This window comes from Ciceribacter azotifigens (assembly GCF_048159625.1).
GTDB classification, from domain to species: domain Bacteria; phylum Pseudomonadota; class Alphaproteobacteria; order Rhizobiales; family Rhizobiaceae; genus Allorhizobium; species Allorhizobium azotifigens.
This window is the reverse complement of record NZ_JBLQTA010000008.1, coordinates 56,685-169,843: the sequence shown is the minus strand read 5'-3', so window position 1 is coordinate 169,843 and position 113,159 is coordinate 56,685. Positions and strand designations below refer to the sequence as shown.

At 63.9% G+C, this 113,159-nt stretch carries 108 protein-coding genes (2 of these 108 cut by a window edge); 68 read left to right on the top strand and 40 right to left on the bottom strand.

The features are described from left to right. The 7 genes from rseP to lpxB all read left to right on the top strand — a co-directional run. Positions 1-486, top strand: the 3' end of a protein-coding gene (gene rseP, locus ACM6UT_RS13675; RefSeq protein ID WP_416797895.1) for an RIP metalloprotease RseP. It extends 645 nt beyond the left edge of the window; only the last 486 of its 1,131 coding nucleotides appear in the window; its start codon lies off the left edge, out of view; the stop codon is at positions 484-486. 194 nt (positions 487-680) lie between these two features. Further along, a complete protein-coding gene (bamA, locus tag ACM6UT_RS13670; RefSeq protein WP_416797894.1) occupies positions 681-3,011 on the top strand; it encodes an outer membrane protein assembly factor BamA in 2,331 nt (776 codons plus the stop codon). A 50-nt stretch (positions 3,012-3,061) separates the two neighbouring features. Next, a complete protein-coding gene (gene lpxD / locus ACM6UT_RS13665) occupies positions 3,062-4,126 on the top strand; it encodes a UDP-3-O-(3-hydroxymyristoyl)glucosamine N-acyltransferase (protein WP_416797893.1) in 1,065 nt (354 codons plus the stop codon). After that, complete coding sequence (gene fabZ, locus ACM6UT_RS13660) at positions 4,119-4,586, top strand: 3-hydroxyacyl-ACP dehydratase FabZ (RefSeq protein ID WP_416797892.1); 468 nt, start codon at positions 4,119-4,121, stop codon at positions 4,584-4,586. Before lpxD ends, fabZ begins: the two co-directional genes overlap by 8 nt. After that, positions 4,583-5,398 carry an acyl-ACP--UDP-N-acetylglucosamine O-acyltransferase gene (gene lpxA, locus ACM6UT_RS13655; RefSeq protein WP_416797891.1) on the top strand — a complete coding sequence of 272 codons (816 nt, stop codon included), beginning with the start codon at positions 4,583-4,585 and terminating at the stop codon, positions 5,396-5,398. The genes fabZ and lpxA overlap by 4 nt, the downstream gene beginning before the upstream one ends. A 5-nt stretch (positions 5,399-5,403) precedes the next feature. Next, the gene (locus ACM6UT_RS13650) at positions 5,404-6,282 is read left to right on the top strand and encodes an LpxI family protein (protein WP_416797890.1); all 879 of its coding nucleotides are present in this window, start codon (positions 5,404-5,406) and stop codon (positions 6,280-6,282) included. Beyond that, positions 6,279-7,463, top strand: coding sequence for a lipid-A-disaccharide synthase (lpxB, locus tag ACM6UT_RS13645; RefSeq protein WP_416797889.1), 1,185 nt, complete (start codon positions 6,279-6,281; stop codon positions 7,461-7,463). The genes ACM6UT_RS13650 and lpxB overlap by 4 nt, the downstream gene beginning before the upstream one ends. Positions 7,464-7,583: 120 nt before the next feature. Here lpxB and znuA read toward each other — a convergent pair whose 3' ends face one another. Next, on the bottom strand, positions 7,584-8,549 hold the full coding sequence (gene znuA, locus ACM6UT_RS13640; RefSeq protein ID WP_416797888.1) for a zinc ABC transporter substrate-binding protein ZnuA: 966 nt from the start codon (positions 8,547-8,549) through the stop codon (positions 7,584-7,586). A gap of 103 nt (positions 8,550-8,652) precedes the next feature. Here znuA and ACM6UT_RS13635 point away from each other — a divergent pair, with 103 nt between their 5' ends. From ACM6UT_RS13635 to ACM6UT_RS13625, 3 genes are read left to right on the top strand one after another with little or no spacing between them, the layout of a single operon-like run. Next, entirely contained in the window at positions 8,653-9,579 is a 927-nt protein-coding gene (locus ACM6UT_RS13635) for an ATP-binding cassette domain-containing protein (protein WP_416797887.1), read from the top strand. Continuing rightward, positions 9,572-10,381 (top strand): zinc ABC transporter permease subunit ZnuB, encoded by an 810-nt coding sequence (znuB, locus tag ACM6UT_RS13630; protein WP_416797936.1) that lies wholly within the window; start codon positions 9,572-9,574, stop codon positions 10,379-10,381. Before ACM6UT_RS13635 ends, znuB begins: the two co-directional genes overlap by 8 nt. Positions 10,382-10,393: 12 nt before the next feature. Then, a complete protein-coding gene (locus tag ACM6UT_RS13625; RefSeq protein WP_416797886.1) occupies positions 10,394-10,789 on the top strand; it encodes a Fur family transcriptional regulator in 396 nt (131 codons plus the stop codon). A gap of 19 nt (positions 10,790-10,808) precedes the next feature. Here ACM6UT_RS13625 and ACM6UT_RS13620 read toward each other — a convergent pair whose 3' ends face one another. From ACM6UT_RS13620 to ACM6UT_RS13595, 6 genes are all read right to left on the bottom strand, one after another. Next, positions 10,809-11,336, bottom strand: a complete 528-nt coding sequence (locus ACM6UT_RS13620; protein ID WP_416797885.1) for a gamma carbonic anhydrase family protein — start codon at positions 11,334-11,336, stop codon at positions 10,809-10,811. 40 nt (positions 11,337-11,376) lie between these two features. Then, a complete protein-coding gene (locus ACM6UT_RS13615) occupies positions 11,377-11,646 on the bottom strand; it encodes a hypothetical protein (protein ID WP_416797884.1) in 270 nt (89 codons plus the stop codon). A 51-nt stretch (positions 11,647-11,697) separates the two neighbouring features. Further along, positions 11,698-13,146 (bottom strand): SPOR domain-containing protein, encoded by a 1,449-nt coding sequence (locus tag ACM6UT_RS13610; protein WP_416797935.1) that lies wholly within the window; start codon positions 13,144-13,146, stop codon positions 11,698-11,700. Between the two features lie 154 nt (positions 13,147-13,300). Next, on the bottom strand, positions 13,301-14,098 hold the full coding sequence (locus ACM6UT_RS13605; RefSeq protein WP_416797883.1) for a hypothetical protein: 798 nt from the start codon (positions 14,096-14,098) through the stop codon (positions 13,301-13,303). Positions 14,099-14,370: 272 nt separating this feature from the next. After that, complete coding sequence (locus ACM6UT_RS13600; protein ID WP_416797882.1) at positions 14,371-14,982, bottom strand: transglutaminase-like cysteine peptidase; 612 nt, start codon at positions 14,980-14,982, stop codon at positions 14,371-14,373. Between the two features lie 457 nt (positions 14,983-15,439). Continuing rightward, positions 15,440-16,051 (bottom strand): PilZ domain-containing protein, encoded by a 612-nt coding sequence (locus ACM6UT_RS13595; protein WP_416797881.1) that lies wholly within the window; start codon positions 16,049-16,051, stop codon positions 15,440-15,442. A gap of 322 nt (positions 16,052-16,373) precedes the next feature. Here ACM6UT_RS13595 and ACM6UT_RS13590 point away from each other — a divergent pair, with 322 nt between their 5' ends. Both ACM6UT_RS13590 and ACM6UT_RS13585 read left to right on the top strand, forming a co-directional pair. Beyond that, complete coding sequence (locus tag ACM6UT_RS13590; RefSeq protein WP_416797880.1) at positions 16,374-17,126, top strand: rhomboid family intramembrane serine protease; 753 nt, start codon at positions 16,374-16,376, stop codon at positions 17,124-17,126. A gap of 170 nt (positions 17,127-17,296) precedes the next feature. Then, on the top strand, positions 17,297-17,731 hold the full coding sequence (locus ACM6UT_RS13585) for a CBS domain-containing protein (RefSeq protein WP_416797879.1): 435 nt from the start codon (positions 17,297-17,299) through the stop codon (positions 17,729-17,731). A 16-nt stretch (positions 17,732-17,747) separates the two neighbouring features. Here the strand turns inward: ACM6UT_RS13585 and ACM6UT_RS13580 are convergent, their stop codons facing one another. From ACM6UT_RS13580 to folE, 3 genes are all read right to left on the bottom strand, one after another. Beyond that, positions 17,748-18,707 (bottom strand): patatin-like phospholipase family protein, encoded by a 960-nt coding sequence (locus ACM6UT_RS13580; RefSeq protein WP_416797878.1) that lies wholly within the window; start codon positions 18,705-18,707, stop codon positions 17,748-17,750. A 104-nt stretch (positions 18,708-18,811) separates the two neighbouring features. Further along, complete coding sequence (gene hisI, locus ACM6UT_RS13575; protein WP_416797877.1) at positions 18,812-19,273, bottom strand: phosphoribosyl-AMP cyclohydrolase; 462 nt, start codon at positions 19,271-19,273, stop codon at positions 18,812-18,814. A gap of 28 nt (positions 19,274-19,301) precedes the next feature. Continuing rightward, entirely contained in the window at positions 19,302-19,907 is a 606-nt protein-coding gene (gene folE, locus ACM6UT_RS13570; RefSeq protein WP_416797876.1) for a GTP cyclohydrolase I FolE, read from the bottom strand. A 278-nt stretch (positions 19,908-20,185) separates the two neighbouring features. Here folE and ACM6UT_RS13565 point away from each other — a divergent pair, with 278 nt between their 5' ends. From ACM6UT_RS13565 to thrS, 4 genes are all read left to right on the top strand, one after another. Continuing rightward, positions 20,186-20,632 (top strand): iron-sulfur cluster assembly scaffold protein, encoded by a 447-nt coding sequence (locus ACM6UT_RS13565; protein WP_416797875.1) that lies wholly within the window; start codon positions 20,186-20,188, stop codon positions 20,630-20,632. 2 nt (positions 20,633-20,634) lie between these two features. Further along, entirely contained in the window at positions 20,635-21,018 is a 384-nt protein-coding gene (gene yidD / locus ACM6UT_RS13560; RefSeq protein WP_416797873.1) for a membrane protein insertion efficiency factor YidD, read from the top strand. Positions 21,019-21,080: 62 nt separating this feature from the next. Further along, entirely contained in the window at positions 21,081-21,500 is a 420-nt protein-coding gene (locus tag ACM6UT_RS13555) for a DUF2267 domain-containing protein (protein ID WP_416797872.1), read from the top strand. Positions 21,501-21,616: 116 nt separating this feature from the next. Continuing rightward, complete coding sequence (thrS, locus tag ACM6UT_RS13550; RefSeq protein WP_416797871.1) at positions 21,617-23,605, top strand: threonine--tRNA ligase; 1,989 nt, start codon at positions 21,617-21,619, stop codon at positions 23,603-23,605. A gap of 96 nt (positions 23,606-23,701) precedes the next feature. On the opposite strand, the gene ACM6UT_RS13545 is transcribed toward thrS, so the two are convergent. After that, positions 23,702-24,646 carry a hypothetical protein gene (locus ACM6UT_RS13545; protein WP_416797934.1) on the bottom strand — a complete coding sequence of 315 codons (945 nt, stop codon included), beginning with the start codon at positions 24,644-24,646 and terminating at the stop codon, positions 23,702-23,704. Positions 24,647-24,755: 109 nt separating this feature from the next. Between ACM6UT_RS13545 and ACM6UT_RS13540 the strand changes: the two genes are divergently transcribed. Together ACM6UT_RS13540 and ACM6UT_RS13535 are read left to right on the top strand one after the other, a co-directional pair. Then, positions 24,756-25,340, top strand: coding sequence for a nitroreductase family protein (locus tag ACM6UT_RS13540; RefSeq protein WP_416797870.1), 585 nt, complete (start codon positions 24,756-24,758; stop codon positions 25,338-25,340). Then, positions 25,340-25,954, top strand: coding sequence for a flavin reductase family protein (locus ACM6UT_RS13535; protein WP_416797869.1), 615 nt, complete (start codon positions 25,340-25,342; stop codon positions 25,952-25,954). The genes ACM6UT_RS13540 and ACM6UT_RS13535 overlap by 1 nt, the downstream gene beginning before the upstream one ends. An 8-nt stretch (positions 25,955-25,962) precedes the next feature. On the opposite strand, the gene ACM6UT_RS13530 is transcribed toward ACM6UT_RS13535, so the two are convergent. Then, on the bottom strand, positions 25,963-26,622 hold the full coding sequence (locus tag ACM6UT_RS13530; RefSeq protein ID WP_416797868.1) for an aldolase/citrate lyase family protein: 660 nt from the start codon (positions 26,620-26,622) through the stop codon (positions 25,963-25,965). 160 nt (positions 26,623-26,782) lie between these two features. Here ACM6UT_RS13530 and ACM6UT_RS13525 point away from each other — a divergent pair, with 160 nt between their 5' ends. After that, complete coding sequence (locus ACM6UT_RS13525) at positions 26,783-27,955, top strand: DUF2336 domain-containing protein (RefSeq protein WP_416797867.1); 1,173 nt, start codon at positions 26,783-26,785, stop codon at positions 27,953-27,955. A 6-nt stretch (positions 27,956-27,961) separates the two neighbouring features. Here ACM6UT_RS13525 and ACM6UT_RS13520 read toward each other — a convergent pair whose 3' ends face one another. The 3 genes from ACM6UT_RS13520 to parE form a co-directional block, all read right to left on the bottom strand. Further along, complete coding sequence (locus ACM6UT_RS13520) at positions 27,962-28,372, bottom strand: hypothetical protein (RefSeq protein ID WP_416797866.1); 411 nt, start codon at positions 28,370-28,372, stop codon at positions 27,962-27,964. A 206-nt stretch (positions 28,373-28,578) separates the two neighbouring features. Further along, positions 28,579-29,778, bottom strand: coding sequence for an AI-2E family transporter (locus tag ACM6UT_RS13515; RefSeq protein WP_416797933.1), 1,200 nt, complete (start codon positions 29,776-29,778; stop codon positions 28,579-28,581). Positions 29,779-30,011: 233 nt separating this feature from the next. Further along, positions 30,012-32,072, bottom strand: a complete 2,061-nt coding sequence (gene parE, locus ACM6UT_RS13510; RefSeq protein WP_416797865.1) for a DNA topoisomerase IV subunit B — start codon at positions 32,070-32,072, stop codon at positions 30,012-30,014. 203 nt (positions 32,073-32,275) lie between these two features. On the opposite strand from parE, the gene ACM6UT_RS13505 reads away from it, so the two are divergent. The 4 genes from ACM6UT_RS13505 (at position 32,276) to ACM6UT_RS13490 (ending at position 36,406) form a co-directional block, all read left to right on the top strand. Beyond that, a complete protein-coding gene (locus tag ACM6UT_RS13505; protein ID WP_416797864.1) occupies positions 32,276-33,154 on the top strand; it encodes an alpha/beta fold hydrolase in 879 nt (292 codons plus the stop codon). A 143-nt stretch (positions 33,155-33,297) separates the two neighbouring features. Further along, entirely contained in the window at positions 33,298-34,068 is a 771-nt protein-coding gene (tpiA, locus tag ACM6UT_RS13500) for a triose-phosphate isomerase (protein WP_416797863.1), read from the top strand. Between the two features lie 91 nt (positions 34,069-34,159). Further along, entirely contained in the window at positions 34,160-34,633 is a 474-nt protein-coding gene (secG, locus tag ACM6UT_RS13495) for a preprotein translocase subunit SecG (RefSeq protein WP_416797862.1), read from the top strand. Positions 34,634-34,768: 135 nt separating this feature from the next. After that, positions 34,769-36,406, top strand: coding sequence for a CTP synthase (locus ACM6UT_RS13490; RefSeq protein WP_416797861.1), 1,638 nt, complete (start codon positions 34,769-34,771; stop codon positions 36,404-36,406). Positions 36,407-36,665: 259 nt separating this feature from the next. On the opposite strand, the gene ACM6UT_RS13485 is transcribed toward ACM6UT_RS13490, so the two are convergent. From ACM6UT_RS13485 to ACM6UT_RS13465, 5 genes are read right to left on the bottom strand one after another with little or no spacing between them, the layout of a single operon-like run. Continuing rightward, on the bottom strand, positions 36,666-37,889 hold the full coding sequence (locus tag ACM6UT_RS13485; RefSeq protein WP_416797860.1) for a molybdopterin molybdotransferase MoeA: 1,224 nt from the start codon (positions 37,887-37,889) through the stop codon (positions 36,666-36,668). Then, positions 37,890-38,378 carry a cyclic pyranopterin monophosphate synthase MoaC gene (gene moaC / locus ACM6UT_RS13480; protein WP_416797859.1) on the bottom strand — a complete coding sequence of 163 codons (489 nt, stop codon included), beginning with the start codon at positions 38,376-38,378 and terminating at the stop codon, positions 37,890-37,892. It lies immediately after the preceding gene. Next, a complete protein-coding gene (trpC, locus tag ACM6UT_RS13475; protein ID WP_416797858.1) occupies positions 38,375-39,190 on the bottom strand; it encodes an indole-3-glycerol phosphate synthase TrpC in 816 nt (271 codons plus the stop codon). Before trpC ends, moaC begins: the two co-directional genes overlap by 4 nt. Positions 39,191-39,199: 9 nt before the next feature. Next, entirely contained in the window at positions 39,200-40,222 is a 1,023-nt protein-coding gene (gene trpD / locus ACM6UT_RS13470) for an anthranilate phosphoribosyltransferase (RefSeq protein WP_416797857.1), read from the bottom strand. Positions 40,223-40,243: 21 nt separating this feature from the next. Next, on the bottom strand, positions 40,244-42,130 hold the full coding sequence (locus ACM6UT_RS13465) for a peptidylprolyl isomerase (RefSeq protein WP_416797856.1): 1,887 nt from the start codon (positions 42,128-42,130) through the stop codon (positions 40,244-40,246). Positions 42,131-42,379: 249 nt separating this feature from the next. Here ACM6UT_RS13465 and ACM6UT_RS13460 point away from each other — a divergent pair, with 249 nt between their 5' ends. Continuing rightward, the gene (locus ACM6UT_RS13460) at positions 42,380-45,034 is read left to right on the top strand and encodes a cation-translocating P-type ATPase (protein ID WP_416797855.1); all 2,655 of its coding nucleotides are present in this window, start codon (positions 42,380-42,382) and stop codon (positions 45,032-45,034) included. Positions 45,035-45,095: 61 nt separating this feature from the next. Here the strand turns inward: ACM6UT_RS13460 and gltA are convergent, their stop codons facing one another. Continuing rightward, positions 45,096-46,385 (bottom strand): citrate synthase, encoded by a 1,290-nt coding sequence (gene gltA, locus ACM6UT_RS13455; RefSeq protein ID WP_416797854.1) that lies wholly within the window; start codon positions 46,383-46,385, stop codon positions 45,096-45,098. Positions 46,386-46,663: 278 nt separating this feature from the next. Between gltA and ACM6UT_RS13450 the strand changes: the two genes are divergently transcribed. After that, the gene (locus ACM6UT_RS13450) at positions 46,664-49,156 is read left to right on the top strand and encodes a ComEC/Rec2 family competence protein (protein WP_416797853.1); all 2,493 of its coding nucleotides are present in this window, start codon (positions 46,664-46,666) and stop codon (positions 49,154-49,156) included. On the opposite strand, the gene lexA is transcribed toward ACM6UT_RS13450, so the two are convergent. Next, a complete protein-coding gene (lexA, locus tag ACM6UT_RS13445) occupies positions 49,137-49,850 on the bottom strand; it encodes a transcriptional repressor LexA (protein ID WP_416797932.1) in 714 nt (237 codons plus the stop codon). The two genes, ACM6UT_RS13450 and lexA, sit on opposite strands and share 20 nt — an antisense overlap. A gap of 215 nt (positions 49,851-50,065) precedes the next feature. Between lexA and ACM6UT_RS13440 the strand changes: the two genes are divergently transcribed. From ACM6UT_RS13440 to ACM6UT_RS13380, 13 genes are all read left to right on the top strand, one after another. Continuing rightward, a complete protein-coding gene (locus ACM6UT_RS13440) occupies positions 50,066-50,962 on the top strand; it encodes a VOC family protein (protein WP_416797852.1) in 897 nt (298 codons plus the stop codon). Then, complete coding sequence (gene kdsA, locus ACM6UT_RS13435) at positions 50,962-51,810, top strand: 3-deoxy-8-phosphooctulonate synthase (protein ID WP_416797851.1); 849 nt, start codon at positions 50,962-50,964, stop codon at positions 51,808-51,810. Before ACM6UT_RS13440 ends, kdsA begins: the two co-directional genes overlap by 1 nt. Before the next feature lie 172 nt (positions 51,811-51,982). Further along, complete coding sequence (eno, locus tag ACM6UT_RS13430; RefSeq protein WP_416797850.1) at positions 51,983-53,257, top strand: phosphopyruvate hydratase; 1,275 nt, start codon at positions 51,983-51,985, stop codon at positions 53,255-53,257. A 146-nt stretch (positions 53,258-53,403) separates the two neighbouring features. Continuing rightward, entirely contained in the window at positions 53,404-53,724 is a 321-nt protein-coding gene (locus ACM6UT_RS13425; protein ID WP_416797849.1) for an FtsB family cell division protein, read from the top strand. A gap of 144 nt (positions 53,725-53,868) precedes the next feature. Beyond that, positions 53,869-54,918 (top strand): pyruvate dehydrogenase (acetyl-transferring) E1 component subunit alpha, encoded by a 1,050-nt coding sequence (gene pdhA / locus ACM6UT_RS13420; RefSeq protein WP_416797848.1) that lies wholly within the window; start codon positions 53,869-53,871, stop codon positions 54,916-54,918. Between the two features lie 17 nt (positions 54,919-54,935). Then, on the top strand, positions 54,936-56,327 hold the full coding sequence (locus ACM6UT_RS13415) for a pyruvate dehydrogenase complex E1 component subunit beta (RefSeq protein WP_416797847.1): 1,392 nt from the start codon (positions 54,936-54,938) through the stop codon (positions 56,325-56,327). Between the two features lie 15 nt (positions 56,328-56,342). Next, positions 56,343-57,665, top strand: a complete 1,323-nt coding sequence (locus tag ACM6UT_RS13410) for a pyruvate dehydrogenase complex dihydrolipoamide acetyltransferase (protein WP_416797846.1) — start codon at positions 56,343-56,345, stop codon at positions 57,663-57,665. 18 nt (positions 57,666-57,683) lie between these two features. Then, positions 57,684-58,322, top strand: coding sequence for an SGNH/GDSL hydrolase family protein (locus ACM6UT_RS13405; protein ID WP_416797845.1), 639 nt, complete (start codon positions 57,684-57,686; stop codon positions 58,320-58,322). A 91-nt stretch (positions 58,323-58,413) separates the two neighbouring features. Continuing rightward, positions 58,414-58,653: a YdcH family protein gene (locus tag ACM6UT_RS13400; protein ID WP_416797844.1), complete on the top strand. Its 240-nt coding sequence runs from the start codon at positions 58,414-58,416 to the stop codon at positions 58,651-58,653. Positions 58,654-58,730: 77 nt separating this feature from the next. Continuing rightward, positions 58,731-60,176 (top strand): dihydrolipoyl dehydrogenase, encoded by a 1,446-nt coding sequence (lpdA, locus tag ACM6UT_RS13395; protein WP_416797843.1) that lies wholly within the window; start codon positions 58,731-58,733, stop codon positions 60,174-60,176. Positions 60,177-60,242: 66 nt separating this feature from the next. Continuing rightward, positions 60,243-60,491 carry a GlsB/YeaQ/YmgE family stress response membrane protein gene (locus ACM6UT_RS13390; RefSeq protein WP_416797842.1) on the top strand — a complete coding sequence of 83 codons (249 nt, stop codon included), beginning with the start codon at positions 60,243-60,245 and terminating at the stop codon, positions 60,489-60,491. 92 nt (positions 60,492-60,583) lie between these two features. Beyond that, positions 60,584-61,549, top strand: a complete 966-nt coding sequence (gene lipA / locus ACM6UT_RS13385) for a lipoyl synthase (protein WP_416797841.1) — start codon at positions 60,584-60,586, stop codon at positions 61,547-61,549. 125 nt (positions 61,550-61,674) lie between these two features. After that, positions 61,675-62,124: a type II toxin-antitoxin system RatA family toxin gene (locus ACM6UT_RS13380; protein WP_416797840.1), complete on the top strand. Its 450-nt coding sequence runs from the start codon at positions 61,675-61,677 to the stop codon at positions 62,122-62,124. Positions 62,125-62,141: 17 nt separating this feature from the next. Here ACM6UT_RS13380 and ACM6UT_RS13375 read toward each other — a convergent pair whose 3' ends face one another. Continuing rightward, complete coding sequence (locus tag ACM6UT_RS13375; RefSeq protein WP_416797839.1) at positions 62,142-62,645, bottom strand: CinA family protein; 504 nt, start codon at positions 62,643-62,645, stop codon at positions 62,142-62,144. Continuing rightward, positions 62,642-63,853 (bottom strand): bifunctional 2-C-methyl-D-erythritol 4-phosphate cytidylyltransferase/2-C-methyl-D-erythritol 2,4-cyclodiphosphate synthase, encoded by a 1,212-nt coding sequence (locus tag ACM6UT_RS13370; RefSeq protein WP_416797837.1) that lies wholly within the window; start codon positions 63,851-63,853, stop codon positions 62,642-62,644. Before ACM6UT_RS13370 ends, ACM6UT_RS13375 begins: the two co-directional genes overlap by 4 nt. 192 nt (positions 63,854-64,045) lie before the next feature. On the opposite strand from ACM6UT_RS13370, the gene dusB reads away from it, so the two are divergent. From dusB to ACM6UT_RS13320, 10 genes are all read left to right on the top strand, one after another. Further along, a complete protein-coding gene (gene dusB, locus ACM6UT_RS13365) occupies positions 64,046-65,029 on the top strand; it encodes a tRNA dihydrouridine synthase DusB (RefSeq protein WP_416797836.1) in 984 nt (327 codons plus the stop codon). Continuing rightward, positions 65,029-66,168, top strand: coding sequence for a two-component system sensor histidine kinase NtrB (locus ACM6UT_RS13360; RefSeq protein ID WP_416797835.1), 1,140 nt, complete (start codon positions 65,029-65,031; stop codon positions 66,166-66,168). The genes dusB and ACM6UT_RS13360 overlap by 1 nt, the downstream gene beginning before the upstream one ends. Further along, the gene (gene ntrC, locus ACM6UT_RS13355) at positions 66,168-67,619 is read left to right on the top strand and encodes a nitrogen regulation protein NR(I) (protein ID WP_416797834.1); all 1,452 of its coding nucleotides are present in this window, start codon (positions 66,168-66,170) and stop codon (positions 67,617-67,619) included. The genes ACM6UT_RS13360 and ntrC overlap by 1 nt, the downstream gene beginning before the upstream one ends. Positions 67,620-67,782: 163 nt before the next feature. Beyond that, entirely contained in the window at positions 67,783-70,050 is a 2,268-nt protein-coding gene (locus ACM6UT_RS13350) for a sensor histidine kinase NtrY-like (RefSeq protein ID WP_416797833.1), read from the top strand. Further along, positions 70,040-71,404 (top strand): nitrogen assimilation response regulator NtrX, encoded by a 1,365-nt coding sequence (gene ntrX, locus ACM6UT_RS13345; RefSeq protein ID WP_416797832.1) that lies wholly within the window; start codon positions 70,040-70,042, stop codon positions 71,402-71,404. The genes ACM6UT_RS13350 and ntrX overlap by 11 nt, the downstream gene beginning before the upstream one ends. A 51-nt stretch (positions 71,405-71,455) precedes the next feature. Next, positions 71,456-72,832, top strand: a complete 1,377-nt coding sequence (gene trkA, locus ACM6UT_RS13340) for a Trk system potassium transporter TrkA (RefSeq protein WP_416797831.1) — start codon at positions 71,456-71,458, stop codon at positions 72,830-72,832. Between the two features lie 21 nt (positions 72,833-72,853). Beyond that, positions 72,854-73,717, top strand: a complete 864-nt coding sequence (locus tag ACM6UT_RS13335) for a D-amino-acid transaminase (RefSeq protein ID WP_416797830.1) — start codon at positions 72,854-72,856, stop codon at positions 73,715-73,717. A 107-nt stretch (positions 73,718-73,824) separates the two neighbouring features. Next, positions 73,825-74,070, top strand: coding sequence for an RNA chaperone Hfq (gene hfq / locus ACM6UT_RS13330; protein ID WP_112689690.1), 246 nt, complete (start codon positions 73,825-73,827; stop codon positions 74,068-74,070). A 74-nt stretch (positions 74,071-74,144) separates the two neighbouring features. Then, positions 74,145-75,491, top strand: a complete 1,347-nt coding sequence (gene hflX / locus ACM6UT_RS13325; protein WP_416797829.1) for a GTPase HflX — start codon at positions 74,145-74,147, stop codon at positions 75,489-75,491. A 38-nt stretch (positions 75,492-75,529) separates the two neighbouring features. Continuing rightward, a complete protein-coding gene (locus ACM6UT_RS13320; RefSeq protein ID WP_416797828.1) occupies positions 75,530-76,117 on the top strand; it encodes a YdeI/OmpD-associated family protein in 588 nt (195 codons plus the stop codon). 125 nt (positions 76,118-76,242) lie between these two features. Here the strand turns inward: ACM6UT_RS13320 and ACM6UT_RS13315 are convergent, their stop codons facing one another. Next, complete coding sequence (locus tag ACM6UT_RS13315) at positions 76,243-78,048, bottom strand: methyl-accepting chemotaxis protein (RefSeq protein WP_416797827.1); 1,806 nt, start codon at positions 78,046-78,048, stop codon at positions 76,243-76,245. 276 nt (positions 78,049-78,324) lie between these two features. Next, positions 78,325-79,194 (bottom strand): aldo/keto reductase family oxidoreductase, encoded by an 870-nt coding sequence (locus ACM6UT_RS13310; RefSeq protein WP_416797826.1) that lies wholly within the window; start codon positions 79,192-79,194, stop codon positions 78,325-78,327. Positions 79,195-79,297: 103 nt separating this feature from the next. Between ACM6UT_RS13310 and ACM6UT_RS13305 the strand changes: the two genes are divergently transcribed. Further along, positions 79,298-80,209: a LysR family transcriptional regulator gene (locus tag ACM6UT_RS13305; RefSeq protein ID WP_416797825.1), complete on the top strand. Its 912-nt coding sequence runs from the start codon at positions 79,298-79,300 to the stop codon at positions 80,207-80,209. Between the two features lie 9 nt (positions 80,210-80,218). Here the strand turns inward: ACM6UT_RS13305 and mazG are convergent, their stop codons facing one another. Genes mazG through ACM6UT_RS13290 form a run of 3 tightly spaced genes read right to left on the bottom strand, consistent with a single transcriptional unit; the run spans position 80,219 to position 82,062 of the window. Next, positions 80,219-81,037 (bottom strand): nucleoside triphosphate pyrophosphohydrolase, encoded by an 819-nt coding sequence (gene mazG, locus ACM6UT_RS13300; protein WP_416797824.1) that lies wholly within the window; start codon positions 81,035-81,037, stop codon positions 80,219-80,221. A 14-nt stretch (positions 81,038-81,051) separates the two neighbouring features. After that, on the bottom strand, positions 81,052-81,432 hold the full coding sequence (locus ACM6UT_RS13295) for a VOC family protein (RefSeq protein WP_416797931.1): 381 nt from the start codon (positions 81,430-81,432) through the stop codon (positions 81,052-81,054). Positions 81,433-81,468: 36 nt separating this feature from the next. Further along, on the bottom strand, positions 81,469-82,062 hold the full coding sequence (locus ACM6UT_RS13290) for a deaminase (RefSeq protein WP_416797823.1): 594 nt from the start codon (positions 82,060-82,062) through the stop codon (positions 81,469-81,471). Positions 82,063-82,284: 222 nt separating this feature from the next. Between ACM6UT_RS13290 and cysG the strand changes: the two genes are divergently transcribed. The 5 genes from cysG to ACM6UT_RS13265 all read left to right on the top strand — a co-directional run bounded on the left by cysG (position 82,285) and on the right by ACM6UT_RS13265 (position 87,240). Next, the gene (cysG, locus tag ACM6UT_RS13285; RefSeq protein WP_416797822.1) at positions 82,285-83,724 is read left to right on the top strand and encodes a siroheme synthase CysG; all 1,440 of its coding nucleotides are present in this window, start codon (positions 82,285-82,287) and stop codon (positions 83,722-83,724) included. A 1-nt stretch (position 83,725) separates the two neighbouring features. Further along, complete coding sequence (locus ACM6UT_RS13280; protein ID WP_416797821.1) at positions 83,726-84,040, top strand: DUF2849 domain-containing protein; 315 nt, start codon at positions 83,726-83,728, stop codon at positions 84,038-84,040. 8 nt (positions 84,041-84,048) lie between these two features. Then, the gene (locus ACM6UT_RS13275) at positions 84,049-85,719 is read left to right on the top strand and encodes a nitrite/sulfite reductase (RefSeq protein WP_416797820.1); all 1,671 of its coding nucleotides are present in this window, start codon (positions 84,049-84,051) and stop codon (positions 85,717-85,719) included. A 10-nt stretch (positions 85,720-85,729) separates the two neighbouring features. After that, entirely contained in the window at positions 85,730-86,242 is a 513-nt protein-coding gene (locus ACM6UT_RS13270; protein WP_416797819.1) for a DUF934 domain-containing protein, read from the top strand. 185 nt (positions 86,243-86,427) lie between these two features. After that, positions 86,428-87,240, top strand: a complete 813-nt coding sequence (locus ACM6UT_RS13265) for a ferredoxin--NADP reductase (protein WP_416797818.1) — start codon at positions 86,428-86,430, stop codon at positions 87,238-87,240. Positions 87,241-87,322: 82 nt separating this feature from the next. Here the strand turns inward: ACM6UT_RS13265 and ACM6UT_RS13260 are convergent, their stop codons facing one another. Further along, positions 87,323-87,946, bottom strand: coding sequence for a GntR family transcriptional regulator (locus ACM6UT_RS13260; RefSeq protein ID WP_416797817.1), 624 nt, complete (start codon positions 87,944-87,946; stop codon positions 87,323-87,325). Positions 87,947-88,031: 85 nt separating this feature from the next. On the opposite strand from ACM6UT_RS13260, the gene ACM6UT_RS13255 reads away from it, so the two are divergent. Then, the gene (locus ACM6UT_RS13255) at positions 88,032-88,925 is read left to right on the top strand and encodes a dihydrodipicolinate synthase family protein (protein WP_416797816.1); all 894 of its coding nucleotides are present in this window, start codon (positions 88,032-88,034) and stop codon (positions 88,923-88,925) included. Between the two features lie 179 nt (positions 88,926-89,104). Next, positions 89,105-90,244 carry a polysaccharide pyruvyl transferase family protein gene (locus tag ACM6UT_RS13250; protein WP_416797815.1) on the top strand — a complete coding sequence of 380 codons (1,140 nt, stop codon included), beginning with the start codon at positions 89,105-89,107 and terminating at the stop codon, positions 90,242-90,244. A gap of 21 nt (positions 90,245-90,265) precedes the next feature. Here the strand turns inward: ACM6UT_RS13250 and ACM6UT_RS13245 are convergent, their stop codons facing one another. From ACM6UT_RS13245 to ACM6UT_RS13215, 7 genes are all read right to left on the bottom strand, one after another. Then, positions 90,266-91,471, bottom strand: a complete 1,206-nt coding sequence (locus ACM6UT_RS13245) for an ABC transporter permease (protein ID WP_416797814.1) — start codon at positions 91,469-91,471, stop codon at positions 90,266-90,268. Continuing rightward, positions 91,461-92,177 (bottom strand): ABC transporter ATP-binding protein, encoded by a 717-nt coding sequence (locus tag ACM6UT_RS13240; protein WP_416797813.1) that lies wholly within the window; start codon positions 92,175-92,177, stop codon positions 91,461-91,463. Before ACM6UT_RS13240 ends, ACM6UT_RS13245 begins: the two co-directional genes overlap by 11 nt. A gap of 12 nt (positions 92,178-92,189) precedes the next feature. Next, positions 92,190-93,473 carry an efflux RND transporter periplasmic adaptor subunit gene (locus ACM6UT_RS13235; protein WP_416797812.1) on the bottom strand — a complete coding sequence of 428 codons (1,284 nt, stop codon included), beginning with the start codon at positions 93,471-93,473 and terminating at the stop codon, positions 92,190-92,192. Positions 93,474-93,666: 193 nt separating this feature from the next. Further along, positions 93,667-94,584, bottom strand: coding sequence for an ROK family protein (locus tag ACM6UT_RS13230; protein WP_416797811.1), 918 nt, complete (start codon positions 94,582-94,584; stop codon positions 93,667-93,669). Next, positions 94,581-95,759: an N-acetylglucosamine-6-phosphate deacetylase gene (gene nagA / locus ACM6UT_RS13225; RefSeq protein ID WP_416797810.1), complete on the bottom strand. Its 1,179-nt coding sequence runs from the start codon at positions 95,757-95,759 to the stop codon at positions 94,581-94,583. Before nagA ends, ACM6UT_RS13230 begins: the two co-directional genes overlap by 4 nt. Beyond that, on the bottom strand, positions 95,756-96,778 hold the full coding sequence (locus ACM6UT_RS13220) for an SIS domain-containing protein (protein ID WP_416797809.1): 1,023 nt from the start codon (positions 96,776-96,778) through the stop codon (positions 95,756-95,758). The genes nagA and ACM6UT_RS13220 overlap by 4 nt, the downstream gene beginning before the upstream one ends. A 22-nt stretch (positions 96,779-96,800) precedes the next feature. Beyond that, positions 96,801-97,553, bottom strand: coding sequence for a GntR family transcriptional regulator (locus ACM6UT_RS13215; protein ID WP_416797808.1), 753 nt, complete (start codon positions 97,551-97,553; stop codon positions 96,801-96,803). Between the two features lie 443 nt (positions 97,554-97,996). Here ACM6UT_RS13215 and ACM6UT_RS13210 point away from each other — a divergent pair, with 443 nt between their 5' ends. From ACM6UT_RS13210 to ACM6UT_RS13190, 5 genes are all read left to right on the top strand, one after another. Further along, the gene (locus tag ACM6UT_RS13210; RefSeq protein WP_416797807.1) at positions 97,997-99,178 is read left to right on the top strand and encodes a Gfo/Idh/MocA family protein; all 1,182 of its coding nucleotides are present in this window, start codon (positions 97,997-97,999) and stop codon (positions 99,176-99,178) included. Between the two features lie 8 nt (positions 99,179-99,186). Continuing rightward, a complete protein-coding gene (locus tag ACM6UT_RS13205; protein WP_416797806.1) occupies positions 99,187-100,071 on the top strand; it encodes a carbohydrate ABC transporter permease in 885 nt (294 codons plus the stop codon). Further along, positions 100,068-100,925: a carbohydrate ABC transporter permease gene (locus ACM6UT_RS13200; RefSeq protein ID WP_416797805.1), complete on the top strand. Its 858-nt coding sequence runs from the start codon at positions 100,068-100,070 to the stop codon at positions 100,923-100,925. The genes ACM6UT_RS13205 and ACM6UT_RS13200 overlap by 4 nt, the downstream gene beginning before the upstream one ends. Before the next feature lie 61 nt (positions 100,926-100,986). Beyond that, complete coding sequence (locus ACM6UT_RS13195) at positions 100,987-102,207, top strand: ABC transporter substrate-binding protein (RefSeq protein WP_416797804.1); 1,221 nt, start codon at positions 100,987-100,989, stop codon at positions 102,205-102,207. A gap of 94 nt (positions 102,208-102,301) precedes the next feature. Continuing rightward, positions 102,302-103,432: an ABC transporter ATP-binding protein gene (locus ACM6UT_RS13190; RefSeq protein WP_416797803.1), complete on the top strand. Its 1,131-nt coding sequence runs from the start codon at positions 102,302-102,304 to the stop codon at positions 103,430-103,432. Between the two features lie 15 nt (positions 103,433-103,447). On the opposite strand, the gene ACM6UT_RS13185 is transcribed toward ACM6UT_RS13190, so the two are convergent. The 3 genes from ACM6UT_RS13185 to ACM6UT_RS13175 all read right to left on the bottom strand — a co-directional run bounded on the left by ACM6UT_RS13185 (position 103,448) and on the right by ACM6UT_RS13175 (position 105,994). Then, positions 103,448-103,885 carry a GFA family protein gene (locus ACM6UT_RS13185; RefSeq protein ID WP_416797802.1) on the bottom strand — a complete coding sequence of 146 codons (438 nt, stop codon included), beginning with the start codon at positions 103,883-103,885 and terminating at the stop codon, positions 103,448-103,450. A gap of 111 nt (positions 103,886-103,996) precedes the next feature. Continuing rightward, positions 103,997-105,466 (bottom strand): M81 family metallopeptidase, encoded by a 1,470-nt coding sequence (locus ACM6UT_RS13180; RefSeq protein ID WP_416797801.1) that lies wholly within the window; start codon positions 105,464-105,466, stop codon positions 103,997-103,999. A gap of 33 nt (positions 105,467-105,499) precedes the next feature. After that, complete coding sequence (locus tag ACM6UT_RS13175) at positions 105,500-105,994, bottom strand: hypothetical protein (RefSeq protein WP_416797800.1); 495 nt, start codon at positions 105,992-105,994, stop codon at positions 105,500-105,502. A 99-nt stretch (positions 105,995-106,093) separates the two neighbouring features. Between ACM6UT_RS13175 and ACM6UT_RS13170 the strand changes: the two genes are divergently transcribed. The 7 genes from ACM6UT_RS13170 to ACM6UT_RS13140 all read left to right on the top strand — a co-directional run. Further along, a complete protein-coding gene (locus ACM6UT_RS13170; protein ID WP_416797930.1) occupies positions 106,094-106,480 on the top strand; it encodes a RidA family protein in 387 nt (128 codons plus the stop codon). A gap of 26 nt (positions 106,481-106,506) precedes the next feature. Further along, the gene (locus ACM6UT_RS13165; protein ID WP_416797799.1) at positions 106,507-107,370 is read left to right on the top strand and encodes a MurR/RpiR family transcriptional regulator; all 864 of its coding nucleotides are present in this window, start codon (positions 106,507-106,509) and stop codon (positions 107,368-107,370) included. 46 nt (positions 107,371-107,416) lie between these two features. Next, positions 107,417-108,193: an SDR family oxidoreductase gene (locus ACM6UT_RS13160; protein WP_416797798.1), complete on the top strand. Its 777-nt coding sequence runs from the start codon at positions 107,417-107,419 to the stop codon at positions 108,191-108,193. 24 nt (positions 108,194-108,217) lie between these two features. After that, positions 108,218-110,140 (top strand): beta-N-acetylhexosaminidase, encoded by a 1,923-nt coding sequence (locus ACM6UT_RS13155; RefSeq protein ID WP_416797797.1) that lies wholly within the window; start codon positions 108,218-108,220, stop codon positions 110,138-110,140. Between the two features lie 18 nt (positions 110,141-110,158). Beyond that, entirely contained in the window at positions 110,159-111,595 is a 1,437-nt protein-coding gene (locus tag ACM6UT_RS13150) for a M81 family metallopeptidase (protein ID WP_416797929.1), read from the top strand. Between the two features lie 68 nt (positions 111,596-111,663). Further along, positions 111,664-112,893 (top strand): MFS transporter, encoded by a 1,230-nt coding sequence (locus ACM6UT_RS13145; protein ID WP_416797796.1) that lies wholly within the window; start codon positions 111,664-111,666, stop codon positions 112,891-112,893. Then, a protein-coding gene (locus tag ACM6UT_RS13140) for a copper homeostasis protein CutC (RefSeq protein WP_416797795.1) crosses the window boundary here: on the top strand, positions 112,880-113,159 show its beginning. Its footprint extends 482 nt past the window's final position; 280 of the gene's 762 nt are visible here — the first part of the coding sequence; the start codon lies at positions 112,880-112,882; its stop codon lies off the right edge, out of view. Before ACM6UT_RS13145 ends, ACM6UT_RS13140 begins: the two co-directional genes overlap by 14 nt.

Sequence of the window (113,159 nt, the reverse complement as noted above, 5' to 3'; positions counted from 1 at the left end):
ACGACCGATCGCTTCGGCAACACGATGGAAGTCGGCCAGATCGGCATCGTCACCAACAAGGACAGCGGCAATTTCCGCGTCGAGCCGCTGTCGCCGCTGCAGGCGATGGGCGAGGGCTTCCGCCAGACCTGGCACATCGTTACCGGAACAGTCGACTATATCGGGAACATGTTTGCCGGGCGGATGAATGCCGACCAGCTCGGCGGACCGGTTCGGGTGGTGCAGGCGTCCGGCCAGATGGCCACTCTCGGCGTTCTGGCGCTCCTCAATCTCGCGGCCGTATTGTCCGTTTCTCTTGGACTATTGAATTTGATGCCAGTTCCGGTCCTTGACGGAGGCCATCTGGTGCTCTACGCGCTTGAGGCCTTGCGCGGGAAACCGGTCGGGGCGGCGGCCCAGGAAATTGCCTTCCGGATCGGTTTGGCGATGATCCTGTCACTGATGGTTTTCGCGACGTGGAACGACATCAGCCGGCTGATCGGATGAGGGCCGTCTTGAAAGGCGCGATACGATTTGTTTACGATGATTCAAACTCGTAGTGGCGATTGGGTCACGGATTCAAACGAAGTAAATAGAAATTAACGTCCACACTTGCTTGTAGGGTAAAACCCGTTAAAACCACTCACGGGCCGGAGTCGGCATACGGCTGCGGGACATTGGGAAGAAGGTTGGAAATACACATGAAGGCTGGTTCAAAGTTTTTGAACGCAGTATCGGCGGTCGCTTTGTCTGCTGGTGTTGTTTCATCTGGCGCAGGTGTCGCCTTTCTCGCATCGGCGGTTGTTGCCGAAGCGGCGGTCATTCAGCGTATCGATGTCCGGGGTGCCCAGCGTGTCGGTGTCGAAGCCGTGCGTTCCAACATCACCATCAGGCCGGGCAAGAGCTTCTCGAATGCGGATATCGATGAGTCCGTGAAGCGTCTTTATGAGACCGGATTCTTCTCCGACGTGCGGATTTCCGTCTCGGGCGGAACGCTTGTGGTTTCCGTCGTGGAAAACAAGCTGGTCAATCAGGTGGTCTTCAACGGCAACCGCAAGATCAAGGACGACAAGCTGCAGGCGGCCGTGCAGACGCAGCCGCTCGGCCCCTACAGCGAAAGCCTGATCGCCGCCGATATCGAGCGCATCAAGGAAGCCTATGCCGCGATCGGCCGCAGCGATGTCGAAGTGACGACCCAGGTCGCCGAAGTGGGCGAGGGTCGCGTCAATCTTGCTTTCGTGATCAATGAAGGCGAGCGCACCAAGATTTCGCAGATCAATTTCGTCGGCAACCAGGCCTACAGCGACGGCCGCCTTGCTGCGGTGATCCAGACGAAGCGCTCGAACATGCTTTCGTTCCTGACGCGTCGCGACGTCTACAACGAGGACAAGCTGCGCGCCGACGAAGAGGCGCTGCGCCAGTTCTACTACAATCACGGCTATGCCGACTTCCGCGTCGTTTCCTCGGATGTGTCTCTGAACGAGGCCGGCAACGAGTACACGATCACGCTGACGGTCGATGAAGGCGAGCGCTACAAGTTCGGCGACATCAATGTTGAATCGACCGTCGAGGGTGTCGATGGCGAAGAGCTGAAGCGTTACGTCGAGTCGCGTACCGGCGACACCTATAGCGCCCGGGATGTCCAGAAGTCGATGGAAGCGATTTCCCGTCGCGTCTCGTCCGAGGGCTATCCGTTTGCGCGCGTCGTTCCGCGTGGCGACCGCAATTTCGAAAACAATACGATCGGCGTGACCTATCTCGTCGACCAGGGCGAGCGCGCCTACGTCGAGCGGATCGAGATCCGTGGCAACACACGCACGCGTGACTATGTCATCCGTCGCGAGTTCGACATCAGTGAAGGTGACGCCTTCAACCAGGAAACCATCTCGGCGGCCAAGCGTCGTCTCGAGGCGCTCGGATACTTCACGACGGTCAACATCTCGACCGCGCCGGGCAGCGCTCCCGACCGCGTCGTCGTCGTCGTGGAAGTTGAAGACCAGCCGACCGGCTCGTTCGGTATCGGCGCAGGTTACTCCGTTGGTGGTGACGGCTTCGTTCTCGAAGCGTCGATCGAAGAAAAGAACTTCCTCGGTCGCGGCCAGTTCATCCGTCTGGCGGCCGGCGGCGGCTTCGAGGATGCCCGTAGCTACAACTTCTCCTTCACGGAACCGTATTTCCTCGGCTACCGTCTCGCGGCCGGCTTCGATCTCTTCAAGAGCTCGACCAGCAGCAATGACAACTATGATTACGACGAGCAGGGCGGTACCGTCCGCGTGACCGCGCCGATCACCGAAGATCTGGCGACGACGCTGAAGTACACCTACAAGGAGATCGACTACAGCTCGAGCGGCTCGGATTACGCAGCTCTGTCTGCTCCCTATCAGGATCTGGTGGACGGTAGCCCGTGGAAGCAGTCGATCATCGGCAATACCTGGGTCTACAACACGCTGGATGACCGCATCATCGCGCGTGAGGGCATGTACCTGAACGTCACGCAGGAATATGCGGGCCTTGGCGGCGATTCCGACTTCTACAAGATCTACGGTCGCTTCCGTTACTTCCACAGCCTGTCCGACGAGATGGACATCATCGGTTCGGTCTCGCTCGCTGGTGGTCATGTTGTCTCGACCGACGGTTCGCTCAAGGTCTTCGACCAGTTCATGATCGGCGGCAAGGATCTGCGCGGCTTCGAAAGCAGCGGTATCGGTCCGCGTATGGCCAATGGCGATGCGCTTGGCGGCACGACCTACTTCACGGCTTCGGCTGAGGCGAGCTTCCCGATGCCTGGCATTCCGCAGGACTTCAACCTGCGCGGGGCGGTCTTCGCCGACGCCGGTACGCTCTATGGCAACGACGTTGCTAACAGCGCCGGTGCTGTCGGAACCGACATGTCGTGGCGTGCCTCCGTCGGTGCCGGTATCGTCTGGGTGTCGCCCTTCGGTCCGCTGCGGTTTGACTATGCCGTTCCGGTCGTCAAGGAAGACTTCGACAAGGTTCAGAACTTCCGCTTCAGCATGGCGAACCAGTTCTGAGTTGAGTGCTCCCGGACTGCAGGCAGTAATACGTTCTGGGGCTATGGCTTATGGAGCATGAGTATTTTTTTCCGCCCCATGACGGCATAAGCCTCGCTTCGTTGGCTGCGCAGATCGGGGCGGAACTCGAAGACGAGAATCACGCGGATCGGCTGATTCACTCCGTTTCGCCCGTATACCGGGCGAAGCGGGGGCAGATCTGTTACATCCTTTCTCGCAAGAACCGCGAGGAACTGCAGACCTGCGAGGCCTCCGCGATCCTGTGCGACAAGGCGTTGCGCTCTCTCGTACCCGATCACATCCCCGTCCTTCTGACCAAGACGCCGCACACCGCTTTTGCCATGGCGGGCGCGATCCTGCACCCGAAGGCGATGCGACCGCTGACGACGGCCGAAAAGGCGGAAGGCGTTTCGCCGGCAGCATTCGTCGATCCGACGGCAAGGCTTGAGCCGGGCGTCGTGGTCGAGCCGATGGCGGTGATCGGCGCCCATGTCGAGATCGGCAGTGGAACGCGGATCGGTGCCGGCACAGTGATCGGCGAGCACGTGCGTATCGGGCGCGAGTGTTCGATCGCCTCCGGAGCGTCTATTCTCGCGGCGCTGATCGGCAACAACGTCATCATCCATAATGGCGCCCGGATCGGGCAGGATGGCTTCGGCTATGCACCGGGTCCGCGCGGCATGCTGAAGATCGTCCAGGTCGGACGGGTCATCATCCAGGATCACGTCGAGATCGGCGCGAACACGACGATCGACCGTGGCACGATGGACGACACGGTCATCGGCGAGGGCACGAAGATCGACAATCTGGTACAGATCGGTCACAACGTGCGGATCGGTCGTCATTGCGGCATCGTGAGCCAGGTCGGCATTGCCGGCAGCGCGAAGATCGGCGACGGGGTGATGCTCGGCGGCGCCTGCGGGGTCAATGGACATATTACGATCGGTGACGGGGCGCAGATCGCCGCGATGAGCGGTGTTCTGGCAGACGTCCCGCCCGGCGAGCGCTACGGCGGCGTGCCGGCACGGCCGCTCAAGGATTATTTGCGTGAAGTGGCCGCGATGCTTGGCCAGGCGGACAGCCGCGCGAAGGAGAAAGGGGGCAAGAATGGTTGACGACGTGAAGTCGACATTGGGTTCGGCGGATATCCTCGAGATCATGAAGCTGTTGCCCCATCGCTATCCGTTCCTGCTCGTGGACCGGATCATCGAGATCGACGGCGACAATTCCGCGATCGGCATCAAGAATGTGACCGCGAACGAGCCGCATTTCACCGGCCATTTCCCCGATGCCCCGATCATGCCGGGCGTGCTGCTGGTCGAGGGCATGGCTCAGACGGCGGGTGCGATCTGCGCGCGCAAGCAGGGTGAGGGCGGCAATCTCGTCTACTTCATGACGATCGACAACGCCCGTTTCCGCAAGCCCGTCGTCCCGGGTGACCGCGTCGAATTCCACGTCGTGAAACAGAAGCAGCGCGGCAACATCTGGAAGTTCCATTGCGAGGCGAAGGTCGACGGCGCGCTCGCGGCGGAGGCCGATATCGGCGCCATGATCATGCGCAAGGACGATAAATGAGCGGTATCGCATCGAGCGCCGTCATCCATTCGCTCGCCGTTGTGGAAGACGGTGCGGTCATCGGCGAGAATGTGAAGATCGGCCCGTTCTGCCATGTCGGCCCGAAGGTCACGCTTGGCGACGGGTGCGAGCTGCTTTCGCATGTCTCTGTGACGGGGCTTACGACGATCGGCCGCAATGCGCGCATCTTTCCGTGCGCGGTCATCGGCGGCGAGCCGCAGAGCGTGCACCACGAGGGCGAGGAAACCACGCTCTCGATCGGCGACAACTGCACGATGCGCGAAGGCGTGACGATGAATGCCGGCACCGTCGGTGGCGGCGGCAAGACGATCGTCGGCAACAACAACCTCTTCCTCGCGAACTCTCACGTCGCCCATGACTGCAAGCTTGGCGACCACATCATCCTGTCGAACAACGTCATGCTGGCTGGCCATGTGACGGTTGAGGACCGGGCGATCCTGGGCGGCGGTTCGGCCGTCCATCAGTTCACCCGCATCGGACGTCACGCATTCATCGGCGGACTGTCGGCGGTCAGCTACGACGTTATCCCCTACGGCATGCTGAACGGCAACCCGGGCGTGCTCGGCGGCCTGAACGTCGTGGGCATGACGCGCGCCGGCATCGAACGCTCGGTGATCCACCGGGTTCGCCGCGCCTTCAAGCAGATCTTCGAAGGTGAAGCTTCCGCGCGCGCTAACGCCTCGGCCATTCGCGAGGAATACCTCGATTGCCCGCAGGTGATCGAGATTCTGGATTTCATCGCTGCCGAGAGTGACCGGGCGCTTTCCTCGCCCTTCCGCGGAAAGAACTGACGGCGATGCCCGCCCCAGCCGGAGAGCATGACGGTCGGCTGGCGATCGTCGCCGGCAGCGGTATGCTTCCGCACTTCGTCGCCGAAGCGGCGCGCGAGGCGGGCGAAGACCCCTTCATCTTCCGGCTCAGCAATGAATCTGACCAGACCTGGGACGGTTTCGACAGTGCGGTGATCGGCGTCGGCGACATGGCCGGGCTTTCCCGCCTCGTGAAGGCGAAGGGCATCGACCGCGTGGTGCTTTCCGGCGGCGTCAAGCGCCGCCCGGCCTTTCGTGACATCCACGTCAACCTGCGTTCGCTTCTGAAACTGCCGATGGCCGTCAAGACCCTGCTTGCGGGTGGCGACGACGCGGTCTTGAAGATGGTGATCGCGCTGATCGAGGCGCAGGGCTGCAACGTGCTCGGCGCCCACGAAATCGCCCCCGATCTTCTGGCCGAAACCGGACCGCTCGGCAGCGTAAGACCGTCCGGCGACGACATGCGCGACATCGCCCGGGCCGCCGAAGCTGCCGAGGCGCTCGGACGGCTTGATGTGGGGCAGGGCGCCGTGAGCGTCGGCGGCCGCATCGTGGCGCTTGAGGGGGTCGAGGGGACGGATGCCATGCTTGCGCGTGTGGCGCGCCTTCGCGCGGAGGGCCGCATATCGAGCTACCGCAAGGGCGTGCTTGTGAAGCTCTGCAAACCGCAGCAGGATATCCGGGCCGACCTGCCGACAATCGGTCGATCGACGGTCGAGAACGCCGTAAAGGCGGGGCTTGCCGGCATTGCCGTCGAGGCGGGGCGCGCGCTGGTCATAGAGCGGGCGGCGGTGCTGGAGGCGGCAGACGCGGCCGGGATATTCGTCTGCGGCATCGATCTTGGTCTGCCGGGAGAGATGATGTGAGCGCAAAGGCCCTCAAGATCGCCGTCATCGCGGGCGAGGTGTCCGGCGATCTTCTGGGGGGCGATCTCGTGGCGGCGCTCAAAGCCCGATGCCCGGGCCCGGTCGAACTGGTGGGGGTTGGCGGCGAGGCCCTGCAGGCGCAGGGGCTGAAATCGCTCTTCGATTTCTCGGAGCTCTCTGTCATGGGGCTGACGCAGGTGCTCGCGCGGCTGCCACGCTTCATCAAGCTCATATCGTGGACGGCCGAGGCGATCATCGCGGAAAAGCCCGACCTGCTCTTGATCGTCGACAGCCCGGATTTTACCCATCGCGTGGCGAAGAAAGTCCGCAAGGCTCTGCCCGATTTGCCGGTCGTGGATTATGTCTGCCCGAGCGTCTGGGCCTGGAAGGAATACCGCGCCCGCGACATGCTCGCCTACGTCGACCGCGTGCTTGCCATCCTGCCCTTCGAACCCGAGGTCATGGGGCGGCTCGGCGGCCCGGAAACCCATTTCGTCGGCCATCGGCTGACGGCCTATCCGAAGCTCCTCAAGACGCGCGCCGCCCGCATCGCCAGAGGCACTCCTGCCGAAGGGGCGGAACGGACGGTTCTTCTGCTCCCGGGATCGCGCAAGGCGGAGGTCGCGACGCTCCTGCCGATTTTCGGCGAAGTCGTCGGGGAGTTCGTTGAGCGCAATGGCCCGGGCCGTTTCCTGCTGCCGGCTGTCCCGAAACAGGCAGAACGGATCCGCGCGATCACCAATACCTGGGCGGTGAAGCCGGAGATCCTCCTCGGCGAGGAGGAGAAATGGCGGGCCTTCGAAGCGGCCGACGTCGCGCTTGCGGCGTCAGGCACGGTGATCCTGGAACTCGCGCTTGCCAGCGTACCGGTCGTTTCCGCCTACAAGGCGGACTGGTTGATCACGCTCCTGCGAAACCGGATCAAGGTCTGGTCCGCGGCCCTGCCGAACATCATCGCCGATTACCCGGTCGTCCCGGAATATCTGAACGATGCGGTCCGGCCCGGTCCGTTGGTCCGTTGGCTGGAGCGGCTTTCCTCCGACACCCTCGAGCGCAAGGCCATGCTTGCGGGCTTCGACGAAGTGTGGGCCAGGATGAAGACCGAGACCGCCCCGGGCGAGGAGGCTGCAGGCATTGTTCTCGAACTCCTTCGCCGGAGGGGCGTCGTCTCGTCTCTCTGAGCAGGTTTGCGCGGCGACGCGGGCCTCTATGCACGCGTCGTCGACGTGGCGAACGATCGGGCAGGTAGCACCAGGCCTTGGGTGGGGATGCCGCCATTCGCCGTCGTTTGTTTCTCAGGACTACTTGGAAAGGCACTCGACGAGTGACGTCGCCATTGCGCGCAGGAGGTCTGCATAGAGGGCAGGACCTTCGGTGAGCGCGCCGCCTTCCGGATCGAGAACGCCGGATCTTGCGGTCGTGCCTTCGGTGACGACGTTCAGCAGCTTCGGTTCGAACTGCGGTTCCGCGAAGACGCAGGCCGCGCCGAGTTCGCCGATCTTGGCATGTATCGCCGAAAGACGCTCGGCGCCCGGCATCGTCTCGGGGCTGACGGTGACGGAGCCGGCGACGCGGACATGATAGCGGTTCTCGAAATACTGGTAGGCGTCGTGGAAGACGACGAAGGGTTTGTCCTTGACCGGGTCGACAGCTGCGGCAATCTCCTTGTCCAGCGCGTCCAACTGGTTGTCGAGCGTCTCGGTATTCTTCCGGTAGATCTCGGCATTGGCTGGGTCTGCCGCGACGAGCGTATCCCTGATCTGGCTGGCCATCGCCTTGGCGTTCATCGGATCGAGCCACAGATGCATGTCCGTGCCCCCATGCCCGTGTTCGTCGTGGTGTGCGGTCTCGCTGCCCGCTTCGCCCGCGTGGTCCTCATGGTCGCCGTCGTCATGGGCTTCGAAAGGGCCGCCCTCGCGGAATGGGAGCTCGACGAGCCCGGGCGCGTCGCTCAGGGCGACGACCTTGGCGTCCCCGGGCAGTGCTTCGAGCGGCTTGTCCAGAAAGGCCTCGAATTCGTGCCCGATCCAGAAGACCACGTCGGCATCCTCGAGCTTCTGCGCGTCCGATGGCTTCAACGAGTAGGTATGCGGGGAAGCGGCGCCGCCGACGATGAGTGCGGGCTCTCCCGCACCTTGCATGATCGAGGCGACCAGCGAATGGATCGGCTTGACCGACGCGACAACCCGGACCTCGGCTGAGGCGAGCGAGGGTATGATGAGCAGCGCGGCGGCGGACGTTGCCGCGCGGATGAGGTTTTGATTCATTTCGCTACTCCAGCTTGCGAATGTCATGTAATGTTATTACATCAATTGCGTAATGCTATAACGTGTGTCATAGCCGTTCGCAACAGCAAAACGTCAGGTCACCATGCTTCATTCTGCCAAACAGGGCGGCAAGCCGCTCGTCAGCCTTTCCGGTGCCGGCGTCCGCCGCAACGGTCGCTGGCTTGTCCGAGGCGTCGACTTCTCCGTACACCGCGGCGAGATCGTCACTCTGATCGGGCCGAATGGATCGGGAAAGTCGACCAGCGCCAAGATGGCGATTGGCGTCCTGCGACCGGACGAGGGGCAGGCGGCGAGAGAGTCCGGCCTGACGGTCGGATACGTTCCGCAGAAGCTCGCCGTCGACTGGACGATGCCGCTCACGGTGCGTCGGCTGATGACGCTGACGAGCCGGCTCTCCGACCGGGATATCCTCGAAGCGCTGGATGCCGTCGGCATCGCCCACCTTGCAGGTGCCGAGGTCCAGCATCTCTCGGGCGGCGAGTTCCAGCGCGCCCTGCTCGCGCGGGCAATCGCCCGCAAGCCTGACCTTCTGGTGCTCGACGAACCGCTCCAGGGGGTGGATTTCGCCGGAGAGATCGCGCTCTACGACCTCATAACCTCGATCCGCAACCGCACCGGATGCGGCATCCTGCTGGTCTCGCACGATCTGCATGTCGTGATGGCGGAGACCGACACCGTCATCTGCCTCAACGGGCACGTCTGCTGCCGCGGCACGCCGGCCCATGTCAGCCAGAGTCCGGAATACATGCGTCTCTTCGGGGCGCGGGCCGCCGGTACGCTCGCCGTCTATCGTCACGAACATGACCACACCCACCTGCCGGATGGCCGCGTGCTCCATGCCGACGGTTCGGTGACGGAACACTGCTATCCCGGCGACGGCCACCACGATCACGCCGGTCACGATCACCACCACGATGACCACGACCACGATCATGGCGGCGCCCATCAGCATGAGGCGGCCAGCGGCCCGGCACGCGGCGAAGAGAGAAGGGGTGAGCGCCATGCTTGACGATTTCTTCACCCGCGCGCTGATCGCCGGCATTGGTCTCGCGCTGACCACCGGGCCACTCGGCTGTTTCGTCGTCTGGCGCAGAATGGCCTATTTCGGCGACACCATGGCGCATTCCGCCCTGCTGGGCGTGGCGCTCTCGCTGCTCTTTTCCGTCAGCCTGATGGCGAGCGTGTTCGCGGTCGCCGTAACGGTCTCGCTCGTCCTTCTCCTGTTGCAGCGGCGTCAGGCGCTTTCCGCCGACGCACTCCTCGGCATCCTGAGCCACGCGACGCTTGCCGTCGGCCTTGTCATGGTCGCCTTCATGTCCTGGGTGCGCTTCGATCTCATCGCCTTCCTGTTCGGGGATATCCTCGCGGTCACGCCCACCGATATCGCCATCATCTGGGGCGGCGGCGCGGCGGTGCTGGCTCTCGTCGCCTGGCTCTGGCGACCGCTGCTTGCGGCGACCGTCAATCCCGAGGTCGCGGAGGCGGAGGGCATGCATCCCGAGCGGTCGCGGCTCGCCTTCATGCTGCTGATGGCGCTGGTGATCGCCATCGCGATGAAGATCGTCGGCATCATGCTGATCACGTCGCTCCTGATCATTCCGGCCGCCGCCGCACGCCGCTTCTCCTCAACGCCGGAGATCATGGCCGTGCTCGCCTCGCTGATCGGCGCCGTCGCCGTCGCCGGCGGCCTGTTCGGCTCATTGACCTATGACACGCCGTCCGGACCGTCGATCGTCGTTGCCGCGACCATCCTGTTCCTGGTGAGCCTGCTACCGTTCAGGCTGCGGGCCGGCGAAACCGTGGCCCGTTGAGCGGAGGAGATCATGACGACACCGCAACTGACGCGCAATCAGTCCCTCGTCTTCGACACGCTCATGAAGTCGGAAGGGCCGATGTCGGCCTATACGATCCTCGACCGGCTGCGCGACCACGGCTTTCGTGCTCCGCTGCAGGTCTATCGCGCGCTCGAGAAGCTGGTGGAAATCGGGCTGGTTCACCGCCTGGAGAGCATCAACGCCTTCGTCGCCTGCTCCCACCCGGCGCAGGACTGCTGCCGGCATGGCACCGTGGCCTTCGCGATCTGCAACAGCTGTGGCGGCGTGACCGAATTTCACGATCACGCAATCGACCATCGGCTATCCGACTGGGCAAAGGGGCAGCAATTCAAGGCCGAGAAGACGACGATAGAGATCCGCGGCCTCTGCCGCCACTGCAGTTGATGAGCTGCGCACCGGCCTTCTAGAGCGGCCGCAAGTCGCGTTCGAACCGCTGCCAGTTGCGGACGTAGTTCTCCGCCGAGAGCCTGAGACCCGCAGCAGCCCGCTCGTCCAGCGTCCGGACGATCCGCGCCGGCGAGCCGACGATCAGCGAATTGTCGGGGAATTCCTTGCCTTCCGTCACCAGCGCGTTGGCGCCGATCAGGCAATTATTGCCGATCTTCGCGCCGTTGAGCACCGTCGCTCCCATGCCGATCAGCGAATTGTCGCCGATCGTGCAGCCGTGGATGATGGCGTGATGGCCGATCGTGCAGCCCTTGCCGATCCGCACGGGAAAACCCGGATCGACATGTACCATCACGCCTTCCTGGATATTCGTGCCGTCGCCGATCGTAATCGGCTCGTTGTCGCCGCGCAGCACCGAACCGAACCAGATGCCGACATCCAGACCGAGCTCGACCTGGCCGATCACATGGGCGTCCGGCGCGATCCAGAAGCGATCCGCGGCCGGCGTCTTCGGGACGAGATTTCCGAGCGCATAAAGGGGCATCGCGGCTCTCCGTGCTGGCGGCCGGGGTTGACTGGTCGATTCAGCGGAGCCTCAGCACCACCGGCGCCCGGCCTCCGGGCGCTGAGACATGCAGATGGATGTTGGTTTCCGGCTGCGAATAGCGCCAGGCGCGCGCGCCGTGGCAGAGCAGCAGACCAATCAAGTCCTTGGTCATCGACCTTTTCCGGCCGAGCCCGAGGTCGGCGATCCGCATTGCCGCCTCATGAAGCGGATGCAGCGCTGGACGATACGGCTTTTTCGTCTCCCCTCCATGGGGAGAGAGACCGAAGCGATTCTCGTTCGATGCCATGTCTGCTACCTCGTACTCACTACATTTCGAGGTGGCCGACGGGCCTCCTGCTTACTGCAGGGAAGCCCAGCAGCCAAATCCTTTGCTCTTCAGCGCCTTGCAGGCATTGACAGCTGCCTTCTGGTCGGCGAAGCCGCCGAAACGTGCGCGGTGGACCTGTTCGGAACCGCTGCCATAGGCGACGGTAAAGGGGGAGGCGGAACGCAATACCTTGCCGCCTTTGTCCTGCGCCTTGCGCAGAAGCTCCATTGCGAGTTTCTTGTCGGCCGCGGCGCCGATCTGGATCACCCAGCCCTCCGGTACTTTCGGCGTGGACGCGGTAACCGTGTTGTCAATTTCTTCCGCCACCGGGGCAGGCGCAGCTACCGGCTCGAGAGAGGCCTGCTGATTGCTGACGCGCCCCGTCTTGAGGCTGGATTCCGGCATATAGGCCGGTGCTGGCTCCGGGACCGGAAGGGCTGCCGCCGCGGGCGCGGCGACAGGGGCCGTGACCGCTTCGAGAGCAGGACTTGCACCGCCCGTGCTCGCGTAGGCAGTCTGCATGCCGGCCGGCTGATAGCGAATTTCCGGAAGAGGACCGCGCGAAGGAAGGTCGACAGCGGCCGCAGAAGCGGAGGCCGCGGCCGCCGAAGGCGCTGCAGAAACCGGCGCTTCCGGAGCGATCGTCGATTCGCTGCGGGCGAGAACAAAATCGCCACTGCCGGACCGCGATGCCTTCGGAAGATAGCGAAGCACGAGCTGCTTCATCGTCTCGTTACGCTTGGCGCCGGAGGAAGACCCCATGACGACCCCGACGATCGAGCGGCCGTCGGCCTGCGCCGACGTCACCAGATTGAAACCCGCGGCGCGGGTATAGCCGGTCTTGATGCCGTCGACGCCGCGAACGGCACCGAGCAGGCGGTTGTGATTGCCGATGACCTGCTTGCCGAACTTGAAGCTGCGGGTCGAAAAATATCCGTAGTACTGCGGGAAATGCTGGCGCAGCGCGATGCCGAGGCGTGCCTGGTCGCGCGCCGTGGTCATCTGCGCGGTGTTCGGCAGACCATTGGCATTGCGATAGGTCGTCTTGCTCATGCCGAGGCTGCGCGCCTTCGCGGTCATCATCTTGGCAAAGCGGGTTTCCGATCCGCCGAGATACTCACCGAGAGCCGTTGCGATATCGTTGGCGGAGCGCGTGACCAGAGCAAGGATCGCCTGCTCGACAGTCACGGAACGTCCGGCGCCGACCCCGAGCTTGGACGGCGGCTCCGCGGCGGCATTGGCGGAGACCGGAACGCGGCTGTTGAGGCTGATCTTGCCCGATTCGAGCGCCTCGAACGTCAGGTAGAGCGTCATCATCTTTGTGAGCGACGCCGGATAGCGCAGGCTGTCGGCGTTCTCGCTGTAGAGTACCTCGCCAGTCTTCGCGTCGATGACGATGCCGGCATAGGTGGGCGCTGCACTTGCCGGCTCCGAAGCCGCAAACGACAGCGCAGAGAAAGCCATGACCACGATCAACATCTTGCGTGCCGACGCCCAGAGAATGGACATCAAGCCATGGTAATTCTTGATATTTTTCACCGCGAAACTCTTCGTATGCTGACAAGGACGAACTCGGCGCTTCCCCAACGCGACCATTTCGCCGGAGCTTACGGCGGTAGCCTTACCAAGAGGTTTATAATGAATCATTTCTTGCCGACTTCTCTGGAATTTTAGAAAAACCCGATGGAAGGTGCGCCTCTGAATCGATCCGTGCGGTGATGTAGCTGCGCACGGCATCGTCGATCGCTTCCCAGTCGGAAAGAAGCCCGCTTGAGAAGCGGTAGAGGACGCTAAGGTCCCGCCCGACATGGATGTCGCGCTGGCAGTCGCCGCTGCTCGCGGGGGTGCCGTCCGCGGGCAGCACACAGCGCACGGCGAAGTCGGGTCCGCCCGGCCGCGGCGCCGTAAGAAGGACTTCATTTCCGTAGCCGGCGTCGGATTTCAGACGGTGGAGGATAAGGCCGTACCGTCCCGTCTCGGCCGGTCCTTCGAACAGATGGCTGTAAATCGGCTCCACACGCCCGGACATGTCGCGCGACATCGTGCTTTGCGACAGCTGTACGAAGATGAGCCCGCCGGATTGGGTGACGTCGTCGAAACGCGCCCGCAACTCACTGCGATATCCCGACATCTCTGGCCACAACAGGTAGAGGTCGGCCCGTTCCGCAGGGCCGTCACGGCGCTGAGCCTCGAACCGGAGAGTGTTGGCGGCGAGGCGGAGACGATCCTGCCCGATGGTCACGAGGAAGTCCTGCGTGCTGTCGCTGTGTCCGGCCAGTGCCAGCTCTGCGCCGAGCCTGCGGCCGCCGACATTGATCGCAACGGAAAGCAGGGCCAGGAATGCGACGAGCGCCGTCGCTGTATAGACGAACCGGTTGGAAATCAGCGGCAGGTGCTCGGAAACCTGTTCAGGCGCGGCCGGCTTCTTCATCTCTCGTCCCTTCCGCCGGCAGTCGTTGATGCTGGTCAGTCACGCGGAACCGGAGGAGACGCTCGCCGCCATTGGTGGCGGGTGCATCGAACACTGCGAATGCTACAGTGCCCAAGAAATAGTCGGCTGATGGTTAATGTCGGGTAAATGCTGCGACTCTTGGTATCGCTTGCGCCCAAAAGGAAAAGCCGGCCCCGCGGGGCGGGGCCGGCCTTCGGTTCGGTCAAGGGACGGGATGACGGACGACCGAACCGGATGCTGCAATCGGTGCTTCAGTTCGACCCGACGCTGCCGACCGCGGTCGCGCGGCCATCCTGCAACTTGACCCATCGGCCGGGATCGTCGGCCGACTGGCGCTTCAGATAGGTATATTCGGTGTCCGACCAGAGCAGGACCTTGTTGCGCATGTTGTCGAGAATGAAGTCGCCGCGGTCCGTGCGAACCGTGAGAACGGCGTGACCTTCGCCGTTTGGCTGCAGCACCACCGTCATCAGCAGGTCCGCGGGCGAGAAGCCGCGGTCGATGAGAAGCTTGCGCTTCAGAAGCGCGTAGTCCTCACAGTCTCCGACCGAACGCGGATAGGCCCAGCGTTCCTCGACGCCGTAGATCTCCTGGTCTGTCAGCGGTTCGATGGAGGTGTTGACGGTGTAGTTGACGTCGAGCATGGCGCGCCAGGTGTCCTCCGACAGCGCGGCCGGGCCGGTGTCGCCAGTCCTGCTGCGGCATTCGTCCGGGTAGCTGCGGCAGAATTCGTAATGCCCGATCGGCGGGTTTGCCTTGCCGACGACATGCATGTTCGACGGCATGGCCGCAGCCGGCAGCGCGATGACGGCGCTCAGCAGGGCTATCAGAACTCCAACGCTCAGACTTCTTTTCTTGGTCATTTGTCGTCTCCCCGTGTTGGGAAGACAATGACAGGTGCGGTTTTACTCTGCGCAAAAACGCGAAGTAAAATACGCGGATTACTTGAGTATAATTACGCGAAAAATGGAATTGAATAAGAATAAAACTGTAGACGTATTTGATGATAAGTTTCGTAAAATTGTATCTATTTACGGCTCTGTGTCGCGCCGGAGTTACCGTCGCCATGTGGCAGGGTACTGAAAAGAAAAGAGAAATTGCGTCTGGATGCCGGACTTCGGATCGCTTCGCTCCGGCGATCGCGGTGACCGGGCGAACCTGCGGCGTCCGCCGTGTGACATCGGAAGCCGTTCCACGCGTAAGATCGTGCAGCATGCGCACGCTGCGACGTTCAGAATTTCTTTAGCGTAATCGAAAGTGGCGGGAATGCGAGACGCGGTCGGCGCCTATGTCTCCGGAGCGTGAGGCTCTGGAAGTCCATCAGAGAAACTCGGTCAGGGCTTCGCGGGACTGCAGGGTCAGGAATTCGATCGCCACGCCCTCGACGAAGTGGCGGACAACGCGGCCGCGCATATTGCCGACGCGGACTGCCGTCCCGATCGGCGGGCGAATATCGATGTCGATCGCGGCACCCGACAGCGACAGGTCCATGAGGCGGCAGGGGTAGCGCCGTCCATCTTCCAGGACGAGTTCGGTCCGGGTCTGTCGTGGCGTCAGGCGATCGTGGCGGCGATCTTCGGGTAGGCCCAGTTCGTGCTTGTTGGCGATCCAGGTCAGTTGTGCTGCGAGCTTCTCGCGCTTGCGGCCCGTGGCGACGATCGACATGACGAAGCCGTCTTCGGTGAGCTTGATCGTGTTGCCTTCCAGACGCCCGAGGTGATCGATGTAGGCGATGACCTTTTCACCCGGAGCCGGCCGGCCAGCGCAGGCGAATCGCACGTCGCCGGGCGACATGTCGACGACCTGGCAGACATACTCGTCGTAATTGGCGAGCATCAGTCGCCCCTGAAGGCTGACGGTGACACGCTGGAAGGCCCGGCGCCCGGCGGGAGAAACTGCACTACCGGTCTGGGATGCCTGCGACGTGAACATGGTGTCGATTCTTGACCCTTCAGCTGTGGTTAAATCCTTACCTCCGGGCGGTTAACAGAACGTTTTGCGAGTATTGTGCCAATCCGTAGCGGGAGCGGTGGCGCCACCGCGGTTAATCTTGTTTGCGAAACTCGATTGCACGCTAATAGTGGCTGTGGCACATCGTGCCTATTGATTCGAAGGGCCTCCTTCGGCACCAACTGTCGGGCGCGGTTTTCCCGTGCATTCGATTGGCCGTCCGGATATCAGCCGGACGGCTTTTTTTTGCCCTTTGCCTGCGATAAGGCTCCGGGTAGTGAGCGGTCACAGGGAAACGCCGGACATGGATGAAATGCCGACACGGCCTTCGGGCGACGATCGCCCGGGTGGTGATTCAGCCGAAGGTGGCGCCGGGCGCCAGCCGGTCTTCAACATGCCGGCCGGCATCCTGTTTTGTCTCGCGGGGCTTGCCGTCATCTATCTCGTCCAGTCGACACTGTTGTCGCCGAATCTGGCCGAGTGGCTCGTCATAGAATTCGGTTTTTCGCCGCTGCGTTACGTCTACGGTTTCTCCGAGCAGGGCTACGAGTGGCTCTGGACGCCGCTGACCTATTCCTTCCTTCACGGCAGTCTCGAACACCTTGCCTTCAACGGCCTGTGGCTGGCAGCGTTCGGAACGCCGGTGCTCAGACGCATCGGTGGGTGGCGCTTCGCCGCGCTGTGGGTCGTATCGGCTGCTGGCGGAGCGTTGGTGCACGCGCTCGTGAACTGGGGACAGCCGACACTGATGATCGGCGCATCGGGCGTCATCTCCGCACTCATGGGGGCTGCGTGCCGATTCGCCTTCGGACCGGGCAGCTCGGTTCGCGTTCAGCCTGATCGGCCGCTTCCGAGACTTTCGGTACTCGCGGCGCTCCGGCAGCGGACGGTGGTCGTCTTCATCGCAGTCTGGCTCTTCGGCAACCTTGTGATCGCAATCGGGATGCCGTTGGTGGGCGCTCTCTCCGGTGCCGTCGCCTGGGACGCACATATCGGCGGCTTCCTGGTCGGTTTCCTGGGATTCGCCGCCTTCGATCGGCCGCTACGGAGAAATTGAGCCGGTGCCCGGGGGGCGAGAGTGCAAACCCCTCGTTTCACAGGGTTGGTCGAACCGCCGAACTTGTTGCAAACTTCCTTGAATAGGGGCACGATTTTCAGTGTTCCGTCGCGGCCGGGAGGGGCCGGCGGCGGTCCATCGAATGCCAGCGATCTGGAAAAGGAGGAGCCATGTCTGCAACGGTCAGGAGCATACTCGAAGAAAAGGGCCGCAACGTCGTCACGATTAAGCCCGATACAACCCTTGCCGACGCCGCCCGTATCCTGGAGGAAAACCATATCGGCGCTGCTGTCGTCTGCGATGCCAAGGGGCAGATCGTAGGAATCTTCACCGAGCGCGACCTTGTCCGGGCGATCGGCCGCAGCGGATCGATCAGCCTGAGCCAATCGGTGGCCGCCGTGATGACCAAGAATGTGCATCGCTGCAGCGAGGAGACGACCGTCAACGAACTAATGGAAGTGATGACCGGACGGCGGTTCCGGCATGTCCCTGTGGAGAAAGATGGCAAGCTCGCCGGGATCATATCGATCGGGGATGTCGTGAAATCCCGTATCCGCGACATTGAAACCGAAGCGGAACAGATCAAGGCCTATATCGCCGGATGACGGCGGTCGGCGGCGTTTAGCGGGCGAAGGAGTCCTGCATCCGCTTCAACTCGCCGAGGCGGAGCTTTGCTTCCTCGTAGCCGCGGTCGATTGCCTCGCCGGCGCGGTGAAATTCCGAAAGGCCAATGTCGTTGACGCGCGGTTGCAGTGCCAGGTCCGGCGGGTCTCCTGCAAGCCGCGCGCGCGAGATGCGGTCCTGAATGATGTTGAAGGCCTGCACCATGACGCCCGTCATGCCGAGGCGACCGTGATGCTTTTGCGTCTCGCCTTCGGGCGTCACCACTTCGCCGGCCTTGTGCTTGACGACGGCCGAGCGACCGAAAAGGTCGTAGTGGAGGTTCACCGCCATGACGAGCGGCTGCTCGTAGGCACGGCAGACGGACACCGGGACAGGATTGACGAGCGCTCCGTCGATAAGGGTGCGGTTGTTGCACAGGACCGGCTCGAAGATGCCGGGCAGCGCGTAGGACGCGCGCAAGGCCGTGATCAGCGGACCGCCGTCGATCCATACCTCGTGACCGGTGATGAGCTCCGTAGCGACTGCAACGAAGGGCTTGGGCAGATCCTCGATCGCCAGTCCCTGCAGATGTTCCTGCATCCGTTTGGTGAGGCGCATGCCACCGAGGAGGCCGCCGCCGCCGATCGTGAGGTCGAGCAGCGACGCAATGCGCCGCATCGTCAGCGAGCGTGCGAAAAGTTCGAGTTCGTCGAGCTTGCCGGCCAGATAACAGCCGCCGACCAGCGCGCCGATCGAGGTGCCGGCGATCATGCTGACCTCGACGCCTGCTTCATCGAGTGCGCGAAGCACGCCGATATGCGCCCAGCCACGGGCGGCGCCGCCGCCGAGGGCAAGTGCGATCGGAGCTTTCTTCGGCAGAACGGGGGCAGGGCCGGGATCGACGACGATCGGCTCCTGGCCGCTTCCCCGGACGGTGCCCGCGGCAGAGGGATTGTTCCTCATATTCCAGTTCAGCATCTACGCACACCTCAAGCTGAACGCTCCCGATGCCTCGATTAACGCACCGGAGACTTACCAAATCGTTTAGCGAAAGGGCGCCGTGGTGCCGATCCTGGCCGAACTCAGCCCTTTGTCGCGTCGTCGTAGACCGTGTCCGGATCGAAATGCCGGTGGTGATCGGTTATCTCGAGGCGAGCCTCGTTGCCGACCGTGGTCACACGCCTGTAGAAGCACGAGCGGCGGCCGGTGTGACAGGTTGCGTCGTGTCCGGCGACCTCGACCTTCAGCCAGACGGCATCCTGATCGCAATCGACGCGCACTTCCCTTACGTGCTGGAGATTACCGGAGGTTTCGCCCTTCTTCCATATCTTGTTGCGGGAGCGGCTGAAATAGTGCGCGATCCCGGTTTCCAGCGTCAGGCCGAGCGCCTCGGCGTCCATGTGGGCGACCATCAACAGCTCGCCGTCCTTCGCGTCGGTCACGACCGCGGTCACGAGCCCGTTGGTGTCGAATTTCGGGGTGAATGCCCCGTCAGCCTCCAGCGCGCCCTTGTCCGCAGGCGGGCGGTCGAATGTGATCGTCATGGATGGTCTTCCGGATGCGTTGCGGCAGTTAACGGCCACGCACCATGGACATGAAGCGCGCCTGTTCGGCGGCGCTGTCCTTGAAGCTGCCGGTGAAGGTGGTGGTGAGTGTCGTGGAGCCGGACTTCTGGACTCCGCGCATGGCCATGCACATGTGCTCGGCTTCAATGAAGACGGCGACGCCGCGCGGGCTGAGGCCCTGATTGATCGCATCGGCAATCTGTGCCGTCATCGCTTCCTGTGTCTGCAGGCGGCGGGCGAAGACCTCGACGATGCGGGCGATTTTGGAGAGGCCGAGCACGCGGCCGGACGGCAGATAGGCGATGTGCGCCTTGCCGATCACCGGCAGCATGTGATGCTCGCAATGGGAAAAGAACGGAATGTCACGGACAAGCACGATGTCGTCATAGCCGGCGACCTCCTCGAAAGTCGTGCCCAGCACGTCCTCGATGTCGGCATCGTAGCCTGCGAAAAGCTCGCTATAGGCCTTCACCACGCGTTTCGGAGTATCGAGCAATCCTTCGCGGGTGGGATCATCGCCGGCCCAGCGCAGCAGCACGCGAACGGCTTCCTCCGCTTCCTCGCGGGTCGGCCGAGCGCTCTCCTGCGACAGTTTCTTGGCGAATGCGTCCATGCCTTCGGTCTCCCGGTCCGTCGACGGCACGACGGAGTTTTGTGTTCGTCCAGCCTGTAAATGCGTAACTCGGCTCATGATGGCAAGCCCATATCTCTCGATTGTCCGTGGCCGTCGGCGACAAGGCTCTTGTTTTCTTTGGACCGCGTTTGCACTTCTTATATAGTGAGCTCGACGCGGCATGTGAAGGAATGACGGTGCGACACACTGTTGCCGGGGCGTCGACAATTGCCCGGAATGGGCCGCTTCTAGCATCGCATTCTAAGGTTCGATAGCGCATGGACGACATTTACAACAGCAAGATCCTCGAATTTGCCGGCAATATCGCGCGGATCGGAACCTTGCCGGATGCCGATGCGGTTTCCGAAAAGCACTCCAAGCTCTGCGGCTCCAAGGTCAGGGTCTACCTGAAGATGGACGGTGGCGTTGTCACCGATTTCGCCCACGAGGTGAAGGCTTGTGCCCTCGGGCAGGCGTCGTCCTCGATCATGGCGCGTCACGTCGTCGGTGCGACGGCGGACGAGCTTCGCCAGGCGAGGGAAGACATGCTCGCCATGCTGAAGGCCGACGGTGACGGGCCGACGGGCCGGTTCGAGGACATGCGGTTCCTGAAACCCGTGAAAGACTATAAGGCGCGGCACGCCTCCACCATGCTCACCTTCGACGCCGTGGTCGACGCAATCGATCAGATCGAGGCGAAGCGGCTGGCGGCCGTGGCAGGCTGACGATGTGCAATGCTCCCGAGTGTGGCGGCGGTCACGACCACGGTCCGCCGGCGCGTCGCGGTCGCAACTGGTCCGGTCCGTTCGCCAGGACGCCAGGCCGGCTCCTCGGCATGGGGCTCATCCGCCTCTATCAACTGACGCTCTCCAGCTTTGTCGGCAATTCCTGCCGACATATGCCGACATGCTCGGAATACGGCTACGAGGCAATCGCCCGGCACGGCCTGTGGGCGGGCGGGTTCCTCACGCTCTTCCGCGTCGGACGCTGCGGTCCGGGGGGAACGTGGGGTTTCGACCCGGTGCCGGAGAGGCTGGACGAGCGCTTTCACTGGTGGACGCCCTGGCGTTATCGGCAGCCCGGTTTGCACCGCCCGGACATCGGTCGCTGAGCGCGACGGGGCGGCGGCATCTTGTCGGAGTCCGCTGCTGCAACAGAGGGAGGCGCGGCGTCATGACAGTTCCGATGGAGTACCGGCAGGCCTCATGGGATTTCGAGAATTTCCTGATCGCCGTTCGTGATCGCGCCGGCCTCGTCACCACCAATCAGGCCTTCACCATGGTGGACGGCGTCCTACGCACTTTCCGCCGTCGTCTGGAGCCTGCCGAAGTGGTCGCCTTCGCACAGGTCCTGCCGGTCTGCCTGCGCGCGCTCTTCATCCGCGACTGGGACCTCGACGAGCCGCGGAAAGCCTTCGGCACAAGGGAAGAGATGACGCGGGAAGCAAAGGCGCTGCGGGCCGATCACAATTTCTCGACCGACAGCGCGATCGCCGATGTAGCGTGGGTCCTTCGCGAAACGCTCGGCATAGCGGTGCTGGATCGAGCACTCTCCAGCCTGCCGGAGGCGGCGAAGCGGTTCTGGCTCACCTAACCGGCAATCGCCTTTACTCCCGCCGGATTTCCCGATATCACGCCGACGTTACGGCCGGTCGAATCCGGCGCTTTCACCACCCGCATTCGTTGGCGGGACTGGATAAGGAGAACCTCATGTCTGCTTCCGTTTCCCTCACATTTCCCGATGGTTCCGAGCGCAGCTTTCCTGCCGGCACGACTGGTCGGGACGTCGCGGAATCGATCTCGAAGTCGCTGGCCAAGAAGGCCGTCGCCGTCACGCTGAACGGCGTGATGACCGATCTCGCCGATCCGGTTGCCGATGGCGCGAAGATCGAGATCGTCACCCGCAGCGATCCGCGCGCGCTGGAGCTGATCCGTCACGATGCCGCCCACGTCATGGCCGAGGCCGTGCAGGAGCTCTGGCCGGGAACCCAGGTGACGATCGGTCCGGTGATCGAGAACGGATTCTATTACGACTTTGCCAAGGAAGAACCCTTCACGCCCGACGATCTGCCGAAGATCGAGAAGAAGATGAAGGAGATCATCCAGCGCAACAAGCCGTTCACCAAGGAAGTCTGGCCGCGCAACAAGGCCAAGGAAGTCTTCGCCGCCAAGGGTGAGGCCTACAAGGTCGAACTCGTGGATGCGATCCCGGAAGATCAGGATCTCAAGATCTACTATCAGGGTGACTGGTTCGACCTCTGCCGCGGCCCGCATATGGCCTCCACCGGACAGATCGGGACGGCCTTCAAGCTGATGAAGGTTGCCGGTGCCTACTGGCGTGGCGACTCGAACAATCCGATGCTGACGCGCATCTACGGCACCGCCTGGGCCGAGCAGGAAGAGCTGGACAACTATCTGCACATCCTGGCCGAAGCCGAAAAGCGCGACCACCGAAAGCTCGGCCGCGAAATGGATCTCTTCCATTTCCAGGAAGAGGGCCCCGGCGTCGTGTTCTGGCACGGCAAGGGCTGGCGCATGTTCCAGACGCTGGTCTCCTACATGCGCCGCCGTCTCTCCGGCACCTACCAGGAGGTCAATGCGCCGCAGGTGCTCGACAAGTCGCTGTGGGAAATCTCCGGTCACTGGGGCTGGTACCGCGACAACATGTTCAAGGTGACGGTCGCCGGCGACGACACCGACGACGATCGCGTCTTCGCACTGAAACCGATGAACTGCCCCGGTCACGTGCAAATCTTCAAGCACGGCCTTAAATCGTACCGGGAACTTCCCGTCAGGCTTGCGGAATTCGGTATCGTTCATCGATATGAGCCATCGGGTGCTCTGCACGGCCTGATGCGGGTGCGCGGCTTCACGCAGGACGATGCGCACGTCTTCTGCACCGACGAACAGATGGCGGCGGAATGCCTGCGCATCAACGACCTGATCCTTTCGGTCTACAAGGACTTCGGCTTCGACGAGGTCGTTGTTAAGCTCTCGACCCGTCCGGAGAAGCGCGTCGGTTCCGACGAGCTCTGGGACCGCGCCGAGGGCGTCATGATGGAAGTCCTGCAGAAAATCGAGGCGCAGTCGGGTGGCCGCATCAAGACCGGCATCCTGCCGGGCGAGGGCGCCTTCTACGGGCCGAAGTTCGAATACACGCTGAAGGACGCGATCGGCCGTGAATGGCAGTGCGGTACGACCCAGGTCGACTTCAACCTGCCGGAGCGCTTCGGCGCCTTCTACATCGACCAGAACTCGGAGAAGACCCAGCCGGTGATGATCCACCGGGCGATCTGCGGATCGATGGAACGCTTCCTCGGCATCCTGATCGAGAACTTCGCCGGCCATATGCCGCTCTGGATCGCACCGGTCCAGGTGGTCGTCGCGACGATCACCTCGGATGCCGACGCCTACGGCAACGAAGTGGCCGAAGCCCTGCGCGAAGCCGGAATGACGGTGGAGACCGACTTCCGCAACGAGAAGATCAACTACAAGGTCCGCGAGCACTCCGTGACCAAGGTTCCGGTGATCATCGTCTGCGGCAAGCGGGAGGCTGAAGAGCGCACGGTCAATATCCGTCGCCTCGGTTCGCAGGAGCAGGTGTCGATGTCGCTCGACGAGGCCGTTGCCGCGCTCTCGTGGGAAGCGACGGCGCCCGACGTCAAGCGCAAGGTTGAGGCGAAGAACGCCCGCGCCTGACCGGTGCGCGATCGCGAATGTGCGCCGGCGGGTTCTTCGGAGCCCGCCGGTTTTCTTTTGTGCTTTTAGAGAGGAACGGGAGGGCCGACGAGCGCGTCAGTTCAGGATCAGTTCCACGTCGACGTTGTGGCCGGCTTCGACGGTGAAGTCCTTCTGGTAAATCTTGTCCTTGTTGCGGGCGATCGCCGTGTAGCCGCCTTCGGCGAGGACCATGACCGGGAAGGCGCTGACGCTTTCGGCGACCACGTCGCCGGAGGCGGTCAGGATCGACCAGGCGGTGTCTGCGATGGCTTCTCCGCCGGCCTCGGACACCAGCTTGAAGCTGATCTGCGAGGCGCGGTGCTGAATGGTTGCTTCGGTGAGTTTGCCGGCTTCGACCTTCAGGTCGGCGCGCACCACGGCATTGACCGAACCATATTCCGAAACGACGTGGTAGGTCCCTGCGTTCAGCCGCACGATGGTGTTCGGCTTGACGTCGGCCATCACCAGCCCGCGCTCGCCATCTTCCTGCGTTTCGGAGGAATAGACACTGAATTTTAGTTCGGCTGTCGGTATCCGTGTGTCGTCGCCCGAAACGGCGTTGAGCAGCATGCCGCCGGCGTCCAGCACCAGCACCTGCGTCTCGATGTCGCCGCTCTCCGGAACCGTGAGTTTCTTGGTGGCACCGGCACGGCCAAACGAGACGTTGACGAAATACTCGCCCGGCGAAAGCTGGAAGTCGGCCGATCCGCCCTCGGAGCTTGCGACGAGCGGCAACTTGCCGTCGTCGGCGGGAATCGGGCTGAAGACCCGCCAGGAGAGGCCTTGCTGGACGGGCGCGCCATCGCCGGTGAGCTTGGCCTCGAAGAGGATGTTCTTGGCGACCGGCGGCTTCAGCGTTTCACCGAAATCGGGCGAGAAGGCCTTGAGTTTCGGCATCTTGGTGGTGCTGTCGAGTTGCTTGAACGACTTGAACGCGTCATCGGCGCCCGTCGACGGCATTGCCGGCAGGCTGACCGCCAGCATGAGCGCCAGGCGGGCGACAAAACGATGAACTCTCATAGAACGCACAATCAGTTGACTTCCTCACCAATGGAAGCAACTTCAATCCGAATGCGATGGCAATTTCAAGACTTGTCCGTCGTGCCAGCCAAAGGGAAAGCAAATCAACATGAAAAAAGACATCCACCTTGCCGAGTATCTGGCGACTCGCCGCTCCGTGCCCGCCTTCCAGATGTGTGAACCCGGGCCGTCGAGGGAGGAGATCGAAGCGATTCTGACGCTGGCCGTCAGGGTTCCGGATCACGGCAAGCTGGCGCCCTGGCGCTTCATTGTCTATCGGGGTGCCGAACGGGCACGGATCGGCGACGCGCTGCTCGCAATGGCGCTGGAGAGGAACCCGGACCTGAGCGGCGAGATGCAGGCCGTAGAGAAGACCCGGTTTACCCGGGCGCCGGTCGTGATCGCCGTCGTCAGCCGCGCTGCTCCGCATCAAAAGATCCCTGACTGGGAACAACTGATGTCGGCCGGTGCCGTCTGCCTCAACCTGCTGATGGCGGCCAACGCGTACGGCTACGCCTCCAACTGGCTGACGGAATGGTTCGCCTATGACGAGGGCGCCTATCCCTTGCTCGGCATCGCTCCGGGAGAAAAGGTCGCAGGCTTCATCCACATTGGCTCGACGACCTTCCCCGTCACCGAGCGCCCGCGCCCGCCGCTCGCCGAGGTGGTGACCTGGGTCGGCGGGGAGGAATGATGTTTTATACCACCGACACGAACCTCCACGGCCTGCCGCACGATCCCTTCAAGGCGATCGTGACGCCGCGGCCGATCGGCTGGATCGGCTCGAAGGGGAGGGGCGGGTTGATCAATCTCTCTCCGTACTCCTTCTTCAACGCTGTCAGCGACCGGCCGAAGATCGTGATGTTCTCGTCGAGTGGACGAAAGGATACGCTGCGCAACGTCGAAGAGACCGGTGTCTTCACCACCAACTTCGTCGGCGCCGAGATACTGACGCCGATGAACGAATCGTCCGTCGTCGTGCCCTATGGCGTCGACGAGTTTTCGATCGCCGGCCTCACGCCACGGCCGGGAGAACTGGTCGATGCGCCGTATGTCGGCGAGGCGCTTGCGGCCTTCGAGTGCAAGGTCACGGAAATCCACCGGCTGAAGACGGCTGCCGGCGGATTCTCCGACAACTACGCAGTCTTTGGCGAGGTGCTCGGCATCCACATTGACGAGCGGGTGCTGCGTGACGGTCGTTTCGACGCCGCGCTGGCACGGCCGATCGCGCGAATGGGCTACATGGATTATGCCGAGGCCTCGGAAACCTTCGAACTCCTGCGTCCGGCTCCGCCCGCGCGAACCTGAAGTCTCTCTCAGGAGAGGAGACGGTTGACGGTCGCGACCTGTTCCGGCCGCTCGCAGATCATGGCCGAAAAACCATCCTGCAGCGCCGTCCGGCACGCCTCGGACACGCCGTCCTCTTTGGACTTCGCACCAAGCCAGTCGATCGCCGCGACGCCGGCTGACGCTGCGCCGAGCAAGATCAGCCCGCGCGCGGTTGCCAGGCCAGAGGGAAGGTGCGAGGAGGAGACGGCGACGGAGGTTCCGAGACTTTCGCCAAGCGCCGCCGGGCTCCAGGCGAGCCCCGCCAGACGTTTCGATTTTCCGGCAAAGCTCGCTGCCGACAAGGCTCCCGCCGGATTGTCGCCGGCAAGCGCAAGGATCGCGGTGCGGCCGACCGTGAGGCCCGCCTTCGCTTCTTCCACCGAGAGCATCACATCGGCTTTCTCGACGTCCGCGCCGCAGGTCGCACCGCTGAGCAGGATAGCATCCGGCTGATGAGGGACGATGAGCGATAGCACAAGGGCGAGGGCGTCCGTGTCGAGAGGCGGCGGGACAAGCGCAAAAAAGGACGGCGGTGTCTCGCTCGCGCCGATTTTTCGGACGAAAGCGCTCACCGTTTCTCCTGCTATGCCCACGTCCTGCCCGCGATCCGCACGCAGGTCGAGAGCGACGGCGTCGGCGTCCGCCATGTCCTGCCGATCGGAAAGCTCAACGAGAAGCACGGATCGGACGCGTCGTCCGCCGAGCTCAAACCGCCCACATGTTTTCAAGGGAAACCTCGTGGTTAACGAATATGGTGAACCAATCTTAAACACTTTGGCGGTAGTGTGAAACCGTGGCTGAAAGGCCATGGGGACTCGCTTGCATCCGCTGGGGCTGGAATTGATCGTAGAGACATTTCTTCGTTGGGTTGAGACCGCAAGGGCGGGCGACCGGGCGCGGGCGGCCAATGCCCTTGCACGGGCATTCCTGCGCTCGACCATGGCCGTTGAAGAGCGGCGTGCCGCCAAGGTGGCGATGACATATCTGCTGGACGATCCGTCGCCGCGGGTCCGCCTCGCACTCGCCGAGGCGCTTTCCGATTCGCCGGAAGCTCCACGCGCCCTGATGATATCGCTCGCGGAGGACCAGCCGGAGATCGCCTCGCAGGTGATCCTCCGCTCACCCGTTCTCAGTGAGTCGGATCTCGTCGACCTCGCCGGCCGGGGATCGACTGCCGCTCGCATGCTGATTGCTGCCCGCCCGTCGGTGGGTCGTGGACTTGCCGCCGCGCTCGCCGAGATCGGCGATGCCGAGGAGATCGTGGTACTGCTCGAAAACCCGTCTGCCGCGATCGCGCGCTTCACGCTGAAGCGGATCGCTGAGAGGCATGGCGGCGACGAGAATGTCCGCGCGCTGCTGCTCGATCGGAACGACCTGCCGGCAGACGCCCGCCAGTTGCTCGTCCAGCATGTGACGGAGGCGCTTGCCAGTTTCGGCCTAGTCAGGGGAACAGTCGACAGCCGCCGCATCGAACACCTGATCCGCGAGGCCGGTGCCAGTGCCACTATCACTATCGCCGCCAATGTCCTGCCCGACGAACTGCCCGCGCTCGTCGAACATTTGCGGGACACCGGGCGGCTGACGCCCGCCTTCCTCATGCACGCACTGTGTTCGGGGCGTACCGACTTCTTTGCTGCCGGCATCGTCAGCCTGTCGGGGATCGAGGAACGGCGCGTGCGCTCGATCCTCGCCACCGGCCGCTTCCATGCCGTCAGGGCGCTCCTCGAGACCACGGGGTTGCAGCGCGAGCTGAGCTCGGTCTTCGTGGAGGCGATCATGCTCTGGCGTACCGCCATCCGGGCCGCGTGCGGCAGCGAGATGGAGAGCATCTCGGCCCGTCTCATCGAGCATTATCGCAAGGCTCCGCCGGAACGCGAGGCCGCGAGGGCGCTTCTGGACATGGTCGAGAAACTCGCGATCATCGACCAGCGCCGTCTCGCCCGCGATTACGCGACCGGGCTTGCGCTGACGGCAGCCTGAGAACCCTCAGCGCGTGAGTTTCTTGGCGACCCAGGAATAGCCGTCTGCCACCACGTGCAGGGGTGTTTCGAACACCATTTTGATCCGTTCGGTTCCGGGCAGCACGCCACGGATCTTCGCAACGGCTCTTGCCGCAAGGCCTTCCTGTTCCTCGACGGGCGGTTTTGCCGCCTCGGCCGGCGACGCCTCCGCTGTCTGCGGGACGGTCACGGTGTCGTTTCCGGCATTCTCCGGTGGTTGGCAAACGGCGATCACCATCGGATAGCTGGCGCCCGAATAGCCTTCGAGCACCTGTTCCGAGGCGGCGTGGCAAAGCTCGATCGAAACCCATTTCTGGTCGGCCGTATCGATGTAGTGGCACTGGCTGACGCTGTCGTCGCAGCCGAGAATGGTCATCATGATGGCGGCGGTCTTCATGCGGCGTAATCCCCCGAATCTGCATCTCGCGAAGACCTGTTAACGCCGCCATTCCAGCGACACCATGGCGAATTCCGATCCTGAACGGAATTCAATGCACGACGTCTTGCTTGGATGTCGCTTGATCGACGAGGCGCGAGGCCTGTCGATCGGGCGCCTGCGGCTCTGCCGGCTGCTGATGCGGGAGAGGTTTCCCGCGGCATTCCTCAGGGATCGGACGCCTTGCGGATCAGGGGTGTCTCGGGCGGCAGTTCATCGATCACCGGTTCGACGCCGTCCGCATCGCGCGTCTCGGAAAGCTCGACCTCGCGCATCCATTCCCTCCAGATCGACACGATGAGTGCCATCAGCACCGGGCCGATGAAGAGGCCGAGGAATCCCATGGTCTTCACGCCGCCGACGAGACCGAAGAAGGTCGGCAGGAACGGCAGTTTGATTGGTCCGCCGACGAGACGCGGACGAACGGTCTTGTCGACGATGAAGAGTTCGACCGTGCCCCAGGCGAGGAGCCCGATGCCAGCGACGTAAGAACCGCGCGCGAGCAGATAGAAGGAGACGAGCGTGAACGAGAGCGGCGCGCCGCCTGGGACCAGCGCCATCACGCCTGTGAGAACCCCGAGCGTCACCGGCGAGGGAACACTGGCCAGCCAATAGGCGGTGCCGAGTACGATGCCTTCGCCGATCGCGATCAGGGTCATGCCGGTGACCGTCGAACTGATTGTCGCCGGAACGACGCGGGAGATGCGTTCCCAGCGCGTCGGGAGGATGCGTTCGCCGAGCAGATCGAGCTGGCGCGTGAAGTTCGAGCCGTCACGGTAGGCGAAGAACAGCGCGATCAGCATGAAGAGCAGCGTCAGCAGCAGATGGAAGGCACCATCGCCCGCAGCGATCAGTGCCCGGTATATGTTGCCGATGTTGGCGCCGCTGACGATCTGGATGAGTTCGCCGATGGCGCCCGGAGAACCGATGTGCTCCTGCCACTTTTCGCCAAGCCATGGCCCGACGCCCGGCAGCGCGGTGATCCAGTCCGGCGGCGGCGCACCGGAGCGGTTGACCTCGAGTGCCCAGCCGATCCACTGGCGCACCTCGCCGATCGTGTAGCTGACGGCGATGCCGATCGGCACGACCAGGAAGGCGATGATGAAAAGGATGGCGAGCGTTGCGCCGATCGTGGTGTTGCCGCCGATCCTGCGCAGGAGTTCCTTGTAGAGCGGCCAACTCGCGAAAGCGATCACCAGCGCGGCTAGCACCGGCACCACGAAACCGTGGAAGAAATAGATGCCGGCGATTACAATCAGGACGAGGAGCCAGCGGGCTGCGGAAATCGGCGGAATGAGCGCCGTCCGGCTCGGAGCCACCGGCCCGAGCCAGCGTGGTGCGTTCGGTTTCTTGTTGTTTTCGGTCATGCTCACGACGGTAGGCTACTCGATCTGTCCGGCCGGCGACAGGCGCCACGTCCCTCGGTCGACCGGTTTGCGGGCGGATGTGCCATATATTCAAAGGGTCGCCCGGCCGCACTTTGCGAGCGGCGCCGGACAACGACTGTCGCTCTTATATCAGGGATGTTTGCGTCTGCCTAATGACATCTCCAGCCGGGCCTGCGAACACTGAGGTCGCCACGGGCCTCGCGGCGCTGCCGTCAGATGTCGAGGTTTTCGGCGAAGATCGCGCGCTCCTGGATGAAGCGGAAACGGGCCTCCGGCTTCGAGCCCATCAGCGCATCCACCGCATCGCGGGTGCCTTCGAAGTCGACGTCGTCGATCTCCACCCGCAGCAGCGTCCGCTTGCCGGGGTCCATGGTCGTCTCCTTGAGCTGGGCCGGCATCATCTCTCCGAGACCTTTGAAGCGACCCACTTCGACCTTCTTGCCCTTGAACACGGTCTCCATCAGTTCCGCCCGGTGCGCGTCGTCGCGGGCGTACACGGTCTTGGCACCCTGACGGATGACATAAAGCGGCGGCACGGCGAGGTAGAGGTGATTGCCGCGGATGAGTTCCGGCATCTCCTGATAGAAGAAGGTGATGAGCAGAGAGGCGATGTGCGCGCCGTCGACGTCCGCATCGGTCATGACGATGATGCGTTCGTAGCGCAGGTCCTCGTCGCGGTATTTCGCGCGGGTGCCGCAACCGAGGGCCTGAACGAGATCGGCGATCTGCTGGTTTGCCATCAGCTTTTCGCGGCTGGCATTGCCGACGTTGAGGATCTTGCCGCGCAGCGGCAGGATCGCTTGATTGGAACGGTTGCGCGCCTGCTTGGCCGAGCCGCCGGCCGAATCGCCTTCGACGATGAAGAGCTCGGCACCCTCCGCGGTATTCTGGGCGCAATCGGCGAGCTTGCCGGGTAGGCGCAACTTGCGCACGGCCGTCTTGCGGTTGACTTCCTTTTCCTTGCGCCGCCGGAGGCGTTCCTCGGCGCGCTCGATCACCCAGTCGAGCAGCTTTGCCGCTTCGGCCGGATTGTCGGCGAGGTAATGGTCGAAGGGATCGCGCAGTACATTCTCGACGATGCGCTGGGCTTCGACGGTCGCGAGCTTGTCCTTGGTCTGGCCGACGAATTCCGGCTCGCGGATGAAGACGGAGAGCATGCCGACGGCCGAGATCATCACGTCGTCGGTGGTGATCTGCTGCGCGCGCTTGTTCTGCGTCAGTTCGGCGTAGTTCTTCAGCCCCTTGGTGAGCGCGATGCGCAGGCCCGCTTCGTGCGTTCCGCCTTCCGGCGTGGGGATCGTGTTGCAGTAGGAGTGCAGTGCCGGGTCGCCGCCATACCAGGTGACGGCCCATTCCATGGCGCCGTGGCCCCCGGTCTTTTCCGTTTTGCCGGCGAAGATTTCGCGGGTAACGGTAAAATCCTTGCCGAGCGTCGCCGCCAGATAATCCTTCAAGCCGCCGGGGAAGTGGAAGACCGCCTTTTCCGGGACCTCGCCTCCCTCCGGCACCAGGCCCGGATCGCAGGACCAGCGAATTTCGACGCCGCCGAAAAGGTAGGCCTTGGAGCGGGCCATTCGGAAGATGCGTGCCGCCTCGAACCGCGCCTTGTCGCCGAAGATCTGCGGGTCGGGATGGAAGCGCACCCGTGTGCCGCGGCGATTATGGACCTCGCCGAGTTCCTCGAGGCCGCCGAGCGGCACGCCACGGGAGAAGCGCTGGCGATAGAGCTTCCGGTTGCGCGCGACCTCGACTTCGAGGATGTCGGAGAGCGCGTTGACGACGGAAACGCCGACCCCGTGGAGACCGCCGGACGTCTCGTACGCCTTGCCGTCGAACTTGCCGCCGGCATGCAGCTTGGTCATGATGACTTCGAGCGTCGACTTGCCCGGCACCTGCGGATGGTTCTCCACGGGAATGCCGCGGCCGTTGTCGGTGACGGTCAGGAAGCCTTCAGCGTCGAGATGAACGTCGATGAAGTCGGCATGGCCGGCCACCGCCTCGTCCATCGAGTTGTCGATGACTTCGGCGAAGAGGTGATGAAGCGCCTTTTCGTCGGTGCCGCCGATATACATGCCGGGACGCATGCGCACCGGCTCCAGTCCCTCGAGCACGCGGATCGAGGAAGCGCCGTATTCGCTATCGGTCGACGAAGCGGGCGCGGCACGCGGCTTCACGGCCTCGTTCGAAGGCTCGGATGGCGTGGTCGGGGCAGGGGTCTGCTCGGGCCTCGGGCCGAGCGGCATGCCGGCAAAGAGATCGCTGTTGTCGTCCATGGCGTCGTTCAATAATCTATTTCGTCGGGCGGAGCCAGCGTGGCGTACACGCCTGATCGCCCTTGCGAATCACCTGAATTGTGCCAGAAAGGCGGCGCAGGCGCGACGTGGTCGGACCGGCGCCGCGTTCGTTCAGGCAAGCTTTGCGGTCGCCGGCCGGCAATGGCAAGGCGCGTTCCGGCAAGGAGGCGACGGTCGTCGAGATGTCCACAGTTCATTTCCGCCTTGCTCTCGTTTTCGGCGCATTGCTGTTCCTTGCGGGCGCGACGAATGCCGGTTCCGAAGCGCTCCAGCCCTTCAAGGACGAACTCTTTTCCAGCCAGACCGTGATTGAAACCGGCGACGGCGGCGACTTCAAGGTTGTCGACTATCAGGAGATGCGTGACATCAACGGTCGTGACCAGATCCCGGAACGGCGGGTGAAATCGGCCTATGTGTCGCTCGGGGTGCGGCGCCAGCAGGTCGACGAGACCCTCGATCTCGGCACGCGGAAGCTTGCCGTCACGCGGACCGGTGCCGCCGAGGGGAGCCGGTTCACCGTGATCTTCATCCACGGACGCGGCGGTGACCGCAGACTCGGCGCGAACGACTTCACCTTCGGCGGCAACTTCAACCGGCTGAAGAACCTCGCCGTCGAGAATGGCGGCACCTACTATGCACCGAGTGTTCCTTCCTTCGACAGCGACGGTGTTGCGGCGATCGCTGACCTCATCCGCTTCAGTGCGGCGCAGTCGTCCGAGAAGCCGGTCATTCTCGCCTGCGCCTCCATGGGCAGCTTCATCTGCTGGGGTATCGCTCGCGACGCGGCAAGCGTCGAGAAGCTCGCAGGCGTGGCGATCCTCGGCGGGGCGACCGATCCGGCCTTTATCGGTAGTGCCGCCTACAAGCACAGGCTTCCGTTGTTCTTTACCCACGGCAGTCGCGACAGCGTCTATGCGGCTGACGACCAGCTCGCGCTCTACCGGCGCCTGCACGGCGAGAAATATCCGACCCGCTTCACGCTCTTTCAGACCGGCTCCCACGGCACCCCCGTGCGGATGAGCGACTGGCGGGAAATCCTCAACTGGATTCTCGCGCACTGAGAGCACCGGCGCGCGCCGCCGTCTGTGGGTCATGCGTCGAAAGGTCGGCCTGCTTTGTCCCTGCAAAACGGGCGTTCCCGCTTTTCTTTCGCGGCGGCATTTGCTAGTCGGGCAGGGACGTTAGAGAGGGGTAGGAGTTTGCCATGACACCGAATGTTCGTCCGCTTGTCGCCGGAAACTGGAAAATGAACGGCACGCGTGCCTCGCTCGACCAGATCAAGGCGATCGCGGAAGGCGTGAAATCGCCCCTGTCGGAAAAGGTCGAAAGCCTGATCTGCCCGCCGGCGACCCTGCTCTATGTCGCGACCGCGCTCTGCGATGACAGCCCCCTTGCGATCGGCGCACAGGATTGCCACCAGAACGTCTCCGGCGCCCATACCGGCGACATCTCGGCTGAGATGATCGCGGATTGTTTCGGGACCTACGTCATCGTCGGCCACTCGGAGCGCCGCACCGACCACGCCGAAACCAACGATCTCGTCCGGGCGAAGGCGGAAGCCGCCCATGCTGCCGAACTCGTCGCGATCGTCTGCATTGGCGAGACCGAGGCGGAACGCAAGGCCGGCCGCACGCTCGACGTGCTGAAGGGCCAGCTCGCCGGATCGCTCCCGGATGCGGCGACGGCGGCGAACACCGTCATTGCCTACGAGCCGGTCTGGGCGATCGGCACCGGTCTCACGCCGACGGTCGAGGACGTCCGGGAAGCCCACGCTTTCATGCGTTCCGAACTCGTGAAGCGCTTCGGCGGCGAGGGCGAGAAGATGCGCATCCTTTACGGCGGCTCGGTCAAGCCTTCGAACGCCAGAGAGCTGATGGCGGTCGCCAATGTCGACGGTGCGCTGATCGGCGGCGCCAGCTTGAAGGCTGCCGACTTCCTCGCCATATATGAGGCCTATGACGAACTCGTCGCCTGATTTGGCGGCGAGGGGCTTTCTTTGATGCGACCTCTCATGTAAAGAGCCGCCAATCCTTTCAGATTTTGCCCATGGGCAGGATGGAACATCCATGCAGACCGTTTTGATTGTCATTCATCTCATGATCGTGCTGGCGCTGGTCGGCGTCGTGCTCATCCAGCGGTCCGAAGGCGGCGGCCTCGGCATCGGCGGCGGCTCCGGCTTCATGTCGGCGCGCGGTACGGCCAACGCCCTGACCCGCACGACGGCAATCCTGGCGACGCTGTTCTTCATCACCTCGCTCGGCCTCGGCATCCTGGCCCGCTACGAGGCGCGTCCGACCGACATCCTTGACCGTATCCCGGCAGGCACGTCCAACGGTTCCAATGTCCTCGACCAGCTCGGCGGCGCGCCGGCGCAGGCTCCTGCTTCGGGTACGACGGCCCCGGCCGAAGTTCCCGCTTCGGGCGCAACCGCTCCCGCGGAAGCTCCGGCTGCCGGTACCCCGGCACCTGCCGCCGGCACGCAGGGTGCGGCCCCGGCCCAGAAGCCGGCCGATTCGAACGCCGTTCCGACCGGCAACTGATCGGGTTCACAATTTCCACTCCGGCGGGCTCTCGGGTCCGCCGGTTTTCTTTTGTCAAGTATTCCGCCTCGCCTCAGAAAAAAGACGGGACACGATCGTTTTTGGCTGGCGGAATCAGTCTCGAAAAGGTATCCGGTGACTCCCATGGCGCGATATGTATTCATCACAGGCGGCGTGGTCTCCTCTCTTGGCAAGGGCATCGCAGCCGCGGCACTCGGAGCATTGTTGCAGGCGCGGGGCTACCGCGTGCGCCTGCGCAAACTGGACCCTTATCTCAACGTCGATCCGGGCACGATGAGCCCGACTCAGCACGGTGAGGTGTTCGTCACCGACGACGGGGCGGAAACCGACCTGGACCTCGGCCACTATGAACGCTTCACGGGGCGGTCGGCCACCAAGACCGACAACATCACCACCGGTCGGATCTACAAGAACATCATCGACAAGGAACGTCGGGGCGACTATCTCGGCGCGACCGTCCAGGTCATTCCGCACGTCACCAACGAAATCAAGGACTTCGTCGTCGAGGGCAACGAGGACTACGATTTCGTGATCTGCGAGATTGGCGGCACTGTCGGCGACATCGAGGCGATGCCGTTCATCGAGGCGATCCGCCAGCTCGGCAATGAACTGCCGCGCGGCACCGCCGTCTATGTCCACCTGACGCTGATGCCCTATATCCCGGCCGCCGGCGAGCTGAAGACCAAGCCGACCCAGCATTCGGTCAAGGAGCTGCAGGCGCTCGGCATCCATCCCGACATCCTGCTTGTGCGTGCCGACCGCGAAATCCCGGAAGCCGAGCGCCGCAAGCTGTCGCTGTTCTGCAACGTCCGTCCGTCCGCCGTCATCCAGGCCCTCGACGTCGCGAATATCTACGATGTGCCGATGGCCTATCACAAGGAAGGCCTCGACAACGAGGTGCTGGCCGCCTTCGGGATCGAGCCGGCGCCGAAACCGCGCCTGGAGGCCTGGGAAGAGGTCTGCAACCGCATCCGTACGCCGGAAGGCGAGGTGACCATCGCGATCGTCGGCAAGTACACGGGCCTGAAGGACGCCTACAAGTCGCTGATCGAGGCGCTCTATCACGGTGGCATCGCCAACCGCGTCAAGGTGAAGCTCGAATGGATCGAGTCGGAAGTCTTCGAGAAGGAAGACCCGGCGCCCTATCTCGAGAAGGTCAACGGCATCCTGGTGCCGGGCGGCTTCGGCGAGCGCGGCTCGGAAGGCAAGATCCACGCCGCCCAGTTCGCCCGCGAGCATAAGGTGCCGTATTTCGGCATCTGCTTCGGCATGCAGATGGCCGTCGTCGAAGCGGCCCGACATCTCGCCGGCATCGAGAAGGCCTCCTCGACCGAGTTCGGTGCGACGGCGGAACCGGTCGTCGGCCTGATGACCGAGTGGATGAAGGGCAACCAGCTGGAAAAGCGCGCAGCCTCCGGCGATCTCGGCGGCACGATGCGCCTCGGCGCCTACAAGGCGTCCCTCAAAAAGGGCACGAAGATTGCCGAAATCTACGGCACTACCGAGATTTCCGAGCGTCACCGGCACCGATACGAGGTGAATGTCGACTACAAGGACCGCCTCGAAGCCTGCGGCCTGGTCTTCTCCGGCATGTCGCCGGACGGACTGCTGCCGGAGACGATCGAATACGCGGATCATCCGTGGTTTATCGGAGTCCAGTACCATCCGGAACTAAAGAGCCGTCCGCTCGATCCGCATCCGCTGTTTGCGAGCTTCATCGAAGCGGCGGTGGAACAAAGCCGCCTGGTCTGACGAACGGCCATATTGCTGAGATTGTCACAAAACCCGGCTGCGACAGCCGGGTTTTCTGTTGCTCGCTCGCCGGAGCCAAGGTCCATGCAAGCCTCCTGCACCGCTCTGCGCGCAATTATTGGAGGTCGTCATGCATATCGCTGCAATGCCCATGGTCTCGTTGCAGGTGACGTCACGGTTCGGCAGATAGATGATGCCTTCCAGCGTCTCGCCGAGCGATCCGTTGAAGATATACTGCTGCGAGGAGAGAGCTCGCTCGTCACTCTTCGAGGGGCCTCAGGAGTAGAACGGAGCAGGGGGAGCCAGGCGCCAGCTCCGGCGCGTGCGGCGGCCGGATGATCAGGCAGTCGGAGTTCGCGAAGATCTTCATCATGGAAGAGTCCTGCTTTTCGTAGGGCTCCGCGACGAGACGACCTTCGTCGTCCCGGGTGAGCCGTGCCCGCAGATGGTCCTGCCGCCGGTCGTTGGCCCGCAGGGCGTTCGCCGTCTTCGCGACCGCGTCGCGGTTGCGCGGCGCTCGACGCGCAAGCTTGCAGACCAGCGGCTCGAGAAAGAGCAGGCCGCAGACCATGCTGGAAACCGGATTTCCAGGAAGGCCTAGCACGTGCATTTGCCCGAGCCTGCCGACCATCAGCGGCTTGCCCGGCCGCATCGCGATCTTCCAGAAGTCGAGCTGCATCCCGGCGTCGACCAGCGTCTTTTGAACCAGATCGTGGTCGCCGACCGATGCCCCGCCGAGCGTCACGAGCACATCGGCTCCCGCCTCCTGCGCCTTGCCGACGGCTGCGGTGATCTGTGCCGTGTCGTCGGGCACGATGCCGAGATCGAGAACGTCCGCGCCGTTCTCACGCGCGAGCGCGGCGACGCCGAAACTGTTGGAGCCGACGATCTGGTCCGGGCCGGGATTTTCTCCGGGCCGCACGAGCTCATCACCCGTCGCCAGGATGGCGACGAGCGGCTTGCGATAGACGACGACCTCGCGATGGTTGAGAGCTGCGGCAAGGGTGAGGCGTGGGAAGTCCAGAGACTGCCCGGCCGTCAGGACCGTCTCGCCTTCGGCGAAGTCCTGTCCCCGGGGGCGAACGTGCCGTCCGGCAGTGACGGCAAAGGTCGTGCGAACCCGGCCGTCTTCAAGCTTCTCGGTGTCTTCCTGGATCAGGACGGCATCGGCCCCTGCCGGGACGGGCGCACCGGTGAAGATCCGCACGGCTTCTCCTTCGCCGATCGTCCCGTAGAAACCATGTCCGGCGGAGGCCGTGCCGATCACGCGAAGGATGGCGCCGGGTGCCGCTGCGTCTCGACTCCGCAGCGCATAGCCGTCCATGGCGGATGCATCGAACGGAGGCTGCGTCAGTCTCGCGACAAGGTCTTCGGCGAGCACGCGACCGGCGGCGTGATGGAGGTCGAGAACCTCGGTCCGGCTGATAGGGACCGCCGGATCGAGCAGCCTGGAACGCGCTTCGCTGACCGAAAGGAGGGCCATCTACAGGGCCTCGGGATTGCGATAGTGACCGGATTTCCCGCCGGTCTTTTCCATCAGCCGGATGCCGCCGATCTCCATGCCCTTGTCGGCGGCCTTCGCCATGTCGTAGATCGTGAGGCATGTGACCGACACTGCCGTCAGCGCTTCCATCTCGACACCTGTCTGCCCGGTGAGCTTGACGGTCGCCGTGACCCTGAGGCCCGGCAGTTCCGGTTCCTCGTCGATATCGACGGTGACCTTGGACAGCATCAGCGGATGACAGAGCGGGATCAGATCGGATGTCCGCTTCGCCGCCATGATGCCGGCAATGCGCGCGGCGCCGATCACGTCACCCTTCTTGGCATTGCCTTCGCGAATCAGCGCGAGCGTTTCCGGCTTCATCCGGATCCGGCCCTCGGCGACGGCGATCCGGACGGTCTCGGCCTTCTCGCCCACATCGACCATGTGGGCTTCGCCCGAGGCTGCGATGTGGGTGAGGCCGCCGCTCATTCCGCCGCCATGACGCCGGCGTCACCGGTGAGAAGCGCCTTCGTCGCAGCGGTGACGTCGTCCTTGCGCATCAGGCTCTCTCCGACCAGGAAGGTGGTGATGCCGCTCTTCTTCAGCCGCAGGCAGTCCGCGTGGGTGAAGATGCCGCTCTCTCCGACCAGCAGCCGCTCGTCCGGCACCATCGACGCCAGGCGCTCGCTGACGGCGAGGTCGACCTCGAAGGTTCTCAGATTGCGATTGTTGATGCCGATCATCGGCGAGGTGAGCTCCAATGCTCGCTCGAGCTCCGCCTCGTCATGGACCTCGATGAGCACGTCCATGCCGAGCGCCATCGCCTCGGCCTCGAGCATGGCCGCATCGGCGTCGGAGAGCGATGCCATGATGAGGAGAATGCAGTCCGCGCCCCAGGCTCGGGCCTCGTGCACCTGATAGGCATCGAACATGAAGTCCTTGCGCAGCGCCGGCAGCGCGCAGGCGTCACGGGCAGCCTGGAGGAATTCGAGCCTGCCCTGGAAGCTCGGCGTATCGGTGAGCACCGAGAGACAGGCGGCTCCGCCGGCCTCGTATGCGGACGCGAGTGCCGGAGGATCGAAATCGGCACGAATCAGGCCCTTGGAGGGGCTTGCCTTCTTGATCTCGGCGATCAGCCCGAAGAGGCCGGACGCCCGCTTTTCAGCGAGTGCGCGAAAGAAGCCGCGCGGCGGCTCGCGGTCGGCGGCGATCGCCTTGATCTCGGCGAGCGGAACCGCAGCCTTCGCCGCGGCAATCTCCTCACGCTTGTAGACCTCGATGCGCTTCAGGATATCGGTCATGGCGCGAGTTTAGCCCTGTGCGACGGAATTGGAAACCTCGATCAATTTGTCGAGCGCCGCGGCCGCTGCGCCCGTGTCCAGCGACCGGCTGGCGAGCGCCATGCCCTCGCGGACGTTCTGTGCCTTGCCGGCGACGACGAGCGAGGCGGCTGCGTTGCAGAGCGCAACGTCCCGATAGGCGGTCCTGGCGCCGGCAAGCACCTCGCGCAGCGCGGCCGCGTTGACGACGCCGTCACCGCCGCGGATCGCTTCCAGCGGAACGACCGGAACGCCGAAATCCTCCGGCGTCAGCTCGAAGGTCGTGATCTCGCCGTCCTTCAGTGCGGCGACCATGGTGGGGCCGGTGGTCGTAACCTCGTCGAGGCCGCTTCCATGCACGACCCAGGCGCTCGTCAGGCCGAGATCACGGAGTGCCTCGGCACCGGGCAGGAGCCATTCAGGAGAATAGACGCCGAAGAGTTGCCGCTTGACACTGGCGGGGCTCGAAAGCGGGCCGACGATGTTGAAGATCGTGCGGGTGCCGAGTTCGACGCGCGCCGGGCCGACATGGCGCATGGCGGGATGATGGAGCTGGGCGAACATGAAGCCGATGCCCGCCTCGCGAATGCAGCGCGAGATGGTTTCCGGATCGATGTCGAGTTTGACGCCGAGCTGCGAGAGCGCGTCGGCAGTTCCCGATTTCGAGCTCAGCGCCCTGTTGCCGTGCTTGGCGACCGGAACACCGGCGCCGGCGACGATCAGAGAGGCGAGGGTCGAAATGTTATAGGTATTGGTGCCGTCGCCGCCCGTTCCGACGATGTCGATGGCGTCCTCTGGTGCCTCGACCGGAACCATCTTGGATCGCATGATCGAAACGGCGCCGGCGATCTCGTCAACCGTTTCGCCGCGCACGCGCAGCGCCATCAGGAAGCCGCCGATCTGGGCCATGCTGGCCTCGCCGGACATCATGACTTCGAAGGCGTCGCTCGCCTCGACGCGGCTCAGCACCTGGCGCGTCGCGACCTTGGCGATAAATGGTTTCAGTCCTGACATGCTGTCGTTTTCCCCCAAGGCCTAGCGAACCATCGCCTGCTCGGCGAGCGTGCGATTGATGGTCACGCCGTATTCGGTCTGCAGCCGGTTGACCATCTGGTCGAGGATATCGTCGCCGGCGGCCTTGGCAAGCGCAAGAACCTGGGCGTCGTCGTCACCGAGAATGTTGGTCGTCGGCTGTTCGCTGACGGCCGTAACCTTGAGCAGGATCTGTGTTTCCGGGTCGGCGCCGGGTGCTGCCGCGACTGTGCCGTTCGGACCGGAGAAGGCGGCGGCAACGGCCGCGCGGCCGAGGATCGGGTCGTCGGTCGCGCGACGAATGCCGGTCTTGGATTCGACGGCGAGGCCGAGTTCCTTGCCGAGCGTTGCAAGGGTCTCGCCCTTTGCGAGGCGGCCCTTGAGGCTCTCCGCCTTGGCGCCGAGGGCGATCTTCTGTTGTTCGACGGTCCAGTCGGTGACGGCTTTTTCGCGGACCTCGTCGAGCGTGCGATCGCGTTCGGGCACGACTTCGGTCACCTCGAACCAGAGATAGCCGTCAGTGCCGATGTTGAGCGGCAGGGCCTCCGTACCGACGTCGGTCTTGAAGACCTCGGCCAGCAGTTCGTCGCGCGACGGAAGCGTGACTTCGCCTTCGGCCATGTCGCGGCTGCGACGGTCCACGGGCTTCACGCTGACCGGTTTCAGCTTCAGCTGGGTCGCGGCCTCGGCGAGCGTCGAGCCGGAGGCGCGCAGATCCTCGAACTGGTCGTGGATCGTCATGATGTCTTCCTGGGCGGCGGCCTCTGCAAGCGCCTTGCGGATTTCGTCCTTCACCTCGTCCAGGGTGCGCGTGCGGCCTTCCTTGATGTTGGTGACGCGCAGGATGACGGGTCCGAAGGTTCCCTCGACGACGGGCGTCGTTCCGCCTTCCTTTGTGACGGCGAAGGCTGCTTCGGCAAGGGTCTGGTCGGGCATCTGCTCGCGCGTGAAGTCGCCGAGCAGGACGTCGCTCGCAGTCTTGCCCTGGTCGGTGACGAGCTGGTCGAACGGCGTTCCGGAGACGAGTTCGGCCTGGGCCGCGTCGGCCATCTCGCGAGTCTCGAAGGTCAGCTGTTCGACTGTGCGTGTTCCGGGGACTTCGTAGTTCTTCTTGTGGGCCTCGTAGTCCTGCTTGATCGCCTCGTCCGAGATGGAGGCCAGATCGGCTATGTCGGAGGGCTCGAGCTTCACGTAGGAGAAGCTCCGGTATTCGGGCGCGCGGTAGCGGCTCTTGACCGTTTCGAACCAGGCGCCGAGCGTCTTGTCGTCCGGTGCTGCGATCGGGTCGATATTGGCCTTGGTGAGCAGAAGATAGTCGAACGAGCGGTTCTCGTCACGATAGCTCTTCAGCGCGTCGACGAGCACCTTCGGCGGCTCGAATCCGTCGGCCGTCGCCTCGACGATCTGACTGCGGACGGCGACCTTCGAACGTTCGCTGATGTAGTCGTCCTCGCGCAGGCCGGCATTGCGTAGCCGCGACGTGAAGAGCTGACGGTCGAACTGGCCCGACGGGGTATGGAAGGCCGGGTCGTCGGCGATCAGTTTGGCGAGACGGTCTTCGGAGAGCCCGAGATTCATCTCCTCCGAAAGCTGGTCGAGTGCGGCGCCGGCGGCGAGCTGGGCGAAGACCTGGTTCTCGATGCCGAGCGCACGTGCCTGTTCGGAGGTAATCTGCGTGCCGAAGCGGCGGCCGAGATCGGCGAGCTGTCGCTGGTAGGCAAGGCGGAATTCATTGACCGAAACGCTCTGGTCGCCGACGGCCACGACCGTTTCGGAAACACCGCTCGTCAAGGATCGTGACGCGCCCCAGATGCCGAAGGAGACGGCAAGAATGAGAAGAAGGAATTTTGCCACCCAAGTGTGGGCGGCCTTTCGCATGACGACGAGCATCGGGACGCAAACCTCATTTCTGTTGCTCGCCAGTCGGCGAAGCAGATGACGTTCCATAAATCAAACCCGCAAGGAAATGAAGGCGTGATCTCGCGAATCTGAGGCGCGCGGCGCGGGGGCTATGTCGCGGGTCTTCGCGCGACATCGCTGCGCGCGGATATTTGCGTATGACAAATATCAATGTTCGCCGCTCGCCGCTCTCCCTATAGTGGTGTGCAGACGCGGATCGGTCGAACGAGGAAGCTCTAAGTGACAGCCCAGGCAGAGATACCGACGAACGTCCGTCGAGAAGGACTGACCTCCCAGGAAGTTGCGGCAGCGCTTGAGGTCCATGGCGCCAATGTCCTGCCGATCGGCAAGCCGCCGTCCTTCGTCAAGGTGCTGCTCATGCAGTTCCTCAGTCCGTTGATTTACATCCTGATGGCGGCCGCGGTGGTTTCCGCCTTCGTCAGCGAGATCACCGACGCGCTGTTCATCGCGGCCGTGCTGGTGATCAATGGCATCATCGGGGCAGTGCAGGAGTACTCGGCCGGACAATCGGCGAACGCGCTGCGTGCGCTGGAGGAGCCGCAAGCGACGGTCGTCCGCGACGGTACACGCCAAGTGATCGACGCGACCGGACTGGTGCCGGGTGATCGCGTATTGCTCGAATCCGGGCAGCGTGTTCCCGCCGACATCCTGCTCGACGCATCCGAGCATCTGCAATGCGACGAGGCCACCCACACCGGAGAATCGCGTCCCATCTACAAGTCCGCGGGTGACCACGTCTTCGCCGGCACGATCGTCACCCGCGGTCGGGGCGAAGGCGTGGCCACGGCGACGGGCAACAGGACCGAACTCGGCAGGATCGCGGACGCTATCCACGAGCGCGCGACGGCCAAGCCGCCACTGATGATCCGCATGGAGGAATTTACGCGCCGTATTGCCGTCGCCGTCGGCGTCGCAATCCTCTTCCTTTTCGCGGTCGGCTGGTGGCGCGCCATGCGGGTCGGCGATCTCTTCACCATGTCGATCGGCCTCGCCGTCAGTGCCATCCCCGAGGCCCTGCCGATCGCCATATCGGTCGCGCTCGCGATCGGCATGCGGCGTATGGCTCGTGTCAATGTCATCGTCCGAAATCTTCCGGCGGTGGAGTCGCTCGGCTCGTGCACGATGATCGCGACCGACAAGACCGGCACGCTCACCCTGAATGAGCTGACGGTGACGGACATTCGACTGCCTGATGACAGCCACTGGATGCTGGAGGCCGGACCGCATCCACTGTCGGGAGGCATCAAGAGCCATGACGGCCGCAAGGATGGGCCGAGTGCCGCGGTGCGGCGGCTCCTCGGCGTCGGGAGCTTGCCGAACGAGGGAGAGATCAGTGTCGATGATGCCGAGAGCTGGCGCCCCGTCGGCGATACGGTGGACGTGGCATTGCTGGCGGCAGCCCATAAGGCCGGTATCAGCCGTTCGAGCCTTCTCGAGAGATTTCCGCTCGAACGGCGCATTCCTTACGAGCCTGAGCAGAAATACGCCGCCTCCTTCCACCAGGTCGAGGACCGCATGCACGCCTTCGTCAAAGGCGCGCCGGAACTGTTGCTCTCGATGTGCAAGACGATGGAGACGGCCGAGGGGGCCGTTCCGATCGATCGCGCCCACGTGCGCGGCCAGATCGAGGAGATGGCGCGTGAAGGCCTGAGGGTACTTGCCTTCGCCTCTGGCGAGATCGGCGGTTCCGAAGACGGCGACTACGGCGGACATCTGCTGATCGATCTCAATTTTCTCGGCCTCGTCGGGATGCAGGATCCGATCCGCCCGGAAGTGCCGGCCGCGCTCGACGCCTGCCGGCAGGCCGGCATCGGGGTTGCCGTCGTGACCGGCGACGATCCGACCACGGCGAGCGTGATCGCCCGCAAGGCAGGAATGCGGTTTGACGAGGCGGACGTGGTGACTGGCGACCAGATCGCCGATGCCGTCGCCGCCGGCGGGGACGCGCTCGACGAAATCACTCGGCACGGACGCGTCTTCGCGCGCGTGAAGCCGGACCAGAAGCTCGCGATCATCCGGTCGCTCGCCCGCAACGGCCACTATGTCGCCGTGACCGGCGATGGCGTCAACGATGCGCCGGCGCTCAGGCACGCTCACGTAGGAGTGGCAATGGGTCACGGCGGAACCGAGGTCGCGAAGGAGAGCGCCGACATCATCCTGACCGACGACAATTTTGCCTCGATCGTCGCCGGGATACGGGAGGGACGTGTCGCCTACAACAACATCCGCAAGGTGATCTTCATGCAGATCTCGACGGGTGCCGCCGAGGTCCTGCTCTTCCTGCTTGCGATGGTGCTCGGCGCACCGATGCCGATGACGGCCGTGCAACTGCTCTGGCTCAATCTCGTCACCAACGGCGTGCAGGACGTGGCGCTCGTGACCGAACCTGCGGAAGGCGACGAATTGCGCTCGCCGGTGCGCCGTCCCGGGGAGCCGATCTTCGACCGGCTGATGCTACGGCGCATTGCCCTCGCCACCCTGGCCATGGGCGGAGGCGGCTTTGCCTTCTTCTATTGGGCGACGACATCCGGTCTGTCGCAATTCGCCGCCAGCAACCTGCTGCTGCTGCTTTTCGTGCTCTTCGAAAACTTCCAGTGCATCAACAGCCGCTCGGAGCGCCGCTCGGTCTTCCAGCAGTCGCACGTCTCGAACCCGTTCCTGCTGCTCGGAGTCCTGGGCTCCCAGGCCCTGCACATCGGCGCGATGTACCTGCCGGGGGTGAACGATCTCCTGCAAATCGCGCCGATTTCGCTGGAGCAGTGGCTGTTGCTGCTGCTCGCCGCCGCATCGGTTCTCGTGGTCAGCGAAATCGACAAATGGCTGTTGCGCCGCCGGGAGGCGAGGACCCGTATCGACGACGGCCGGACGACGTGACGAGAAAAGGCCCGGCAGATCATCATCTGCCGAGCCCTGATTTTCTGCCGCGCGAGCGCTGTCAGCGTTGCGATACGGGCACGTAGTCGCGCTTCGGCGCGCCGGTGTAGAGCTGGCGCGGACGGCCGATGCGCTGCTGCGGATCCTCGATCATCTCGTTCCACTGGGCGATCCAGCCGACGGTGCGGGCGAGCGCGAAGAGAACGGTGAACATCGTGGTGGGGAAGCCGAGCGCACGCAGCGTGATGCCGGAGTAGAAGTCCACGTTCGGATAGAGCTTCTTCTCGATGAAGTAGGGATCGTTGAGGGCGATCTTCTCGAGTTCGAGCGCCACCTTCATCAGCGGATCGTCGGCATGACCGGTCGCTTCGAGGACCTCGTACATGGTCTTCTGCATGATCTTCGCGCGCGGGTCGTAGTTCTTGTAGACGCGATGACCGAAGCCCATCAGACGGAACGGATCGTTCTTGTCCTTGGCGCGGGCGATGAATTCCGGAATGCGGTCAACAGAGCCGATTTCCTGCAGCATGTTGAGCGCCGCTTCGTTGGCGCCGCCGTGGGCCGGACCCCAGAGGCAGGCGATGCCGGCTGCGATGCAGGCGAACGGGTTGGCGCCCGACGAGCCGGCGAGGCGAACGGTCGACGTCGAGGCGTTCTGCTCGTGATCGGCATGCAGGATGAAGATGCGGTCCATGGCGCGGGCAAGCACCGGGTCGACCTTGTACTCGTCGCAAGGAACGGCAAAGCACATGTGCAGGAAGTTCGCTGCGTAGTCGAGATTGTTCTTCGGGTAAACGAAGGGCTGCCCGACATGGTATTTGTAGGCCATGGCGGCGATCGTCGGCATCTTGGCGATCATGCGCAGCGAAGCGACCATGCGCTGGTGCGGATCGGTGATGTCCGTCGAGTCGTGGTAGAAGGCCGACAGCGCGCCGACAGTGCCGACCATGACGGCCATCGGGTGGGCGTCGCGGCGATAGCCGGAGAAGAACTTGCTCATCTGTTCATGCACCATGGTGTGGTGCGTGACGCGGTAGTCGAAGTCTTTCTTCTGTGCGGCGGTCGGCAGGTCGCCGTAGAGAAGCAGGTAGCAGACTTCCAGGAAGTCGCCCTTCTCGGCGAGTTGCTCGATCGGATAGCCGCGGTGCAGCAATACGCCCTCGTCGCCATCGATATAGGTGATCTTGGATTCGCAGGACGCAGTCGAGGTGAAGCCCGGATCGTAGGTGAAGGAGCCGGTATGCTTGTAGAGGGCCCCGATGTCGATGACATTTGGCCCGATGGTTCCTTCCTTCACCGGAAGGTCGACCTTCTTGTCGCCAAGTGCCAGTGCTGCGCTTTTTTCCGTCATGCTAATCCTCCGAAATTGGCGGTCCGGCGCCTTCAAGAAGGCGTCGCAGGTTGAGCGTCCCGAGTTAGCTATATGATCCCGACGTTAATGCCAAGCTAGCCAAAGGGCAAATTGTGCGACGCGAAATGCCAGCAACATATCGTTATTTCCGATGCTTATCTCGGCGCTATCATGAGGTGTTTCAGGCTTCCTTCCGCGCGCACTGATTGCTACAGTCTGCCGGTGAGGCGGATGCCGTAGCGCCGGCGTCCGGTCCTCCGATCGGGGCTGGGGTCGTCTTGGGAGAGATCGCGGAAGACCGCGCCAGGACCGGGGTAGGGGAAGGGCCGGCATTCGCCGTTGCCATCCCCTTTGACGCGATGGCTATCGCGGAGCCGCGTCCGGCTGGAGCACTCGTCGTCCGCGAGGCGACGGGCCGGGAAAGCCTTGTTTCGCGCGTTTCCCGTTTGACCGCGATGGTAGCGCGGTCGGCAGACGCGGCGATTGGCCGCGAGGCGGCGTTCGGGCATGTCTTCCTTTTCGTGCCCGTCGCGCTGGGTGCAGGAGCCGCTATCTGGTTTGCCCTGCCGCAGACCCTGCCGATCTCAGCGCCGGCGCTCCTGTTGTTGGTCTCCGCCCTCTTCGCGGTGCTCTCGCGCTTCGGCAGACCCGTGGCGTATCGGACGTGGTCGGCGCTGGCGCTCTGTGCCGCCGGGATGCTGCTCGCCGAATTTGAGACTCGCAGAATGCAGACGGTCATTCTCGACACGCCCGTCACGACGCAGGTGACGGGAAGGGTGCTCCGGCGGGAAGCGGGGGCGGCCGGCGAGTGGCGCTATCTCGTCCGCGTAGAGGCGACGGCAGAACCGCAGATCAGACGCGCACCGGAAGAGGTCGTGCTCACGACCCGCGCCCGACACGAGCCTTTCGCACTCGGCGAGGTGCTGCGTGGGAAAGCACGGCTCTCGCCTCCTTCCGGGCCGGCCTTGCCGGGTCTCGACGACTTTTCGTTCCCCGGCTACTTCGGCGGGATCGGCGCCGTCGGCTACTTTCTCGCGGCTCCGGTGCGCATTGACAGCCTCCCGGAGAGCGGAACCGGCGCATGGTGGGAGGCCGCCGAACAGACGCTCCTTGTTGTCCGTGACGGCATCACGCAGCGAATCAGGAGAACGGTTCCGGGCGATGCCGGCGGTTTTGCCGCCTCCATCGTCACCGGCGACCGGCGATCGATGTCGGAGGCGACGACGGAGGCGCTGCGGCTTTCGGGGCTGGCGCACATCACCGCGATCTCCGGCCTCAACATGGCGCTCGCCGCTGGCATTTTCTTTGTCGGCCTTCGCAAGCTGCTTAGCCTCTCGCCGGCGATCGCCCAGTCTCGGCCGGTAAAGAAGATCGCTGCCGCTGCCGCACTCGTCGCTGCCTTCCTTTACCTGATGATTTCCGGCTATCAGGTCTCCGCCGTCCGCGCCTTCCTGATGACGGCGATCATGCTGGTCGCCGTCCTGTTCGACCGTCCGGCGATCAGCCTGCGCAACCTCGCACTGGCGGCGATCGTCATTCTTGCGATCTCCCCGTCGCAGGTGCTCGGCGCGAGTTTTCAGATGTCGTTTGCTGCGACCGCCGGGCTGATTGCCGGCTACGACGGTTGGCGGCGGAGTGCAGGGCGGTCGTCGCGCTACGCGCCGGACTTTCCGGGCCGCAAGGCCCTTTCGTTCCTGTGGAACTTCGCCGCCGGCACGTTCGTGACCTCGCTGATCGGGGGACTGGCGACGGCAATCTTCGCGGTCGCCCATTTCCATAGAATGGCACCTTACGGCCTCGTCGCGAACCTCGCGGCGATGCCGATCATTTCGGTCGTGGTGATGCCGGCGGCGCTGGCGGCAATGCTGCTCATGCCATTCGGCCTCGACGCTCCGTTCCTCATTCTTGCGGGCGAGGGACTCGAGATTGTCATCGTGATCGCAACCACGGTGGCGAGCTGGAGCGAGGGGACGTCGTTCGGCCGGTTCGGGGCATGGTTCCTGCCGCTGGCGAGCGCGGGACTGCTGTTGCTCACTCTGCTGCACACGCAGCTGCGCTGGATCGGCGCGGCAGTTCTTGCGGCCGCGATCGGCCTTGCGGTCCTCCTGCCACCGGAAGAGACGGCCAACCTCATCGTCTCGGAGGACGGACGCCTGGCGGGTCTGCCCGGCGCCGACGGCAGGACGATCGCGACGAACCGCAGCAAACCGTCGGACTTCCTCTTCTCACAATGGCAGCACGCGCTTGCGCGCCCCGATCATCTCGGACCGCTCCGCAGCGAGGACGACGCCGTCGCCGGCACCCGGGCGGACGAAACGGACCGGCTGTCGGCCGAGCAGATAAGGACTGTCCGCGACACGATGCGCCGGCAGTTCGGCGCAGCGGCCCCCGGCCGATTTCTCTGTACGGGCAAAGTCTGGTGCATCGCCCGGCTGCCGGACGGGTGGCGGATCGCCACCGTCGAGGACCCGGCACTTCTCGGCGTCGCCTGCGATGTCGCCGATCTCGTGATTACGCCGCGCCGTTCACCTTTCGGCATCTGCCGCTCCGGAGCGAAGATGATCGATGCGGAAATGCTGCGGCGCACGGGCGCGACCGAATTCTATCTCGGAAATCATGAGGATCGGGACATTCGCCGGCGGACCGCATTCACCACCCTCGACAGGCCCTGGCAGCGGCATCGCCTTTACGACTGGCGGACCGACAGCTTCGCCGACCGAGAGCCCGCGGAGTTCGCCCCCGCGGAACAGGTCAGTGATAGCGGCGGATAAGTCCGACCAGCTTGCCCTGGATCTTCACACGATCAGGGCCGAAGATGCGCGTCTCATAAGCCGGGTTCGCAGCCTCGAGCGCGATCGAATCGCCCCGGCGGCGGAAGCGTTTCAGCGTTGCCTCCTCGTCGTCCACGAGTGCCACCACGATGTCGCCGGGCGTCGCGTTGCTGGCATTGCGGATGATGACCGTATCGCCGTCGAGAATACCGGCCTCGATCATCGAATCACCCTTGACCTCGAGCGCATAGTGTTCGCCCGATCCGAGCATCTCGGCCGGGATCGTGATTTCATGAGTGTTGTGCTGGATCGCCGAGATCGGTACCCCGGCCGCGATGCGGCCCATGACAGGAACCGCAACGGAATTCGATCGCTCCTCTGTGGACGGTTTGGCGGCCGGCGCCGCCTGTCCCTTGCCGAGGCTTCCCTCGATGACGCTCGGCGAGAAACCCCGCCGCGGCTGCAGGCTGGAGGAATAGGCCTCCGGCAGCTTGATGACCTCCAGGGCTCGCGCCCGGTTCGGCAGCCGGCGGATGAAGCCACGCTCCTCGAGCGCCGTGATGAGGCGGTGGATACCGGATTTCGAGGCGAGGTCGAGCGCGTCCTTCATCTCGTCGAAAGACGGCGGCACGCCCGATTCCTTCATCCGCTCGTGAATGAAGAGAAGCAGTTCCTGTTGCTTGCGCGTCAGCATGGTCCAGAGCCCCGTCGTGTGAAACAAATCCAGAACATACACTATCTGTTCCATATGTGTTCCGCAAGTGCTTAAATATTGGTAAGCAATTGGCCGTTCGGGGGAATTTCGCGTGCATTCGCGTCCGGCGGACAGCGACGGGATGGGGCCGCAGCCGCCTTGCAAAGCGCCCGCAAATCGCGCAAACCAGACGCGGTCGACAAGGAGGGTGCGGGATGTCCACTGCCAAGGAGACGCCGCGCGGCGTCGATCACATCGTTCTGCCGGTGCACGGGCTGAAGCCCGCACGCGAGCGGCTCGGAGCGCTGGGTTTCACAGTTGCCGCCGATGCGCTGCATCCCTTCGGCACCGAGAACGCCTGCGTCTTCTTCGCCGACAAGACCTACCTCGAGCCGCTTGCGGTGGCGAGCCGTGAAACCTGCGAGGAAGCCGCGCGCAAAGGCAATGTCTTCGTCGCCCGCGACCGCGCCTTCCGTTTCCGCGCGCCGGACGGCGAGGGTCTTTCGGGAATAGCGGTTGCCGCGACAAGTGCGACGGCGGACCACGAGGTCTATTTCGAGCACGGTCTGTCGGCTGGTGAAATCCTCCATTTCTCGCGGCCGCTCAGATTGCCGGACGGCACCGAGGCGACAGCCTCGTTCAGGCTTGCATTCGCCGCCGACCTGCGTGCGCCCGATTTTCTCCTCTTTTCCTGCGAGCGGGCCAATCCGCTGCCGGCGGATCGTGCCGCGCTCGAACGCCACGAGAACGGCGTGACGGGCATATCCGCCGTTGTGCTCACCGAAGAAAACCCCTCCGACTTCCAGGAGATGCTGGAGACCGTCTTCCATCAGCGCGAGATCGAGGCGCATTCCTTCGGCATCGTCGTCCCTTCGGCGAACGCGAAGATCGAGGTGCTGACGCCCGCCGGCCTTGCTGGCTATTTCGGGCTCGACGCCCGAAATGCCGGACGCGGCCTCGCCGGTGCGGCGATCGTCTTCCGGACCGGGGATCTCGGCGTGACAGAACGCTTGCTGGCTGCTAATGGCGTTCGCCATGCACGCAAAGATGGCCGCCTGATCGTACCGCGTGACGCGGGACAGGGCGCGCATTTCGTTTTCCAGGAGGAATAATGAGCACTTCGACCAATTCCGAAGTCGTCGTCGGCGAAGGCGCCACCAAGGTCGTCTTTTCCAACTCCAGGCGCTTCTCGCTGATTGCCGGCCCCTGCCAGATGGAAAGCCGCGATCACGCCTTCATGATGGCCGGCGCGACAAAGGAAATCTGCGACAAGCTCGGCATCGGGCTCGTCTACAAGTCGTCCTTCGACAAGGCCAACCGCACGTCGCTCTCCGGCAAGCGCGGCATCGGCCTCGACAAGGCGATGGAAGTCTTCGCCGATCTGAAGAAGGAATTCGGCTTTCCGGTGCTGACAGACATCCACACCGAGGAGCAGTGCGCGACCGTCGCCCCCGTTGTCGACGTGCTGCAGATCCCGGCCTTCCTTTGCCGCCAGACCGACCTTCTGGTCGCTGCCGCCAAGACCGGTCGGGTCATCAACGTCAAGAAGGGCCAGTTCCTCGCCCCCTGGGACATGAAGAACGTGCTCGCCAAGATCACCGAAAGCGGCAATCCGAACGTGCTCCTGTGTGAGCGTGGCGCTTCCTTCGGATACAACACCCTGGTCTCGGATTTCCGGTCGCTGCCGATCATGGCGGCGATGGGCGCTCCCGTGGTGTTCGACGCCACCCACTCGGTGCAGCAGCCCGGCGGGCAGGGCGGCTCGACCGGCGGGCAGCGGGAATTCGTGGAGACGCTGGCGCGCGCCGCGGTTGCCGTCGGCGTTGCCGGTCTCTTCATCGAGACCCATGAGGATCCGGACAATGCCCCGTCCGACGGCCCGAACATGGTGCCGCTGAAAGACATGCCGCGGCTTCTCGAAAAGCTGCTCGCCTTCGACGCCGTCGCCAAGGGCGCTTGAGGCGATCCGTATCGATTACGGCCTTTTCTTTTGGAAACGCCGGCCCGATGGGCCGGCATTTTGCGTTCATCTTCACCTTTCGGCGTCTGTCACACTGCGTGCATTGTATTTTTCCCGTCTTCGATTAAGACAGGCGCCATCCTCAATCCCACCCAGTACCAGGGAGGCGCTCATGACTGCAATCACCGACATCATCGGCCGCGAAATTTTGGACAGCCGCGGCAATCCGACCGTCGAGGTCGACGTCTATCTCGAAGACGGCAGCATGGGCCGCGCGGCCGTTCCGTCGGGCGCCTCGACCGGCGCACATGAGGCAGTCGAACTGCGTGATGGCGGCAGCCGCTACCTCGGCAAGGGCGTCGAGCGCGCCGTCGAGGCCGTCAACACCGAGATCTTTGACGCGGTCGGCGGACTGGACGCGGAAAACCAGATCCAGATCGACAAGGTGATGATCGAGCTCGACGGCACGCCGAACAAGTCGCGCCTCGGCGCAAACGCCATCCTCGGCGTCTCGCTCGCCGTCGCCAAGGCCGCCGCCGAGGCTTCCGGCCTGCCGCTCTATCGCTATGTCGGCGGTCTGAACGCCCATGTACTGCCGGTCCCGATGATGAACATCATCAACGGCGGCGCCCATGCCGACAACCCGATCGACTTCCAGGAATTCATGATCATGCCGGTCGGCGCCGAAACGATGCGCGACGCCGTGCGCATGGGTTCGGAAGTCTTCCATACGCTCAAGAAGGAACTGGCCGCCCAGGGGCACAACACCAACGTCGGCGACGAGGGCGGCTTCGCGCCGGGTCTCGAAAGCGCACCGGCCGCCCTCGACTTCATCGTGAAGTCGATCGAGAAGGCAGGCTACCGCCCCGGCGAGGACATGTACCTGGCGCTCGACTGCGCCTCGACCGAGTTCTTCAAGGACGGCAAGTATGTGCTCGAAGGCGAGGGCCGCACGCTTGAGCCGGAAGCCATGGCGGAATATCTCGCCGAGCTGGCCGCGAAATACCCGATCATCTCGATCGAGGACGGCATGGCCGAGGACGACTGGGACGGCTGGAAGGTTCTGACCGACAAGATCGGCTCGAAGTGCCAGCTCGTCGGCGACGATCTCTTCGTCACCAATTCCTCGCGTCTGCGCGACGGCATCCGGATGGGCGTCGCGAACTCGATCCTCGTGAAGGTGAACCAGATCGGCTCGCTCTCGGAGACCCTCGACGCTGTCGAGACTGCGCACAAGGCCCGCTATACGGCCGTCATGTCGCACCGTTCGGGCGAAACCGAGGACTCGACGATCGCCGACCTCGCGGTTGCCACCAACTGCGGACAGATCAAGACCGGCTCGCTAGCTCGCTCCGACCGGCTCGCCAAGTACAACCAGCTGATCCGCATCGAGGAAATGCTGGGCCCGCAGGCCCGTTACGCCGGCTCGTCGATCCTGCGCGGCTGACGTTCCAGCCTTCTGACGCTGATCGGCCCGCGTCCCGGAAGGGGCGCGGGCCAACTTTTTTCCGCGTAGCCGCTATGGTCAACGATCGATTAAGCAATCGCGGCTAGTTTGATCCAAGATCGTTTTGCGTATCAGGGCGTCGCTCGATGTGGACCAGGCAGCACAAGAACCGGAAACTCGGACGTTTTGTCCTTCCGCTCGTGACCGTCGCATTCCTCTCCTACTTCGGTTATCATTCGATCCATGGTGATCGCGGCCTGATCGCTGCGCAGGAATTCGAGAAGCTGAGATTTAAGCGCGGCGCCGAGCTGGCCGAGCTCGTGTCGCGTCGCAAGTCGCTGGAGCGGCAGGTTGAATTCCTGAGTGACGGCTCGCTCGAGCGCGACATGATCGATGAGAAGGCGCGCTACCAGCTCAACGTGTCGCGCCCCGACGAAATTGTGATTTTCAACAACCAAATGAATTAACCGAAATTCGGTTAATCGCCAATAGTAATTATAATTCAATATCATATCGTGAATGCGAGCTATGCATTTATGGCATTGCGGCCGCCCGTTTTCTTGCCTATCCTTCGCGCCGATCTAAATTTGACAAAACCTAGGGAGGGACGAATGGCGCCGCGAAAACCTGCGACTGCGAGCGGTCGCAAGCCGACGACCAAGTCTGCCGCAAAGAAAGAATTGACTCAGGGGCTGGTTGCGGAATTCGACCGCCAGAGCGAGCTCGACGCCTACCGCGAAATGCTCCTCATCCGCCGCTTCGAGGAAAAGGCCGGCCAGCTCTACGGCATGGGCTTCATCGGCGGCTTCTGTCACCTCTATATCGGCCAGGAGGCCGTCGTCGTCGGCGTCCAGATGGCGCTGAAGGATGGCGACCAGGTCATCACAGGCTATCGTGACCATGGCCACATGCTGGCTTGCGGCATGAGCGCACGCGGCGTCATGGCCGAACTCACCGGCCGTCGCGGCGGGCTGTCCAAGGGCAAGGGCGGCTCGATGCACATGTTCTCCAAGGAGAAGAACTTCTACGGCGGTCACGGCATCGTCGGCGCGCAGGTGTCGCTCGGCACCGGTCTCGCCTTTGCCAACAGGTACCGCGAGAACGGCAATATCTCGGTCGCCTATTTCGGTGACGGCGCTGCCAACCAGGGCCAGGTCTACGAAAGCTTCAATATGGCGCAGCTCTGGAAGCTGCCGGTGATCTATGTGATCGAGAACAACCGTTACGCCATGGGCACTGCGGTTTCGCGCGCTTCCGCGCAGACCGATTTCTCCCAGCGCGGCGTCTCCTTCGGTATCCCCGGTATCCAGGTCGACGGCATGGATGTCCGTGCCGTCAAGGCGGCGGCCGAGCAGGCTGCGGCTTATACCCGCTCCGGCAAGGGGCCGGTCATCCTTGAAATGCTGACCTACCGCTATCGCGGTCACTCCATGTCCGACCCGGCGAAGTACCGCTCGAAGGACGAGGTGCAGAAGATGCGTTCCGAACACGACCCGATCGAGCAGGTGAAGAACCGGCTCATGGAAAAGGGTTGGGCGAGCGAGGAGGAGCTGAAGGCGATCGACAAGGACGTCCGCGACATCGTCGCAGACAGCGCCGATTTCGCCCAGTCCGATCCGGAGCCGGACGTATCCGAGCTCTACACCGATATCCTGTTGTGAGTGGGGAGGGTTAGCCCATGTCAGTCAATATCCTCATGCCCGCCCTGTCTCCGACGATGGAAGAGGGCACGCTTTCCAAATGGCTCAAGAAGGAGGGCGACAAGGTCACCTCCGGTGACGTGATCGCCGAAATCGAGACCGACAAGGCGACGATGGAAGTGGAAGCGGTCGACGAAGGCGTGATCGGCAAGCTGCTGATCGCCGCCGGCACCGAGAACGTCAAGGTCAACACGCCGATCGCCATCCTCCTGCAGGAAGGCGAGAGCGCTGCCGATCTCGCCGCCGCTCCGAAGGCCGAGGCCGCACCTCAAGCGGCCGCGCCGCAGGTCGAGCAGGCTGAAAAGCCGACCGAAACCGGTTCCGCGTCTGCACCCGTTCCGGCACAGCCCGTCATCGCCGCCGATCCGGATATTCCAGCCGGCACCGAAATGGTCACGATGACCGTGCGTGAGGCGTTGCGCGAGGCCATGGCCGAGGAAATGCGCCTCAATCCGGACGTCTTCGTCATGGGTGAAGAAGTTGCCGAATACCAGGGCGCCTACAAGATCACGCAAGGCCTGTTGCAGGAATTCGGGCCGAAGCGTGTCGTCGATACGCCGATCACCGAGCACGGCTTTGCCGGCGTCGGCGTCGGTGCCGCCATGGCGGGCCTGCGGCCGATCGTCGAGTTCATGACCTTCAACTTCGCCATGCAGGCGATCGACCAGATCATCAACTCGGCTGCCAAGACGCTCTATATGTCCGGCGGCCAGATGGGTGCGCCGATCGTCTTCCGCGGCCCGAACGGCGCTGCCGCCCGCGTCGCCGCCCAGCACAGCCAGGACTATGCCGCCTGGTACAGCCACATCCCCGGTCTCAAGGTCATCCAGCCCTATTCGGCGGCCGACGCGAAGGGCCTCCTCAAGGCCGCGATCCGCGACCCGAACCCGGTGATCTTCCTTGAGAACGAAATCCTCTACGGCCACTCGTTCGAGGTGCCGAAGCTCGATGATTTCGTCCTGCCGATCGGCAAGGCGCGCGTCCACAAGACCGGCAAGGATGCGACCATCGTCTCCTTCGGCATCGGCATGACCTATGCGGTCAAGGCCGCCGAGGATCTGGCGAAGGAAGGCATCGACGTCGAGCTCATCGACCTGCGCACCATCCGGCCGATGGACATTCCGACTGTCGTCGAGTCGGTGAAGAAGACCGGTCGTCTGGTCACCGTCGAGGAAGGCTATCCGCAGTCCTCCGTCGGCACCGAGATCGCGACGCGCGTCATGCAGCAGGCCTTCGACTATCTCGACGCGCCGATCCTGACCATCGCCGGCAAGGACGTGCCGATGCCCTACGCCGCCAACCTCGAGAAGCTCGCGCTTCCGAACGTCGGCGAGGTCGTCCAGGCGGTCAAGACCGTCTGCTACAAGTAACGGGAGGGCTTGGAAATGCCGATCAATATCACCATGCCGGCCCTTTCCCCGACGATGGAAGAGGGCAATCTTTCCAAATGGCTGGTCAAGGAAGGCGACAAGGTCAAGTCCGGTGACGTGATCGCCGAGATCGAGACCGACAAGGCGACGATGGAAGTCGAAGCCGTCGATGAAGGGACCGTGGCGAAGATCGTCGTCCCGGCCGGCACCGAGGGCGTCAAGGTGAACGCGCTGATCGCGATCCTGGCCGGCGAAGGCGAAGATGTGAGCGCGGCTGCAGCAGGCGTTGCTGCCGCGGCACCTGCGCCGAAGGCCGAGGCTGCTCCGGCAGCGACGCCGGCGGCCGTTCCGGTTACCGACAAGGCGCCGGCAGCCTCGACGCCGGCTCCCGTCACAGCAACCGGCGACCGCGTCTTCTCCTCGCCGCTTGCCCGTCGTCTCGCCAAGGAAGCGGGCATCGACCTTTCGGCCGTTTCCGGCACCGGCCCGCATGGCCGTGTCGTGAAGAGCGACATCGAAAAGGCGGTTGCCGGTGGGGTCGCCAAACCGGCGCCCGCAGCTGCCGCGCAGGCCGCACCTGCTCCGGCGCTTGCGAAGGCACCGTCGGACGATGCCGTGCTCAAGCTCTTCGAACCGGGTTCCTACGAGCTCGTGCCGCATGACGGCATGCGCAAGACGATCGCCAAGCGTCTCGTCGAATCCAAGCAGACGATCCCGCACTTCTACGTGACGGTCGACTGCGAGCTCGGCGCCCTGCTGGCCCTGCGCGCTCAGCTCAACGACGCCGCGCCGCGCAAGGATGGCGCTCCGGCCTACAAGCTGTCGGTCAACGACATGATCATCAAGGCCCTGGCGCTCTCGCTGCGCGACGTTCCGGATGCCAACGTCTCGTGGACGGAAAGCAACATGGTCAAGCACAAGCACGCCGATGTCGGTGTCGCTGTCGCGATTCCCGGCGGATTGATCACGCCGATCATCCGCAGTGCCGAGCTGAAGTCGCTGTCCGCCATATCCAACGAGATGAAGGACCTCGGCAAGCGCGCCAAGGAACGCAAGCTGAAGCCCGAAGAATACCAGGGCGGCACGACCGCGGTCTCCAACATGGGCATGATGGGCGTCAAGCACTTCGCAGCCGTCGTCAACCCGCCGCACGCGACCATCCTCGCGGTCGGCGCAGGAGAGGAGCGGGTGGTCGTCAAGAACGGCGAGATGAAGATCGCCAATGTCATGACGGTCACGCTTTCCACCGACCATCGCTGCGTCGACGGCGCACTCGGGGCCGAACTCCTCGGCGCCTTCAAGCGCTACATCGAAAACCCGATGGGCATGCTCGTCTGACGCGGAGGCAGGTTCGCGATGAAATCGGTTCTCGCCTACGGTGACAGTCTGACCTGGGGCTATGATCCCGTGGCCCTCGGTCGTCATGCTCATGAGGACCGCTGGACGAGCGTCTTGCAGAAGGCGCTCGGTCACGGGGTCCGGGTCGTCGCCGAAGGCCTGAACGGGCGCACGACCGCCTACGACGACCATCTGGCGGATGCGGAGCGCAACGGCGTGAAACTGCTGCCGAGCGTTCTCGAAAGCCACAAGCCGCTCGACCTCGTCATCGTCATGCTCGGCACCAACGACATGAAGCGGGGCGTGGCCGGCACCGCGATCGCCGCGGTCAAGGGCATGGAACGGCTGGTGAAGCTCATCCGTCTCCACGACTGGGGCTTCGATTTCGAGGCCCCGGAGATCCTGGTCGTCTCGCCGCCGCCGATCTGCGAGACGGCGAACGCGCCGTTCGCGGCGATGTTCAAGGGCGCGATCGAGGAATCGGCGATGCTCGCGAGCCTTTATCGCGACATGGCGGATGATCTCGGCTGCGGCTTCTTCGACGCGGGCTCTGCGGCGAAGACGACGCCGCTCGACGGCATCCATCTCGACGCGGAGAACACCAGGGCCGTCGGGCGTGCGATCGAACCCGTCGTGCGGATGATGCTCGGACTGTGAACATCGTCGGAGAAATTTGACCAAGATCAAGGAGAACGGCTGACGAGCGTATATGGCTCACTTCGTAAACCCCTCACGAGGAGAAGAAGTAATGTCGAATACGCCGCACGAAATCCAGGACGAGTTTCCGGAACTTGCCGGGAAGATGCACGAGCTCAAGGTGAGCGACGAGCATTTCGCCCAACTGCTCGAGGACTATCGCGAGATCAATCGCGCCATCCACCGGGCAGAGACGGAAGTGGAGCCGGTCGGCGATGCGCAGATGGAAACGATGCGCAAACAGCGGATGGTTCTGAAGGATGAGATTTACGGGATGCTGACGAAGGCGTGACCGCCGGACGCTTCGTCCCTTGGAAGGGCTTCCCGCGACCGGGGAGCCCGTTCCCGACAAAGAGGAGATGAAGGCCCGTGTCCAACGCTTATGACGTCATCATTATCGGTTCCGGCCCCGGCGGCTACATTGCGGCAATCCGCGCGGCCCAGCTCGGGCTGAAGACGGCCATCGTTGAACGCGAGCACCTCGCCGGCATCTGCTCCAACTGGGGCTGCATTCCGACCAAGGCGCTGCTCCGCTCCGCCGAAATCTACCACTATGCCAAGCACCCCGGTGACTACGGCGTGAAGATCGAAGGGACCGTCACGCCCGACCTGAAGGCGATCGTCGCCCGCTCGCGCGGCATTGCCGCCCGCATGAACGGCGGCGTCGGGTTCCTGATGAAGAAGAACAAGGTCGACGTGATCTGGGGTGAAGCGAAGCTTTCGAAGCCCGGCGAGATCGTCGTCTCCAAGACGACAAAGGCGATCCAGCAGCCGCAGGCACCGCTACCGAAGAACACCCTCGGCGAAGGCACCTATACGGCGAAGCACATCATCGTCGCGACCGGCGCCCGTCCGCGTGCGCTTCCCGGCATCGAGCCGGACGGCAAGTTGATCTGGACCTATTTCGAGGCGATGAAGCCGGAAGAAATGCCGAAGTCGCTGCTCGTCATGGGCTCCGGTGCGATCGGTATTGAATTCGCCTCCTTCTACCGCACGCTCGGCGTTGACGTCACCGTCGTCGAGGTGATGAGCCAGGTCATGCCGGTCGAGGATGCGGAAATTTCCGCGCTCGCCAAGAAGCAGTTCGAGAAGCAGGGCATGAAGATCCTGCTGGAAGCCAAGGTCGCCAAGGTCGAGAAGGGTGCGAATTCCGTGACCGCCCATGTCGAGAAAAAGGACGGCTCGATCGAGAAGATCACCGCCGACCGGATGATTTCGGCCGTCGGCGTGCAGGCCAATATCGAGAACATCGGCCTCGAGGCGCTCGGCGTGAAGACCGAGCGCGGCTTCATCCAGATCGACGGCTATGGCCGCACCAACGTGCCGGGCATCTACGCGATCGGCGACGTCGCAGGTCCGCCGATGCTCGCTCACAAGGCCGAGCACGAGGCGGTGATCTGCATCGAGAAGATCGCCGGACTGCCGAACGTCCACCCGATGGACAAGGGCAAGATCCCCGGCTGCACCTATTGCCATCCGCAGGTCGCCTCCGTCGGGCTGACTGAGGCGAAGGCGAAGGCCGAGGGCCGCGACATCCGCGTCGGCCGCTTCCCCTTCGTCGCCAACGGCAAGGCGATCGCGCTCGGCGAGGATCAGGGTCTCGTCAAGACTATCTTCGACAAGAAGACCGGCGAGCTGCTGGGTGCGCACCTGGTCGGGGCCGAAGTGACCGAGCTGATCCAGGGTTTCGTCGTGGCGATGAACCTCGAGACGACCGAAGAAGAGCTGATGCACACGATCTTCCCGCATCCGACGATTTCGGAAACGCTGAAGGAGAGCGTACTCGATGCCTATGGTCGGGCGCTAAACGCCTGAGTGTTGTGATGCCGGCAACGGCATCGTATATGAAAGTCGGTATTGACCGACAAAGGAATTGGGGCAATGCAGGGTTTGGGTTGGATTTTGACGATCGTGATCGGCGGTCTCGCCGGCTGGCTCGCCGGCAAGCTCATGGATGTGCGCTTCGGCATCCTGATGAACATCGTGCTCGGCATCGTCGGCTCGGTGGTCGCCAATGCGGTGCTCGCGCAGTTCCACATCTCGGTGGCCGGCGGTGCGCTCGGCTACCTGATCACCGGCTTTCTCGGCGCAAGTCTCCTCTTGTTCGTCGTCAAGCTCGTCAGGCGCTGACACGGTGACGCCGGCACTGCCTCCATCATGGTGGCGTGCCGGGTTGCAGTAAGGGTTTCGGAGCCGCTCGGAGCGGCAAAAGGCAGGTAGACATGGTTACGATCCTCGACCGGATGACCCCTGAGGAAAAGCGCGTCCGGCATCCGGAGAAGGCCCACAGGCCGGACACGGAAGTGCTGCGCAAACCCGAATGGATCCGCGTCAAGGCGCCGACCTCGAAGGGCTATGCCGAGACCCGCTCGATCGTGAAGGACAACAAGCTCGTCACGGTGTGCGAGGAGGCAGGCTGCCCCAATATCGGCGAATGCTGGGACAAGAAGCACGCCACGTTCATGATCATGGGCGAGATCTGCACCCGCGCCTGTGCATTCTGCAACGTCGCGACCGGCAAGCCGAACGCGCTCGATCCGGACGAGCCCGAAAACGTCGCCAAGGCGGTGAAGCAGATGGGCCTCACCCATGTCGTGATCACCTCCGTCGACCGTGACGACCTGGAGGACGGTGGCGCCGAGCATTTCGAAAAGGTGATCTGGGCGATCCGCGCCGCTTCGCCGGAAACGACGATCGAAATCCTCACACCGGACTTCCTGAAGAAGCCGGGCGCTCTGGAGCGTGTCGTCGCCGCCAAGCCGGACGTCTTCAACCACAACCTGGAAACGGTGCCCGGCAACTACCTGACTGTCCGTCCCGGCGCGCGCTATTTCCATTCGGTTCGGCTGCTGCAGCGGGTCAAGGAACTCGACCCGACCATGTTCACCAAGTCCGGCATCATGGTCGGCCTCGGTGAAGAGCGCAACGAAGTCCTCCAGCTCATGGACGACCTCAGAACCGCCGACGTCGACTTCCTGACGATCGGCCAGTACCTGCAGCCGACCCGCAAGCACCATCAGGTTATGAGCTTCGTCACGCCCGACGAATTCAAGTCCTACGAGACGGTCGCCTATTCCAAGGGCTTCCTGATGGTATCGGCAAGCCCGCTGACGCGCTCGTCGCACCATGCCGGCGACGACTTCGCGCGGCTGCGGGCGGCCCGGGAGAAGCTTCAGGCCGCGCGCTGAGCGGTCACCTTCGCAAGCCGGTTGGCACGATGCAGCGAGCCGGATGTTGGGCTCGCGTTAGGAAACGGCGGCGCTCGGGAACGCTCCTTCTTGCCAATCCGGAGAAAGCCGAATAGCTCTCGGTCATGCCACAGTTCGAAACCTGCCGCCCCGTCAAGCATTCTCCCGAACGGATGTACGCTCTCGTCGCCGATGTGGAGCGCTATCCGGAATTTCTACCCCTATGCGAGGCGCTGACCATCCGTTCGCGGCGGGAGCGGGACGACAAGACGCTGCTCGTTGCAGACATGACGGTCGGCTACAAGGCGATCCGCGAGACGTTCACGACCCAGGTGCTTCTCGTGCCGGCTGAGCGAGTCATCGACGTGAAGTATATCGAGGGACCGTTCAGGTATCTGGACAACCGCTGGCGTTTCGAGCCGGCGGGCGAGGGCGGTTGCTCGGTGCATTTCTTCATCGACTACGAGTTCAAGAGCCGCATCCTCGGTGCAGTCATGGGTTCGATGTTCGACCGCGCCTTCCGGATGTTTTCCGAGGCCTTCGAAAAGCGTGCTGACGAGATCTACACGGCCTGACCGCGGGAATCGCACACTTAGTCTTTGGCAGCCAGCTCCAGGAGCATTTCGAGAGCGCTCGTCACCGTTGCCATGCGAATGCCGCCGCGGCCGAGGTCGCCGTACCGCATTTCACGGTGGATGAGCCGACCGTCGCGGCGTTTGGCGGCGATATGGACGAGGCCGACCGGCTTTTCCGCCGTACCGCCGGTCGGGCCGGCGACGCCGGTCACCGCGACCGCCATATTCGCACCCGAGCGGCGGAGAGCGCCGGCCGCCATCTGCAACGCCGTCTCGCGGGAGACGGCGCCGAAGGAGCCGAGCACCTTCTCATCGACGCCGAGCATCTCCACCTTCGCCCGGTTCGAATAGGTGACGAAGCCGCGGTCGACGACCACCGACGAGCCGGAAATCTCGGTGAGCGCTCCCGCGATCAGCCCTCCGGTGCAGGATTCGGCGGTGGCGACCGTCAAATTACGTTGCGTAAATTCGCTTACGATACGTGATGCCAGCGCTTCGATCTCCGGCGGAAAGAGGCTCATGCCTTCACTCCCCCGTAGACGACGGTCGCGGTGGCGATCGCGGCGATCCCTTCGCGCCGCCCGACGAAGCCGATCTTCTCGTTGGTGGTCGCCTTGACCGAACAGCGGTCGAGCGAAATGCCGAGAATTTCCGAGAGCTTCTCCCGCATCGCCTGGCGGTGCGGCCCGACCTTCGGGGCCTCGGCGATCAGGGAGATATCGGCATTCATGATCGTGCCGCCATTGTCGCGGACGATCTTCGCCGCGTGCTCGAGGAAGATGCGGGACGGCGCGCCCTTCCATTGCGGGTCGGAGGGCGGAAAATGGTCGCCGATGTCGCCGGCGCCGCAGGTGGCGAGCAGCGCGTCGGTCAGCGCGTGCAGCGCGACGTCCGCGTCGGAGTGTCCCTTGAGCCGCTGGTCGTGCGGAATGAAGACACCGCAGAGCGTGACGCCGTCGCCGGCTTCGAGCTGGTGCACGTCGTAACCGTTGCCGGTGCGCACATCGGGAAGGGCGGAGGAGGAGAGCCTTGCGTCGGCCATGGCGATATCCCGCTGGACGGTGAGTTTGACGTTGTCCGGCGAGCCTTCGACCAGACGGACGGGGATGCCGGCCCATTCGGCGATGGCGGCGTCGTCGGTGAAATCGTCGCGGCCCTCGGAGGCGGCGCGCGCGTGTGCGGCCATGATCGCCGGATAGCTGAAGCTCTGCGGCGTCTGCGCGGCGTAGAGCCCGGCGCGCGGAACAGTTTCGATCACGAGCCCTTCGGCCGAGCCGCGTTTCAGCGTGTCGGTGACCGGAATAGCCGGCAGAACTGCCTCGGCGCCGTCTTCGAAGGCGGCGCGAATGCGCTCCAGCATCGCCGTTTGGAGGAAGGGTCTCACGGCATCCTGGATCATCACATGGGTGACGTGGCGATCGGCAAGCGCCTTCAGTCCGGCCGCGACCGATTGCTGGCGCGTGCGCCCGCCAAAGGTGACGATGATGTCCCGCCCGCCGTAGAGATGCCGGCACGCCTCCTGAAACAGTGTCTCGTCGTCGGGGTGGATGACCGCGACGATCGGACCCGTTGCCGGCCAGTCGGCAAAGCGCTGAAGTGTATGGGCGATGACCGGCTTTCCGCCAATGCGGCGATACTGCTTCGGCCCTTCCGCGGAAGCGCCGGCCCGTTCGCCCCGCCCGGCGGCGACCACGATGACAGCGATTGAAGAGGCCCCGAGGTTTGCCATTCGCGGAGATTGTTCCTGACACAATTAACACGTAAGGGAGCACTAGAGGTTCGGGGCGAATATTTCCAGAGCGCGCCGAATTTTTGTTCCGTCCGGCGGTTTTCGCTTGGCAAGCCGATCAAGGCTGGCTAAAAATAGTGCAAATACTTTCCGTGCCCGAAAGATAATCATTTGCAGTCCAGAGCGCTTCACATGCCGTTTCAGATCGGGCCGGTGACCGTCCGCAATCGCGTCGCGCTGGCACCGATGTCCGGGGTGAGCGATCTGCCGTTCCGCCAGCTGGCCTGGCGCTTCGGAGCGGGGTTGGTCGTCACGGAGATGGTTGCGAGCCGGGAACTGGTGCTGAATGCGGCCGAATCCTGGATGCGGCTGCGGGACGGCGATGCGCGCCCGCATGTCGTCCAGCTTGCCGGGCGTGAGGCTCACTGGATGGCCGAAGCCGCGCGGATCGCCGAGGCCAACGGCGCCGACGTGATCGACATCAACATGGGTTGCCCGGCCAAGAAGGTGATCGGCGGCTATGCCGGGTCGGCGCTGATGCGTGATCCCGACCATGCGCTCTCCTTGATCGAGGCGACGGTCAAGGCGGTGAGTATCCCGGTGACGCTGAAGATGCGGCTCGGCTGGGACGAGAACTCGATGAACGCGCCGGAGATCGCCGCACGCGCAGAACGAGCAGGCATCCAGCTCGTCACTATCCACGGCCGCACCCGTATGCAGTTCTACGAGGGCCGCGCAGACTGGGATGCGATCGCCGCGGTGCGCGACGCGGTCAAGATCCCGCTGATCGCCAACGGCGATGTTTCGAGCCGCAAGGACGCCGAGGAAATCCTGAAGCGTTCCGGTGCCGATGCGGTCATGGTCGGGCGTGCCTGTCAGGGGCGGCCGTGGCTCGCCGGCGTTCTCGCCGGCGCTCGCGCACCTGAATCGGCCGAGATAGCGGCGATTGCCGTGGAGCACTACGAGATGATGTTGGTGCATTACGGGACCGATGTCGGCCTGCGCCATTCCCGCAAGCATCTGGGCTGGTATCTCGAACGCTTCGCGTCGGGGCTTGCGCCCGCCCGCAAGGCGGAGATCATGACGGCCCGCGATCCCCGTTTCGTCATCGCGGCCCTGTCTTGCGCACTCGAAGAGGCGGCGAGCGAGAGAAACGACCGGCAGGAGGCCGCCTGATGTCGCAACCGCAGGAAACACAGGACAACGGTCTGGCCCTGACCGTCCTCAACGCCATCCAGAACCCGGTGATCCTCGTTGACGCTGAAGGTTTCGTCACCTTCGCCAACTGGGAGGCGGAGTCCTTCTTCGGCGCGAGCGCGAGCCATCTCGCCCGCCACCAGGTGGCGAGCCTGATCCCCTTCGGCAGTCCGTTGCTCGCCCTGATCGACCAGGTGCGGGAGCGGCGGGCGCCGGTCAACGAATACCGCGTCGACCTGAGCTCACCGCGCCTCGGCGAGGACAAGCTGGTCGACCTCTACGTCGCCCCGGTGGTGAGCGATCCGGGCTCCGTGGTCGTGGTGTTCCAGGAACGCTCGATGGCCGACAAGATCGATCGCCAGCTGACCCACCGTGCCGCCGCCCGCTCGGTGACGGGGCTCGCCTCCATGCTGGCGCATGAGATCAAGAACCCGCTTTCTGGCATCCGCGGCGCGGCACAGCTTCTGGAAAGTTCGGTGACCGACGAGGACCGGGCGCTGACGCGCCTCATCTGCGACGAGACTGACCGCATCGTCTCGTTGGTCGACCGCATGGAGGTCTTTTCCGACGAGCGGCCGGTGGACCGGCAGCCGATCAACATCCACTCGGTGCTCGACCACGTGAAGGCGATCGCCAAGGCGGGCTTTGCCCGCAACATCAAAATCACCGAGAACTACGACCCGTCGCTGCCGCCCGTCTATGCGAACCGGGATCAGCTGGTGCAGGTGTTCCTCAACCTCGTCAAGAACGCGGCCGAGGCGATCGGTGACCGTGCCGACGGAGAAATCCAGCTGACGACCGCCTACCGCCCGGGCATCCGCCTCTCGGTCGCCGGCTCGCGCGAGAAGATTTCACTGCCGCTCGAATTCTGCGTGCATGACAACGGTCCGGGGGTTCCCGCCGATCTGTTGCCGCATCTTTTCGATCCCTTCATCACCACCAAGACCAACGGTTCGGGGCTCGGTCTCGCGCTGGTCGCGAAGATCATCGGCGGTCACGGCGGCATCGTCGAATGCGACAGCCAGTCCAACCGCACGACTTTCCGCGTGCTGATGCCCGTCTCCCGGGGCGTCGCACTCGAAGACGCAACTCCGGCGAACTCCACAGGAAGCCTCTGATGACTGCCACCATCCTTGTTGCTGACGATGATGCCGCCATCCGCACGGTGCTCAATCAGGCACTGACGCGGGCGGGATACGATGTCCGGATCACCTCCAATGCGGCGACGCTCTGGCGCTGGGTTTCAGCCGGCGAGGGCGATCTCGTCGTCACGGACGTGGTCATGCCGGACGAGAACGCCTTCGATCTGTTGCCGCGGATCAAGAAGGCGAGGCCCGATCTGCCGGTTCTGGTGATGAGCGCGCAGAACACCTTCATGACGGCGATCAAGGCGTCCGAGCGCGGCGCCTACGATTACCTGCCAAAGCCGTTCGACCTGACCGAACTGATCGCTATCATCGGCCGCGCGCTCGCCGAGCCCAAGAAAAAGCCGACCCGGGTCGACGACGACATGCAGGACGGCATGCCGCTCGTCGGGCGTTCGGCCGCCATGCAGGAGATCTACCGCGTTCTCGCAAGGCTCATGCAAACCGACCTCACGCTGATGATTACCGGCGAGTCCGGTACCGGCAAGGAACTCGTCGCCCGCGCGCTGCACGATTACGGCAAGCGCCGCAACGGTCCCTTCGTCGCGATCAACATGGCGGCGATCCCGCGCGACCTCATCGAGTCGGAACTGTTCGGTCACGAGAAGGGTGCCTTCACCGGCGCGCAGACCCGTTCGACGGGCCGCTTCGAACAGGCTGAGGGCGGTACGCTGTTCCTCGACGAGATTGGCGACATGCCGATGGATGCACAGACGCGTCTGCTTCGCGTCCTGCAGCAGGGCGAATACACGACGGTCGGCGGCCGCACGCCGATCCGGACCGACGTCCGGATCGTGGCGGCAACCAACAAGGATCTGAAGCAGTCGATCAATCAGGGCCTCTTCCGCGAGGATCTCTACTATCGCCTCAACGTCGTGCCGCTGCGCCTGCCGCCGCTCCGGGATCGCGCCGAAGACATTCCGGATCTCGTCCGCCACTTCATCCAGGAGGGCGAGCGGCAGGGACTTGATTCGAAGCGCTTTGACCATGAAGCGTTCGAAGTCATGAAATCCTACGCCTGGCCCGGCAATGTCCGCGAGCTGGAGAACCTTGTCCGCCGCCTGATGGCGCTTTATCCACAGGATGTCATCACCCGGGAAATCATCGAATCCGAACTGCGGTCGGACATCGCCGACAGCCCGATTACCAAGGCGAGCGTTGTCGCGGGACCGATGACCATCGCACAGGCGGTGGAAGAGAACATGCGCAGCTATTTCGCCAGCTTTGGCGATGGTTTGCCGCCGTCCGGGCTCTATGATCGCGTGCTGACGGAGATGGAGTATCCGCTCATCCTGGCGGCGCTGACGGCGACCCGCGGCAACCAGATCAAGGCCGCGGACCTGCTCGGCCTCAACCGTAATACGCTGAGAAAGAAGATTCGCGAGCTCGGCGTGTCGGTCTACAGGAGCTCCCGGTCGGCTTGACACCCGCCGACTGCCGTTGCAATTTCGCCACAATACGTTGCTCAAAAGCCACGACACGGCGCGAGTCCACTCGAACCGTTTCGTCGTCCGCTCGGACGAGACTGTTTCCTATGTGGTGCGCACAGCGCTGATATTGGCCCCGGCGGGCGGGAAGTGATTTGAGATGGACAGCCGAAGGATCGATCCCGTGGCGGAGAGTGACGCCGCACTGGCGAACGACCGTCGCGCGTCGTTCGCACTGCCCGGGCTCGTCCTCGCCGGCGGCGCGCTCGCCTGCGCGGTCTTCACGCTTCCGGTTCTGCTCGGGCTGACGCCGATTGCGCCGACGTCCAATGTCCTCATCGCGTCGGCAGTGCTGAACTCGCTCTTCGTCGTCGGCCTGATGTTCCTCATCGGGCGCGAGGTCAGCCGCCTTGTAAGAGCACGCACGCGCGGCCGTGCGGCGGCCCGGCTGCATGTCCGCATCGTCGCGCTCTTCTCGGTGGTGGCGATCACGCCCGCCATCCTTGTGGCCATCTTTGCGAGCATCACGCTGAACGTTGGTCTGGACCGGTGGTTCTCGATCCGGACGCAATCCATCGTCAGCTCGTCGATGGATGTCGCGCAGGCCTATATGCTCGAGAATGCGAGCTACCTACAGGGCCAGACCATCTCGATGGCGAACGACCTCGACCGCAACCGCGCGCTCTTCTTCCTCGACCGCACCGGTTTCGTGCAGCTCATGACCCGCCAGGCAAAGGGGCGCGGCATGCTGGGCGCGTTCCTCGTGCGTCAGGACGGTTCGGCGATTACCCAGGCGGAGATCAAGACCGACAAGCCCCTGCCGGCTATCCCGAAGGACGCGCTCGAAAGCGCGGCGGCCGGCCAGCCGACACTGATCCCGCCGGGCGTTACCAATCTCGTCGGCGCGATCATCAAGCTCGATTCCATCTCCGGCACCTTCCTCTACACGATCCGCGCCGTCGACCCGAAGGTAATGGCGGCCATGCGGCTGATGGAGGACAACACCGCCGAGTACAAGGCGATGGAGGCCGGCCGAACGTCGCTGCAGATCGCATTCGCCGTTCTCTATCTCGGCTTTGCGCTGATCGTCCTGCTGGCGGCGATCTGGACGGCGATCGCGATTGCTGACCGCATCGTCCGGCCGATCCGTCTGCTGATCAGTGCGGCCGACAACGTCGCTTCCGGCAATTTCAACGTCGTCGTCCCCGTCCGGTCCGCCGATGGCGATGTCGGCAGCCTTTCGCTCACCTTCAACAAGATGATCTCGCAGATCCGCACCCAGCGCGACGAGATCCTGGAGGCCAAGGACGAAGTCGACGACCGCCGCCGCTTCATCGAGGCGGTGCTGTCTGGCGTCACAGCGGCCGTAATCGGTGTGGAAGATGACGGCGTCATCACGATCGTCAATCCGTCGGCCGAGTATTTCCTCGCCCAGTCGTCCGACGAAATCGTCGGCAAGAAGCTCTCGGTGATCGCTCCCGAAATAGACCGGGTCATGGCGGAGGCTGCAGTGCGCCATCGCGGAGAATACCGCCAGCAGATCAATCTGATTCGTGGCGGCAAGGAGCGGACGCTGAGCGTCCAGGTGACCCGCGAGGAGACCCGCGGCGCCGCGGACGCCTATGTCATCACCCTCGACGACATCACGGACCTCGTCATCGCGCAGCGTTCGACAGCCTGGGCCGACGTTGCGCGCCGCATCGCCCACGAGATCAAGAACCCGCTGACGCCGATCCAGCTGTCCGCAGAGCGGATCAAAAGGCGCTACGGCCGCCAGATCGACGAGAACGACCGGGCGGTTTTTGACCAGTGCACGGATACGATCGTCCGTCAGGTGGAGGATATCGGCCGCATGGTCGACGAGTTCTCGGCGTTTGCGCGGATGCCTAAGCCGGCGAAGCAGCGATCCGATCTCAGGCATATTCTGCGTGATGCCGTCTTCCTGCGCGAGATGGGTAATAATGACGTGACCTTTTTGCGCGAGTTCGGTGACAAGCCGCTCGAAGGCAGCTTCGACGCGCGCATGCTGGGCCAGGCGGTCGGCAATATCATCAAGAATGCGGTGGAGGCCATCGAGGCCGTGCCGGCCGAGGAACGGCGGGGCGGCAAGGTGCTGGTGCGCTCGACCTATGACGAGGGCCAGGACAGTTTCGTCGTCGACGTCATCGACAACGGGCGCGGTCTGCCGGTCGAGAACCGCCATCGCATCCTGGAGCCATACATGACAATGCGCGAGAAGGGCACAGGGCTCGGGCTCGCCATCGTGAAGAAGATTATCGAAGAACACGGCGGTCAGCTCGAATTGCATGACGCGCCGGCGGAGTTCGACCACGGGCGAGGGGCCATGATCAGGATCGTCCTGCCTCGCCTCGATGCAGTCGTTCCCGCCGCAGGTGAGGGTGACAAGGAAAAAGTCCATGGCCTCTGATATTCTTGTAGTCGACGACGAAGAAGACATCCGCGAAATCGTTTCGGGCATCCTGAGCGACGAGGGCCACGAAACCCGCACGGCCCACGATGCCGACAGCGCGCTTGCCGCGATTTCCGATCGCGTGCCGCGGCTAGTTTTCCTCGATATCTGGATGCAGGGCAGCCGGCTCGACGGTCTGTCGCTGCTCGACGAGATCAGGACCCGCCATCCCGACCTTCCGGTTGTGATGATTTCCGGTCACGGCAACATCGAGACGGCGGTTTCGGCGATCAAGCGCGGCGCCTTCGACTTCATCGAGAAGCCGTTCAAGGCCGACCGGCTGATCCTGATCGCCGAGCGGGCGCTCGAAAATTCCAAGCTGAAGCGCGAGGTTTCCGAGCTGAAGAAGCGCGCCGGCGACACCGCGGAACTGATCGGCACGTCGGTTGCCGTCTCGCAGCTGCGCCAGACGATCGACAAGGTCGCTCCGACGAACAGTCGCATCATGATCTTCGGTCCCTCCGGTTCCGGCAAGGAACTGGTGGCGCGGATGATCCACAAGCGTTCGACCCGCTCCGGCGGTCCCTTCGTCACGCTGAGCGCGGCGGCGATCACGCCGGACCGGATGGAAATCGCCCTTTTCGGCACCGAGGGTTCGCCCGGCCAGCCGCGCCGCATCGGCGCCCTGGAGGAGGCCCATCGCGGCATCCTCTACCTCGACGAGATCGGCGAAATGCCGCGCGAGACGCAGAACAAGATCCTGCGTGTGCTGGTCGAACAGCAATTCGAGCGCATCGGCGGCTCGAAGCGCGTGAAGGTCGATGTTCGCATCATCTCGTCGACGGCCTATAACCTCGAAAACCAGATTGCCGAGGGGCGTTTCCGCGAGGATCTCTTCCATCGCCTGGCGGTGGTGCCGATCAAGGTGCCGGCACTTGCCGAACGGCGGGAGGACATCCCGTTCCTGGTCGACATGTACATGCGCCAGATCTGCGAGCAGGCCGGCGTCCGTCCGCGCAGGATCGGCGAGGATGCGATGGCGGTGCTGCAGGCGAACGACTGGCCGGGCAACATCCGCCAGCTTCGCAACAATATCGAGCGGCTGATGATTCTTGCCCATGGCGACGGCCCCGATTCGCCGATCACCGCCGAGATGCTGCCGCAGGACCTCTCCGACATGCTGCCGAAGGTCTCGGCGCGCAACGACACCCACATCATGACGTTGCCGCTGCGCGAAGCGCGCGAGATGTTCGAGCGCGACTATCTGATCGCGCAGATCAACCGCTTCGGCGGCAACATATCGCGCACCGCGGAATTCGTCGGCATGGAGCGCTCCGCCCTCCATCGCAAACTGAAGTCTCTTGGCGTATAAGCGAGTCCGGCGGCTCGCGCCGCCGACATCACATCCGTCGAAAGAGGCATCATGAAAGTCATCATTTGCGGCGCCGGGCAGGTGGGCTACGGGATCGCGGAACGTCTGTCCCAGGAAGACAATGATGTTTCCGTGATCGATACGTCGGCGTCGCTGATCAGTCACATCACCGAGACACTCGACGTGCGCGGCTATGTGGGCCACGGCGCCCACCCGGACGTGCTCGCCAAGGCCGGTGCCGACCAGGCCGACATGATCATTGCCGTGACCCTCTACGACGAGATCAACATGGTCGCCTGCCAGGTGGCCCATTCGCTCTTCAACGTGCCGACGAAGATCGCCCGCATCCGTTCGCAGAGCTATCTCCGCCCGGAATACTCCGACCTGTTCAGCCGCGACAACATGCCGATCGACGTCACGATCTCGCCCGAGGTCGAGGTCGGCAAGATGGTGCTGCGACGCATCTCCTTCCCCGGTGCGAACGATGTCGCGCGTTTTGCCGACGACAACATCGCGATGGTGGCGATCGAGTGCATGGAAGACTGCCCGGTCGTCAACACGCCGCTGCAGCAGCTGAGCCAGCTCTTCCCGGACCTGATGGCGACCGTCACTGCGATCTATCGCAACGGCAGGCTCCATGTCGTCCGTTCGACCGACCAGCTCCTGGTCGGCGATCTCGCCTATGTCATCTGCCAGCGGGATCACATCCGCCGCACTCTCGGCCTCTTCGGCCACGAGGAGCAGGAGGCCGGCCGTATCGTCATCGCCGGCGGCGGCAATATCGGCTACTACGTCGCGCGGACCATCGATGAGATGCAGCCGAAGATCAAGGTCAAGATCATCGAGGGCGACCGCGAGCGTGCGATCTCGGTGTCCGACCAGCTGCGGCACGCGATCGTGCTCCAGGGTTCGGCGCTCGACCAGAACATCCTCATGCAGGCGGACATTCAGGATGCCGACCTCATGGTGGCGCTGACCAACAGCGACCAGACCAACGTGCTGAGTGCTGCGATGGCAAAGCGCCTCGGCTGCAAGTCCGGGATGATCCTGGTCAACGATCCGTCCTATCAGGACCTGACCACCTCGATCGGCATCGACGCCTATATCAATCCGCGCGCCGTCACCATTTCACGCGTGCTCCAGCACGTCCGCAAGGGTCGCATCCGCTCGGTCTACGCCGTGCAGAAGGGCGCGGCGGAAGTGATCGAGGCCGAGGCGCTCGAGACCTCGCCGCTCGTCGGACGGCCGTTCCGCGATCTCGACCTGCCCGAAGGCATGCGCATAGGCGCGATCTATCGCGACGGCGTGGTTCTGCGGCCGGACGGCAGCACGAGGATCAAGACCAAGGACCGCGTGGTGCTCTTCGTCACGGCCGCCGCAATCCGCGACGTCGAGCAGATGTTCCGTGTCTCCATCCAGTATTTTTGATCGCCCGGGGTTCCGCCGCTCATGCCGAGAATTGCCTATGTCAACGGCCGCTACGTCAACCACGGCGAGGCGGGCGTCCATATCGAGGACCGCGGCTACCAGTTCGCCGACGGTGTCTACGAGGTCTGCGAGGTGCGTCACGGCGTGATCGTCGATCTCACCCGCCACCTCGACCGTCTCGACCGCTCGCTCTCGGAGATCCGGATCAAGCCGCCGATGGCGCGGGCGGCGCTCGTCCAAGTCATCCGCGAAGTGCTGCGACGCAACCGCGTGCGCAACGGCCTCTTTTATCTGCAGGTCACCCGCGGCGCGGCCCGGCGCGACCATGTCTTTCCCGCTGCGGATACGCCCGCGACCCTGGTGGTCACGGCCAAGAGCACCAATCCGGAGATCATCGTCGCCAAGAATACCAACGGCATCAAGGCGATCACGCTCCCCGACAATCGCTGGGAGCGCGTCGACGTCAAGACGGTCGGGCTTCTGCCGAACGTCCTCGCCCGCCAGCAGGCGAAGGAGGCCGGCGCACAGGAGGCGATCTACATCGACCGCGACGGCATGGTGACAGAAGGGGCGGCGACCAATGTGTGGATCGTCGACAAGGAAGGCCTCCTCGTCACGCGCCCCGCGGACCCCGGCATCCTCAGGGGAATCACGCGCACGACGCTGATGGATGTCGCCGACAAGATCGGCGTGCCGATCGTCGAGCGCCGATTCTCCCGCGAGGAAATGCTGGACGCGCGTGAAGTCTTTGTGACGGCAGCGACCAGCATCTGCTTTCCTGTGGTCGAGATTGACGGACACACCGTCGCCAACGGCCATCCCGGCGAAGTATCCCGAAGCATTCGTCAGGCTTTTTTCGACATTGCGGAAAAGACTGCGATTTGATACCAACTTCACCGCGAAGGGGTCGTAAGGGCGCTTCCTGGTCGGCTGACACGCGCAAACAATAATTCACCGGTCAAAGCACCGGCAAAAAAGAAAGAAGCGGCGCCATGGCGGAACGTTCTCAGAATTTACAGGATCTTTTCCTCAACACTGTTCGCAAGCAGAAAATTTCGTTGACGATTTTCCTGATCAACGGCGTCAAGCTGACCGGCGTCGTCACGTCCTTCGACAATTTTTGCGTCCTTCTGCGCCGTGACGGGCATTCGCAGCTCGTTTACAAACACGCGATTTCGACCATCATGCCCGGACAGCCGATGCAGATGTTCGAGAGCGAAGAAAACGCCGCTTCATAGGGTCAAAAGCAATCAACACGCGCGATACCAAGAGCGATTCCATAGTCCCGGAGGATGAAAAGCACCGGGACGACATGTGCGCCGTCGTCGTCGTGCCGCTGGTCAAACCCTCGCGCGCTGCGGCGGGGCAGGCCGACGGTGCGGGGGCGCAGCCGCTCGCTCCGACCCGATCCAACGAAGCCCGCCTCGAAGAGGCGATCGGCCTTGCGCGCGCCATCGACCTGACGATCGCGGAGGGTCTGCTCGTTCCGGTCAACCAGCCGCGTCCGGCGACGCTGCTCGGCACCGGCAAGATCGCCGAGATCGGAGCGCTGCTCGACGCGCACAATGCCGGGCTCGTCATCGTCGACCATCCGCTGACCCCGGTGCAGCAGCGCAATCTCGAAAAGGAATGGAACGCCAAGGTCATCGACCGGACGGGCCTCATCCTGGAAATCTTCGGTAGGCGCGCCTCCACCAAGGAAGGCTCCCTGCAGGTCGAACTTGCTCATCTCAACTACCAGAAGGGCCGGCTGGTTCGCAGCTGGACCCACCTCGAGCGCCAGCGCGGCGGTGCGGGCTTCATGGGCGGCCCGGGTGAAACGCAGATCGAGGCCGACCGGCGTCTCTTGCAGGAGCGGATCGTCAGGCTCGAACGGGAGCTGGAGCAGGTGGTCCGTACCCGCCAGCTCCACCGCGCCAAGCGTCGCAAGGTGCCGCATCCGATCGTCGCGCTCGTCGGCTACACCAATGCCGGCAAGTCGACACTCTTCAACCGCATCACCGGCGCCGGCGTGCTCGCCGAGGACATGCTGTTTGCGACGCTCGATCCGACGCTCCGGCGCATGAAGCTGCCGCACGGCCGCACGGTGATCCTGTCGGACACTGTGGGCTTCATCTCGAACCTGCCGACCCACCTCGTCGCCGCCTTCCGCGCGACGCTCGAAGAGGTGCTGGAAGCCGACCTCATTCTCCATGTCCGCGACATGTCGGATCCGGACAACGGGGCGCAGGCGTCGGACGTGCTGCGCATCCTTTCCGATCTCGGCATCGACGAGAAGGAGGGGGCCGAGCGCATCATTGAGGTCTGGAACAAGATCGACCGGCTGGAGCCGGAAAGCCACGACGCGATCCTGCAAAAGGCCGCCTCGCGCGCCAACGTCATTCCCGTGTCCGCAATCAGCGGCGAGGGCGTGGACCGGCTGATGGCGGAGATTTCCGAGCGGCTCTCGGGCGTGCTCACGGAAACGACGGTGATCATCCCGGCCGACAAGCAGGCGCTGATCTCCTGGGCCTACGAGAACGCCGTAGTCGACGGCCGTGAGGACCGCGAGGACGGCTCCGTCAGCCTCGACCTGCGGCTGACCGAACGCCAGGCGATCGAGCTCGAACGGCGGCTCGGCAACGACCGCAAGCGTGACAAGGAAGACTGGGAACGGTGAGGGGCATTTTGCTTCCGTAACGACGAGAGGAGTTGCAGATGCATGACAATGCCGCGAAGATCGAGGCCTTCTTCTCCGAAGCCAAGGTGTGGCCGGAGGAACTGCGGGCGCTGAGGGCGATCCTGCTCGACTGTGGGCTCGCGGAAGAATTCAAGTGGCGCGGGCCCTGCTACACCTTTGATGGCGGCAACCTCGCCATCATCTGGGGCTTCAAGGAGAATGCCGCGCTCGGCTTCTTCAAGGGCGTGCTGCTCAAGGATCCGGAAGGCCTGCTCGTCGCGCCCGGCGACAATTCCCGCTCCGTGCGCATGTTCAGGTTCACCGGTCTCGACCAGATCGAGGCGATCGAGTCCACCATCCGGAGCTATGTCCGCGAGGCGATCGAACTCGAGAAGGCGGGGGCGAAGGTCGACCTGCCGAAGGATGACATCGTCTACCCCGAGGAGCTTCTCTCCGCTCTGGAGGAAGATCCGGAGCTGCAAGAGGCTTTCGAGGCACTGACACCCGGCCGCAGGCGCGGCTATGCGCTGCATTTTGCCCAGCCGAAGCAATCCGCTACCCGCCGATCACGGATCGAAAAAAGCCGCGACAGAATACTGGCCGGCAAGGGTCTGCAGGAGAGGTGACGACATCGGCTCTCACGGGTCTCCTGTCGAAGCACCATTCCTCGAACGCTAAGACCACCCGCGGCAGGCGGGTGGTCTTGTATGTCAAGCTTGTAGGCCGAAGTGTCAGGTAGCAGGCACGCCGCTCAGAATTCCTCCCAGCTATCGTCCCTGAGGGCCGCGTTGCCGTTGAAGGCACCGGCGACCTTCGCCGCCATCTGACGTGCTGGCGAGGGGACAGGCTTCGACGTGGTAGCGGCGGAGACCGTCGCGGCGACCGGCGCCTGGCGTCGGGCGTTGGCTGTCCCGCCGATGTTGAACTGCGAGAGCATCTGGAAGAGTTGCTCGGCCTCGCGGGCGAGGCTGTGGGCGGCAGCCGTCGTCTCTTCCACCATGGCGGCGTTCTGCTGTGTGCCCTGGTCCATTGTGTTGACGGCGGCGTTGATCTCCTTGAGGCCGGTCGCCTGCTCCTTGGATGCCTCGACGATCGCACCGACATTGTCGTCCACGCGGAGCACCTGTCCAACGATCTCCTGCAGCGCGTGGCCGGTGTCGCCGACGAGCGTGACGCCGCTCTTCACGTGTTCGCTGGAAGTGCTGATCAGATCCTTGATCTCCTTTGCCGCCTTGGCCGAGCGCTGGGCGAGCTCTCTGACCTCCTGGGCGACGACGGCAAAGCCTTTGCCCGCTTCGCCGGCGCGGGCGGCTTCGACACCGGCGTTCAGCGCCAGGAGGTTGGTCTGGAAGGCGATCTCGTCGATCACGCCGATGATGCTGGCGATCTCGCCGGCGGACTGCTCGATCTTGCCCATGGCCGCCACGGCCTGGCTGACGACGCCGCCCGAGCGTTCGGCATTGTCCTTGGTCCGGCGGACGAGGTCACCGGCCTCCTGCGCCCTGCGGCTCGAATCGGCGACGGTCGTGGTGATCTGTTCCAGCGCGGCAGCCGTTTCCTCCACCGACGCGGCCTGCTGTTCGGTTCGCTTCGAAAGGTCGTTCGAGGCCGACTGGATCTGCTGAGAAGCAGCGGCAATCGCTCCCGCATTCTCGGAGATCGTGTGCATGCTGCTGCGCAGCTTCGTCGAGGCGCCGTTGAAGTCTACGCGCAGCTTCTCGAGCGTCGGAAGGAAAGGATCGGTAATCGATTGGGTGAGGTCGCCCTCGGCGAGCGCGTTCAGGGCGCGCGCGAGTTGGTCGACGTTTTCCACCCGCCGGGTGACGTCGGTCGCGAACTTGACGATCTTGAAAACCTTGCCGTTCATATCGAAGATCGGATTATAGGAGGCCTGGATGTAGACCTTCCGGCCGCCCTTTCCGACTCGCAGGAATTCATCCGCGACGAGTTCACCGGAAGCGAGCTTGCTCCAGAAGGTTCTGTAGGCCTCGCTGGCGGTATAGGCGCCGTCGCAGAACATCGCGTGATGCTTGCCGCGGATCTCGTCCATCGTATAACCGAGCGTCCGCAGGAAGTTTTCATCTGCGGACAGGATTTCGCCCTTCGGCGTGAATTCGATAATCGCCTGGGCTCGCGAGATCGCGTCGAGCTTGCCGGCGTCTTCCACCGCCTTCAGTTTCTGCCCGGTAATGTCGGTCGCAAACTTTACGACCTTATAGGGTTTTCCGTTGCGGAATACTGGGTTGTAGGAGGCCTCGATCCAGACCTCGCGGCCACCCTTGCCGATGCGCTTGTACTGGCGCCGGTCGAACTCGCCGGCTCCGAGCCTCGCCCAGAATTCACGGTAGGCGGGGCTGTTCGCCTCTGCCGGATCGACGAACATCCTGTGGTGTTGCCCGGCGATCTCCGAGAGTGCATAGCCGAGCGCCTTACAGAAATTCTCGTTGGCCGTAATGATGGTTCCATCCAGCTTGAACTCGATGATCGCCTGGGAGCGGCTCATCGCCTCCAGAACGGCTTTTGCTTCCGATCCACTACCAAAACCCAGCATCTGCATCTCCGAAATGCGCGCCCAATGGTTGACTTCGAGGGTGGGTGCGCCGGCTTCCCGTTGATTTCTATGGGGCTAAGTTTCACCTGGTGCAGTTTACGAACTGTGAAGATTTTGCGCGGAGCAAAGATCAAATCTGAACATTTTTGGGTATTTCTTGGCATCCTCGGGATCTACTGTGCCATCGCAAGTGGAGCCGACGGGCGGAGGCTGATGAACCACACCCGCCGGGCACATGCAGTATGCCGCTTCACCACGTCCTTGTGAGTACTCCTGCTTGCCTCAGGTTTTGGCGATAGTGTCGAGCGCCGAAATCGCCGCGGACGGCAGTTCGAGTTCCGCAGCCGCGATGTTCTCCCTGAGATGGGTCACGGAAGACGTGCCAGGGATGAGCAGGACGTTGGGCGAGCGTCGCAGCAGCCAGGCAAGGGCGACCTGCATCGGCGTGGCGCCAAGCTCGGCCGCAACGCCCGACAGGGTAGCCGACTGCAGCGGCGAGAATCCGCCAAGCGGGAAGAAGGGCACATAGGCAATACCGTCGGCGGCAAGTTCGTCGATCATCGCGTCGTCGGCGCGATGGGCGAGATTGTAGAGGTTCTGTATGCAGGCAATGTCACAGATCTTCCGTCCCTCTTCGACCTGGCCGAGCGTGACATTGCTCAGTCCGACATGTTTGATGAGCCCTCGCCTGCGGAGATCCGCAAGTGTCGTCAGTTGCGCTTCCAGCGATCCGTCGACGGGATGGTGGGGGTCGAGCATGGCGCGAAAATTGACGACATCGAGCACGTCGAGACGCAGGTTGCGCAGATTGTCGTGAACGGCCCGGACCAGTTCCTCGGGCGATGCCGCCGGCAGCCAGGAACCGTCCGCACCCCGCCGCGCACCGACCTTGGTCACGATCGCGAGGCTGTCCGGATAGGGATGCAGGGCCTCGCGAATGATTTCGTTCGTCACGTGAGGGCCGTAGAAATCACTGGTGTCGATGTGATTGACGCCCGCGGCAACAGCCGCGCGAAGGACGTCGAGAGCGGCTTTGCGATCCTTGGGCGGGCCGAAGACGCCAGGTCCCGCCAGTTGCATCGCTCCATAGCCGAGCCGGTTGATCGTGCGGTCGCCGAGTTTGAACGTGCCGGCCTTGTCAATAATGGACATGAACTGCCTCCTTTTCCGGATCAATGGGTGACTGGAAGATAGTCGTCGTTCATTATCGTGATAACGGCCCCAAGTTCGTACGGGCTGTACGAAGGAGCGGACAATGAAGGTCGATCTGGATGATCTGCGCGCAATTTTGATCGTCGCAAGGGCAGGCGGCTTCCGCGAGGGAGCGAGGGTCATGGGTGTCAGCGCGTCGGGCCTCAGCGATGCCGTGCGTCGCGTCGAGGAGGGTCTGGGCGTCAGACTGTTCAATCGGACGACGCGTAGCGTTGTGCCGACCGAGGCGGGACGGGGGCTGATCGCGCGCCTCGAAACGGCCCTCGACGAAGTGGAGGCCGCGCTTGACGTGGTCAACGGTTTTCGGAGCCGGCCGGCAGGATCGCTCAAGCTCAACGTACCGGTGAGCGCGGCACGACTCGTTCTGCCGCGGCTCATCCCGTCCTTTCTCGCCGCCTATCCGGAGATCAGGATCGAGGTGATCACCGAGGAGAGTTTCGTGGACGTGATCGAAGCCGGATGTGATGCAGGGATCCGCTATGATGACCGCCTGGAACAGGACATGATCGCCGTGCCGATCGGACCCCGGGTGCAGCGGTTTGCCACGGCTGCGTCCAAAGCGTATCTCGATCGGCATGGCCGACCGGAGCATCCGCGCGACTTGCTCGGCCATGCCTGCTTGCTCGGTCGCTTCTGCAGCGGCGCTCTGGCGAGTCCCTGGGAGTTCGAGCGGGACGGCGAGGTCGTGCGTATCGAGCCGTCCGGTCCCCTGATCGTCCGTGCCGGCGGCGGCACTGACCTCGCGGTCGATGCAGCGGTGGCGGGGGCGGGGGTCATCCACCTTTTCGAGGACTGGCTACGCCCGCTATTCGACAGCGGAGACCTCGAACCGGTGCTGGAAACCTGGTGGCAACCGTTCTCCGGACCGTTCCTCTATTATTCCGGCCGCCGACTCGTGCCGGCTCCTCTGAGGGCGTTCATCGATTTCGTGCGCTCTGCGGCGTGGACGGAGTAGAAACGGGGTTCATTTGCCCTTCGCCGCCTGCCAGAGCTCCTCCATCCGCTCCAGCGACGCACCTTCGAGCGTTTCTCCGGACGCTTGAAGATTCTTCTCTATATATTTGAAACGCTGTCTAAATTTCGTATTCGTTCCGCGTAACGCCTGCTCCGGATCGGCGCCGACGTGGCGGCCGATATTGACGAGGGCGAAGATCAGGTCGCCGAGTTCGTCGGTGATCTTCTCAGGGCGGCCCTCGGCCAGTGCCTCGCGCAACTCGCCGATCTCTTCCTCGATCTTGTCGAGGATGGGGGCGGCCTCGGACCAGTCGAATCCGACCTTCGCTGCCCGTTCCTGCAGCTTGATCGCCTCGGTCAGCGCCGGAAACGAGCGCTGCACCGTGCCGAGGTGTCCGTCATGGTGCTCTTCGGCCGCACCGCGGCGGCGGCGCTTTTCGCTCCGCTCGGCCTTCTCCTCGGCCTTGATCGCGTCCCACTGCACCTTGACCGCTTCGGGCGTTGCCGCGTCGGAGACGGCGAAGACATGCGGATGGCGGCGGATCATCTTTCTGGTAATCGCCTCGACGACATCGCCGAAGGAAAAGAGGCCGGCTTCCTCCGCCATCCGCGCATGAAACACCACCTGCAGCAGCAGGTCACCGAGCTCCTCGCAGAGATCGTCGGGATCGTTGCGCTCGATCGCGTCGGCGACCTCGTAGGCCTCCTCGATGGTGTAGGGCTTGATCGTCTCGAACGTCTGGACGATGTCCCAGGGGCAGCCGGTCTCGGGGTTTCTCAGCGCCGCCATGATCTCGATGAGGCGGCCGATGTCCTTGGAAGCTTGCATATTTCGTCTTTCGATTAATCCGGCGCGCGGTGGCAGACCGCCTCAATGCGACGTCCGTCCGGATCGATGACGAAGGCCGCGTAGTAGTTGGGATGATACTGCGGGCGTAGGCCCGGCGCACCGTCATCGGTCCCGCCGTTTGCGAGCGCAGCCGCGTGAAAGGCGTCGACGGCGGCGCGCGACGGCGCCGAAAGCGCATAATGCGTCCTCGGGTGGTTCACGAGTTCCGGGACGTCCACCAGGCCGACATAGAAGTCGTCCGAACCGTCGACGGCCCAGCCGGCAGACGTCTCCGTGACGGCACATTCAACAGCCCCGAGCGGGGCGAATGCGGCCGTGTAGAAGCGCCGGGCGCGGTCGAGGTCGGTCGTGGGAAGCGAGATGTGGTCGAGCATGCCCATGGCGGCGGTCCTCCTTGCGCTGTTTTGCGGTCAGTTGAGCGGAATGGAATTCTCGTCCTTCGTGGACTGGTAGCGCTCGGAGAGCCCGGCATACACCGCCTTGATGCGAGAAGACTGCTCGAAGAGCGCGGAGCGATCGGCATCCGGTGCCATCGCGATCAGTTCGGCGATCCAGTGCGAGTGCCAGAACGCATTCGCCCTGCGGTAGCCGCCGGGTTCGAGCCCAAACACCTCCTTCAGGATCTTGAGGTCGTGCGGAATGGCGAAGGCGTCGCGGCTGTCCTCGTGGCTGAAGAAATAGTAGAAATTGTCGAAGCCCGCCCAGGTGATCGCCGACATGCACATGGTGCAGGGTTCGTGGGTCGACAGGAAGACGAGGTTGCGCGTGTCCGGCCGCTCGGCGAGCTCGTAGAACCTTTTCAGCGTGTGGACCTCGCCGTGCCAGAGAGGGTTCTCCGTCTCGTTGTTGGTCTCGGCGAGAACCAGCGAGAGATCGGATTTCCGGAGCACGGCGGCGCCGAATACCTTGTTGCCGGCCGCGACCCCGCGGGTGGTGAGCGGCAGGATGTCGTGCTCGATCACGTCGAGAAGGCGCGCGGCGGGGATAGTCGTTGCTGTGGTCAAGGCGTTGTTCCTATTGTTGTCCGGCTATCCTTGGCCGGGCGGCCGGCAAAAGTCAAAACGACAATCGCGGAAGTGTACCAATGACGGCGGCCGGTGAGATTTGCTCGGATTTGGCGGATGCCTAGCAAAGAAATGTGCGCCCCGCGAGGGCGACGGATTCCTGTTTCTTCAAACCATTGCCGCAAACGGCGATAGTGGCGCAATCTGCAATTGGGTCGAGTCATGGCTGCACACGAGCACCAGCTTTCCGTCTTTCCCGCCTTCGTCAAGGTCGCGGGTAACGTTGTCGCCGTCTTCGGCAACGGGGCGGAGGCGTTTGCCAAGGCGAGGCTGCTGAAGAACACCTCGGCCCGCGTGGTCGCCTATGCCGACCGGCCGCGCGCCGATTACGCGGAATTCCTCGCGACCTCGGACATCGAGATCCGTGGCGAACCCTTTGCCGCGTCCCAGGTCGAGGGCGCGGTTCTGGTCTTCGCCGCGACAGGGGATGCCGCGACTGATCGCGCCATCGTTGCCGCTGCCCGCAGCTGCAACATTCCGGCGAACGCTGTTGACCAGCCCGAGCATTGCGATTTCTTCACGCCGGCACTCGTCAACCGTGCGCCGATCGCCGTTGCGATCGGCACGGAAGGGGCCGGCCCGGTGCTTTCCCAGATGATCCGCGCCGAGATCGACCGGCGGCTGCCGAAGACGCTCGGACGCCTTGCGCGCCTTGCCGAGGACTGCCGCGCCGCCGTCGACCGGACGGTGCCGCGCGGATCGGCCCGCCGGGCCTTCTGGCGTCGGTTCTTCCGCGGCGATGTCGCTTCGGCCGTGGAAAAGGGCGATCTCGCCGGAGCCCGCCGTAACGCCGTCCGGCTGATGCAGGGCAGTTCTTCCGCCGAGCTGGGCCGGATCTTCCTGGTCGGCGCCGGGCCGGGCGCCGAAGACCTGCTGACGTTGCGCGCCCATCGGCTGTTGATGGAGGCCGACACGATCGTCTATGACGCGCTGGTGCCACAAGCCGTCGTCGACATGGGCCGCCGCGATGCCGAGCGCATGTCCGTCGGCAAGCGCAAGGGGTGCCATACGAAGTCTCAGGACGAGATCAACGCGCTCCTCATCGATCTCGGGCGTGCCGGCAAGCGTGTCGTGCGGCTGAAATCCGGGGACCCGCTCGTCTTCGGTCGCGCCGGAGAAGAAATGGCGGCGCTGCGCGATGCCGGCATCCCCTATGAAGTCGTGCCGGGCATCACTGCTGCCTTCGCCGCCGCCGCAGATTTCGAGCTGCCGCTGACGCTGCGCGGTGTCGCCTCGTCGCTCGTCTTCACGACCGGCCACGACCTGAACGGCGAGGCGCTGCCCGACTGGGCACGGCTTGCGCTTTCCGGCGCCACCGTTGCCGTCTACATGGGCCGCACCGTTGCCGCTTCCGTTGCCGCGCGCCTGATGGCAGCCGGTCTCGCCGACGATACCACCGTCGCCGTCGTCGAAAATGCAGGCCGCGACGAGCGCCGCTTGCTGCATGGCACGCTGCGGGAACTCCCGGACCTGGAGAAGCGCAGCGAACTCGAAGGGCCGGTGATGGTCATCATCGGCGACGCCGTCGCCGGCGCGAATTTCGACCGTTCCGAACCGTTGCGGGGCAAGGTTGCCCGTAGCGCCACACTCGTGAGGATCTGACATGGCAGACAAAGTACTGACCGCAAATCGCCTCGGCGACGGGATCGCCGTCTGGCTCGATGCGAATGGCCAGTGGACCGAGAACCTGCAGGAGGCGTTCGTCGCCCGCCATGCGGAAGCCGTCGAGGCATTGGAGGCGGCCGGCCGTCGCGCCTTTGCAAGCAACCTCGTTCTCGACGTCAACGTCGTCGATGTCGAGGAGCAGGGCGGCGTTCTGCGGCCGAGGCGCCTGCGTGAGCGTATCCGTGCGCTCGGTCCCACCATTGCCTATGCGGACGGCCACGGTTTCGCCGATCCGGACTTCATTGCCGCCTGAGGAACCTCATGTATCGCTACGATGAATTCGATCACGCCTTCGTCTCGGCCCGCGTCGAGCAGTTTCGCGACCAGATCGCACGGCGGTTGAAGGGCGAGATCGCCGAGGATGCCTTCCGGCCGCTGCGCCTGATGAACGGCGTGTACCTTCAGCTGCATGCCTACATGCTGCGGGTCGCCATCCCCTACGGCACCCTGAATTCCCGTCAGCTGCGGATGCTCGCCCATGTCGCGCGCCGCTATGACCGTGGTTACGGCCATTTCACGACCCGGCAGAACATCCAGTATAACTGGCCTCGGCTCGTCGATACGCCGGACATCCTGACCGAACTCGCAAGCGTCGAGATGCACTCGATCCAGACGTCCGGAAACTGTATCCGCAACGTGACGGCCGACCATTTCGCCGGCGCCGCCGCCGACGAGGTCGCCGATCCGCGGCCCTATGCCGAAATCCTGCGCCAGTGGTCGCAGGTTCATCCGGAGTTCTCCTTCCTGCCGCGCAAGTTCAAGATTGCCGTCACCGGTGCGCCAAGCGACCGGGCGGCGATCCAGGTGCACGATATCGGCCTGCACCTGAAGAAGGACGAGAGGGGCGCGCTAGGCTTCGCCGTCTATGTCGGTGGCGGGCAGGGGCGCACGCCGCTTCTCGCCAAGAAGATTCGTGACTTCCTGCCGGAAGAGGACATGCTTTCCTACGTGACGGCGATCGTGCGCGTCTACAATCTCCACGGCCGGCGTGACAACAAGTTCAAGGCGCGCATCAAAATCCTCGTCCACGAAACCGGCGTCGAGGAACTGACGCGGCAGGTGGAGGCGGAATTCGAGACGATCCGTGACGGCGAACTGAAGCTGCCGGACACCGACATCCGCGCGATCGAGCAGTATTTTGCGTTGCCGGCACTCGCCGAGCGTCCGGAAGGCTGGACCGATCTCGCCCGCGCCAAGAAGGCCGATCCGGCCTTCGCCGCCTGGGTCGCCCGCAATGTGGCGCCGCACAAGCACCCCGACTACGGCATGGTGACGATCTCGCTGAAGCCGATCGGCGGTACGCCGGGAGACGCGAGCGCCGAGCAGATGGACGTCGTGGCCGATATCGCCGAACGCTATGCCTTCGACGAAATTCGCGTCAGCCACGAGCAGAACCTCGTGCTGCCGCATGTGGCACTCGCCGACCTGCGGGCCGTCTACGAGGCTCTGGCAGAGACGGGCCTCGCGACCGCCAATGCCGGGCTGATCACCGACATCATCGCCTGCCCGGGGCTTGACTACTGCGCGCTGGCGAATGCCCGCTCGATCCCGGTCGCCCAGGAAATCTCCAGGCGCTTTGCCTCCGCCGAACGGCAGGAGGAGATCGGCGCGCTGAAGATCAAGATTTCCGGCTGCATCAATGCCTGCGGCCACCACCATGTCGGCCATATCGGCCTGCTCGGCGTCGAGAAGAAGGGCGCCGAACTCTACCAGATCACGCTCGGCGGTTCCGGCGACGAGAACGCTTCGATCGGCGAGATCATCGGCCGCGGCTTCGAGCCGGAGAAGGTGACCGACGCGGTGGAAACCATCGTCGATACCTATCTGGGTTTGCGGCTTTCGCGCGAGGAGACCTTCCTCGACGCCTATCGTCGGGTGGGACCGCAGCCGTTCAAGGATGCCCTTTACGGGGAGGCGGCGGAAGCCGCGTGAGGAAGGACCGATGACCAGCATTTGGAAAGAAACCGGATTCGTCGAGGACGACCCCTGGGTGATCGAGTCGGATGAGCGCAAGGCAGGCGAGGGGGAAAGGCCGGTTCTCGACCTCGCGAGCTTTCTTGCAAAGGTCGAGGAAAGCAACGAGAATGGCTTTGGCGTCCTGATCGCGCCCGCCGACGACGTAACGAAACTCGCCCCCTATCTCGACAGGATCGCGCTGGTGGCCCTTGCCTTCCCGGCCTTCAACGATGGCCGTGCGTTCAGCCATGCATCCATCCTGCGCGGCCGCCTCGGCTACACCGGCGAGATGCGTGCCGTCGGCGACATCCTGATCGATCCGATCCCGCTGATGCTCCGGTCGGGTTTCGACAGTTTCGCCGTCACTAACGAGACTGCCCGGCGGCGGCTTGCCGAAGGACGGCTGCCGGGAATTGCGGATCACTACCAGCCCGCGGCCCGGGCGGCGACGGCGCCCGGCGGCTACAGCTGGCGGCGCACAAGCCGTGCGGCTGGATAAGATATCACGAAATTACTATATTAGCTCCGACGATTTGACCGTGATCAAGGTTGCGGTCTCCCAGGCGGGGCATACGGTCGCAAAAGTTCGGGCGACCGTGACGGAATGCCCGGTATCGCAGTCGCGACGCATAGGGTATATGGCCCCGGTGGCTGACAGAGAGACGAAACAGGAAGCGACACAGCATGAATGCTCCAGTGATGACCAAGTCCGCGGAACTGATCGTGCCGGAAGGCGTCTATGCCGAGACCGTGCTCAGCGTGACCCATTATACGGACCGGCTGTTCCGTTTCCGGATGACGCGTCCGGCGGGCTTCCGCTTCCGTTCAGGCGAGTTTGCGATGATCGGACTCATCGTCGACGGCAAGCCGATCTATCGCGCCTACTCGATCGCGAGCCCTTCCTGGGACGAAGAACTCGAATTCTTCTCGATCAAGGTTCCCGATGGTCCGCTCACCCAGCATTTGCAGCGCATCCAGCCGGGTGACAAGGTGCTGATGCGCAAGAAGCCGACGGGGACGCTGGTACTCGACGCGCTCACCCTCGGCAAGCGGCTCTATATGTTCTCGACCGGCACCGGCATCGCGCCTTTCGCCAGCCTGATCCGCGATCCGGAAACCTACGAGAAGTTCGAGGAAGTCATCCTCACCCATACCTGCCGGCAGGTCGCAGAACTGAAATACGGCTTCGACCTGATGGAAGAGATCCGCAACCACGAGTTTCTGGCAGAGATTGTCGGCGATAGACTCAAGCATTACGCGACGGTCACCCGCGAGGACTACCCCTTCCAAGGCCGTATCACCGACCTCATCGAGAGCGGCAAGCTGTTCACCGATCTCGGCGTGCCGCCGCTCGACCCTGCGGTCGACCGCGGCATGATCTGCGGTTCGGCGGACATGCTGAAGGACACCAAGGCGCTGCTGGAGAAGGCCGGCCTCACCGAAGGTGCCAACAGCAAGCCGGCGGAATTCGTCATCGAGCGCGCCTTCGTCGGCTGACGCTTCTTCCTTATTCCTGGTCTTACGAAACGCCCGGGTTTCCGGGCGTTTTTCGTTTGAACAGTGTCGATGTGTATAGAACTCAGGTTCCGGCGAGGTGGGAGATCAGCGCTTCCATTGCCGTCTGCGCTTCGCTGGCGTCGCCCTTGTGGATCGCCCGGATGACGCTGACATGGAAGGCGACGGAGCGATCCATCTTCGTCGGAGTGGCACGTGCGAACCAGAGCCGGCGCGAATGGGTCTGCAACGGCGCGAGTGCCGCGATGAGGAAGCGGTTGGGGCAGGCTTCCTCCAGAATCTCGTCGAACTGCTTGTCGGCCGAAAGAAATCCTTCGAAGTCGCCGGCGACGGCGGCCGCAGTCATCGCCTGGGCGCAGACCAGCAGTCCTTCACGCTGCTCTGCATCGGCGCTCGTGGCGGCCAGGGAGGCGGCAAGCGGTTCGAGTTTATGCCGCACAGCCATGATATCCTTGTGATCCTCGGGGTGGATTTCGGCCACGAGCAGGCCGACTCGCGGCTTCACCTCGATCAACCCCTGCCATTCGAGCTTCTGGATGGCCTCGCGGACGGGGGTACGCCCGTGACCCGCAAGATCGATCAGTTCCTTCTCGGTCACCTTGGCGCCGGGCTTGAGCTTCAACGTCACGATTTCACGCTCCAGGGCGCGATAGGCGAGGTGGCTCAGCGATCCGGCTTGTTTCGGCATGGGTGATCCTTTCTGATATATCAGATATTGACATGTCGCATCCGGGATGGCAAGCTCCACTGATATATCAGCAAAGGAGTTCCACATGTGGAAGGGTGTATTTCCCGCGGTAACGACCAAGTTCAAGGAAGACGGCGCGCTTGACCACGCCGAGATGGAGCGCTGCTTTGCGCTCCAGTTCGACGCGGATGTCGACGGCATGATCGTTTGCGGCTCGCTCGGCGAGAACATGACGCTGGATCCGGACGAAAAGATCGAGATCCTGAAGATCGCGAAATCGGTTTCTCGTGGCAAGCCGGTTCTGATGACGATCTGCGAAAGCGCCACACGCCGTGGCAAGGCTGCAGCCGCCGCCGCCGCAAGGGCCGGAGCCGACGGCTTCATGGTCCTGCCGGGTGTACCTTACAAGTCGGCGCCGGCCGAAACGATCAACCACATTCGCTCCGTCGCCGTCGCCGGCGAGCGTCCGGTCATGGTCTACAACAATCCGGTCGGTTACGGCGTCGACGTCACCATTCCGATGTTCGAGGAACTGGCGAAGGACAACCTGATCGTCGCGATGAAGGAGTCGACCGACGACATCCGTCGTGTCACCGAGGTCTTCAACGCTTTCGGAAACCGCTTCGACGTCTTCACCGGCGTGGACAATCTGGCGCTCGAAAGCCTGATGATGGGTGCCGACGGCTGGGTTGCCGGCCTCGTCGTTGCCTTTCCGAAGGAAACTGTCGCCATCTACAAGCTCGCCAAGGCCGGCCGCTACGACGAGGCCCGCGCGATCTATCGCTGGTTCCGCCCGCTGCTCGACCTCGACGTCTCGACCTTCCTCGTCCAGCAGATAAAGCTCGCCGAGGTCTTTGCGATCGGTTCCAACGACCGCGTCCGCGAGCCGCGGCTGCCGCTGTCCGGCGAGCATCGCGCCCGCGTCACCAAGGTCATCGAGACGGCGCTTGCCAATCGTCCGGCCCTGCCGGCGCTCTGAGCGCATACGGGAAAACATGAAGAGGGGCGGCTCGACCGCCCCTTTTTTCATCTGATCGCGGGCATGCCACCCAATGTCGCGAAGATCTCCGGTCGGGAACGGAGGCGATCACTTTCGTGGTCGACAATGTCGTGTTAGGCGAACATCCGGGCTCGAGGGCGAGCATGGAGAAGCGCGACATGAAGAACAACAACCTGGCGGCTTTCGTTCGGTCCGAGGGATATGTGCCGCTCGCCTGGGCCGGCTCGACCGCGGGCATGGACTATCTGAATATCGGCGATGCACTGAGCCCGGTGATGGTTGCCCTGCTGTCCGGCAGGGACGTCCGGCGTCGCCCCTCCAAGTCGGCCAGCCTGCGCATGGCTTGCGTGGGGACGATCGGACATGGATTTTCGGGCGGCGAGGTCTGGTTCTGGGGAACCGGATGTTCGCCATGGATAAACCCTGCCGCTCGCAGCGGGGAACGCGTACCTTTCACGGTTCCGCCAGCGTCCGACTTTCACGTCCTCGCGACGCGGGGGCCGGTGTCCGAACGCCTGCTGACGGGCGGGAGGCGGCCCAGCGGTGTCTACGGCGATCCGGTCTGGCTCCTGCCGCGCTTCTATGCTCCACCGACTGAAAAGAAGTGGAAACTCGGGGTGATCGTACATCTTTCCGAGCTTACGGACCGCGAGGCCGAGGCCCACATCCGCGAGACGCTCGCGCGCTATCGCATTCCGGACGAGCTGAAGCAGGATATCTGTCTGATCAACACCGTCTCGCCCATCGGAATGCAGGGAATAAAGGAAAAGATCGATACCATTCTCGCTTGCGAGAGGATCGTCTCCACGAGCCTGCATGGAATGGTGTTCGCGGAAAGTTACGGCATTCCCTGTCTGCATTTCGCCACCGATCTGCGCTTCTCGGGTTTGTCGGAGGTACCACTGTCGGAACACTGCGGACTGGATTTGCGCGTCGTCGATCTCTACCGCGGCCTTGGGATGGCACGCGTGCCGGTCTACGGCCAGCCCACGGATCGGGAGACGGACTGGGGCGCGTTGATACGTGCGATCGATGCGGCCTGGGAACCGAGGCGACTGGATGAGGATAGACTGGTTGAGGCCTTTCCCGTCGACTATGCCCCTTTGCAGGCGCCTGCGGGTGCGACCATCTGGGATCATCCGCTTCTCACCGGACTCGCCCTGCAGCACGACGTTGCCGAACTCAATCGGCTGGACAAGGAGCAGCAGGCCGGAGGAGCGGTGAAGACGAATGCACCGTTACGACTGTTCCGCTCGTCCGTCCGTTCGTTCATTGACCGTGTGCTTCCGAGGGGCTGATCTGCTCCTCGAACGCTGTCGTCACTCGTGTCTGAGCGCCTCGATCGGGTTCATCTGCGCGGCGCGGCGGGCGGGAAAATAGCCGAAGATCATGCCGATCGCCGCCGAGAAGAGGAAGGCGAGGGCGATCACCGACGGGCTGGTGACGAAGGGCACGTTGAGAAGCACGACGGCGCCGTAGGCGAGACCGAGGCCGAGTATGATGCCGATGATGCCGCCGGAGAGCGACAGCGTCACGGCCTCGACGAGGAATTGCATCAGCACCTGCTTTTCCAGCGCCCCGATCGCGAGCCGGATGCCGATCTCGCGCGTGCGCTCGGTGACCGATACCAGCATGATGTTCATGATGCCGATGCCGCCGACCAGCAGGCTGACGGCGGCGACCGCGCCGAGAAGTCCCGTCATCAGCGTCGTGGTTCCGGTGAGTGTCGAGGCCATCTGCGCCATGTCGTTGACGGAAAAATCGTCCTCGCGACCAGCGATGATCTTGCGCCGTTCCCGCAGCAACCGCTCGACGTCCGCCTGCACCTTGGCGGTCGATACGCCGTCGCGAGCCGAGAGCGTGATGCTTGAGACGTCGGTGTTGCCGCCGACGCGCCGCTGGAAGACCTTGATCGGCATGACGACGATGTCGTCCTGGTCGGTGCCCATGCCGCTCTGGCCCTTCTTCTTGAGGATGCCGATCACCTCGCACGACACGGACCCGACCCGGATCTTCTGTTCGAGTGCCGGCGTGGAACCAAAGAGTTCCGAGCGCACGGTATTGCCGATGACGCAGACCGCCTGGCCGCCGCGCTCCTCGGTCGAGAGGAACGCCCGTCCCGAGGTGAAACTCCAGTCCATCGCGGTGAAATAGTCGCTGATGGTGCCGACGACGGTGGTCGTGTGGTTCTCTCCGCCGAAGATCGCGACCTGGCTTGACTGGTTGACCGGGGCGACCGCTTGGAGGCCGTTGATCTGGCCTCGGATCGCCTCGACGTCTCTGAGGCTAAAGCTCTTCGCGGAGGTACTCGCGCGTCCGGGACCAAACTGTCCCGGCCGCACGAAGAGCAGGTTGGTGCCGAGCTTGGAGATCTCGGCCGTCACCTGCGCGGTCGTGCCGTTGCCGATCGTCACCATGGCGATGACCGCGGCGACGCCGATGACGACGCCGAGCACCGTCAGGAATGACCGAAGCAGGTTGCGGCTGATCGCCCGCAGGGCGAGCTTGACCGTTTCATAGAACATGGGTCTCGGCTCCACCGTTTGCGCTGTCGTGGTCGAGCCGGCCGTCGACGAAGCGCAGATGGCGCCCCGCATAGGCGGCGATGTCCTCCTCGTGGGTCACCATGATCACCGTAATGCCGTGCTCGCGGTTGAGTCCGGTGATCAATTCCATGATCTCACGGCTGGTCTTCGTGTCGAGGTTGCCGGTCGGCTCGTCGGCCAGCAGGACCGCCGGGCTGGTGACGATTGCGCGGGCGATCGCGACGCGCTGCTGCTGGCCGCCGGAAAGCTCCTGCGTCGTGTGGTGTTCGCGGCCGGCGAGCCCCACCTGTTCGAGCGCGATCTGTGCGAGCCGGCGCCGCTCGCGCGCCTCCATGCCGCGATAGACCAGCGGCAGTTCGACATTCTCGATCGCCGAGGTGCGTGCGAGAAGGTTGAAGCCCTGGAAGACGAAGCCGAGCATGTAGCGCCGCAGCAGCGTGTGCTGGCCGCGGTCGAAGGCGGTGGTGTCTATCCCCTGAAACAGGTATTGCCCCGAGCTCGGCACGTCGAGGCAGCCGAGGATGTTCATCGCCGTCGACTTGCCCGATCCGGAAGGTCCCATAATGGCGACGAATTCGTGCTTCTCGATCACCAGGTCGACGCGGTCGAGCGCGCGGATCGTCGCTTCACCGCTGCCGTAGAGCTTGGTGACCTGCCGGAACTCGATGAGGGGCGCCGTCGCCATGGGGCTCTCCGCTCAGCCGCTTTTGGCGGTCGCGTCGGTGATCACCATGTCGCCTTCGGTGATCTCTCCCTTGGTCACGACCGTATTCTGACCGTCGCTCGCGCCGATCTCGATGTTGACGGCGGTGGGAACACCATCGCGCATCACCCAGACCGTGCGTTCGCCGCCCTGCGGCTCGGCGGTGGTGAGCGAACCCATCCGCGGCGGGCGGAACATGCTGAACACGCCGCTGCTTCTCTGGCTTTTCGCCGTCAGCGTCTCCGGCGGCGTGTAGCGCAAGGCCGCGTTCGGGATCAGGAGCGCGTCCTCGATCGACTGGACGACGATGTCGGCGGTGGCGGTCATGCCCTGACGCAGCAGCATCTCGTCGTTTCGAACCTTCAGGATGCCCATGTAGGTCACGACGTCGTTCACCGTTTCGGAGGCATAGCGGATTTCGGTGATTTCGGCAGGAAAGCGTTTGTCGGTGAACGCGTCGACGGTGAATGTCGCGCTCTGCCCGACCGCGACCTGACCGACGTCTGCCTCGTCGATGTCCACCTGCAGTTCCATCTCCTTCAGGTCACCGGCGATGGTGAAGAGCGTCGGCGCCTCGAGCGAGGCGGCGACCGTCGCGCCGGGATCGACGGCACGCGAGAGAACGATGCCGTCGATCGGCGAGACGATGGTCGCCTTGTCGAGATTGACCTTGGCGAGGTCGAGCGCCGCCTCGGCCGAGAGCACGTCGGCCTTCGCGCTTTCGACGGTCGCGATCGTCGCCTCGTAGGTATATCGGGCCGAGTCGAGGTCCTGTTGCGTCGAAACGCGATTGCCGACCAGGCTCGTCAGGCGATCGAGCGAGACCTTGGCCGACTTCTGGTCGGCCTCCGCCTTGGCAACGGCCGCCTTAGCCGACAGCAGTTTCGCCTCCGCGCTCTTTACGTCGGCCTGAAGCTTGGCTGTGTCGAGCCGCGCGACCACCTCGCCCTTCTTCACCGGGCTGTTGTAATCGACCAGCACGTCGCGAACGGTGCCGGAAAGCTCGCTGGAGACCTCGACGCTGACCGTCGGCTCGATCGAGCCCGTGGCAGTGACGATGACGGTGAGATTGCCCTTCTTGGCATCGGCGGTCGTGTAGCTGTAGGTCGTCGGCTGGCTGCCGTAGAAATAGTAGGCGACGGCGAGTGCCGTAACCGCGACGAGGGCCAGGCCACGCCACAGCCATCGTCTGCCGCCGCGCGCGTGCGAACTCTCCAGCAATTTCGCCAGCTCGGCCTGTCCGGCGTCGGGTGCCGGCTTTTCTCCGATGTCGTTCATCTTCCGTCCATCGCATACGGTTCCGAAGTGTGTTTGATCAATATCGGACAATCTCCGCGCCCGGCGATTGACCGAAATCAAATCTCGGGACGCCACATGCCGCTGTGTCGACAGCCGTGTGTCGCACAAGACGGTTACAGGTGATAATGAAATATCGGTAATGGTGATGTGGCCGGTTGCCGTCGTGCGGCGCCTAACGGGCTTCGGCCGCGGCTTCCAGCCCGAGCAGTGCGGCGCCGATCAGACCCGGTTCCATCCGGCACTCGGCCGGAACGACGATCGGCTGCGGAAAACGACGAAGCGTGCGCCCTCGCACTGCTTCATCGATGGCGGAAAGCAGGCCTCTGGCATTCGAAAGCCCGCCGCCGACCGGCAGGATCGTCGCGCCGGTCACGTTTACGACGAGCGCCAGCGGGCTCGCGATCACGTCGACATAGACGTCGATCGTCCGTGCGGCCGCCGCATCTCCCTTCGACCAGGCCCCGATGATCTCTTCGCTGGTCAGCGAAACGCCGTGGATGTGGTAATGCAGCTTTTCGAGCCCGCGGGCACTGCAGGTCGCGTCGATGCAGCCCTTCTGTCCGCAGCCGCACGCAAACCGCGGCAGATGCACCGGGGGATTGCCGGCTTCGGTCGCGGCGACCGGGCCGTGTCCCCATTCGCCGGCAAAACCGCCGTCGCTGTTGATGAGCCTGCCGTCGATGACGAGCCCGCCGCCGACACCGGTGCCGAGGATGACGCCGAAGACGATCCGGTGGCCGCGCCCGGCGCCCAGTCCGGCCTCCGCCAGCACGAAGCAGTCCGCGTCGTTGGCGACGACGACGGGAAGCCCCAGGGCCGCTGCGAGATCGGCAGCCAGCGGACGTCCGTGGATGCAGGGAATGTTGGCGACGACGGCGCGTCGGCTGTCCGGATCGATGATGCCGGCGATCGAGAGCGCGATGCAGTCGGGCCGCCCGCCGGCTGCGTCGATCACGGTGCGCAGCGCGGCGACGAAGGCGTCGAAGTCGTCAGCCGGGGTTGGGACGCGCGGAAATTGCCGGATGTCGTCGGGACTGGTCGCGATGGCGCCCTTGATTGCCGTTCCGCCGATATCGAAACAGACGATCATCGGGCGCTTCCGGCCGCTGTCGCGTCGAAGACACACTCGCCCCCGATCCAGGTGGAACGGAGTTCGAGCTCCGGCGACAGGACGGCGAAATCGGCGTCGCAGTCCGGCATGAGCCGGCCCTTGGACGTCGCGCCGATCGCCTCCGCCGGATAGGCGCTCGCCATACGCAGGGCCTCCTCGAGCGGCAGATCGAGCGTCCGGTGTGCGAGACGCACACTGGTCAACATGTCGATGTCCGCGCCGGCCAGCGTGCCGTCGGCGAGCGTCAGGCGACCGTCGCGGCGGTAGACCTGGCGGCCGTTGAGTTCGAAGCCGGTCTCGTCGCTGCCGATGCTCGACATGGCATCCGTGACGAGGAAGATCCGGCCGGGGCCGCGTTTCGCCCTGAGCGCCACGCCCATCGTCACCGGATCGACGTGGAAGCCGTCGGCGATCAGGCCGCAATGGAGCGCGCCCTCGGAAAGGGCGGCCCCCACGAGCCCGGGTTCCCGGTTGCCGAGCTGGCTCATCGCGTTGAAGAGGTGCGTGATCAGGCTTGCTCCGGCGGCGACGTAGGCGGGGACATCGACCGCCGTGCAGTCGGTGTGGCCGAGGCTCACCTTGAAGCCGGCGGCAACCAGCGCCGAGACTTGCGACGGCGTCACGTTTTCCGGCGCCACCGTCGTCATCGCGTGGCCGATCCGGTTGCCGCAGGCGACCAATGCCGCGAGATCTTCGGCGGCCATCGGACGAACGAGCGCCGGATCATGCGTACCCTTGCGGGCGAGCGACAGATGAGGCCCTTCGAAATGGAGCCCGAGATAGCCGGGCAGATCCCGTGCCGCCGCCTCCGCGGCCGCCTCGATGGCATTTTCCCGCACGTCCGCAGTGTCGGTGATCAGCGTCACCATGAGCGATGTCGTGCCGAAGCGGGCATGGGTGTCACAGATGGTACGGATGCCGTCGAGTGTAGGCGCATTGTTGAAGAGCACGCCGCCGCCGCCGTTCACCTGAAGATCGACGAAGCCCGGCACGACCGTCGCTTCGTCGAGAATGAGCAGCCGGCAGCCGGCGGGGCGCTCCGCCGCCGGAAGCTGGGTCGTGACCTTGCCGTCCTCAACGATGAGTCCGGTATCGGTCAGGAACTGCTCGCCGTCGAAGATACGGCTCGCGGCGATGAACAGGGGAGTGCTCATCTGGTTTCGGTCACTTTCTTGAGGGCGGCTGGCTTGTCGGGGTCGAAGCCGCGTGCGCGCGACAGGGCTTCGATGAAACCATAGTAGGGAACGACGAGCGCCAGTGCATCGGTGAGCGGATGACCCGTCGCGACGAAGGGCAGGGCGTGAGCGCCCGCGGCGGCGCCGGAGGTGATGAAGCAGGCGGCGTTCTTCGCAGCGAGTGCCGTGACCGTTCCGGCGATCGAAGCTTCCGCCTTGTCCCGGGCGGCGAAGGCGACGACGGGGAAGTCCCGGTCGACCAGAGACACCGGACCGTGCAGCACTTCCGCGGACGAATAGGCCTCGGCGTGGAGCTCGCATGTTTCCTTGCATTTCAGCGCTGCCTCGGAAGCGATGGCGAGCGTCGGACCGCGGCCGAGCATGTAGAGGGAGTCCGTTGCGGAAAGCGGTTCAAGCATGCTCGTCCAGTCGAGCTTGAGCGCGGCCTGCAGGTGGTCCGGCAATTCGGCGACGGCCCGGCCGAGCTCTGCATTGCCGCTCCATGCCGCTATGATCGCCAGACCCGCGACGGCCGAGTTGACGAAGGATTTCGTCGCTGCGACAGCGATCTCCGGCCCTGCCTGTATGTCGATCGCGAGTGATGCCGCACGCGCAAGCGGCGAGGGCACGGTATTGACCAGCGCGAGTGTCAGCGCACCGCCGACCCGGCTACCCTCGGCCATGGCGACGATGTCGGGGCTCGCCCCCGACTGCGAGACGGCAAAGGCCGCCGCCCGGTCGAGTTTCATCGGCGCGCCGTAGATCGAGGCGAGCGATGGGCCGAGTGAGGCGACGGGCAGGCCGAGCTCCAGTTCCACCGCATATTTCAGGAAATGGGCCGCATGGTCGGACGAGCCCCGGGCTATGGTGACGACGACGCTCGGGTTACGCTCCCGCAGCGCGCGGCCCGCATCCGCAATCTCACGCGCCGAGCGCTCCAGCAACCGCGCCGCGGCAACCGGGATCTCGTCGATTTCCTCTCGCATCTTTGTCGGCATCGGTCCGTCCGGATAACGTGTTCTAGGGAGAGCCGATCGTAAGTTCGGCAACGAGGTCGTAGGCATCGCTGCGATAGAGCGCACGCGACATCTCCATGACGCGGCCGGACTCCAGATAGGCGATACGCTGGACGGCAAGCGCCGCAGAACCCGGCGGCACACCGAGAAGCTTCGTTTCCTCGTCCTTCAGCACGACAGCGGATATCCGCTGGTTCGCCCGGATCGGACGGAACCCGCGCGAAAGCAAGAGCTTGTAAAGCGAATCCTCGACTGCATTCGGATCCGGCAGGATGTCGTCGGGCAGGCTCGTGCGCTCGAGCGCGATCGGCATCTCGTTCGCCGTCCGCACCCTGACGAGGCGCGCGACGTGCGCTCCCCCGACGAGCCCGAGCATCATCGTTTCCTCCGCTGTGGGGAAGGAAAGGCTGCGCTCGATCCAGATCGAGCCCGCCACCATGCCGCGCCGCCGCATGTCCTCGGTGAACGACGTCAGTTGGCTCAGCGGTTGCTGCATGCGCGGCACCGGCGTCACGACGAACGTGCCCGAACCTCGCCGCCGCACCAGCAGGCCATCGGCGACGAGATCATCGATCGCCTTGCGAACCGTCACGCGGCTGATTTGGGCGACATCGGCAATGTCCCGCTCTGCGGGGAGGGCGTCGCCATGCTTCAGTCGACCCGAGGACATCGCGTCCTGGATCATCTTCTTCAGCCTCACATAAAGGGGGCCGCCACGAACCGTCTGCAATTGCTCAAGGGGAAGAGTCTCGCTCATGACCGGTGTGTGCCCCAAGCGCGGATGGGGAACAAGCGCCAATCGCCGGCAAAGGTTGAAATCGTCGCAGCGTACATCGGCGCCCTTCAGGTTACGGAGAGCTGAACCATACCAACTAGCGACCTTTGCAGCAAATGGTTTTGTCAAATGTTACCAAATCATTGACGAATGCAAGAAAGACTCCGGTAAAATCAGCAACTTAAGCCGCCGGCAAACAAAAATAGGCAACACACGGTAGACGATTGGGCTCTATTTGGTATTGTGAATTAACCATTCCGGCAGGCGCGGCACAAAGGAGCCGATGAGAGGACGCACAACGGGTATGCGCCCTCCGGAATGAAAATGGATTTCATGAATGGCCGTACTAGCTCCGTTCCGTGTTGACGAATGTCGGGTGCTGGCGCAATCTATGAAAAATAATTGCAAATACAGGGAACGAAGTCATGAAAGTCGCCGTCGTCGGACTGGGATTCCGTCTCGGCTATCTGGGACGAATACTCAGTGAGATCGACCCGGATTTCGAGATCGTCGGTTATGTCGATCCGGCACCGGCCGGTTTGAGGGCCCTTGAGGAGCGCGGCATCTCGCCGGGTCGCTCCTATTCGACGCCGGAGGCGCTGATTGCCGGCGAGCGATTCGATCTCCTGATGATCGGCTCGCCGAATCACCTCCACCTGGAGCACATCCGCATCGGGCTGGAGGCGGGGCTGACTGTCTTCACCGAGAAGCCGATCGTCGTCTCCATCGAGGAGAGCTACGCGCTCGCCTCGCTGCTGGCGAAATACGGACACGACCGGCTGCTGGTCGGCCTCGTGCTGCGCTATTCGCCGCTCTATCGCGATCTGCGCAAGGCGCAGGCGGAGGGACGTCTCGGCGAGGTCGTTTCGATCGAGGCATCCGAGCATATCGAGCCGTATCACGGCGCCTTCTTCATGCGCGACTGGAGGCGTTACGGGCGCTACGCCGGCGGTTTCATGCTGGAAAAGTGCTGCCACGATCTCGACCTCTATAACGGTGTCGTCGGCGCGCGTCCGCGCTTCGTCGCGAGCTTCGGCGGGCGCAAGAGTTTTGTGCCGGAGAATGCGCCAGAGGCAACTGGCGCCAACGATCTCGAGGTCTATCATCGCAAGCCGAGCGGCTGGATGGGGTCCGACCGCGTCTTCGACAGCGATGCCGACATCATCGACTATCAGACCGCGATCGTCGAATACGAGAACGGCGCTTCGATGACCTTCCACACCAATCTCAACGTGCCGGACCAGTTCCGCCGCTTCTGCGTGATCGGATCGAAGGGCATGGCCGAAGGCGATTTCGTCCGCGGCTACATGAATGTTCACGACGCCCGCACCAACGAGAAGACGGTCGCCAACACCTACACGGCGCCGTCCGAAGAGTCGCAGCATTACGGCGCCGACGAGCAGATGGCGGCCGACGTCCTCGCCTTCGTGAAGGAGGGGCGTCCGCAGCCGGTCTCGGCGATCGATGCGCTCGAAGCCGGCATCCTGGCGCTAGCGATGGACGAGGCGCGCCTCGGCCGCAAGGTGGTCGACCTCGCGCCGGTCTGGGCGAGGTTCGACGCGTGTCTCCAGGGTCGCGAGGCTTCGCTCGCCGCCCGCTCCGCCTGAGGTCCGCCATGCAGGCCAGACGAAGCGCCATCATCTTTGCCTGGTTGTTGCTCGCGCCGGCGATCCTCTATGTCGCCGCGATTGTCGCCTATCCGCTGGTCGATACCGTGGTCCTGTCGTTCACCGATGCCTCGCTCAAGCGCGTGACGAATTGGATCGGCTGGGTGAATTACGACAAGATCTTCAACGCCACCTTCGCCGAGGTCATCCTGCGGACCTTCGTCTGGACCTTCTTCTCCGTGGCGATCAAGATGCTGATCGGCACCTTCGGCGCCACCATGCTGAATGCCGCGGTGCCGGGCCGCGCGATCTTCCGCGTGCTGACCATGCCGCCGTGGATCGTGCCGATGGCGATCGGCATCTTCATGTGGGGCTGGATGTACAACGGTCAGTTCGGCATGATTTCGGGCCTCCTGCAACGTTTCGGTTTCGTCGACGGACCGGTCGCCTTCCTCGCCCACGGCTCGACGGCATTCTGGGCGACGATCTTCACCGACGTCTGGATCGGCGTGCCGATGGTGACGCTCTACATGCTCGCCGCCATCCAGGCCATTCCGCAGGATCTGTACGAAGCCGCCTGGACGGACGGCGCCGGTCGCTTCTATCGTTTCCGCCGGATCACGCTGCCGCTGCTCCTTCCGGCCATGATCACCATGTCGATGATCTCGCTGATTGCGACCTTCAACTCCTTCGACATAATCTGGATCCTGACGCAGGGCGGGCCGACCGGCGAAACGACGACCATGATCATCGACACCTACCGCACGGCGATCGGGTCGAAGAAATACGGGGAGGGTGCTGCCCGCGCGGTGCTCATCTGCATCTTCCTGTCGATCTTCTGCATCGCCTACTTCCGCGTTACCAGCCGCCTTGCCGTCGGAGAGAAGCGATGAGACAGCCGAATTCCATGATCAATCGCTACAGATGGCACGAGATCGTCGGCATCTATGCCGGCATCGCGGTCTTCCTGACCTTCGTGCTCGCTCCCTTCGTCGAAGGCTTCCTGGTTTCGCTGAAGCCGCTCAGCCAGCTCTTCTCCTCGCCCTACCGTTTCTGGCCGGAGAACGGCTCCTTCGAGGCTTACCGCACCATGTGGGTCAGCGTTCCCGGCTTTGCCCGCTACATCTTCAATTCCTTCTTCATTTCCGGCGTGGCGACCCTGGTCGTGCTGCTTCTTGTTGTCCCCGCCGCCTATGCGTTCGCGCGCTTCGATTTCAGGGGCAGGGGCGCTCTGCTCGGCGCCTTCCTCGCGGTGAACATGTTCTCCGGCGCGGTGCTCCTCATTCCGCTCTTCCGGCTGATGCGCTCCTTCGGCGTCCTCAACACCTATCTCGCAATGATCGTCCCCGGTGCCGCGTTCCTCATTCCGACGGCGATCTGGCTGCTGCGGACCTACATGATGCGCATCCCGATGGAGCTCGAGGAGGCCGCCTATGTGGACGGCGCCGGCTATTTCTACACCTTCCGGCGGGTGGTCCTGCCGCTTGCCGCACCCGGCATCGCGGTCGTCGCCATCACCACCTTCATCGGCGCCTATGCCCAACAATTCATCTTCGCGCTGACCTTCAATTCCAAGACCGAGTACATGCCGCTGCCGATCGGGCTCTTTGCCTATTTCGGACGGCAGGAGGTGGTCTGGAACGAATTGATGGCCGCAAGCTTCGTCGGCATTGCGCCGGCGCTGATCGTGATCTTCTTCCTGCAACGTTATCTGGTGAGCGGGCTCACCGCCGGCGCCGTGAAGTAGGGAGACGACCTGCACATCTGAAATACCGAAGACCAACCTGTCAAAATAAGGGGAACCACAGATGAAAAGGACTTTTAGCATTCTCGCAGGCACGCTGGCGCTTCTTGCCGGTTCGGCGCTGCCGTCGCTCGCTGCCGACCAGGAGATCAGCTGGATCTATTGCGGCGACAAGATCGACCCGATCCACGAGAAATACATCAAGGAATGGGAAGGAAAGAACGCCGGCTACAAGGTCGTTCCGGAAGTCGTCGGCTGGGCGCAGTGCCAGGACAAGGCGACGACGCTCGCCGCTTCCGGCTCTCCGGCCGCGCTCGCTTATGTCGGTTCGCGCACGCTCAAGGAATTCGCCCAGAACGACATGATCGTTCCGGTCCCGATGACCGACGAGGAGAAGGCGAGCTATTATCCGAACATCGTCGACACCGTCACCTTCGACGACACCCAGTGGGGCGTGCCAATCGCCTTCTCCACCAAGGTTCTTTACTGGAACAAGGATCTCTTCAAGCAGGCCGGCCTCGACCCGGAAACCCCGCCGAAGACCTGGGCGGAAGAGATCGCCTTTGCCAAGCAGATCAAGGAGAAGACGGGAATCGCCGGCTACGGCCTGCCGGCCAAGACCTTCGACAACACGATGCATCAGTTCATGCATTGGGTCTACACCAACAACGGCAAGGTGATCGACGGCGACAAGATCGTCATCGACAGCCCGGAAGTGCTGGCGGCGCTTCAGGCCTATAAGGACATCGCGCCCTATTCCGAGGAAGGGCCAACCGCCTACGAACAGAACGAAGTGCGTGCGATCTTCCTCGACGGCAAACTCGGCATGATCCAGGCCGGCTCGGGCGCGGCGACCCTCCTCAAGGAGCGCGGCCTGAACTGGGGCATTGCGCCTCTGCCGCTCGGCCCCTCGGCCAAGGGTGAGGGCACGCTGCTCATCACTGACAGCCTCGCTGTCTTCAAGGGCTCCGGCGTCGAGGACAAGGCGATCGAATTCGCCAAGTTCATCACCTCTCCTGGTCCGCAGGGCGAGTACGAGTTGCAGGGCGGTGCCGGCCTCACCCCGCTGCGTCCCGGCCCGAAGGTCGACGAGTTCGTTGCCAAGGATCCCTACTGGAAGCCGCTGATCGACGGCATCACCTATGGCGGCCCGGAACCGCTCTTCACCGATTATCGCGGATTCCAGAACGTGATGATCGAGATGGTGCAGTCGGTCGTCACCGGCAAGGCCGAACCCGCGGATGCCCTGAAGAAGGCTGCCGCCGAACTCGACCAGTACAAGTAAGCTGCAAGACGGTCGCGGGTAAAAGCCCGCGACCTCGCTTTCGCAGGAACGGCCGGCACCCCCAAGGATGCCGGCAGCGTGGAGAGACAGGGACGTGGGTCAGCTTAATCTCAACAGGGTCGTCAAGTCCTACGGCCATTTCGAAGTCATCAAGGGCGTGTCGCTCGAGATCGGCAACGGAGAGTTCGTCGTCTTCGTCGGTCCCTCCGGCTGCGGAAAGTCGACGCTTCTGCGCATGATCGCCGGGCTCGACGATACCACCGGCGGCGATATCGTCATCGACGGCGAGCGGGTCAACGACAGGCCGCCGGTCGAGCGGGGCATCGCCATGGTCTTCCAGTCCTATGCGCTCTATCCGCACATGTCGGTGTTCGAAAACATCGCCTTTCCGCTGCGGGTCGAGAAGATGCCGGAGGCGATGATCCGCGAGAAGGTCGAGGCGGTCGCGACGATCCTGAAGCTCGACCAGCGTCTGGAGCAGCGGCCGGGCATGCTTTCCGGCGGTCAGCGCCAGCGTGTGGCGATCGGCCGGGCGATTGTCCGCGAGCCGAAAATCTTCCTGTTCGACGAGCCGCTTTCGAACCTCGATGCAGCCCTTCGCTCAGACATGCGCATCGAGCTCACAAAGCTCCATCGCGACCTGAAGGCGACGATGATCTACGTCACCCATGACCAGGTCGAGGCGATGACCATGGCCGATCGCATCGTCGTGCTGAACGCCGGCGACGTGGCGCAGGTTGGCGCCCCGCTCGAACTCTACCACAAGCCGCAGAACCTCTTCGTCGCCGGCTTCATCGGCAATCCGAAGATGAACTTTGTGCCCGTGACCTGCACGGCGGTCGGCGAGGATGGGGTCACCATTTCCTACGAGGGGCAGACGACGACGATTGCGGTCGAACCCGCAGCCGGTCTCGTCGGCGAGACGCTGACGCTCGGCATCCGCCCGGAACATACGACCCTTGCCGCCGGCGATCTCGCCATCCGCGTCGTGCCTTCGGTGATCGAGCGGCTCGGCATCAATACGATCGCCTATGCGAGCCTGCCGTCTGGCGAGCCCTATTGCGCGCTCCTGCCGGGGTCGGCGCCGATCCGTGCCGAAGAGCCGATCCTGACCGGCATCATGGCGGCGGATTGTCATCTCTTCGATCCCTCGGGCAGGGCGCTCGAGCGGCGCATCGACTGGGGCCGGCTGGAACTGCCGGCTGCCGTCACCGCCGCGGAGTGAGGCGCGCCGGTCCGCTCAGGGCGGAAAACCTTCGTACTGGGGAAGGTCGTCGGTGATCTCGAACCACGGCGCCTTCGAGCCGACGAAGATGTGCATCGCCGGCCTGATCGACGGTGCGTCCATCAGTGTGCCCATCGGCACGTGCACCTTGACGGTACCGCGCTCGGCGATCCACGAATAGACGAGCGAGCCACAGGTGCGGCAATGCATGTCGTGGATGCCGTCCGGATCACCGTGCCGGAAGAGATTGTCCGTACCGGCCGTAACCTCGAAGTCCTCGACCGCGACGCCGGCGATCGGCTTGAAGGCTGCCCCGGTCGTGCGCCGGCATTTCGAACAATGGCAGTTGATCGCGTAAAGGAATTTGTCCGCGACCTCGTAGGCCACGGCCTCGCACATGCAGCCGCCGCGCAGCCGTGGCGCCTTCGGCAGGTATCCGTCGGATGCCGCCATATATATCTCTCTCCCTGGAAACCAACTGCAGGCAGTCCGTCCTGCGACCGCATCACGCTATCATACCCTGCTGCGAGCGGCGACTGTCGGGCTTCACTGCACCGTGCGTGTTTACGTGACCCCGGTGCCGTGCGGATCGGCTGTCATCGGCCAGATGTCACGCCTTGCATACCGGTAGGGGTTGGTCGCCGGATCGTTCGGGTAGGGGGAGCCGGCGGAGCAGTAGAGGATTTCCGAGGCGATCTTCGAAAAGGCGGCGTAGAAATGGTTCGTCGACTTTATCACAAGGATGCGCATGCTCGTCGGATCGATGCCCAGCGCGGTGAAGAGCGACGGATCATAGCTCTGCACGCGCACGCTGCTCAGCACGATATCGATCCCCTTGTGGCGGATGTGTGCTGCGTCTCCGAAGGGGGCGACGCTCTCGCCGAACCGCATTTCGGCATCCGGCACGACACGCACGACCTCGACGAGCCCGTCGACCGGATTTCCGGTGCCCGGCGCGGACTTCGCGCCGAAACGCAAGGGGATCTCCGCCCCTTCGCCGGCCGCCATGCAGAGCTGCACGGCGATCGGGTCCCAGATCATGCCGACGGCCACGTCGGTCGCGCCGCGCGAGAGGAGTTCCTCCAGGACGACGGTCGCGTCACCTGCCGTGCCGCCGCCGGGATTGTCCCACATGTCGGCGATGACGACCGGGCCACGGGTGGCGGCAAGCGCGCGTTCAACGGCCTCCGTCTCGTCGATCTGTGGCATCATGAACGTGCCGCGTTTCGAAAAGAGTTCGAGCCCGAGTTCGCGGGCGAGACGCGCACCCTTCTCGGGCTTTGCGTCGGTGACCGCGATCATCTTCGTGCCGAGTTCCGGTACGTCCCCGGCCATGAAGCCGTGGATGACGGAGAGCGACAGGACATCTTCGTCCTCCGCCTCGATCGCCATCAGCTTGTCGACGAAGGAACGCATCGGCTCCCGTGAAGTCGGGAAGACGTCGATCATCCGGCAATCAAACACGGTCATGACCGGTTTCACCCGGCCTTCCAGGGTGTCGACCGTAATCCTCCACAGATCCTCGGCGCGGGCGACGAAATCCGTGTGCGGAAACTCCTTGAACACGACAAAGAAGTCGGCCGCGGCGACGCGCTTCGCCGTCAAGTGGCTGTGCGGGTCGAGCTCGGCGCAGAGCAGCACGTCCGGCCCTATGATCTCGCGGATGCGTGTGAGAAGATCGCCCTCCGGATCGATGTAGCCGGCCGCGACCATGGCACCGTGCAGACCGAGCACGACGGCGTCGACGGGCATCGCTGCCCGCAACTGGTCCAGGATTTCGTCGCGCAGGCCCTCATAGGTCTCGCGGTTGATGAGGCCCGCAGGATCGGCCCAGGCCGCCGTTCCCTCGATCAGCGTCCAGCCCTTCTCCGCGGCAACCCTGCGGCCGACCGTGATCGGCGCAGTGCAGAGCGTCGGCGTCTGCGGATGGGTACCCGGAGGGGCATAGAGGGAATCCTCGAAGGCGCGCCGGTCGATGCAGATGGGCGAGAAGGTGTTCGTTTCCGTTGCGAGGGCGGCGGTGAAGATGCGCAAGACGATGGCCTTCGGTGTCGTGAGCAGAGAGCCTCAGCCCATGGGATAGGGCAGGTAACCCGTGAATCCGCTGATCTTCCAGCGACCTTCGTGGAGGCGGCAGTAATAGAGCGTCTGCCATTTCATGACGTCGAGACCGCCGTCGGTCATGCGGATGCCGCCGTCGAATTTCTTGCGCACCAGCGCGGCCTCCCCGGCGATCTCGATCTCCTCGAGCCGGGTGGTGCGGAAGATCGCCGTGCGCGGGTCCTCGCCGTAGGTCTTGCCGGCGAAATCGTGCGCCTGCCGCAGCCACTCGTCCCGATAGGCTGCGAGTGTCGGAAAGGCGAGCGTCCAGCGGTCCGGGTTCGTCTCACGATTGCCACTGACGCCGAGAAAGCCTTCCTCGATGAAATCGCACGCGACCATCGACCAGTCTGCGGCAAGGAACGCGTCGATGTCGCGCGGAACCAGCATCTCCCAGATCGCATGGCGAGCGGCATCGGAGGCGGCAAACGGATTCCTGTACGGGTCTCTGGATGTCGTCATGTTGAAATTCTTTTCATGTAGTAGAATTTTCTCTGGCCAAAATCGGTTTTCCATGGTGATTTGTCAATCATAGAAGAAAATAATTTGCATGAGCGACCCATGGTGATCAAGCGCTACGGCAGTGAGCAATCCGGTGCGGGCGGCCAGCGCCTGCCATTTGCCCGTGCGGTCGAAGCCGACGGTTGGCTGCATGTTTCCGGCCAGGTTGCGATGGAGAACGGCGAGATCGTCCAGGGCGGCATCGTCGAGCAGACCCACAAGGCGATCGCCAACCTGATCGCCATCCTGCATGAGGCCGGCTACGCCGTCGAGCATGTCGTGCGCTGCGGTGTCTGGCTCGACGATCCCCGCGATTTCTGGAGCTTCAATAAGGTCTACCAGCAGTATTTCGGCGAACATCCGCCCGCCCGCGCCTGCGTGCAGTCCTCCATGATGGTCGATTGCAAGGTGGAGATCGACTGCATAGCCTACAAGCCTTCGAAATAGCGTTCGGAAGCGGGGAAGGGGCTGCAGTGGATATTTTCGCGACATTACAGGAAGAAACGGGGCAGTTTTCGCCCTCCGAGCAGCGTATCGTGGATATCTTGCTCAACCAGTTCGATTTCGCCGTCAATGCTTCCATCATCGAGCTTGCCGAGCGCGCCGAGGTGTCGCCGCCGACGGTCACGCGCTTCTGCCGGCGGCTCGGCTGCCAGAGCTTTGCGGATTTCAAGGTGAACCTTGCCCGCACCGCCTATGTCGGCGTGCGCTACCTCAATCCGGAAGCCGAGAGCACGCAGCCGGCTGACGTCGCGGCGGACGTCATCACCAAGGCACAGAATGCGCTCTACCTCGTTCACCGGGCGCTCGATCCGGACATGCTCGAAAAGGCGGCGGACAGGCTGTCGCGAGCGGAAATGCTTTACGCCTTCGGTTCCGGTGGTAATTCCTCGATGGTCGCCGGCGAGATCCAGAACCGGCTGTTCCGGCTCGGCGTTCGGGTGACGGTCAGCAACGACCACGCCATGCAGCTGATGATGACGGCGGCGGCTCGCTCGAACGACGTCATTATCGGCTCGTCGCTTTCCGGCCGCAACGGCGAGCTCGTGCGCTGCTTCAATCTCGCCCGCGAGAACGGCATTGCGACCATTGCGCTCACCCAGAGCGACAGCCCCGTCGCCCGCGCCGCCGAAATCGTGATCGGCATCGACCTGCCGGAGGGAGAGAACATCTTCCGTCCGACATCGACCCGCTTCGCCTACCTCGCCGTTGTGGATGTGCTGGCGAGCCTCGTCGCCTACCGCAACCGCAAGACCTCGCAGATCACCCTGCGCCACATCAAGCAGCAACTGGTCGAACATCGCGACGGCGACGACCGACAACCTCTGGGAGATTAGCCTTGTCCACGATCCGCTCGTCCTCCTGCCTTTGCGGTGCGCGGCTGTGAACCGCTCCGTCGCAGTCGTGACGGGTGCGGCCGGCGACATCGGGCGGGCGATCGCCGCAAGGCTCGCCGAAAGCCATGACGCCGTCGTGCTTCTCGATATCGATGCCGAGGCCTTGCGGGACGCGGCCGAGAGCTCGGCAGCGCCGGAGCGTATGGTCCCCGCGGTCTGCGACGTCACCAGCGAGGAAAGCCTCGCCGATGCCGCCAATCGCGCGGCCCGGCTGGGGCGAGTGAAGACGCTCGTCAACAATGCCGGCGCGGCGCGCGCCGTCAGTCTGCACGACACCGACGGAGAGATCTGGCGGAAGGACAGCGCGCTCAACCTCGAAGCACCCTTCCTCTGCTTCCGCGCCTTCGAGGACGCGTTGAAGGAGAGCGGCGGCTCGGTGGTCAACATCGCGTCGGTGAACGGTCTCGCGGTCTACGGCCATCCCGCTTACAGCGCCGCCAAGGCCGGCCTCATTCACCTGACGAAGCTGATCGCCGTCGAATACGGAAAATTCGGCATCCGCGCGAATGCGGTCGCTCCCGGCACGGTACGCACCCGCGCCTGGGAGGCGCGCGCCGCCGCCAATCCGCAGGTCTTTGAGGAAGCGAAGCGCTGGTATCCGCTGCGCAGGATCGTCGACCCTGCCGACGTTGCGAACGCCGTCTTCTTCCTTGCGAGCGACCAGGCGGCGGCAATCACCGGCGTCTGCCTTGCCGTCGACTGCGGCCTGACGGCCGGGCAGGCCGAGCTCGCCGGCACCTTCTCGCAATCGCCACACTACTGAGCAAAGACCGAAGGGGAACGCATCATGCCCAAGGCCCAATTCCGTCTCGAGAATGCCTGGTATCCGATCGCCGGAGATGAAGGCGGCGGCTTCGTGTTCACGCTGGTCAATCTCTCTGCGGAGACGATCACGGATTTCAAGCTCGCCTATACTTCGCTCACCCGCGTCAACGATACCCCGGCCTGCGGCAACGCCACTTTCCTCAAGCGCAATGCGAACTTTCATCAATATGCGCCGCCGGCGGGCTTCTCGCTGGCGCCGGGCAGATCCTGGCGCTTCACCGTCGAGGGCCTGCTGCGCCCGGCGCGCCACAGGACCGACGGAGCGAAATCGGCCTACCTGACGCTCGCCGACGGCAGTCACCACGCCGTCGAGGTCGGTGACCTGATGCTGGAGGGCCGCCTCAGTGAACCGGCGCCGCAACTGCTGCCTGAAGGCGAGGTGACGGAGCCCTTCTCGATCCTTCCCTGGCCGGCGACGGCGTCGCTGACCGCCGGCGAAACCGTCCCGGTCGCGCTTCATCCTGCGGCGGGTGCCACGCCCGACGAATTGCGGGCAATCGAGACCGTCTTGTCCCTGTTCCAGCGGCTCTATTCCGTCGCCCACGTACCGTTTGCGCTGGCTCCGGTTCAAGAGGGCCGCGCCCTACGCTTCGAAAGACGGGACGGCGTCGCGCCGTCGGGCTACGAGCTCGCCTTCGGGGCCGACGCCGTCACCTTGCGCTACGGCGATGCAGCGGGCCGGCAATACGGGTTGACGGTGCTCGCCCAGCTCCTCCACGGCGCGCGGACCAAGCCCGGGACCTTCCGTTTTCCGGCATCGGGGACGATCACGGACGCGCCGCGCTACGGCTGGCGCGGCTGCCATCTCGACGTGTCGCGCCAGTTCTATCCGGTCGCCGACGTCAAGCGGCTGATCGATATCCTCGCCTGGTTCCGGATGAACATCTTCCACTGGCACCTGACGGATGACGAGGCCTGGCGTCTCGAAATCAAGGCGTTCCCGGATCTGACGACCGTCGGCGTGTTGCGCGGTCCGGATGAACCGCTACTGCCGCAACTCGGAAACGGCGCCGAGCCGGTTGGCGGCTTTTATACGCAGGAGGAGGCGAGGGAGGTTGTCGCCCACGCCGCCGCGCTCGCAATCGAGGTTGTACCGGAGATCGACATCCCCGGCCACAGCACGGCGGCGCTTGCGGCACTTCCCGATCTCGCCGACGGACAGGAAGCGCCGGACAGCTATCGTTCCGTGCAGGGCTATCCCAACAATGCCCTCAACCCGGCGATCGAGCGAACCTACGAGTTCCTCGGCAAGGTTTTCGACGAGATGGTCGCCATCTTCCCGTCGAAGCTCATCCATATCGGCGGCGACGAGGTCGCGGCGAACACCTGGATGGCCTCGCCGCACGCCCGCAGCCTCATGGAGCGGGAACGGATCGAGGGTACCTTCGGCCTCCAATCCTACTTCATGAAGCGCATTCAGGGCATGCTCGACGAGCGCGGGCGGAGCCTTGCCGGCTGGGACGAGGTCTCCCACGGAGGCGGCGTCGATCCGGCGGGAACGCTGTTGATGGCCTGGCAGAAGCCCGAAGTCGGCCTCGAACTCGCAAAACAGGGCTACGACGTGGTGATGACGCCGGGCCAGGCCTACTATCTCGACATGGTGCAGGCGAGCGAATGGCAGGAGCCGGGCGCGAGCTGGGCGGGAACCGTGCCGCCGCACCACACTTATACATACGAGGCCGTCGGTGAGTTCCCGGAAGCGCTGAAACCGCGCATGCGCGGTGTGCAGGCCTGCATCTGGTCCGAGCATTTCCTCAATCGCGACTATTTCAACCACCTCGTCTTCCCGCGCCTGCCGGCCGTCGCCGAAGCGGCATGGACGCCCGCCGGAAACAAGGACTGGCTGCGCTTTGCGGCGATCGTCCGCCTGAGCCCGCGCTACTGAGGAGAGCCGCAAATGACCTTGCGCATTGCCGTCGGCGGCATCCACACCGAATGCAGCACCTCGTCTCCGGTGCTCATGCAGCCTGATGATTTTCGCGTGTTGCGCGGGGATGACCTTCTCGCCGCCGACTATTTCAGCTTCCTGTCTGCGGACGGCATCGAGCCTCTGCCGCTGCTGCATGCCCGTGCTGTTCCCGGCGGGCCGGTGGCGCGGGCGACCTACGAGGCGTTCAAGGCCGAGTTTCTGGATCGCCTGAGGTCCGCGCTTCCCATCGACGGCCTCTATCTCGCCATGCACGGCGCGATGAACGTCGAGGGCATGGACGACGCCGAGGGCGACTGGATCGCCGCCGCCCGTGCCGTGGTCGGTCCGGAGATACCGGTCGCCGCGAGCTACGACCTCCACGGCAACGTGACCCAGAAAATCGTCGACCAGCTCGATATCTTCGCCGGCTACCGGACCGCGCCGCATATCGACGTGCGGGAGACAATGGTGCGCACCTGGTCGATGCTGCTGCGGGCGCTTCAGACCGGCGAGCGGCCGGGCGTCGCCTGGGCGCCGGTTCCCGTGCTTCTGCCGGGCGAGCGCACCTCGACCGAGGACGAACCGGCGAAGAGCCTCTATCTCAGGCTGCCGGAGCACGACGTCGTGCCCGGCATCTGGGACGCCAACCTGATGGTCGGCTATGTCTGGGCCGACGAACCGCGGGCCACCGCCTGCGCCGTGGTGACGGCGACCGACAGGACCGCCGCCGAGCAGGCGGCACGCGAAATCGCCCGGTCCTACTGGGATGCCCGCGAAAACTTCCGCTTCGGTCCCGTGACCGGCCCTCTTGAAGACATGCTCGACATCGCCGAACGGGCCGCGACGCGGCCGGTTATCCTCGCGGACTCCGGCGACAATCCGACCGGCGGCGGGGTCGGCGACCGTGCCGACGTCCTGACGGCGCTGATCGCGCGGAATTTCGACGGAGCCGTCGTCGCCGGCATCACCGACCGGCCGGCCGTCGACGCCTGCTTCGCGGCAGGCGAGGGTGCCCGCCTCCGGCTCACCATCGGCGGAACGCTCGATCCGGCGAGCCCTTCGGTCGAGGCGGAAGCGGCGGTGCGGCGGCTCGACGATCCGGGTTCGCCGGCGGAGCGCCAGGCGGTCGTGACGATCGGCGGCATCACGCTGGTGCTCGCGGCGAAGCGCCGGCCCTATCACAACATCGCGGATTTCGCGCGACTGGGGCTCGACCCTGCCGGCGCGCGGCTGCTGGTGGTGAAATCCGGCTATCTGTCGCCTGAACTCGCCCCGATCGCCAATCCGAACCTGATGGCGCTGACCGACGGGGTGATCAACCAGGACATCGCGGCGCTGCCGAACCGTCGCCGTGCGCAGCCGATCTATCCCTTCGTCAAGGATTTTGCCTACCGGCCGGAGGTCCGCGTCTCCGCCCGCTGGCGCGACTGATTTCGCGGCCGGGCGGACCGTGCGGCCACGACCGGCACCTAGACCTCCAACTCGTGCAACGTGCCGCCATGCTGTCGACCCTGACGCTCCTCATTCGCCACCCGCCGGTCCGCACCGGCGCGTTCGCGATCTTCCTGTTCGGCGCGTCGGGAGCGGCCACCTCGCCCTACATGTCGATGATCGGCATCCGTGAACTCGGACTGTCGGACCGGGCCTATTCCGTCCTGATCTTCGCGGCCGCGCTGGTGAACGTCAGCGCGAGCATTGCCGCGGGTATTCTCGTCGACCGGCTCGGACACTATCGGCGGCCGATGCTCGTCGCGTCGCTCTTCGGCGTTGCCGGGTTCGCGATGGTCTATGCATTTCCGTCGGCGCCCGTCTTCGTGATCGCCACGCTCGTCTTCATCCCCGTCTTCGGTTCGATCAATTCGCTGATCTTCGCCAGCATCCGGGCGGGGTCCGCCGGCATGGCCGCACGCGAGCTGATCGCGGTCAACTCGGCTGTCCGTGCCGTGCTCTCGCTCTCCTGGGTACTGGTGCCGGGCATCATCGGCGCGCTTCTCGCCGGCGGCCCCTCGATGCTGCCCGCCTTTCTGTTTGCGAGCATCGCCTGCGGCGCCTGTTTCCTGCTCTTCGTCCTGTCGTCGGCAAAGGCCGATGCCGGACGAAGCGCCAGCGCCCGGCGCGGCGCCTTCCTCGCCTCTCTGGGCGAGATCGCTTCGGGCAGGGTTCTGCCGCGGGTCGTCGCGATCGCGCTGATATCCTCGATGCTGCACGTCAACGGCGCGGTGCTGCCTCTCGTCGTCACCGGCAAGGCGGGGGGCACGGCGGTCGATGTCGGCGTCATCGTCGGCATCGTCGCCTTCCTGGAGATCGTCTTCATCGTCTTCTGGGGGTGGGTGGAGGCGCGCACATCCGCGCGCTTCGCCATGATCGCGAGCGCGTCGGTCTATGCCGCCTACCTCGTCTTCCTGGGCCTTGCCGATGCACCGCGTGACGTCTACGTCCTGACGCTGGTTGCGAGCCTCGGGGCGGCAGGCATCATCTCAGTTCCGATCACATACCTGCAGGACCTGATCGCCGAGCGCGCGGGGCTCGGCAGTTCGCTGATTGCCGTCAACGTCTTCCTGAGCGGCGGCCTCAGTTCGCTGGCGTTTGCCCTCGGCACGGCGATCAGCGACTATGCCGGAACGGCGATTCTGGGAGCTTTCGGCGGGGTATGCGGCATCGTGCTGTTGCGGCTCCTCGATCGCTCGGGCACTGCGGCATTGCGGGAGGCGGACGATGGCGGAACGTGATGGCGGACGTGATCGCCGCAGGCCTCTCCTGGAAGTCTGCGTCGACGATCCCGCCGGTCTTGCCGCGGCGATCGAGGGCGGTGCGGACCGTATCGAACTCTGCGCCGCACTCTCCGTAGGTGGGCTCACCCCGTCACGCGGCTTCATGGCCCATGCCGCCCGTTCGCCGATCCTGGTCCATGCGCTGATCCGACCCCGGACCGGCGATTTCGTATTATCCGCTGACGATCTGCGCGTCATGGTCGATGATGTCCGCGCGGCCCGCT

Bases quoted from the DNA above. Each gene is read 5' to 3' on its own strand.
- bamA (WP_416797894.1), top strand. From the start codon at position 681: ATGAAGGCTGGTTCAAAGTTTTTGAACGCAGTATCGGCGGTCGCTTTG.
- lpxD (WP_416797893.1), top strand. From the start codon at position 3,062: ATGGAGCATGAGTATTTTTTTCCGCCCCATGACGGCATAAGCCTCGCT.
- fabZ (WP_416797892.1), top strand. From the start codon at position 4,119: ATGGTTGACGACGTGAAGTCGACATTGGGTTCGGCGGATATCCTCGAG.
- lpxA (WP_416797891.1), top strand. From the start codon at position 4,583: ATGAGCGGTATCGCATCGAGCGCCGTCATCCATTCGCTCGCCGTTGTG.
- ACM6UT_RS13650 (WP_416797890.1), top strand. From the start codon at position 5,404: ATGCCCGCCCCAGCCGGAGAGCATGACGGTCGGCTGGCGATCGTCGCC.
- znuA (WP_416797888.1), bottom strand. From the start codon at position 8,549: ATGAATCAAAACCTCATCCGCGCGGCAACGTCCGCCGCCGCGCTGCTC.
- ACM6UT_RS13635 (WP_416797887.1), top strand. From the start codon at position 8,653: ATGCTTCATTCTGCCAAACAGGGCGGCAAGCCGCTCGTCAGCCTTTCC.
- znuB (WP_416797936.1), top strand. From the start codon at position 9,572: ATGCTTGACGATTTCTTCACCCGCGCGCTGATCGCCGGCATTGGTCTC.
- ACM6UT_RS13625 (WP_416797886.1), top strand. From the start codon at position 10,394: ATGACGACACCGCAACTGACGCGCAATCAGTCCCTCGTCTTCGACACG.
- ACM6UT_RS13620 (WP_416797885.1), bottom strand. From the start codon at position 11,336: ATGCCCCTTTATGCGCTCGGAAATCTCGTCCCGAAGACGCCGGCCGCG.
- ACM6UT_RS13615 (WP_416797884.1), bottom strand. From the start codon at position 11,646: ATGGCATCGAACGAGAATCGCTTCGGTCTCTCTCCCCATGGAGGGGAG.
- ACM6UT_RS13610 (WP_416797935.1), bottom strand. From the start codon at position 13,146: ATGTTGATCGTGGTCATGGCTTTCTCTGCGCTGTCGTTTGCGGCTTCG.
- ACM6UT_RS13605 (WP_416797883.1), bottom strand. From the start codon at position 14,098: ATGAAGAAGCCGGCCGCGCCTGAACAGGTTTCCGAGCACCTGCCGCTG.
- ACM6UT_RS13600 (WP_416797882.1), bottom strand. From the start codon at position 14,982: ATGACCAAGAAAAGAAGTCTGAGCGTTGGAGTTCTGATAGCCCTGCTG.
- ACM6UT_RS13595 (WP_416797881.1), bottom strand. From the start codon at position 16,051: ATGTTCACGTCGCAGGCATCCCAGACCGGTAGTGCAGTTTCTCCCGCC.
- ACM6UT_RS13590 (WP_416797880.1), top strand. From the start codon at position 16,374: ATGGATGAAATGCCGACACGGCCTTCGGGCGACGATCGCCCGGGTGGT.
- ACM6UT_RS13585 (WP_416797879.1), top strand. From the start codon at position 17,297: ATGTCTGCAACGGTCAGGAGCATACTCGAAGAAAAGGGCCGCAACGTC.
- ACM6UT_RS13580 (WP_416797878.1), bottom strand. From the start codon at position 18,707: ATGCTGAACTGGAATATGAGGAACAATCCCTCTGCCGCGGGCACCGTC.
- hisI (WP_416797877.1), bottom strand. From the start codon at position 19,273: ATGACGATCACATTCGACCGCCCGCCTGCGGACAAGGGCGCGCTGGAG.
- folE (WP_416797876.1), bottom strand. From the start codon at position 19,907: ATGGACGCATTCGCCAAGAAACTGTCGCAGGAGAGCGCTCGGCCGACC.
- ACM6UT_RS13565 (WP_416797875.1), top strand. From the start codon at position 20,186: ATGGACGACATTTACAACAGCAAGATCCTCGAATTTGCCGGCAATATC.
- yidD (WP_416797873.1), top strand. From the start codon at position 20,635: ATGTGCAATGCTCCCGAGTGTGGCGGCGGTCACGACCACGGTCCGCCG.
- ACM6UT_RS13555 (WP_416797872.1), top strand. From the start codon at position 21,081: ATGACAGTTCCGATGGAGTACCGGCAGGCCTCATGGGATTTCGAGAAT.
- thrS (WP_416797871.1), top strand. From the start codon at position 21,617: ATGTCTGCTTCCGTTTCCCTCACATTTCCCGATGGTTCCGAGCGCAGC.
- ACM6UT_RS13545 (WP_416797934.1), bottom strand. From the start codon at position 24,646: ATGAGAGTTCATCGTTTTGTCGCCCGCCTGGCGCTCATGCTGGCGGTC.
- ACM6UT_RS13540 (WP_416797870.1), top strand. From the start codon at position 24,756: ATGAAAAAAGACATCCACCTTGCCGAGTATCTGGCGACTCGCCGCTCC.
- ACM6UT_RS13535 (WP_416797869.1), top strand. From the start codon at position 25,340: ATGTTTTATACCACCGACACGAACCTCCACGGCCTGCCGCACGATCCC.
- ACM6UT_RS13530 (WP_416797868.1), bottom strand. From the start codon at position 26,622: ATGGCGGACGCCGACGCCGTCGCTCTCGACCTGCGTGCGGATCGCGGG.
- ACM6UT_RS13525 (WP_416797867.1), top strand. From the start codon at position 26,783: ATGGGGACTCGCTTGCATCCGCTGGGGCTGGAATTGATCGTAGAGACA.
- ACM6UT_RS13520 (WP_416797866.1), bottom strand. From the start codon at position 28,372: ATGAAGACCGCCGCCATCATGATGACCATTCTCGGCTGCGACGACAGC.
- ACM6UT_RS13515 (WP_416797933.1), bottom strand. From the start codon at position 29,778: ATGACCGAAAACAACAAGAAACCGAACGCACCACGCTGGCTCGGGCCG.
- parE (WP_416797865.1), bottom strand. From the start codon at position 32,072: ATGGACGACAACAGCGATCTCTTTGCCGGCATGCCGCTCGGCCCGAGG.
- ACM6UT_RS13505 (WP_416797864.1), top strand. From the start codon at position 32,276: ATGTCCACAGTTCATTTCCGCCTTGCTCTCGTTTTCGGCGCATTGCTG.
- tpiA (WP_416797863.1), top strand. From the start codon at position 33,298: ATGACACCGAATGTTCGTCCGCTTGTCGCCGGAAACTGGAAAATGAAC.
- secG (WP_416797862.1), top strand. From the start codon at position 34,160: ATGCAGACCGTTTTGATTGTCATTCATCTCATGATCGTGCTGGCGCTG.
- ACM6UT_RS13485 (WP_416797860.1), bottom strand. From the start codon at position 37,889: ATGGCCCTCCTTTCGGTCAGCGAAGCGCGTTCCAGGCTGCTCGATCCG.
- moaC (WP_416797859.1), bottom strand. From the start codon at position 38,378: ATGAGCGGCGGCCTCACCCACATCGCAGCCTCGGGCGAAGCCCACATG.
- trpC (WP_416797858.1), bottom strand. From the start codon at position 39,190: ATGACCGATATCCTGAAGCGCATCGAGGTCTACAAGCGTGAGGAGATT.
- trpD (WP_416797857.1), bottom strand. From the start codon at position 40,222: ATGTCAGGACTGAAACCATTTATCGCCAAGGTCGCGACGCGCCAGGTG.
- ACM6UT_RS13465 (WP_416797856.1), bottom strand. From the start codon at position 42,130: ATGCTCGTCGTCATGCGAAAGGCCGCCCACACTTGGGTGGCAAAATTC.
- gltA (WP_416797854.1), bottom strand. From the start codon at position 46,385: ATGACGGAAAAAAGCGCAGCACTGGCACTTGGCGACAAGAAGGTCGAC.
- lexA (WP_416797932.1), bottom strand. From the start codon at position 49,850: ATGCTGACGCGCAAGCAACAGGAACTGCTTCTCTTCATTCACGAGCGG.
- ACM6UT_RS13440 (WP_416797852.1), top strand. From the start codon at position 50,066: ATGTCCACTGCCAAGGAGACGCCGCGCGGCGTCGATCACATCGTTCTG.
- kdsA (WP_416797851.1), top strand. From the start codon at position 50,962: ATGAGCACTTCGACCAATTCCGAAGTCGTCGTCGGCGAAGGCGCCACC.
- eno (WP_416797850.1), top strand. From the start codon at position 51,983: ATGACTGCAATCACCGACATCATCGGCCGCGAAATTTTGGACAGCCGC.
- ACM6UT_RS13425 (WP_416797849.1), top strand. From the start codon at position 53,404: ATGTGGACCAGGCAGCACAAGAACCGGAAACTCGGACGTTTTGTCCTT.
- pdhA (WP_416797848.1), top strand. From the start codon at position 53,869: ATGGCGCCGCGAAAACCTGCGACTGCGAGCGGTCGCAAGCCGACGACC.
- ACM6UT_RS13415 (WP_416797847.1), top strand. From the start codon at position 54,936: ATGTCAGTCAATATCCTCATGCCCGCCCTGTCTCCGACGATGGAAGAG.
- ACM6UT_RS13410 (WP_416797846.1), top strand. From the start codon at position 56,343: ATGCCGATCAATATCACCATGCCGGCCCTTTCCCCGACGATGGAAGAG.
- ACM6UT_RS13405 (WP_416797845.1), top strand. From the start codon at position 57,684: ATGAAATCGGTTCTCGCCTACGGTGACAGTCTGACCTGGGGCTATGAT.
- ACM6UT_RS13400 (WP_416797844.1), top strand. From the start codon at position 58,414: ATGTCGAATACGCCGCACGAAATCCAGGACGAGTTTCCGGAACTTGCC.
- ACM6UT_RS13390 (WP_416797842.1), top strand. From the start codon at position 60,243: ATGCAGGGTTTGGGTTGGATTTTGACGATCGTGATCGGCGGTCTCGCC.
- lipA (WP_416797841.1), top strand. From the start codon at position 60,584: ATGGTTACGATCCTCGACCGGATGACCCCTGAGGAAAAGCGCGTCCGG.
- ACM6UT_RS13380 (WP_416797840.1), top strand. From the start codon at position 61,675: ATGCCACAGTTCGAAACCTGCCGCCCCGTCAAGCATTCTCCCGAACGG.
- ACM6UT_RS13375 (WP_416797839.1), bottom strand. From the start codon at position 62,645: ATGAGCCTCTTTCCGCCGGAGATCGAAGCGCTGGCATCACGTATCGTA.
- ACM6UT_RS13370 (WP_416797837.1), bottom strand. From the start codon at position 63,853: ATGGCAAACCTCGGGGCCTCTTCAATCGCTGTCATCGTGGTCGCCGCC.
- dusB (WP_416797836.1), top strand. From the start codon at position 64,046: ATGCCGTTTCAGATCGGGCCGGTGACCGTCCGCAATCGCGTCGCGCTG.
- ACM6UT_RS13360 (WP_416797835.1), top strand. From the start codon at position 65,029: ATGTCGCAACCGCAGGAAACACAGGACAACGGTCTGGCCCTGACCGTC.
- ntrC (WP_416797834.1), top strand. From the start codon at position 66,168: ATGACTGCCACCATCCTTGTTGCTGACGATGATGCCGCCATCCGCACG.
- ACM6UT_RS13350 (WP_416797833.1), top strand. From the start codon at position 67,783: ATGGACAGCCGAAGGATCGATCCCGTGGCGGAGAGTGACGCCGCACTG.
- ntrX (WP_416797832.1), top strand. From the start codon at position 70,040: ATGGCCTCTGATATTCTTGTAGTCGACGACGAAGAAGACATCCGCGAA.
- trkA (WP_416797831.1), top strand. From the start codon at position 71,456: ATGAAAGTCATCATTTGCGGCGCCGGGCAGGTGGGCTACGGGATCGCG.
- ACM6UT_RS13335 (WP_416797830.1), top strand. From the start codon at position 72,854: ATGCCGAGAATTGCCTATGTCAACGGCCGCTACGTCAACCACGGCGAG.
- hfq (WP_112689690.1), top strand. From the start codon at position 73,825: ATGGCGGAACGTTCTCAGAATTTACAGGATCTTTTCCTCAACACTGTT.
- hflX (WP_416797829.1), top strand. From the start codon at position 74,145: ATGTGCGCCGTCGTCGTCGTGCCGCTGGTCAAACCCTCGCGCGCTGCG.
- ACM6UT_RS13320 (WP_416797828.1), top strand. From the start codon at position 75,530: ATGCATGACAATGCCGCGAAGATCGAGGCCTTCTTCTCCGAAGCCAAG.
- ACM6UT_RS13315 (WP_416797827.1), bottom strand. From the start codon at position 78,048: ATGCAGATGCTGGGTTTTGGTAGTGGATCGGAAGCAAAAGCCGTTCTG.
- ACM6UT_RS13310 (WP_416797826.1), bottom strand. From the start codon at position 79,194: ATGTCCATTATTGACAAGGCCGGCACGTTCAAACTCGGCGACCGCACG.
- ACM6UT_RS13305 (WP_416797825.1), top strand. From the start codon at position 79,298: ATGAAGGTCGATCTGGATGATCTGCGCGCAATTTTGATCGTCGCAAGG.
- mazG (WP_416797824.1), bottom strand. From the start codon at position 81,037: ATGCAAGCTTCCAAGGACATCGGCCGCCTCATCGAGATCATGGCGGCG.
- ACM6UT_RS13295 (WP_416797931.1), bottom strand. From the start codon at position 81,432: ATGCTCGACCACATCTCGCTTCCCACGACCGACCTCGACCGCGCCCGG.
- cysG (WP_416797822.1), top strand. From the start codon at position 82,285: ATGGCTGCACACGAGCACCAGCTTTCCGTCTTTCCCGCCTTCGTCAAG.
- ACM6UT_RS13280 (WP_416797821.1), top strand. From the start codon at position 83,726: ATGGCAGACAAAGTACTGACCGCAAATCGCCTCGGCGACGGGATCGCC.
- ACM6UT_RS13275 (WP_416797820.1), top strand. From the start codon at position 84,049: ATGTATCGCTACGATGAATTCGATCACGCCTTCGTCTCGGCCCGCGTC.
- ACM6UT_RS13270 (WP_416797819.1), top strand. From the start codon at position 85,730: ATGACCAGCATTTGGAAAGAAACCGGATTCGTCGAGGACGACCCCTGG.
- ACM6UT_RS13265 (WP_416797818.1), top strand. From the start codon at position 86,428: ATGAATGCTCCAGTGATGACCAAGTCCGCGGAACTGATCGTGCCGGAA.
- ACM6UT_RS13260 (WP_416797817.1), bottom strand. From the start codon at position 87,946: ATGCCGAAACAAGCCGGATCGCTGAGCCACCTCGCCTATCGCGCCCTG.
- ACM6UT_RS13255 (WP_416797816.1), top strand. From the start codon at position 88,032: ATGTGGAAGGGTGTATTTCCCGCGGTAACGACCAAGTTCAAGGAAGAC.
- ACM6UT_RS13250 (WP_416797815.1), top strand. From the start codon at position 89,105: ATGAAGAACAACAACCTGGCGGCTTTCGTTCGGTCCGAGGGATATGTG.
- ACM6UT_RS13245 (WP_416797814.1), bottom strand. From the start codon at position 91,471: ATGTTCTATGAAACGGTCAAGCTCGCCCTGCGGGCGATCAGCCGCAAC.
- ACM6UT_RS13240 (WP_416797813.1), bottom strand. From the start codon at position 92,177: ATGGCGACGGCGCCCCTCATCGAGTTCCGGCAGGTCACCAAGCTCTAC.
- ACM6UT_RS13235 (WP_416797812.1), bottom strand. From the start codon at position 93,473: ATGAACGACATCGGAGAAAAGCCGGCACCCGACGCCGGACAGGCCGAG.
- ACM6UT_RS13230 (WP_416797811.1), bottom strand. From the start codon at position 94,584: ATGATCGTCTGTTTCGATATCGGCGGAACGGCAATCAAGGGCGCCATC.
- nagA (WP_416797810.1), bottom strand. From the start codon at position 95,759: ATGAGCACTCCCCTGTTCATCGCCGCGAGCCGTATCTTCGACGGCGAG.
- ACM6UT_RS13220 (WP_416797809.1), bottom strand. From the start codon at position 96,778: ATGCCGACAAAGATGCGAGAGGAAATCGACGAGATCCCGGTTGCCGCG.
- ACM6UT_RS13215 (WP_416797808.1), bottom strand. From the start codon at position 97,553: ATGAGCGAGACTCTTCCCCTTGAGCAATTGCAGACGGTTCGTGGCGGC.
- ACM6UT_RS13210 (WP_416797807.1), top strand. From the start codon at position 97,997: ATGAAAGTCGCCGTCGTCGGACTGGGATTCCGTCTCGGCTATCTGGGA.
- ACM6UT_RS13205 (WP_416797806.1), top strand. From the start codon at position 99,187: ATGCAGGCCAGACGAAGCGCCATCATCTTTGCCTGGTTGTTGCTCGCG.
- ACM6UT_RS13200 (WP_416797805.1), top strand. From the start codon at position 100,068: ATGAGACAGCCGAATTCCATGATCAATCGCTACAGATGGCACGAGATC.
- ACM6UT_RS13195 (WP_416797804.1), top strand. From the start codon at position 100,987: ATGAAAAGGACTTTTAGCATTCTCGCAGGCACGCTGGCGCTTCTTGCC.
- ACM6UT_RS13185 (WP_416797802.1), bottom strand. From the start codon at position 103,885: ATGGCGGCATCCGACGGATACCTGCCGAAGGCGCCACGGCTGCGCGGC.
- ACM6UT_RS13175 (WP_416797800.1), bottom strand. From the start codon at position 105,994: ATGACGACATCCAGAGACCCGTACAGGAATCCGTTTGCCGCCTCCGAT.
- ACM6UT_RS13170 (WP_416797930.1), top strand. From the start codon at position 106,094: ATGGTGATCAAGCGCTACGGCAGTGAGCAATCCGGTGCGGGCGGCCAG.
- ACM6UT_RS13155 (WP_416797797.1), top strand. From the start codon at position 108,218: ATGCCCAAGGCCCAATTCCGTCTCGAGAATGCCTGGTATCCGATCGCC.
- ACM6UT_RS13145 (WP_416797796.1), top strand. From the start codon at position 111,664: ATGCTGTCGACCCTGACGCTCCTCATTCGCCACCCGCCGGTCCGCACC.